This window comes from Saccharopolyspora sp. NPDC000359 (assembly GCF_040300525.1).
Classification (GTDB): domain Bacteria; phylum Actinomycetota; class Actinomycetes; order Mycobacteriales; family Pseudonocardiaceae; genus Saccharopolyspora.
In genome coordinates this window covers 55,836-139,215 of record NZ_JBEPDU010000011.1, presented here as the reverse complement: position 1 = coordinate 139,215, position 83,380 = coordinate 55,836, and the positions used below count along the sequence as shown (strand labels likewise).

The window sequence follows — 83,380 nt, the reverse complement described above, 5'->3', positions numbered from 1 at the left end:
GGTGCGGGCGCCGACCTGGCCGGCGCGGGCGGGCACCCTGGCCGGTTGCCGCTCGGACAGGTAGTCCTCGACGGTGTCGGCGACCGGCGGGGCCAGCGCCACGCGCCGGTCCTTGGCGCCCTTGCCGTGCACCCGCAGAGCTGCTGGTCCCCCGCGTTCCGGGCGGTGGTAGTCGTCGAGGTTGACGCCCACGAGCTCGTTCGCGCGCACCCCGGTGCCGATGAGGACCTCGACCATCGCGCGGTCGCGCCTGCCGTGGTGGTGGCGGTCGGCGAGCAGGTAGGCGGCCAGCAGCAGCGCGCGGCAGGCCTCGAAGGACCACAGCACCGTGCGGGAGGGGGTTCCGTGGGCGCGGTTGAGGTGCTGGGCGGCGCGGTCGACCATGGCCACCGGGTTGTGCTCCACGAGTCCTTCTCGGACCAGGTACTTGCGGTAGAAGGCCGAGACCGCTGAGAGCATCCGGGCGCGCGTGGCGTCGCTGTAGCCTGCCTCGGCCAGTTCGGTGAGCCAGCGTTCGACGTGTTCCACCCGGACTTCGGCGAAGGAGGTGAAGCCGTTGCGCACGCACCACGGCATCCATTCCAGGCCCGAGGGTTGCGCGCGGCGGGCGCGGCCCCGTCGCCGGGTCGGGTCCGGCGGCTGGTAGCCGGGCACCCAGTCCAGCGGGATGCCGAGGTCGGTGGCGTAGGCCAGCCGGGTGTTCACCGACGCGTAGATGCGCAGGAACTCCGCGAACCGCTCCTGGCTGGTCTTGTCGGCCTGCCCCAGCGCGGCCACCGCCTTGCTCACCGGCTCCTCCTCCTACGTCCGCTCCTGCGGACAGGTGCTCTCGATCGCTGCTCCATGATCAACCATCCCCGCCTGCCCCTGACCGCGCGGTGCACCCACCACCCATTTCGTCACCGTGACCAAAGAATCTGGTGTCCTGAGGTTTCCCCCTCCGAGTCGTTCCGCCGCCCTCGGGGCTGGTCGTTGGTGGCACGCGCTGGGTGTGGGCAGCCCGCGGCGTTCTTCCCGGCGGCTATGGCTGCAGTGCGATCAAGCCCGCCTTGGTGGGGCGGAATCCGCAGCCGCGGTAGAACCCGTCGAGGTGATCTTCGTAGTCGACGTGCAGCCAGTGGGCTCCACCGTCTCGAGCAGCGTCGGTGGCCTCGGTGAGGAGCATGGAACCGATGCCGCGGCGCTGGTGGTGGGGATGCACTGTCGTGTCGAGGATGAAGGCGTGCACCCCGCCGTCGGTGGCCACGTTGACGTAGCCGACCAGGTCGTCCTCGTGCCATGCGGAGATCCAGGTCAGGCTGCGTGCGTGGACCTGGGCGACGTTGGCGCCGGAGTGGCTCGGCCAGGCCGCGGTGAACAGCTCGTTGAGCTGCTCATCGGTGATCGGAGCACGCCGAGCCAGGATGATGTCGGACATGGCCCCATCCTGGCATGATCATCGCAGCGGCCCGGTGCGGCTCGCAGGCCACTGCCGCCCGCGGAGGCACTCCTCCACCGCGGCGCAGTTCCCGCCGCCGACGATCGCCACTCGCACCAACGACGGCGGGGGCGGTCAGCGCGCGGAACGGGCATGGCTCTCCTCCCGCAGGTGTCCTGGACGAGCCGCTCAGAGCCGGTCCCAGACACCGAACAGTGACGGCGGGGACGGGATGTGGACGGCGTTGAGCCCGAACAGGCGCGCGGCGCGGACGATGTCGGGGTTGTCGTCGGCGAGGAGGACCTCGTCGGCGTCGCACCCGACGGCGGCCAGCAGCCGGTGGAAGTACTCGTCGGTCGGCTTGACCGCGCGCAGGTGCCAGGACGAGCCGATGACGTCGAACAGCGCCAGGTGCTCATACCGGGCGTTCTTGACCTCATCCCAGTGGGCTGCCTCGTTGTTGGCCAGCGCGAGCACCAGCTCTGGGTGCAGTGCGCGCAGCGCCCGCAGCTGTTCGAAGCAGGAGGGGTAGGCCTCGACGCGGGCGAGGTAGAGCTCGTCGGTGTGGTCGCCGTCGAAGTCCTCGCAGTCGCCTCCGGCCAGTTCCAGGCAGGTCATCAGCACCTGGTGGACGTGGGCTGCGTCGGTCTCGTAGTCGTGGTCGTGCTGGTCGAGTGCGCGCCTGAGCCGGGGCAACTGGGCGTGGTAGCGCTGCGCCAGCAACGCGAGGAAGTCTGTCTCCTCGCTGATGTTGTTGAACAGGACGCCGCCTGCGTCCACGAGCACCGAGCAGCGTGCGGCCGGCGTGGTCAGGGGTCCTGGTGTAGGGCTGGTGCACGAACAGGGGCACACCGTCGAAGCAGAACTGGTCGGGCAACGAGGCACCGAGAAAACCCCGCGTCTCGACACCGTGGCGGGTGAAGGTGTCGGCTGCCGCGCTCAGCGGTACGCGGTCGGGGATCCGCAGTGCCACGGTGAACGGTGAGCAGGAGACCGCGTCTCTGCTGGGCAGAGCGCATCCGCCCGTCATCCCAGGTGGTCCCGGTCTTGGGCTTCGACGCCAGGATCCTTCATGAGCAGGTGCGGCGCGTCAGCCGAAACAGATCTTGCGGGCGGTTTGGCGGTGTGCCGAGCGACCTGTTCATGGAACCGCCTCGCCGGACTCGCACGTGAGCTCGCTGCCGAGTGCCACGCGGCTGTCGGGTTCCTTCCCAGTGCGCTGAAGACAGGACCGCGTGCCCGCCACGTGCTGGCCGTCCGTGCCCAGACTCGGCAGGCGAAAATCCTGCCTGGACTGAGCCAGCCTCGCCTGTCTGCCTCCTGCTTTTCCCCTCCTCGCGTGGCGGGCGCACACCACCTTTTCGTCACCGTGACTAAACAGCGCAGTGTCCTGGGATCTTCAAACCGCTTCTCCTCGCGGGGGTTTCCCGCCCCTAGTTTTTCGAGGCCCACAAGAGGGCCTGCCTGGCCCGCGTCCGGCTCGGTGCCGACCCTGGTTCGAGATCCTATGCATAATCCCAGTTATTCATATGATCACTGATCAGTCTTCCGTGTCGCATGGTTTTGGTTTCGTATCTGAAAGATCATGTTAGAGTTTCAGAACTGAAACTAGGTGATCTTCGAACGTGCAGGTCGGATTAGGATTGGGGTGCCGGGGAGCGTGACGGAACAGCTCGTGGAGGCAACGCAGGAGACGCCGCAACTGGCCCCGCCCGCGCGGCGGGGCAGCCGGGAGGAGCGGCGGGCGGCGACCCTGCGCGCGTTGAGTTCTGGCGAGGAGGCGCGCTGCGCCTACTGCGATGAGCCGCTGCCTCCCCTGCCGCCGCGCGGGGGTCGTCCGACCCCGTACTGTCCGGCTGATCCGGAGCGCTATGGCCAGTGGGGCGCGAAGACCATCACGTGCGCGATGCTCGACGAGCACCGCGAGATCTGGGTGCAGACCTACGGGCCGGACCAGCCCATGACCCAGCTCGACGTGCACGCCCTCGACGAGCGCCTGGCCGCGCTGCAGTCGGTGCTCAACCCGGTCCAGCAGGAGGTCGCAGCCCTGCAGTCCCACGCCACCGGTGAGCTGGCCGCCGCACTCGCCGCACGAGAGACCGCCGAAGCCGAACGTGACCGGGCGGTGCAGGCCGCGCGCACCGCCGAGTCCGAGCGCGAGCAGGCGGTGGCCGCGGCCGAGCACGCGCGCGCAAAATCAGAGCAGGCCGGAGCCGAACGAGCAGCGGCCGAGGAGCGGGCGCGCCAGGCGGTGGCCGACCGTGATCAGGCGATCGTCGAACGCGACGAGGCCCAGCAGGCGGCCGAAACCGCCCACCACGACCGGCAACGTGCTCTGGACCAGCTGACCGATGCCCACGAGCGCCTCACCGAGTTGCACAACACGCTGGCCAGCGAACGGGCGGTCGGGCTCGAACGGCTGGACCAGCTGCGCCGCGAGGAGGAACAAGCACGTCATGCTTTGCGCACCGCTCTGCTGGAGGAGGCCGAGCAGCGGCTGCGTGCCCAAGCAGAGGAGCACGCCCAGCGGCTCCAGGACACCCAGGACTCGGCCGATCGGCGGATCGCGAAGCTCACTGATCAGCTCGCCGAAGCCACCCGCGACTACGCCACCAGCCTGGCCCCGCTGCACAGCCAACTGGAGACCGCGCGCAGTGACGCGGCCCGGCTCGCCGCGGCCGAAACCGCCGCGCGCCACCAGGCGGCGGAGCTGCGAACCGGGCTCGCCCACGCGCTGAGCACTGCCGATGACGACGCCGCGCTGCGAAAGCTCCTCCACGGCATGCTCGAAACGACACCGCAGGACCCGCAGGACAGCTAACCCGCAGCCACGGGATCCGGCCAGCGCCCCCGCCGAACCAGCCCGGTGCCGCTGCACCCATTCCCGGCTGAGGCGCATACCGGACCGATCGCCGCAGCACCGTCCGATGTGGCTGGTTGGCTCGGCACCCGGGCCCGTGCCGACCAGCGACGTCATTGCCGACCACGCGGACACCTCACCCAGCTCCACGCCTGGCCCGCCTGCACCGCACGCACTTCGCGCCGTCAGTGCCGGTCAGCGGCCCTGGTTGTGGCCGGGTTCCTCTTGCGCGGCGTCTCGGGGTGAGGTTGCGGTCGGGTGTTCGGGGGTGTGCGGTTATGGTCCGGGGGTGCAGTGCCGGGACCGGAGGTGGAGTGTGTCGGGGAACCGTCCGAGTGCGCAGGAGCTGGCCGCGGCCGAGGGGGCGAGCATCCCGGATGTCCTCTCCCCTGGCCTGCGGGTGCTGTTCTGCGGGATCAACCCCGGTTTGTGGTCGGGTGCGACCGGGCACCACTTCGCGCGTCCGGGCAACCGGTTCTGGCCCGCGTTGCACGCCTCGGGGTTCACCCCGCGGCTGCTGCAGCCGCACGAGCAGGACGAGTTGCCGGGCCTGGGGCTGGGCATCACGAACTTCGTGGCGCGGGCCAGTGCGCGGGCGGCGGATCTGTCCGACGAGGAGTTGCGGGCTGGTGGCGCGGCCCTGGCCGCGAAGGTGCGGCAGTACCAGCCGGAGTGGGTGGCGGTGGTGGGCATCACCGCCTACCGGGTGGCCTTCGGGGAGCGTCGGGCGACCGTGGGGCGCCAGGACCGGCTGATCGAGGGCGCGCAGGTGTGGGTGCTGCCCAATCCCAGTGGTCTCAACGCCCATTGGACGGCGGGGACGTTGGCCGCGGAGTTCCGCCAGTTGCGGCAGGCGGCGCTGCCGGATCGCTGCGACCACGGAACGCCCTGCTAGCAACCGCGGACCGGGCGGGTCAGAACAGGCCGGGTTCGACGCGGCCGAGTGCTTCGAGCAGGCGCAAGGCCATCGGTTTGGCGGGCACGATCTGGGCTGCTTCGAAGCGGGCGACCTCGCTGGCGGGCACCTCGGCGGCCGCGGCGAGCTGGGCCTGGGTCCAGCCCTGCTCGGTTCGCAGGAGGGTGATCAGCCGCACCAGGTCCTCGGTGTCGTGCGGGTGCTCGGTGTCCTGCTCGACCTGCGCCGGGTGCTTCCCGCCGTCTGCCACGGTCGTCCTCCTGCTCCTCGTTGCCCGTGCTGACCTGCGGGCGGCTGGCGACCACGCTACCGGCGGATCTTCGCGCCCCGGCTCCCGGCCACGGGCTGGCACGGGCGCAGCGGTGGATCCCGTGCACTGCCCGTGGTCATTCGTGCTGGTTGGGCGAGGGATCAGCGGTTCTCGCTGCACTGAATGGCTTGGCAGGTTGCGCTGAATGGCGCATTCAGCACGGGGTGTGATCGTCGGAGAGAGCTAGGGAACACGGGGGTGTGCTTTATCTGTCTGTTACCGGTAGGGTCTGATCGGCTGGTTCGGGAGGACCCCGTTCCGGTGACACTGGCCGTTAGCTCCCGCAGAGTCGATACGGATGACTATTCAAGACGACATTGCTCGACCGTGGTTCCAGCCGGTGGTCCCGTCGGCGGCGCAGCAGGCGCCGCGGCCGGATCCTGGTCCGCCGACGACTCGGATCGTCGGCCAGCTACCGTTGGACGAGGTGATCGTTCCCGCTCGACCGGCTTCCCCACCCCCGATGGCGGATGCGCCGGAGCGGGTGGAAGTCACCCAGCCCTACATCCCCGCGATCCGTGATGAGCAGCCCGAGTTCGCCAAGCGGCTCAACCCCGAGCCCCCGGCGGCCTCGCCGGTGCTCACCGGGCCGCAGCCGGCGCTCGCGCCACCGGAGCCCGAACCCGTGGACACGCCGGTGAACAAGCCGGTGGCCAAGGCCCCGGCGGCACCGGTGAAGAAGCGCAGCCTGGTGCGGCGCGTGGTGCGGCGGATCATCGGGCCGGACCTGTTGCGCAAGGACCCGCCGAAGAAGCGGCGCTGACACCGGCGTCCACAGCGGTGGCCTTGGCACTGGCGCAGACCTGCATCCTGCGCCAGTGCCAAGGCCACTGTCGTTTCCCGGCGACACCTGGCGGCCTGGTGTGCGCAGCGCGTGGGTGTCGTGGGGCGTGCGAGGATGAGGTGTGCTCACCTGCGTCGGGTTGTTGCGCGCGGTCAACCTCGGGTCCCGGGGCAGCCTGGCCATGGCTGATCTGCGCGCGGTGGTCGGCGCAGCCGGTGGCCGTTCGGTGCGGACGTACCTGCGCAGCGGCAACGTCGTGTTCACCACGGCACAGCAGGATCCGCGGGTGGTGGCGCGGGAACTTCGCGAGCTGCTGAGCGCCGAGCTGGGGTTGAACACCGCGGTCGTGGTGCGCACTGCCGCCGAGATGGCGGCGGTGGCCGGCGGGCATCCCTTCGGTGCGCGGGAGCAGGACCCGGCGAAGCTGCACGTGGCGTTCCTGGCGGGCGAACCGAGTACTGCGCAGCTGGTGGTGCCGCAGGGCTCGCCGGAGCAGGCGGTGGTGCGTGGCCGCGAGGTCTACCTGCACTACCCGGATGGCGCGGGGCGTTCGAAAGTGACCGCGGCGTACCTCCAGCAGCGCCTGGGTGTGGAGGCGACCGCCCGCAACTGGCGAACGGTGACGGCGCTGGCCGAGCTGGCGGGCACGACCGGCCCGTGATTCCGGAAGATCGCTGGCCGGTTCGGGTAGTTTGCCGCTCATGCGTTCCTGATCCATGCCCTTCCCCGCGTCCGAGGCGTGCAGCCCGGCGGGCGAACCACTGTCTTGGCTGGTCAGGCAACCGCGTTCGGTGTTCTCCCGCGCGTCCCGCTCGCCGCGCGGCCAGCGCGCCTGGTCCGGCCGGGCGAATCCACACCGAGGAGATGAACGATGATCGATCCCCGTCTTGCCGACCAGACCGTGCTGGTCACCGGAGGAGCCGGGAACGTGGGGGCGGCCATCAGCCGCGCGTTCGCCGCTCAGGGGCGCGCGTGGCGGTGCACTACCTCGCGCGGGACCGGCCGGCACCTGATCGGGTCGAGTGGACCCACCTCACGCCGCCCCGGGACGCGGCGGAGGAGTTGGCCGCGGAGTTGGGCAACGGGTCCTTCGCCGTCAGCGCGGACCTGGCCGAGCCGGGCGCGGCGCAGCGGCTGGCGCAGGAGGTGGCCGCCCGGGCTGGCGGGATCAACGTGCTGGTCAACAACGCCGCGCACTGCGAGTCGCCGGATTCGGTGGAGTCGTTGACCGCGGAGTCGCTGGAGCGGCACTACCGGGTCAACGCCGTGGCTCCGGCGGTGCCGGCGGTGCTGATCGCCGAGGTGGCGCGGTTGCGCCGCGGGCGGGACCCGTTGTCGGTGGTCAACATCACCACGGATGCGGCGCGGGCGTTTCCCGGGCAGACCGGCTACGGCACGTCCAAGGCGGCGTTGGAGGCGGTGCCCCGGTCGACCGCGTTGGACCTGGCGGCGCGGGGCATCCGGGTCAACGCGGTGGCGCCGGGGCCGGTCCAGACGGGGTGGATCGGTGCGGACGTGCTGGAGGAGGTGACCGGGATCGTGCCGATGGGGCGGGTTGGTGAGCCCGAGGACGTCGCCGATGCCGTGGTGTTCCTGGCTTCCCACCAGGCGCGCTGGATCACCGGGCAGGTGCTGCAGGTCGCCGGGGGCCACGCGTTGTGAGGTGCGGGCGCGGTCCGGTGCCGTGGCTGGGCCGCGCCCGCGCGGTTTGGCGTGTTCGGTCGCGTGTGGACGGTGGCGGGTTCAGTCTTGGCGCCAGTGAGCTCTGCTCGCGGTGGGTCGGCGGGTCATGCCGGTCGGGTGGGCCGGTGGTAGGTCAGGCCGTTGATGGTCTGGCCGCTGGGGGTGGTTTGCGGGGTGGGGCCGTCGACGAGGTGGAATCCCGCGCGGTCGAGGGTGCGCTGGGAGGCGGTGTTGTCCTGGTCGGTGCGCGCGCGCAGGGTGGTGATCCCCTGGCTGGCGGCCCAGGTGGCGACGAGGCTGAGGGCGCGTTGGGTGGCGCCCAGGCCGCGGGCGTGCGGGGCCAGCCAGAAGCCGACTTCGGCGGTGTCGTGCTGGATGTCGAACAGAGTGATCGAGCCGAGGAAGCGGTCGTCGGGGGTGTGGGCGATGGCCAGCACCGCCAGTTCGCCGCTGCGTAGGCCCGCGGCGATGACACCGCGGATCTGCTCGCGCACCAGGTGCGGGGTGTAGTGCGGGCTGGGCAGGTGGGCGAAGCGGCGCACGGCGGCGTCGGTGGTGGCGGTGGCGAAGTCCTCGGCGTCGTGGTCGGCGAGGTGGCGGACGGTGATCACACCGTCGGTCGGTGCGGGTTCGGGCAGCTGCAGGACCACGAGTGCCTCCGGTACGTTGTGCGGGTTACTGGAACATTGTTCTAGTAGTGGTGCACTGTACTGGCGGTGAGGTGGCAGTGGTGGAGAGTGTGTGGTTCCGGGCGCCGCGCCCGGCGCGGGAGGCTCCGCTGACGCGGGCGCGGATCGTGTCCGAGGCGGTGGCGCTGCTGGATGCCGAAGGGGCCGAGAGGTTGACGATGCGGCGGTTGGCCGAACGGCTGGGCTCCGGCGTGACGACCCTGTACTGGCACGTGCGGACCAAGGACGACGTGCTGGACCTGGCGCTGGACGAGGTGTTCGGTGAGCTCGACCGCTGTCCGGCCCCGCCCGGGTGGCGTGCGGGGCTGGTGCGGTTGCTCAGCGACTGGCGGGCGGTGTTGCTGCGGCACCCGTGGTCGGCGCTGCTGCTGGGCAGGCGGCCGCTGCTGGGTCCGCACGCGCTGGCCTGCACCGAGCGGCTGCAGGCGTTGCTGGTGGCCGCGGGGTTGCGCGGCCCGGAGCTGATGGCCTCCTCCTACGCGCTGTCGAACTACGTCACCGGGTGCGTGGTCAATCAGGTCGGCTGGCGCACGCAGGACGAGCCCGCGGCGCGGCGGGCCGCCGATGAGCACCTGCGCGCCCATGCCGAGCACTACCCCACCCTGGCTGAGCACCTGGACGTGCTCGACGCGGACTGGGACGGCAGCTTCGCGCGCGGCCTGGGCTACCTGCTCGACGGGATCACGGCCCGCCTGGGATCTTCGGCGGCCGGTGCCGACACCCTGGCACTCGAGTGAACGGCGGGCGAAAGGGGTTGTGCCAGCCTGCTTCCCGGCTTCTCACCGTTGGGCTTCGCGCCTCGCCAACCAGCTTCTCCCGGGTCCCGATGGCCTGGGGAAGGTGGGAGTCACGCATCACCTCCCGGAAAAAGGGTGTTCTGTGATGGTGGCGAAACGCGCCCATCAAACCAAGTCCTGCGCTCCCCCGGTCACGCGGCGTCCGTGGCTGGTGCTGGCGATCATGTGCACCGGCTTCTTCATGTCGTTGCTCGACGGATCGATCGTCAACGTCGCCGTTCCTGCGCTGATCCACGACCTCGGCGCCTCCTACGACCACGTGCTGTGGGTGGTCGACGGCTACCTGCTGATCTTCTCGGTGCTGCTGATCACCACCGGCCGCCTGGGAGATGCCTTCGGGTACCGGCGGCTGTACGTGGTCGGTGTCGGCGTGTTCACCGCGGCTTCGGCGTGGTGCGCGCTGGCTGGTTCACCGGACCAGCTGCTGGTGGCCCGGCTGGTGCAGGGGTTGGGTGGGGCGCTGCTGTTCCCGCAGGTGATCTCGGCGATCCTGACGGTCTTCCCACCTGCTCTGCGGGGCCGCGCGTTCGGGATGTTCGGTGCGATCGTGGGTTTGGCCCCGATCATCGGCCCGGTCGCTGGTGGTGTGCTGCTCGACCACCTCGGCTGGCGCTGGATCTTCGTCCTCAACGTCCCAGTCGGCCTGGCCACCGTCGTGCTGGCGCTGCGGTGTGTCCCGCCGATGCGCTCGGGCCGTCGGCACCGGCTCGACCTGGTCGGCGTCGCACTGTCCACCACTGGGCTCGGCGCCATCACCTTCGGGCTGATCGAGGGGCAGCGCTACGACTGGGGCACCATCGCCGGGCCGGTGAGCACCACCTCGGTCATCACTGCGGGTGTGCTGCTGCTGGTGGTGTTCGTCGCGGTTCAGCACCGGCGAGGTGCTGAGCCGCTGATGCCGTTGGCCCTGTTCGGCGCGCGCAACTTCGCGGTGGGCGGCGGGGTCGGGTTCGTCTTCCAGCTCGGCATGATCGGCATCATGTTCGTGCTGGTGCTGTATTTGCAGCTGGCCCGCGGGTACTCGGCGCTGCAGACCGGGCTGGTGGTGCTGCCCAGCGCGGTGCTGACCGCGGCCAGTTCCACGTGGGCCGGGCGGCTTTCGGACCGCTTCGGCGGCAAGTACGTGCTGATGGCGGGGTTGGGCGGGTTGGTGCTCGGGCTGCTGGTGGCCATGACCGGGCCGAGGAGCAGCGCGTGGGACCTGGTGCCCGGTCTGGTTCTCATCGGTCTGGCCAGTGGCGCCACCTTCGCCCCGTTGCAGCAGGCCACCATGGACGGTGTCGATCCTCGACTTGCCGGGGCGGCTTCTGGGGTCTCCAGCACCATCCGACAGGTCGGTGGTGTGGTCGGGACGGCGGCGCTGGGTGCGCTGCTGTCGGTCCGCCTGTCCGCGGCGGCGCGCAGCGAGGCCGCGGAGCGGGCCGGTGGGCTGCTCGAGGACCTGCGCGCCCGGTTTGTCGCCGACAGCACCGCCGCCGCACGGCACTACAGTCCTCCCGCCTCGCCCAGTGGCCTGGACCCGGTGGTGACCGGCCGGTACGAGCAGCTGGCCGCTGATGCGTTCGCCACCGGCTTCGCCCACGCGGTGCGGGCGGTTCTCGTGGCGGCGGCTGCCCTGCTGTGCGTGGGGTTGCGCCCGGGCACCGGGCCCGCACCGCAGGCGCGTTGACCTGGTGGCGGTGGTCGCGGCCTGGTCGCGGCCACCGCCGGTGGAGGTCTCAGTGGTCGGCGCGGGCGTGCCAGCGGCCGTCGGTGCGGGTGATGCGCACCGGGTGGTTGAAGCACTTGCTGATGTGGTCGGTGGTAATGACTTCCTCGGCTGGCCCGGCGGCCAGGCAGTGGCCCTCGCGCAGCAGCATGGCGTGGGTGGTGCTGGCCGGTAGTTCCTCCAGGTGGTGGGTCACCAGCACGGTGGCCAGCTCGGGGTGTTCGGCGCGCAGGGTGTCCAGGCTGGTCAGCAGTTGTTCGCGGGCGGCCAGGTCCAGCCCGGTGGCGGGTTCGTCCAGCAGCAGCAATCGGGGCACCGGCATCAGGGCGCGGGCGATGAGGGTGCGGCCGCGCTGCCCCTGGGAGAGGGTGCCCCAGCGGGCCTGGCTCTTCTCGCTCATGCCGAGCAGGCTGAGCAGCCGGTCGGCGTGGGCCTGCTGGCGCGGGGTGGGCTGCCAGCGCGGGACGAGCTCGGTGGTGTTGGTGGCGCCGGTGAGCACGACCTCGCGCACCCGCAGCGGGCTGGTCAGCGGGTGGCGGGGATTGACGTGGCCGACGTGGGAGCGCAGTTGCCGCATGTCGACCCGGCCCAGCTGGTGGCCCAGGACCCGCACGCTGCCGCGGGTGGGGTGCTGGACCGCGCCGAGCAGGTTGAGCAGCGTGGTCTTGCCCGCGCCGTTGGCGCCCAGCAGTGCCCAGTGCTGGCCGCGGTGGACCTGCAGGGAGACCGAGCTCAGCAGGTGGTTGCCGTCGCGGACGACGTCGACGTCGTCGACCTGCAGGACGGGGCCGGTGTCGGCGGGGTGGGCGTCTACCAACGCGGGTGCCTTCCGGGGTGCGCTGCGGGGATGACGCGCGAGGCGGTGGTGCGGGATCGCCGTGGGCAGCGCAGCGCGTCCGGATGAGGGCGGTGATCCCACCCTATCGCAGCGGGTCGCGGCGGCTCTCGCGATGTGGGTTGGTTTGCCGGGGTGCGGGCCGCGCTGACTACGCTGGCCGCAACAACAGTGCCCGCACGTTCGTCATCGAGGACTTCATGCCGCCACCTTCCGCGCACCCCGGCTCGCCGACGCTGGCCGACAGCGTGCGACTGGCCGAGGACGGGGTGCACATCCTGGACCGCAGGGTGTTTCCCTTCGAGCACCACTGGGTGCACGCCCGCACCGTCGACGAGGTCGCCGTGGCGATCGAGGACATGGTGACCCAGTCCTCGGGCCCGTACTTCGCGGTGTTGTGGGGCATGGTGCTGGCGGCCCGGGAGACCGCGGGCGCTGACCCGGATGCGGCGCGCAAGCACCTGCAGGCCGCGGGTGAGCGGCTCATCTCCACCCGCCCCACCAACGACCAGCCGCGCAAGGCCGTCCAGTGGGTCCTGTCGGCGGTGGCCGGGGCCGAGGACGTGGCCGCCGCGGCACTGGCCGGGGCGCGGGCCGGGGACGCCGACTACCGGCGCCGCAGCCAGGAGATGGGCCGGGCCGGGGCGCGGCTGCTGCCGCAGGACGCGCGGGTGCTCACCCACTGCTGGGGCGATCTGTACCTGGTGGGTCTGGTGGAGGCGCTGCTGGAGTCGGGCAAGCGGTTCTCGTTCGTGTGCACCGAGACCCGCCCGTACCTGCAGGGCGCGCGGTTGACCGCGCACACGCTGGCCGAGATGGGGGTGGAGACCACCCTGGTCACCGATGCGATGCCGGCGTCGCTGATGCGCGCCGGGGAGATCGACGCGCTGGTGACCGCCAGCGACCGGGTCACCATGGACGGGCACGTGATCAACAAGGTGGGGACGTTGCAGCACGCGGTGGCCGCGCGGACCTTCGGGGTCCCGTTCCACGCGTTGTGCCACGCCCCGGACCCGCGTTCGGCGACCGGAGCGGATGTGCCGATCGAGTACCGCGACGGCGCGGAGGTGCTGCGCACGCTGGGGCGGCGCAGCGCCACGGACCTGGTGCGCGGGCTGTACCCGGCGTTCGACGTGACCGAGCCGCGGTTCGTGACCACGGTGGTGACCGATCGCGGGGCGTTCGCGCCGGATGAGCTGGCGGCGGGCTACTTCGGGGAGGAGTCGCGGTGAGCGTGCAGGTCGGGGCCCGCTGGGTCGTGCTGGACATCGAGGGGACGATGACGGCCACCAGCCAGGTGCACGTGGTGCTCTACGACTACGCGCGGCCCCGGTTGGGGCCGTGGATCGACGAGCACGGCCAGGATCCGGTGGTGGCGGAGGCCGTGGCGCAGGTCAAGGCCGAGGCGGGGCTCGATGCCCAGGCCGGGACCGCTGCGGTGGTGGCGGTGCTGCACTCCTGGATGGACGCCGACCGCAAGGCCACGCCATTGAAGACGTTGCAGGGCCTGATCTGGTCGCAGGGCTTTGCCCGGGGCGAGCTGACCACCGAGCTGTTCTCCGACGTGGTCCCGGCGCTGCGGGACTGGCGCGGTCGGGGTGCGCGGTTGGCGGTGTTCTCCTCGGGGTCGGTGGCCGCGCAGGTCGCGTCGTTCTCGCACACCACTTCCGGGGATCTGCGGGAGTTCTTCGCTGGTCACTTCGACACGGTCAACGCCGGGCCGAAGCGGGAGCGGGCCTCCTACGAGGCGATCGCCGAGCAGCTGGGTGCCGAGGCGGGGCAGGTCGTGTTCTTCTCCGACGTGCCCGCCGAGCTGGATGCGGCCGCAGCGGCGGGGTGGCGGACCGTGGGGGTGGCGCGGGCCGGGGAGCCCTTCGCCGAGGCCGATTTCGGTGCGCACCCGGTGGTGTCGGGTTTCGACGAGGTGGAGCTTGGGGTGATCGCGTGAGCGGCGAACTGGAGCGGGCCGGGGCGGCGTTGGCCGCGGAGTCGGCGCGGATGGCCGGGTTGGGCTGGATGCGCGGCACCTCGGGCAACCTGTCGGTGACGCTCGGGCGTGATCCGCTGCGGTTGGCGGTGACCGCCAGCGGCCTGGACAAGGGTGAGCTGGGCGCTTCGGACGTGGTGGTGGTCGACGAGGTGGGGGCCGCGGTGCCCGATCAGCCGCGCCCGGACCAGCGGCCCTCGGCCGAGGCCGGGTTGCACGCGCGGATCGCGACGGTGGCCGGTGCGGGTGCGGTGGTGCACGTGCACATGCTCTCGGCGGTGGTGGCCGGGCAGCGCTGGCCGGGTGGTGTGGTGCTGCGGGACCTGGAGATGCTCAAGGGCCTGGGGCGCCGCGACGACGATGTGGTGACGGTGCCGGTGGTGCCCAACAGCCAGGACATGCGGGTGCTGGGTGATGCCTTCGAGGCGAGCTTCGACGCCGCGACACCGGCGGTGGTGGTGGCCCGCCACGGGCTGTACGTGTGGGGGCGGGACCTGGTGCAGGCCCGGCACCGCACGGAGTGCTTGGACTGGTTGTTCCAGTTCACCTTGGCCGCGAACGGATTTCAGGAGGTTGTGGCATGACGTTGCTGACCGTGTGGCCGGACACCGGTCCCGCCACGGTGGAGCTGCGCACCGAGGAGCCCGAGCGGATCGCCGAGGCCCTCAAGCGGTTCGGGGTGCGCTTCGAGCGCTGGGAGCTCAAGGAGCTGCCGGCGCAGGCGAGTTCGGAGCAGGTGCTGGAGGCCTACCGCGCGGAGGTCGACCGGGTCATCGACGCCGAGGGCTACATCAAGGTCGACGCGGCGGTGATGGCGCCGCGCGACGACGACCCGCAGTGGGCCGAGCAGGCCAGGGCGGCGCGGGAGAAGTTCCTGTCCGAGCACACCCACGACGATGACGAGGACCGGTTCTTCGCCCGTGGTGCGGGGGTGTTCTACCTGCACCTGGAGGACAAGGTGTACGCGGTGCTGTGCGAGGCCGGTGATCTGCTGAGCGTGCCGGCCAACACCACGCACTGGTTCGACATGGGCACCCGCCCGGATTTCGTGGCGATCCGGTTCTTCCACGACGAGGACGGCTGGGTGGGCGAGTTCTGCGACACCGACACCGCCGAGCGGTTCCCGTCCTTCGACGAGCTGATGGCCTCGCGCTGAGCTGAGTGGGGCGCAGGCGCCGGGTGCGGATTCTGTTCCGCGCCCGGCGTTTGTGCTTGTGCGCCGCAGGTGGGGACGGCGCTTGCCGGGTTGGGCAGGTCAGCTGTTGCCGAAACCAGGGTCGAATGCGCACCGCAGCAGGTCGCGACTTGCTGCTGTCCTCCGTTGCGGTGTTGCTCAGCCCTCGAGCCTGGTGCGGGCGGGGCCGCGGGTGAGGTGGTGGGCGAGGCCGTCGAGGTGGCGTTGCAGGCCGAACTCGAAGAGCTGGTCGAGTTCGAGGGTGATGTCGCTGGTGGCGGTGGCGGCCAGCCGCGGGAAGCGGCCGCTGGCCAGCAGGGTGTGGAGTTCGGCGCGGTCGGTGTCCTGGCGCTGGCGGGTGGTCAGGCCGGTTTCGCGGGTGTACTCGCGTTCCATGGCGCGGCTCATGGCCATGCCGCCGACGTAACCGTTGAGGGTGACGGCGATGTGCAGGGCGGTGCGCCGGGGCAGGGCGAGGCTGTCGAGTGCGGCCAGCTGCCATTCGAGGTGGGCCATGCCGGTGGGCAGCAGGGGTGGTTCGGCCAGCGAGGTCAGGGCGATGGGGGCCAGCCAGGGGTGGCGCTGGTAGGTGGCCCAGTGCTGGCGGGCGAGCTTCTCCAGGCTCCGGTGCCAGCTGCGGCGGCTGGGTTCGGGCAGCGGGGTTTCGGCGAGGGCGGCGTCGGCCATCAGCCGCAGGAGCTCGTCCTTGTCGGGCACGTGCCGGTACAGCGACATGGTGCCGGCCCCGAGTTCGGCGGCCACGCGGCGCATCGACACCGCGGCGCGTCCTTCGGCGTCGGCGATGGTGATGGCGGCGTGCACGATGCGCCGCTGGTCGATGTGGGTGTCGGTGGTGCGGGTGGTGCGGCGGCGGGGCGCGCGGTTGGTGACGACGGTGCCGGCGCCGGTGACGGGGTGGACGAGCCCTTCGCGGCGCAGGGCGGCGAGGGCTTTGGTGGCGGTGGCCATGGCCACGCCCCACTCCTCGGTGATCTGGCGGGTGGAGGGGACGCGGTCGCCGGGGCGCAGGCGGCCGGTGTCGATGCGGGCGCGGATGTCGGCGGCGATGCGCAGGTAGGGCGGTGGTGCTTCGGCTGCCATCACGTCCCCCGGGATGGTTGCACTAGTGCGGGCGTGCCGGAAAGCGTAGCGCACCACCGAGAACACCAGCACGCACTAGTGCAGAACGAACTCGGTACCACAGATTCCCTTCTGTTCCTGCGATTTCCGCAGCGTGCTCAATACGGTGTACGCAGTTGGTGCGGCGTACGCGAGGAGGTTCGTGGTGAGCACGGTGGTGCGACCGGCGGGGCGGTCGCTGGTGCGGTGGTGGCGGCGGCCGTGGGTGGGTCCGCTGGCGGTGGTGGCGGTGCTGTTCGTGGCGTACTCGCTGCCGCCGTACCTGACGTTGGACCCGGCGTTGTCGCGGGTGCAGGTCCCGGCCGGGGGCGCGGTGCACTACCCGCTGCTGATCGGGCACGTGCTGTTCGGGACCGTGGCGATCCTGAGCTGCTGCTTACAGGTGTGGCCAGCCTTCCGCGCGCGGTACCCGCGGGCCCACCGCCGGATCGGGCGGGCGTACGTGTTCGCCGGGGTGCTCCCGGCCTCGGTGCTGGCGGTGGCCGTGGCGGTGTTCGCGCCGTTCGGGATGGTGGCCGTGGCCAGCAACGTGCTGCTGGGCGCGCTGTGGTTCGGCTGCACGGTGGCGGGGTGGCGCGCGGCGCGGCAACGCCGGTTCGCCGATCACCGCCGGTGGATGGTCCGCTCGTTCGTGCTGACGATCTCGACGGTGACCAACCGGCTGTGGACCCCGGTGTGGGCGAGCGTGCTGGCGCCGCAGCTGCCGACGACCTTCGGTGGCGACGAGGCCTTCTTCGCCGCCACCGTGGCCGGGTTGACGACGTGGACGGGGTGGGTGCTGCCGCTGCTGCTGTGCCAGTGGTGGCTGGACCGGCGCCGCACCCCCGCCGCGGCGAGGTGAAACACCCGTGGTGCCGCTGACGCCCTGGTGGTCGCCAGCGGCACCACGGGCGCTCAGGCCAGGTGGTTCTCCAGGGCGTCGGCGCCGGCCACCGCCCCGCCGCAGGAGCGGATGACCTCACGCATCCGCTCCAGGTTGGCGCGGATGCCGGTGTCGGCGGCGACCTCGTCGACGGCGGCGCGCAGCTGCTCGGCGGTGAGGGCGGCCGGGTCCAGGCGGCGGCCGAGGCCGAGTTCCTCGACGCGGCCGGCGTTGATGGCCTGTTCGGTCATCTGCGGCACCGCCACCAGCGGCACCCCGGCGTGCAGCGATTCCATGGTGGAGTTCATGCCGGTGTGGGAGACGAAGGCGCTGGCGTGGCGCAGCACCGCGGGCTGCGGGAAGCTCGCGCGCACGTCGAAGTTGCCCGGGACCGCCCCGAGGTCGGCCAGGTCCACGTCTGGCCCGGTGGACATCGCGACCTGCCAGGGGCTGTCGGCGAAGGCGGCCAGGCACAGCCGGTAGAAGGCGGGGCGGTCGTTGAACGCGGTGCCCAGGGCGATGTAGAGCAGCGGGGCGTGCGGGTCGCGGGGCTGCCAGGGCTGCTGGTCGCGCTCACCCAGCAGCGGGCCGATGAAGTGGTAGCGCTCGTCGAAGGTCTCCCCCGCGGGCTGGAACTCGCGCGGCAGGAACACCAGGTTCAGGTCCCCGGAATCGGGCTGGAACGGCATCATCGGCCGCACCCCGAGCGCGGTGGCGACTTCGCTGATCCGGGCGTGCATCTCCACGAAGAGCTCGGCGGCGGATTCCTGGTTGCCACCGGCCCCGGACTCGCGCAGCGAGAATTGCTCGTTGGAGGCCATGCTGGGCATCAGCACGATCGCGGGCAGGCCCAGTTCCTCGGCGAGCATGCGCCCGTGCGGGGCCATCATGTCGGCGCAGACCGCATCCGGCGGGTCGTCCTGGAAGTGCTCGCGCAGCAGCGGGTAGCTGGCGCGCAGGTCGTCGCAGACGAAGTCCACCATCCTTTTCACGTGTTGTGGGCTCATCTGGTCGCCGCGGCCGAGCTTGGGCACCTCGGTGGGCAGTTCGACCAGGTCGGCGCCGGTGTCCAGCACGGCGGGGGCCATCTTGCGGCCCACCGCGTAGCTGACCCGGTGGCCGCGGCGCAGCAGTTCACCCACCAGCGGCAGGGTGGGGTTGACGTGTCCGGCGGCGGGCACGTTGACGAAGGCGAAATGCTTCTTCATGTTTCCTCGGGACAATTCCTCGGTGGCGTGATCGACAATTCCCAGTATCCGGATGAGCACGCGCCGTCGCATGTGTTGTTGATCATCCCCACGGCGGGGTGAAAAGGACCTTCGGTCGGTTGACGCGTCGCCGCCTTCGGGCGTTCACGGCCTCGCCGTGATTCCAAGAATCCTCTTTGCCACGTTTGGGGTGGAATGGTTTTCAGGGTGCGGTGAGAATGCGCGGTCCCCCGGTGGTGATGGCCACGGTGTGGCCGACGTGGGCGGCGCGGCTGCCGTCGCCGGTGCGTACCGTCCAGCCGTCGTCGTCGGTGCGGGTGGCGTCGGCACCCCCGGCCAGCAGCACCGGTTCGACCGTCAGCACCAGACCAGGGCGCAGCGGCACGCCCTGGCCGGGGCGGCCGTCGTTGGGCACCGGCGGTGCCTCGTGCAGGGCGCGGCCGATGCCGTGCCCGCCCAGCCCACTGGGCAGGCCGCATCCCGCGCTGCGCGCGAGCACGCCGATGGCGCGGGAGAGGTCGCCGAGGCGTGCCCCGGGCTGGGCGGCGGCGATGCCATCGGCCAGGGCTTGCTCGGCTGCCTCCACCAGGGCGGTGTCAGCGGGCTGGGCGGTGCCGACCGGGAAGGTGGTCGCGGCGGCGGCGACCCAGCCGTGGACCGCGGCGGCGCAGTCGAGGCCGAGCAGGTCACCGTCGGACAGGCGGGTGCGGTCCGGGATGCCGTGGACGAGGGCGTCGTTGACCGAGGTGGCGATCGCGCCGGGGAACGGCGTGGGCGCCCAGCGGGGGTGGTGTCCCAGCAGCACCGGCCGGGCACCGGCCTCGGCGAGGGTGGCGCGGGCGAGTTCGTCGAGCTCGCGCAGCGTGGTGCCGACCTGGGCGTGCTCGCGCACGACGCGCAGGGTGCGGGCGGCGGCGCGACCGGCTTGGCGCAGGGCGTCGATCTCGGTGGCGGTCTTGAGCTCGATCACGGGGTGGCTCCAGCAACACTGACACTGGCCCAATAACTATACCGATATTAGTATCACGGTCATGGTGCGTGAACCGCTCACCGAGCACGAGCTGCGCCGGGGCGAGCTGCTGGGCCAGGCCCTGCGGGAGGCGCGCGGCGAGCGCAGCATGGTCGAGATCGCCGCCACCGCGGGGATCTCCACCGAGACGCTGCGCAAGATCGAGAAGGGCCGGATCCCCACCCCGGCGTTCTTCACGGTCGCCGCACTGGCCGACGCGGTGGGCCTGTCCCTCGACGAACTGCGCCGCGCCGCCGCCACGCACCGGCAACCACCCGACCAGCAACGCATCTCCGCATAGCCAGCCCACCCACCGCGCCCGGCGGCTGAGCTGGCTCCAGCGCGAGCCAGGCGCCCCTCCCGCTGATGCCACGCAGCTCGCCCACGAGCCCCAGGTGGCGTCAACGACACCCCCAACCCTCTCCTCAGCACCATCGCCGCACCACCTGGGCGGAACTAGCTTGCCGGGCATGACAACAGAAATCACCGCGCCACCGAGGTGGCAGCGGGTGGTGGCACGCCGTCCGCTGACCGCGTTCTTCACGCTGGCCTACGCCATCAGCTGGCTGGCCTGGACGCCCTACGTGCTCGGCGCCAACGGGCTCGGCGTGCTGCCGCTGCACTTCCCCCAGCTGGCGGGCAGCACGCAGCTGGCCGGGATCCTGCCCGGCGCCTACCTGGGACCGCTGGCCGCGGCCTGCCTGGTCACCTACCTCACCGAAGGCCGCGCTGGCCTGCGGGCGTGGCGACGCCGCCTGCTGACCTGGCGCCTGGGCGCCCGCTGGTACGCGCTGGTGCTGGTGGTGTTCCCCGCGGTCATCCTGGCCGGGATGCTGGTGCTCCCGGGCGCGCTGCAGGCGCTGACCCCGCCCACGGCCGGACTGCTGACCACCTACCTGCTCATGCTGGTGCTGCAGGTGCTGACCTCAGGACTCGCCGAGGAGCCGGGGTGGCGGGACTTCGCGCTGGTGCGCTACCAGCAGCGGCACGGGCCCCTGCTGGGCACGCTGATCCTCGGGCCGCTGTGGGCAGGATGGCACCTGCCACTGTTCCTGACCGAGTGGGCCGGTCAACCGGTCACAGTGGCCTTCCTGGTCAGGTTCCTGCTGCTGGCGGTGGCGCTGAGCACCGTCATCACCTGGGTGTTCAACCGGACCCGGCAGGGCCTGCTGCTGATCATCCTGCTGCACGCCGGCTTCAACAGCGCCTCGGCGGTGCTGGTAACAGCGATGTTCCCCGGTTTCGTGCGCAGCTGGGGACCAGTACTGGCCTGCACCGCCCTGGCACTGGTGATCGTGGCGGCCACCCGGGGCCAGCTTGGCTACCACCAACACCGCGCGCAGAGGTGAGATCACGCTCTGCTGTGGACTGTCCACAAAGCCCGTCGTGAGCGCGTAACAGTGTTCCAGCACCGTTTCGCGCTCACGACCCCGGCGGTCGGGCTGTGACGCCTCGTGGTCACGCGTGCCTTTCCCGCTCACGGCAGGACTTTTCGCCACCACCGAGGTGGAGATCACATTCGGCCCCGAGCAGCGGTGTGCGCACCGGGAACAGCGGCGGCGGGGGCGCTCCGGTTTGCCCGGCGGACACGGAATCGTGACGAATTCGCTACGATTCGCCCCGCCGGTCGGGGACAACACGGCACCAACGCGAGAAGGAGACATCCGTTGCCAGCCGAGACCCCCGCACCGCTGCGCCGCTGGTGGTGGCGCACCCCGCTGGCCATCAGGCTGCTGCCCGCCACCGCGCTACTGGCCGCCACCGCCGCCACGGGCATCAGCGCCCTGCCCACCTCCGCGAGCCCCGAACTCGCCCACCCCGCACCCCTGCCCGCGGCTCCCCCACCGCCCGCACCACCAGTCCCGACCACCACGCCGACACCCACCACGACCACCACCCAGCCAGGACCCACCACGCCCCCAACCACAACCACCCGCACCACCACGACAACCACAACCACAACTACGCAGCGGCCCACACCCCCGCCGCCACGCCCCCGACCCAACCACCACCAGGAGCAACCCACCCCCACCCCGACCACCACCCGCACCTCCGACGACCACGACGACGACGAGGACTGGGTGCCAGTGGTCACCGAGAAAGAGCACTGCTCCCACGAAGGCGACGTCGCCCGCACCCCCAGCGGCGCGGCGGCCCGCTGCGAACGCGACGACGACGGCGAGCTGAGGTGGACCACGCGATGGTGAACCCCGACACCGACCGCACCAGCGCCCTGCACATCCTCGAGAACGGGCCCTACGCGCCACGATGCCCCATCGGGCACGGACCGCTGACCACCACAGCCGACCAGCAGGCCCCCACCGGGGTCGCGCTGAGCTGCCCGACCTGCGGACACCGCCGCGACACCGAGGTCTCGATGCTCAACACCCTGCTCAACCCCGGAACCGCCCGCTTCGACACACCCCTGCGCACCGACCCCACCCCGCCCCCGCGACCCGCAGCGCCAAGCCCCAAGCTCAACCCAGCCGAGGTCACCACGGAGATCGCCGCCATCCACACCGACGCGCGCGAACCACTGGGCAAGACCGCACCGCAGGACACCACCCGCGACAACCTCGACGCCGACGACTTCGACTTCCCCGACGAACTGCCCCCACCACCACGCGGTCAACGACCCGACGGCACCATCCGCACCACCGGCTGGCTGCAACTGGGCCGCCACCCCATCAGCTCCGGCGTGTGGGCCGCACTGGCCGGCGCCGCCTCCGGCTTCGCACTCATCGACCTCGCCACCTGGCTACCGGCAGCCCTACCCGCGCTGACCTGCACCGCCTGGTACGCCACCACCCGGTGGCTGCGCCCCACCTCCCCCGCGGTCAACCGCGAACGCGTCCGCGCCGACGAACTGCTGCCCGGCGACCCCATCCGCCTGCACGGCCCCATCGGCCCAGTCGGCATCGTCGAACAAGTCACCCCCGACACCCAGCAGCACGTCCGCATCCGCTTCACCGGCGGCACCCACCAGACCCTGCCCGCCGACACCCGCTGCCACGTCGTGCACCTGCGCGCCTGACCCTCAGACCGCCGAACCCCCGGTCGAACCACCCACCACCGCATCCGAAGCAGCCGACCCCTCCGGCGGCAGCAACGCCGACACATCCCCACCGGTGTCGTTGACCTTCACCACGAACGGCCGCGTCTCGGTGTAGCGCACCACGCTCACCGAACACGGATCCACCACGATCCGCTGGAACGCATCCAGGTGCATCCCCAGCGCATCGGCCAACACCGCCTTGATCACATCACCGTGCGTGCAGGCCAACCACACCTCATCAGCCCCCAACCCCCGGTCATGCGCCCGCACCGCGGCCACCGCCCGCGCCTGCACCTGCGCCAAGCCCTCACCACCCGGGAACACCGCCGCCGACGGGTGCTGCTGCACCACCCGCCACAACGGCTCCTGGGTCAACTCGCTGATCTTGCGGCCGGTCCACTCCCCGTAATCCACCTCGGCCAAATCCGGCTCCACCACCGGCGACAAGCCCCGCTCAGCCACCAACCCGGCCACGGTCTGCTGGCAGCGCTGCAACGGCGAAACCACCACCTCCCGCAGCGGCACCCCCGCCAACCGCCCCGCCAACCCCGCGGCCTGCCCCACACCGGTCTCGTCCAACCCCACACCGGCCGACCGGCCCGCCAGGATCCCCGAACCGTTGGCCGATGAACGCGCATGCCGCACCAAGACAAGAGTCGCCACGCCCGCCGAGGGTAGGCCACCCCGGAACGAACGCGGCCCGCACCCACCGGGCACGGACCGCGATCCACCGAAAACCACCGCTCAGGGCTGCATGACCCCGAAACCCAACAGCCCGAACACCACCAACCCCAGCACGATCCGGTACCACACGAACAGGTACACGCTGTGCCGCTGCACGAACCGCAACAACCACGCGATCACCGCGTACCCCACCAACCCCGCCACCACCGTGGCCACCACCATCTGCGCCGCCGACGGCTGCAGACCATGCGAGGACGCCTCGAACACGTGCGGGATCTCCGACAACCCCGCCGCGAACACCGCCGGAATCGCCAGCAGGAACGAGAACCGCACCGCCGTCGGCCGGTCCAGGCCCAACGTCAACCCCGCCGTGATCGTGCCACCCGACCGCGACACCCCCGGCACCAGCGCCAACGACTGCGCCAACCCCATCACCACACCATCGCGCAACTGCAACCGGTCCTGACCCCGCCGCTGCCGCCCGAACCGCTCAGCCAACCCCATCAGCACACCGAACACGATCAACATCGCCCCGGTGATCCACAAGCTCCGCAACGACGAGCGGATGTAGTCCTGGAACAACAACCCCAGCACCCCGATCGGGATGCTGCCCACGACCACGTACCACGCCAACCGGTAGTCCTGCGTCCGCCGCACCCCAGCGTCGACCAACCCGCGGAACCACACCGCCACCAACCGCACGATGTCCTTGGCGAAGAAGACCACCACCGCCAACTCCGTGCCGATCTGCGTCACCGCGGTGAACGACGCACCCGCATCCGCACCGAAGAACAACTCCGACACGATCCGCAGGTGCCCGGACGACGAGATCGGCAGGAACTCGGTCAACCCCTGGACCACGGCCAACACCATGGCCTGCAACCACGACAACGAAACCCACTCCAGAACACAGTCACCGACGACCCCGGAACACACCCCCACAGCAGGGCAACCGGGAAGAGCGCCCCAAATCTTGCAGCATCCCCCACCTCACCCGAACGCCACCCCACCCCCCAGGCCAGCGACCACCCGACCACCCACCGCAACAACCACCCCTGTGATCCAGCACACCCCACCGCAGACCCGCCGCCCCAACCTCACCGACCAACACCCCCGCACCGAATACCCTCCCCACCGTGGAACACCGACAACTCGGCCGCAGCGGCCTCCGCGTCTCCCGCCTCGCCCTCGGCACCATGACCTGGGGACTCGACACCGACGCCGACCAAGCCGCCGAACAACTGTCGACCTTCCACGACGCCGGCGGCACCCTCGTCGACACCGCCGACGTCTACCAGGACGGTCACGCCGAAACCATCCTCGGCGACCTGCTCACCCACCACATCCCCCGCGACGAAATCGTCCTGGCCACCACCGCCGCCGCCCGCCGCAAACCCGGCCCCTTCGGCGGCGGCGCCTCCCGCGGCTCCCTGCTCGCCGCCCTCGACGACTCCCTGCGCCGCCTGCAAACCGACCACATCGACCTCTGGCAACTCCACGCCTGGGACCCCGCCGTCCCCCTCGACGAAACCCTCGCCGCCCTCGACACCGCCACCACCACCGGCCGCGTCCGCTACGCCGGCACCGCCAACTACGCCGGCTGGCAACTGGCCACCGCCGCCACCCACCAACGCGCCCACCCCACCCGCACCCCACTCATCTCCACCCAGCACGAGTACTCCCTGCTCGACCGCACCCCCGAACGCGAAGTCATCCCCGCAGCCCACCACCACGGAATCGGCCTGCTCGCCTGGGCACCCCTGGGCCGCGGCGTCCTCACCGGCAAGTACCGCAACGCCACCCCCGCCGACTCCCGCGGCGCCGGCCCCCTGGCCAGCTACGTCGAACACCACCGCACCGAACGCGCCGCCCGCATCGTGCACGCCGTGCTCACCGCCGCCGAAGGACTCGGCACCCCACCCGCCCACGTCGCCCTCGCCTGGGTCCGCGACCGCCCCGGCGTCACCGCCCCCGTCCTCGGCACCCGCACCACCAGCCAGCTCCGAACCGCCCTCGCATCCGAAGACCTCACCCTCCCACCCGCCATCCGCGCCGCCCTCGACGACATCAGCGCACCCACCGACACCCCACCCCAACCCTGACCACACCACACCCCCCAACCGGCCATCAGGGATGCTGGAACCAACAACCACCCGCCACCCGCGGGCCAGCACCACCAAGGAGGGCCTCGTTGCGCCGTCTGGTCATCCCGTGCCTGATCGCCACCCTGCTCACCAGCTGCGCGACCGACAAACCCAACGACCCCCTCCAGGTCACCGACACCCTCACCGCCGCCACCCCAGCCACCTCACCCCCCACCAGCACCACACCCGCCGGAACCACCCACCCCGCACCACCCACCCAGCACACCGCCTACGACCCCACCACCCACACCCTCGTGCTGGCCAGCGGACCCACCCTCACCCTCACCAACACCACCACCGGCGCCCAGCAGACCACCACCCTGCCCAGCGCCCCCGCCACCCTCCAACTCACCCACAGCGGCCAACTCCTCACCGCCCTGCCCGACACCAACGAGATCGCCCGCACCGACCTGCGCACCGCCCACACCACGACCACCCCCGTGCCCGGCGGACCAGTCCACGCCGTCGACCTCGACACCGAACGCACCGCCGTCGCCCTGCGCACCCCACCCACCGTCACCATCCTGCGCAACGGCACCCCCACCGCCACCGCCGACAACTTCCAAGGCCCCGCCCAGCTCCTGCCCACCCCCCAGGACCTCTACGTCCTCGACCGCCTCACCACCGCCCTGACCCCCATCAACCCCACCACCGGCGACAAAGGCGCAGGCCTGCGCGCCGGGAAGGGTGCCACCAACGCCGTCCAGGACCGCTACGGACGCATCCTCACCATCGACACCCGAGGCCAGGAACTCCTCGCCTTTAGCACCGACCCCCTGGTAATGAAGCAGCGCTACCCCGTCCCCGGCGCCCCCTACGGCCTCGCCTACGACCCCACCCGCGACCTAGCCTGGGTCACACTGACCGCGACCAACGAAATCGTCGGCTACGACATCGCCGGCGGTGAACCACGCGAACGCCACCGGCTGCCCACCATCACCCAACCCAACAGCGTCGCAGTCGACCCAGACACCGGAACGCTCTACATCGCCTCCGCCAACGGCGCCGGATACCAGGTGGTGACACCATGACCCCACCCGCAGGAGGGACCAACACCGACCCCGACTGGGAGTACCGCCCGCTGCGCCTCCCACCAGGGATCACCCGCCTGAGCGCAGCGACCCAGCTCAGCATCCACGCCGAGTTCTCCGGCTGGGAACTCTCCCGCGTCCTGCTCTACTCCGACGGCACCCGCCAGGTCTGGCTCCGCCGCAAGCGCAGCACCCCGGGCATCCCCGAACTGCTCACCTGAGCCTCACGGCACCCGCAACAACCACTCCCGAGTCGCGAACTTCGACTCGATCAACTCCTGCGCCCGCGCGCGCTCAGCACCGGTCACCGGACCCTCTACCAACCCGAACCGGTTCCGGAACCCACCAACCAGCCGGTCGATGACCACCTCGCGCGCCAAGCCGGTCTGCCGCCGCAGCGGATCCACCCGCTTCTTCGCGCTCGCCACCCCCTTGTCCGACAACTTCTCCTTGCCCACCCGCAGCACCTCGCCCATCTTGTCCACGTCGATGCTGTAGGACATCGTCACGTGGTGCAGCACCGCACCCGAGGCCAACCGCTTCTGCGCCGCCCCACCGATCTTGCCCGCATCCGAGGCGATGTCGTTCAACGGCTGGTACCACACGTTCAACCCCAACTCCCGCAGCACACCCAGCACCCAGTCGTCCAGGAACGCGTACGACTCCGCGAAGCTCATCCCCGCCACCAACGACGCCGGCGCGTACAGCGAGTACGTCACCGTGTTGCCCGGCTCCACGAACATCGCCCCACCACCGGTGATCCGCCGCACCACCTCGATCCCGTGCCGCCGCGCCCCCTCCAGGTCCACCTCGTTGCGCACCGACTGGAAGCTGCCGATGATCACCGACGGCGCCGCCCACTCCCAGAACCGCAACGTCGGAGCCCGCCGACCCGCACCCACCTCCTCGGCCAGCACCTGGTCCAACGCCATGTGCATCAACGGCGTCTGCGGCCCGTCGTGCACCAACCGCCACTCATGATCACCCCAGTCCGAGGCCCGCGACAACGCCCGCCGCACCGCCACCACGACCGCCTCCGCGTCGAACCCCACCAACCGCGCACCCACCGGCAGTCCACTGTGGATTCGAGCGGCCAGCTCCTCGGCACCCGCGTCCACCGGCGCCCCGGTCAACGCCGCGTTGATCGACTCCAGCGCCTCGTCCGGCTCCAGGAAGAAGTCACCGCTGACCCGCACCCCGGACAACCGGCCGTCCACCACGTCCAGATCGACCACGACCAGCTTCCCACCGGGAACCTTGTACTCACCGTGCACCGCACACCCCTGGAAATCGACAACTACCCCCGACAACATCGCACAAGCCCGGATATTCCCCCGCACCCGGAGGCCACCACCGTGACCGAACTGCTGCTCACCGGAGCCCACCTCGCCGACGGGACCACCGCCCCGCTGCGCCCCGCCGACGTCCTGCTCCACCACGACCGCATCGCCGCCGTCGACACCCCCGGCGCCTTCCCACCCGAGATCCCCCGCCGCGACCTCACCGGCCTGGTCCTGGCCCCCGGCTTCATCGACGTCCACTCCCACGCCGACAACGCACCCCTGCTGCCCACCGACGACACCACCAAGATCCACCAGGGCACCACCACCGAGATCGTCGGCAACTGCGGCTTCAGCCTCGCCCCGCGCAGCCACCAGCACCACGACACCCTGGCCACCTTCCTGCAACGCCTCTTCCCACCCCTGCAGCTCACCTGGACCGGCTTCCACGACCTGTTCGCCGCCACCGACGCCGCCGGCTACGTCACCAACTACTGCCCGCTGGTCGGCCACGGCACCCTCCGCATCGCCGCCACCGGCATGACCGACGCGGCCCCCGACGACCACGCCCGCCGCACCATGCGCGCCGCCCTCGAAGAAGGCATGACCGCCGGCGCCTTCGGCCTGTCCAGCGGCCTGATCTACCCACCCGCCGTCTTCGCCACCACCGACGAGCTCACCGACCTCGCCACCGTCCTCGGCGGCAGCGGCCACTACGTCACGCACATGCGCAACGAGGGCGACGCCCTGCTGGACTCCCTCGACGAAGCCCTGCGCATCGGCGCCGTCGCCGGACGAACCCACATCTCCCACCTCAAGGTCACCGGCGCCCGCAACTGGGGCACCATGCGCGCCGCCCTCGACCGGCTCGACCGCGCCCGCCAGCACGGCCAGACCGTCCACCAGGACGTCTACCCCTACACCGCGTCCTCCACGATGCTCACCGCCCTGCTGCCCAGCCACTACCTCACCGGCAGCCCCGAGGAGATCCTCACCAGACTGACCCGCCCGACCGCCCGCGCCGAGATCGCCGCCGCCGTCACCGCGACCACCAGCTGGGACCGCGTCCAGATCGCCACCACCGCCAGCCACCGCCACGAAGGCCGCACCCTCGCCGAGATCGCCGAGGCCACCGGCGCCGAACCCGTCGACGCCCTCATCGACGTCCTGGTCACCGAACGGCTGCGCGCCGCGATGATCCACTTCAGCATGCACGAGGACGACCTCGAGCTCGCCCTGGCCGACCCGCGCACCGCCATCGGCTCCGACGGCCTGCCGCCCGGCACCGGCGGCCGACCGCACCCCCGCCTGACCGGCACCTTCCCCCGCGTCCTCGGCCGCTACACCCGCGACCGCCAGGTCCTCACCCTGCCCGAAGCCGTGCACCGGATGACCTGGCTGCCAGCGCAGGTCTTCAACATCCCCGACCGCGGCCTGATCGCCCCCGGCAAGGTCGCCGACCTCGTCGCCTTCGACCCGCGCACCGTCCGCGACCGCGGCGACTACCAGGACCCGCTGCGGCAGCCGACCGGCATCCCGTGGGTGTGCCTGGGCGGCCGCACCGTCGTCGAGGACGGCCGGTACCTCGGCCCCCGCAGCGGAACCCGCCTCACCCCGCGGAGCTGACCGCTGTCCATGCGGTTTTTCCGCGTGTGGTGGCGAGTTCCATGGGTGCGGTTTAATTTTAACCAACACTGAAATGATAGAGATCAATATCCAGGCTGATCAACGACTGCTCAACCGGGCGATTCCGATCAGTCCCCGAGCGGGTCGCCATGCGATCTCCAGTACCGGGAAGCACCATCGGGCAATCACTTCCGCGCCGAAAGGAGCTGGGCATGACGCTCTCCGATCCACTCACCGCCCACCAGCGCTACGACTCCTTCGACCCGGACCGCGACGACCTCCACCTCCCGGCCCAGGACCGCACCGAGCTCGACCCCGACGACCTGGACGAGAGCCACCTGATCCGCGGGTACGACTGACCCGCCACCGCGATTTGAGGGTCGGGGCCCGGCGGGCCGGTGATCGCCGACAGAAGTCTCAAGAAGCACTTCAACGATAAAGTTGAAGGACATGAGCACCAGCGAGAACACCGGCCTCACCGAAGCCGACATCATCGAGCACGCCCGCGGCCTACCCGGCGTCGTCGCCGACACCGTCGACGCGGCCAGCGGCGCCCCCGAGATCGCCTGGGGCGACACCTTCATCCACCACAACCCGGACGGCCGCGCCCCCGCCGACCGCGACTTCCCGTTCGCCACGATCGTCACCAAGGACCACCCCGGGTTCGACACCGCATCGAACCTCAACCGCCCCGGCGTGCACCGCCTCAACATCAACGTCGGCCGCGCCGCCTTCCAGCAGCTCATCGGCCACACCCCCGCCGCGCACGCCAGCCACCACGACGAGTTCGACTACACCGCCCTGGACCAGGTCCTCCCCCACCCCGTCTACGCCACCCAGGGCTGGATCTCCATCCTCAACCCCGGACCCCGCACCGCCGAACAAGCCCTGACGCTGCTCACCCACGCCCACGCCCGCGCAGCACAACGCCACCGCTGAAGCCGATGGTGCGGCTGGCCACCCCGGCCAGCCGCACCACCACCCCGGCACTACTCCACCAACAGGTCCTCGATGGTGATCGGGATGTGGCGGACCCGGATCCCCGTGGCGTTGTAGACCGCGTTGGCCACCGCCGCCGCCACGCCGACCGTGCCGATCTCGCCCAGCCCCTTCGACCCGACCGCGTTGTGCAGCGTGTCCGGGTACCGGACGAACTCCACCTCGGCCTCGGGGATGTCGGCGTTCACCGGCACCAGGTAACCGGCGAAATCACCGTTGGCCAGCCGCCCACTGCCCTCGATCTCCAACGCCTCGTGCAGCGCCGCCGACACACCCCAGATCATCCCGCCCAGCGCCTGGCTGCGCGCCGCCTTCTCATTGATGATCCGCCCGCAGTCGAACACCCCGAGCATCCGCGACAACCGCGCCTCGCGCGTCCACTTGTGCACGCGCACCTCGCAGAACTGCGCCCCGAACGAGCTGAACGAGTGCTTGGTCAGCTCCTCACCCGGACCCGACGAACCGGTTACCGACAACGACTCCCGGCCCACCGCCCGCAGCACCTCGCCGAAGCCCAGCGAACGACCACCCGGCCCCAGCACCCGACCGTCCTCGTAGGACACCTCCGCCCCCTCGAACGGCGCACCCGGCCCCGAGGCCAGGGCCAGCAGCGCATCGATCGCCTCGGTCGCGGCGACCATCACCGCCGAACCCGCGCTCGCCGTGGCAGTCGAACCACCCGACATCCCGCCCGGCGGGAACCGCGAATCCCCCAGCCGCGGCGTGATCCGCTCCACCGGAACGGCCAGCGACTCCGCCCCCACCAGAGCCAGCACCGTGAGCAGACCCGTCCCCGGGTCCGCACCACTGGTCGAGATCACCGCGCTCCCATCCGCTCGCAAGGTGATCTCCACGGTGGCCGGGAACCGCAGCGCGGGGAACATCGCCGTGGCCACCCCCATGCCCACCAGCCAATCCCCGTCCTCCCGACCACGCGGCGACCGCTGCGCCCACCCGAACCGCTCCGCACCGATCTGGAAGCACTCGTCGAGGTGCTTGCTGGACCACTGCAAGTCCTTGCCCGGCGGCGCGATCGAGCTGTTCCGCCGGCGCAGCTCGATCGGATCCACCCCCAGCTCCACCGCCAGCTCGTCGATCGCGCTCTCCAACGCGAACGACCCCGGCGCCTCCCCCGGCGCCCGCATGAACGTGGTCGGCGGGATGTGCAGCGGCACGATCTTCTGGCTGACCGCCAGGTTCGGCGTCGCGTACCACTCCCGCGACGTGCCGTGCGAAGTCGGCTCCACGAACGAGCGGTCCGCCGCGGTGCTGCACCACGAGTCGTGCCGCACCGCGACCAACGTGCCGTCCTCAGCCGCACCCAGGGCAACCTTCTGCACCGTCGCGGCACGCCCCGCGGTCGCGGTGAACACCTGCTCCCGCGTCAACGCCGCCTTCACCGGCCGCCCGAGCGCCCGCGCCGCCGCAGCAGCCAAGTACGCCGGCGCCGAAGTGCGCCCCTTGCCACCGAAAGCCCCACCCACGAACGGGTTCAGCGCGCGCACCGAGGCGACCTCCACGCCCAGCGCACTCGCCAGCTCGGCGGCCTGCAGGTCCGAGCCCTGGTTGCCGCTGTAGACGGTCAGCAGACCGTCCTCCCACACCGCCACCGCCGAGTGCGGCTCCATCGCGGCGTGGTTCTGCGTCGCCGTGCGGTAGGTCGCCTCCACCACCACGCTGCTGGCCGCGAAGGCGTCCTCGATCGACTCCACGCCCTCCGCCAGCACCTCGACGTCCTCGGTACCCGGCGCGTCCTCAGCCGTCGCCAGCCCCTCCTCCAACGACGTCACCGCCGGACGCTCCCGGTAGGTGACCCCCACCAGCATCGCCGCGTCCCGAGCCCGCTCGAAGGTCTCGGCCACCACGAAACCGATCGGCTGGCCGTAGTAGGTGACCTCCCGGTCCTGCAGCGGCACCCAGGACTCGCCGAACAACGGGGACTTCGCCTTGTTCAGCTCCAGCGGGTCGAACGGCGTGTACACCCCGAGTACCCCCGGAGCGCGCTCGGCCGCCGCGACGTCCATGGACTCGATCTCGCCGTGCGCGGTGGTGCTGAGCACCAGGTACCCGTACGCCATGCCCGGGAAGTTGTGGTCCGCCCCGTACTTGGCCTGCCCGGTGACTTTCAGCGGACCGTCCAGCCGACTGGTCACAGGCTGCTCCCTTCGGTCAGTTCGAGCAGTGCGCGGACCACGGTCCGCTTCACCAGCGGCACCTTGAACCCGTTGCCGGACAACGGCCGGGCCCCCTCCGCCGCCAGCGACGCCGCGTCCTCGAAGGACGCCTGCGCCACCGGAGCACCACGCAGGGCCTCCTCCACCGCGGGCAGCCGCCACGGCACCGTCGCCACCCCGCCGACCGCCACCCGCGCATCGACGATGCGGGAATCCCGCACGTCCAACGCCACCGCGGCCGAGCACAGCGCGAACTCGTAGGACTGCCGGTCCCGCACCTTGACGTAGGTCGACCGCGACGCCCAGTCCAGCCGGGGCACCACGACCTCGCTGATCAGCTCACCGGGACGCAGGTCGGTCTCGACCTCGGGCGCGTCCCCCGGCATCCGGTAGAAGTCGGCCAACCGGACCAGGCGGCTCCCCTCGGCGCTGACCAACCGCACCTGCGCGTCGAGCGCGACCAGCGCCACCGCCAGGTCGCTGGCGTGCGTCGCCACGCACGCGTCGCTGGTGCCCAGCATGGCGTGCATCCGGTTCGCCCCGGAGATCGCCGGGCACCCGCTGCCCGGCTCCCGGCGGTTGCACGGCACCGCGACATCGCGGAAGTACGTGCACCGGGTCCGCTGCATCAGGTTCCCGCCGATGCTGGCCATGTTCCGCAACTGCTGGGAAGCGCTCAGCAGCAGCGCCCTGGAGATCACCGGGTACACCCCGGGGTGCGCCGCGACGTCGCTCATCCGCTCCAGCGCACCGATCCGCAGCCCGTCGCCGGTGTCGATGCCGCGCAGCGGCAGCTCGTTGATGTCCACGACCTGGGCCGGGGTGAGGACGTCGAGCTTCATCAGGTCGACCAGCGTGGTGCCACCGGCCAGGAACGCACCCGGTTCGGCCAGCGCCGCCTCGACCGTCGGGGGCGCAGTCAGTTCAAAGGGACGCATCGGACCGCCTCGCTTGGTCAACCGCCGCGACGATGTTCGGGTAGGCCGCGCAGCGGCAGAGGTTGCCGGACATGAACTCGCGGACGTCCTCGACGTCCTGCTCGACCGCCGCGACGGCCGACATGATCTGACCGGAGGTGCAGAACCCGCACTGCAGCGCGTCCTGGTCGACGAACGCCTGCTGGACCGGGTGCAGCTGCCCCTCCTCGGCCAGGCCTTCCACGGTCGTCACCGGCTGTTTGACGGCGGCGGCCAGGGTGAGGCACGAGAGCACGGGCCGACCGCCGACGTGCACGGTGCAGGCACCGCACTGGCCGCGGTCGCAGCCCTTCTTCGGGCCGGTCACGCCGAGCTGCTCCCGGAGCGCATCCAGGAGCGTCACGCCGGGATCGACGTCGAGCCGCTCGGTCGTGCCGTTGATGTCGATTGAGATGTCCACTGGGTCCCTTTCCCGCGGACCGACCCCTGGGGTGCCCGCGGTGCGTGGATGGTCGTGGTGGGAGTGGTGTGGAGATCAAGGCCGGACCTGAACCGGTCCGGTCGTGCGATCGACGCTAGCGGATAATTATCCGGTCCGCAAACGACCACCCGGTTGCAGCTTGCCGGAACCCGCGCGGACCGTGCACTACATTCCAGGGGGCAGGCGGCGAACGTGGAGGGACGATGACGACGGGCTCAGTCAGCCCCCGGCGCGCGGACACCCGCCGCAACCACGAGCGGATCCTCACCGCGGCCGCGACCGCGCTGGCCACCTGCGGCGAGATCTCGTTCAACGCCATCGCCAAGCAGGCCGGGGTCGGCGTCGGCACGGTGTACCGGCACTTCGCCAACCCGGAAGCGCTCGTCATCGCCGTCTACCAGCGCGAACTGCAGCACCTGGTCGACGTCGTGCCCGACCTGCTCGCCCAGCACCCCCCGGAGCAGGCCTTCCGGACCTGGATCACCGAGCACCTGGTCCGCTACATGATGACCAAGCGCGGCCTGGCCAAAGCCCTCGGCGCCGCGATCTCCTCGCACAGCGAGATGCTGACGAAGGCCCACGGGGCGATGCTCGGCGCGGTGAGCGCGCTGGTGCAGGCCAACGTCGAGGCGGGAGCCGTCCGCCGCGACCTGGACCCGGAAACGGTCCTGCGCGCCCTGGGCGGACTGCTCTACCTCGACCCCACCTCCGACTGGCGCGAACCCACCGCGAAGCTGATCGACCTGCTGTGGTGGGGCATGGCCCCATCCGCTTCGAGCTGACCTCCGGTCCAGGCGTTTTTGGTGCAGGTGCGCCTTCCGGAGATTTCTTTTTAGTTAACACTGAAACGAAAGAAATAATAAAACCGGAGCTGTGGTTCGCCTCGTCGAGAACCAGTGGCCAGGCCACCCCGCTTGCGGCAGCGTGATCCCATGCCCGCATTCCGCTTCGCCTACAACGTCTTCAGCCTCGACTCCCCCGAGACCTTCGCCGCCACCTGCCGCCGCGCGGAGCAGCACGGGTACGACACCGTGTTCGCCGGTGACCACCTCGGCACCGCCTCCCCCTTCCCCATCCTCGTCGCCGCGGCGCAGGCGACGGAGCGGCTCACCGTCGGCACCCTGGTGCTCAACGCCCCCTTCTGGAACCCCGCGCTGCTGGCCCGCGAGATCGCCACCACCGACGTGCTCACCGGCGGGCGGCTGGAGGTCGGGCTCGGCGCCGGGCACATGAAGTGGGAGTTCGACGCGGCCGGCATCCCGTGGCGGCCGTTCCGCGACCGCGCCGACCAGCTCGAATCGCTGATCGCCGAGCTGACCGAGCTGTTCGCCACCGACGGCTACGAGCAGCAGGCCGCGCTCCGGGAGCACTTCGGCATCCCCACGCTGCGGCCGATCCAGCGCACCGGTTTCGGCGGCTACGGACCTCCGCTGATCGTCGGCGGGACCGGCGACCGCATCCTGCGGATCGCCGCGCGCACCGCCGACGTCATCGGCATCGCGGGTGCCTTCCAGGTCCCCGGGCAGCCGCCCGGCACCCTGCGCCTCGGCACCGCCGCCGAGACCGGTGAACGGGTCCGCTTCGCCCGCCAGCACGCCGGTGCCCGCGCCGACCAGGTGCAGTGGCAGGTGCTGTCCCGAGCCGTCCTGGTCACCGACGACCGCCGTGCCGCCGCTGAGGAGTTCCTGGAGCGGAGCGGGCAGACCATGACCGTCGACGAACTGCTCGACACGCCCTTCGTCTTCATCGGCACGGTCGAGCAGATGGCCGAGCAGGTCCTGACCAACCACGAGCGCTACGGCTTCACCTACTACGCGGTCCACGGCCCCTACATGGACGTCTTCGCCCCGGTGATCGAACGCGTCCGCGCCATGAGCGAGTAGACCGGCAACGTTGATCTAGTGTCTGCTGGTGTGCTGAACGATCTGTCGCTGGCCACCGGGCAGCGCTCGCTGGGTGACCCGGACCTTCGCTACCCGCTCTGGCCGCCGCTGACCCGCGGCTGCCCGACGACCAGTACCGACACCACCAGCTACCCCGTCGAGGTCGACTACGACTACGACCGGGTGCCGCGCGAGTTGTTCCAGCAGCCGGTCGGCAGCGGGTTGGACCGGTGGGCTCCGCTGCTGCCGCCGCTGCGAGCACCCGGTCTCGGCGAAGGCGGCACGCCGCTGGTCGAGATCCCCGCTGACGGGGTGCTCATCAAGGACGAGTCGCGGAATCCGACCTGGAGCCACAAGGACCGGCTCAACCGCGTCGCGGTGAGCGCGGCAGTGGGTGCCGGGGCACCCGGCGTCGTGGTCGCGTCCTCGGGCAACCACGGCGCTTCAGCCGCCGCGTACGCGGCCCGCGCCGGTTTGCGGTGCATCGTGCTGGCCTCGGCCGACGCTCCCCCGGCCGTCAACTCCTTCGTCCGGTCCTACGGCGCCGTGGTGCTGTCAGTGCCGACTCCCGCGCGCTGGCCACTGCTGCGCCGGATCGCCGCCGAGACCGGCTTCCACGCGGTCAGCAACTCCACGACCACGCACACCGGCCACGCGTTCGGGCCGGAGGGCTACAAGACGATCGCCTACGAGATCTTCGCCGAGATCGGCGTCCCCGCCGCGCTGTTCGTGCCGACCGGGTACGGCGAACTGCTCTTCGGCGCCTGGAAGGGGTTCGCCGAGCTCGTCCGCCTGGGGCTCGCCCCCACCACTCCCCGGATGATCGCCTGCGAGCCCGCCGCTGGCGGACCGCTGCACCGCGCCCTCGCCGACGGCCTCCCGGCCACCTCGGTCGAGGTGGGACCGACCGACGCCTACGGGATCGACTGCCCGGTGGGCGGCTACCGGGCGACCGTGGCGGTCCGGGAGAGCTCCGGGCGAGCACTGCTGGTCGACGACGCGGAACTGGCCCGGGCGCAGCAGGACCTGGGGCGGTCCGGGCTCTGGTACGAGCTCTCCTCCGCCGCCGGGCTGGCGGGGTTCCGGCAGGCGCGCGAGGAGTTCGACGGCCCCGTGGTGTGCGTGGCGACCTCCAGCGGGTTCAAGGGCGTCGGGGTCGGAAGCGTGCAGCCGGAGGTCGTCGACCCGGACTGGGACGTGGTCCGCCGCGAGCTGCGGGCGGCCGACATCGACTGCTGATCAACAGCATTCCCCCTCCTGTCGCGCAGGTCGCGGCCGGGCGAATGATTTTCAGTTGACACTGAACTAATCGATCACATTGATACTTAAGGGAGGGCACACCGACTTCGGCACTGAGTGCCGTCCTCACCTGATTTCGCGGAGCGCGTCCTCGAGCTGCTTGAGCACCACACCCGCCGGGGCCGAGGTGCGGACAACGCCCACCACCACGTCCTCCCCCTCGACGACCGACGGCTCCGGCCGCCGGTCGGACAGCGCTGCGGTGACCTGCTCGACCGCCTCGCGCAGCAGGCGCTTGGCGTCGAGCTCCCCCCTGCTCTTCAACCACTGCCGGAGCACGTGGTTGTGCGCGGCGACCACCGCCGCGGCCGCCACCGCGGCCCGCAGGTCCCCGCCGGGCTCACCCGCGTAGCGCTCGCGCAGGTAGCGAGCGAACACCCGCTGGTAGCGGTCGATGCTGGCGATCTCCTTGTCGCGCAGCGCCGAGACCTCGCGGGTCAGCTCGAACCGCTTGAGCGAGACCTCCGGCTCGGCCAGGTACATCTCCAGCACGACCTCGGCGGTGCGGCCGAGCACCACCAGCGGGTCCGCCGCCGGGTCGGCGCCCTCGAGCAGCTCGACCACCTCGGCCAGGCGCTCGTCGTGCCCGGGGAACACCACGTCCTCCTTGGACCGGAAGTAGCGGAAGAACGTGCGCCGACCGACGCCCGCCGCATCCGCGATCTGGTCCACGGTGGTCGCCTCGAAGCCCTGCGCGGCGAAGAGCTCGAGCGCGGCCAGCGCCAGGGCGCTGCGCACCCGTCGGCGGCCGTGCGCGGTTCGGCCGGTGCGGGGTTTCGGCGCAGGGGTCACTACCTCGGGCATGGCCGGAATATAGCACCGGACCACGTTGCTAGTGGCACTCAGTGCCGTTACGATGACGACCGCAATCAGCGTCCGCGAGCTGCGCGGACCCGCGACTGACTCCCCTGCCGAGCACGGCGGCGGGAACGAGGAGGCACCCGGTGAACCCGAACTTCGGCACCTACCAGCTGGCCGAGGAGCACGACGCCCTGCGCGAGGCGGTGCGCGACCTGGCCGAGAAGGAGATCGCCCCGCACGCGGCCGAGGTCGACGAGCAGGAGCGCTTCCCGCGCGAGGCGCTCGACGCGCTGGTCAAATCAGGGTTCGCCGCGGTGCACATCCCGGAGGCCTACGACGGGCAGGGCGCGGACTCGGTGGCCACCTGCATCGTGATCGAGGAGGTGGCGCGCGTCTGCTGCTCGTCCTCGCTGATCCCCGCGGTGAACAAGCTCGGCACCATGCCGATCCTGCTGTCCGGCTCCGAGGAGCTGAAGAAGAAGGTGCTGCCCTCCATCGGCTCCGGCGAGGCGATGGCCTCCTACGCGCTGTCCGAGCGCGAAGCCGGTTCCGACGCGGCCTCGATGAAGACCCGGGCCCGGCTCGACGGCGACCACTGGGTACTCAACGGCAGCAAGTGCTGGATCACCAACGGCGGCGAGTCCCAGTGGTACACCGTCATGGCGGTGACCGACCCGGACAAGGGCGCCAACGGCATCAGCGCGTTCGTCGTGCACGCTGAGGACCCCGGCTTTGTGGTGGGGCCGAAGGAGAAGAAGCTCGGCATCAAGGGCTCGCCGACGGCGGAGCTGTACTTCGAGGACTGCACCATCCCGGCCGACCGGATCATCGGCGAGCCCGGCACCGGCTTCAAGACGGCGCTGCGCACCTTGGACCACACCCGGCCTACCATCGGTGCGCAGGCCGTCGGCGTGGCCCAGGGCGCACTGGACGCCTCGCTGTCCTACGTCAAGGAGCGCAAGCAGTTCGGCAAGGCGATCGCCGACTTCCAGGGCGTGCAGTTCATGCTCGCCGACATGGCGATGAAGGTCGAAGCCGCCCGCAACATGGTATACCTCGCCGCGGCCCGCGCCGAGCGCGGTGAGCCCAACCTCGGCTTCATCTCCGCCGCGGCGAAGTGCTTCGCCTCCGACGTGGCCATGGAGGTCGCCACCGACGCGGTGCAGCTGTTCGGCGGCGCCGGCTACACCCGCGACTTCCCGGTCGAGCGGATGATGCGCGACGCCAAGATCACCCAGATCTACGAGGGCACCAACCAGGTCCAGCGCATGGTCATGGCGCGCAACCTGCTCAAGGGCTGAGCTCGCGGAGCGGGGGGCCGGGCGCACCCCGGCCCCCGACGTTTCCAGCACCGACGTGCCCGGGAATCCCGTGGGGACCCGCGGCCGGTGCCGCACTCGACTGGTGGGCGCACCGGGCCAGGACAGGAGGCACGTCATGCAAGCGGCACGCGACTTCTTCGCCTTCATCGGACGGCTCGGCATCGGCATCATCCTGATCGCGCACGGCTGGCAGAAGCTCGTCGACTACGGGATGGGCGCGGTCGCGGAGGGCTTCGCGCAGCAGGGCATCCCGCTGCCGCAGGTGGCAGCCTGGTTCACCGCGCTGGTGGAGCTGGTCGGCGGCGCCTTCCTCATCCTCGGGATCCTGCTACCGCTGGTGGGCGTCCTGATCGCCTTGGTGATGGCGGGCGCGGTGTACTTCGTGCACCTGCCGTACGGGCTGTTCTCGCCCGAGGGCTTCGAGCTCCCGATGGCCATCGGGGTGGCCGCCCTGGCGCTGGGGTTCAACGGTGGCCGCTGGTCCATCGACCACGGGCTGTTCGGCCGCCGCCGCACCACCCCGACCGAACCGGCGGCCAGCGAGACCTGACGGCTACTCCGCCTCCACCTCGCGCTGCTGGCGGGCCGCCAGGTAGTTGCCCGACTCGGCGTACAGGCTGGTCAGCAGCCAGGCACCCACGCCGATGTCGTCACCGATGCCCAGCAGCGGCAGGAACTCGGGGATCAGGTCGATCGGCGAGACCACGTAGCCGACCGCGATCAACCACAGCAGCAGCTGGTAGCGCGGCAGCACCGGGTTGCGGCCGCGGGCCGTCGCCGCGAGCATCCCCGGCACCGCCCGCGCCCGGCGCAGCGGGTTGCCCACCGGCGTCGCCCGATGCGCGCGGACCGCTGCCAGCAGCGGCACCCGGCGGCGCACCGCGGCCGCCGCCCCGGCCAGGAGGATGCCCAGGCCCGCGGCGATGAGCCCGACCGGCAGCAGCCAGCCGCCCGCCACGTCCCCGCCGTACACCACTGCCACGACGACACCGGCCACCAGCAGCAGCCCACCGACCACGATCATCGCTCGTCCCCCGTTCCCGACCCGTGCGCTCAGGTTGCCACGTCCCGCGCTCGTCCGGCGGAGCCGGGTGATCCGTGGCACGGTCGGCGGAGCTGGTCGACTTCCGCCGGAAGTCGCCGACGCTGGGGAGGAACGTGGTCGACCAGGCGGAGACCCAGGTGCGAGGCGCCTCGCTGGCCCGCGCGAGCGCGGCGATGGCCGTGGCCACCGCCACCAGCCGGGTCAGCGGCCTGCTGGCGAAGGTGCTGCTGGTCGCCGTGCTCGGCCTCGGCGTGGTCAACGACTCCTACACGGTGGCCAACACGCTGCCGACCGTGGTCAACGAGCTGCTGCTGGGCGGGGTGCTCACCAGCATCGCCGTCCCGCTGCTGGTGCGCGCCCAGCAGCGGGGACCGCAGGAGGGCACCGAGTACGCCCGGTGGATGATCACCATGGGTGGGGTGCTGCTGCTGGTGGCCACCACCGCAGCGGTGGTCGCGGCTCCCCTGCTCACCGAGCTCTACCTCGGCCCGGACACCCGGGCCAACGCGGCGCTGACCACGGCTTTCGCCTACCTGCTGCTGCCGGGCATCGTCTGCTACGGGCTGTCGGCGCTGCTGCAGGCGATCCTCAACGTGCGCGGCGTGTTCGGCACCCCCGCATGGGCCCCGGTGGTGAACAACCTGGTGGTGATCACCACAGTTGTGGTGTACGCGCTCGTGCCCGGGGAGATCTCCACCCACCCGGTGCGGATGGGAGAACCGAAGCTGCTGGTCCTGGGCGTCGGCACCGCGCTGGGCATCGCGGCGCAGACGCTGGTCATGGTGGTGTCGCTGCGGCGCAGCGGCTTCCGCTACCGGTGGCGCTGGGGGTGGGACCGGAGGCTCTCGGAGTTCGGCGGCCTGGCCGGGTGGGTCGTGCTCTACACGCTGGTCAGCCAGGTGGGCATGGTGGTGATCACCCGGGTGACCGGCCAGGGCACCCCCGGCAGCGTCGCGACGTTCAACTACGCCTGGCTGCTGTCCCAGGTGCCCTACGGGGTGCTCGGCGTCTCGCTGCTGACCGCGCTGATGCCGCGGATCAGCAAGGCCGCCGCAGCCGAGGACACCTCCGCCTTCGTCTCCGACCTGGCGCTGGGCACCCGGATGAGCTCGGTGTTGCTGATGCCGATCAGCGCGCTGCTGGTCGTCGCGGGCGGCCCGCTCGCGGTCGCGTTCTTCTCGCTGGGGGCCAGCGACGTGGCCGCCGCCGACCGGCTCGGGTACGCCCTGGCCGCGGCTGCCGCCGGGGTGGTCCCCTTCGCCATCACGATGCTCCAGTTGCGCGCCTTCTACGCCATGCGCGACGCCCGCACCCCGACCTGGATCAACGTGATCATGGTGGTGGTGCGCAGCGCGCTGTGCTACCTGGTCCTGGCCACCGCGGACCCCCGCGACTTGGTCGTCGGGGTGTCCGCGGCGATGTCGGCGAGCTTCGTGGTCGGCGCCGTGGCGGGGCAGATCTGGTTGCACTGCCGGGTCGGCCGCCTGCGGACCAGGAGCACGCTGCTGGCGATCGGCCGCAGCCTCGCCGCCACCGCGCTCGGGTGCGCCTGCTCCACCACGGCCGTGGCGGTCGTGCGCGGCGCGTTCGGCCCGCTCGGGCCAGCGGCCGACGCGTGGACCTCGCTGGTCATCCACACGGTGGTGGTGCTGGGCGTCAGCTTCGCCGCGCTGGCGCTGTTCCGAGCGCCGGAGCTCAAGCCCGCGGTCTCCCGGATAGCCCGGATCGTCCGGCGCTGAGTCGCCCCCACCCCGACTCACCGCCCTGTCATGTCCACGGAGTTCACGCAGAACCCGACACTCCATCGGCATGTCGGCACGCGACACGCCGATGGTTCACAGTTTCAACTGAAACTGTGCTCCCGGCACGCGGGTTCCGCGGAAATCGCGGGGATGCCGACACACCCGCGGCACGTCCGCACCCGACACTCCGTCTACCCGCAGTTTCAATTGAAACTGCGGGTAGACGGCGCCTTCGGCGTGGTGGTGCACGGCCCGCCTGGGAGCGACGTCCCCGCGGTCACCTCGGTGGATCGCGGTGTCGACGTTGACCCGGAGTGGGGTCCGGGGTCCTCACTTGCGGTTGCGCGCGGGTGGTTTGCTCCGCTGGGTGCGGAGGGCGCGCAGCTCCGGCGGATCCGGTAGCGGTTCCAGCGGTTCGCCGATCGCCCACTCCAGCAGCAGGTCGGCCAGCCTCGGGTTGCGCGCCAGGACGGGGCCGTGCATGTAGGTGCACACCACGTGGCCACGCACCGCCCCCTCGGCGGCGTCGTGCCCGTTGCCGGTGCCGCGAACGATCCGGCCGAGCGGGCGGGAGTCTCCTCCCACCCGGGTCCGCCCCAGGTGGTTCTCGAACCCGGTCAGCATGCCGATCCCCAACAGCGTCGACTGCGTCGTCACCTCGCCGATCGCCCGACCATCCCCGGGTTCGGTGTCGGCGTCGACCAAGCCGAGCCCCTCGTGCCGCACACCGTCCCCGGTGACGAAGCTGGTGCCCAGGACCTGCAACCCGCCGCAGACGCCGAGCACCGGGACGCCCCGGTCCACGGCGCTGCGCAGCCCCCGGCCGCGGCGGAGGAACCGCACGGCCGCGACCTGGGCGACGTCCTCTCCCCCGCCGACCAGGTACAGGTCGCAGGACTCCGGTACCGCGTCCCAGGAGGACAGCACCGTCACCGTCTCGCTGTCGATGTTGCGCCACTTCAGCCGCTGGGCCAGCACCACCACGTTGCCCCGGTCGCCGTAGGTGCCCAGCAGGTCGGGCAGCACCAGGGCCAGCCGGACCCGGTCGCGCATCATGACCGGCTCCGAGCGACGAGATCGCGGAAGGCCGTGTAGTTGGCGATGATGTCCGGCACCCCGTCCTCCGTCCCCGCCAGGGCGTCGTCCACCGTGGCCGAGACGGTGGCCGGGACCCCGGCGTAGTGCAGCCGCACCGCGAGGTCGAGCGCGCGGTCCCCTGCCACCCGCACCGGGCGCTCACCCAGCAGCTCGAAGTCGACGTCCCAGAGCCAGGACACGTCGTGGCCGTCGGCCTCCCGGCTGTTGACCACCAGCACCAGCGGGTTCTGCTCGGTGGAGACCAGGTCGAGCATCTCCAGCCAACTCGCCGGGTTCTTCGCCAGCAGCAGTCGCACCGTCCGACCCGCCAGCCGCACGGTGCCGTAGCGACCGGCGGCCTGGCTGATCTGCTGGATGCGCTGCGTGGCCGCGCTGTGGTCGCAGCCCAGCAGGTGCGCGGCGGCGAGCGCGAACGTCGCGTTGACCCGGTTGACCTGCCCGGGCAGGGCCAGGTCGAGCTCGCAGCGGGTGCCGTCGGCGGTGACCGCGGCATCGGCGGCGACGGTCCAGTCCGCCTCGGGGCGGGCCAGGCCGCACTCGCAGCGCCAGTCGTCGTCGGCGTCGCCGAGGAAAGCTCCGCAGCGCGGGCAGTTCAGCGCGTCGCCCTTCCAGCGGACGCCACCGGAGACCCACGTGACGCCCGGGTGGTCGGCGGCCGCGAACACGATGTTCGGGTCGTCGCGGTTGGCGATGACGTGCGCCCCGGGTGCCTGGGCGAGGGCGCGCCGCAGGCTCTCGGAGACGGTGCGGATCTCACCGACCCGGTCCAGCTGGTCCCGGCTCAGGTTGAGCAGCAGGATCACGGCCGGTTCGAACTGCGCGGTCACCTGCGCCAGGTGCAGCTCGTCGACCTCCAGCGCGGCGAAGGGAGCGTCGGGCCGGGTCATCAGGGCGGCGACGTGGCCGTCGAGCATGTTCGCCCCGGTGGCGTTGCTGACCGCCGGGGCCTGCGAGCGCAGCGCCTCGGCCACCATGCGGGTGGTGGTGGTCTTGCCGTTGGTGCCGGTCACCATGACCACCCGCCGCCCCAGCGCCAGCCTGCGCAGGGCCTGCGGCTGCAGGGCCAGCGCGAGCCTGCCACCGATCATCGCGCCGCTGCCCAGGCCGAGCCGCCGCGACATCGTGGCGGCCAGCCGACCCAGGTCGATCGCGATGGTGGTCCGCAGGTCGAGCCGGTGCGCACCGCGCGGTGGCGGCTGCACCGGTGCGGGTACGACCTGCCAGCGCTGCTGCGCGGGCGAGCGCGTCCCGGTCTCCGGTTCGACCGCCCCGCTGTTCCGCGTGGTCTCGGCCATGCACCCCTCCCCCCTCGAGCACCCGCTGCTGCGCGCGGGCTTCCCGGGTTTCAGCGGGGGCGGCGCATCACCACCACTCGGCCGCACTCGGTCGCGCCGCCCGTCGCTTCCTCGCCAGTGTGGCTCGGGATCGGCGATACAGCGCGACGATCAGCAGCAGGGCACCGGCGGCGATCGCCGCTGGTCCGACCCAGCCGTGCAGGGCGCCGGTCAGCTCGGCCAGCGCGGTTTGGTGACCGGTGGGCATCGTGGTGCCCCTCCTTCCGCGCGAGGTCGTCGTGCCCGGCCGCCAGCCGGGGCTCGTCACCGCAGATGATCCAGCCCGCCGCGGGTCGGACGAGGTACCAACATGCCGGGAAATCCCCTTATCGGGGACTTCTCACCGCCTCGGGGAGCAGCGATCAACCGGCGGATCGGTCAGCATCGGGCTGCACCCGTCGGCTGCGAGGGAGGCGGTATGACCCACATCCTGCTGCTGGTCGCGTTGGGCGGGATCGCCCTGGCCGGGATCGGGTGGACCGCGTGGGACATCCGCTCGGACCTGCGTCGCCGCAAGCTGTGACGGCGGAGCCCGGAAAGCACGAGGAACCCCGCCGGAGAGAGGCAGGCGGGGTTCCTCGTGGATCACCTGGTCGCGCGGACCAGGTGGGTCACTTCACGGTCAGCTGCTGACCCGGGAAGATCAGGTTCGCGTCGCTGATCACAGAGCGGTTCTGGTCGAAGACCTGCTGCCAGTCGACGCCGAACTTGGCGCCGATGGTGCTCAGCGTGTCACCGGCCTGCACGGTGTAGGTGCCCTCGACCGAGACGGTCTTGCGGACCTGCTTGGAGACCTCGGACTTCTTGGTCTGCGGCTTGGTCTCGGTCTTCTTCGGGGTGACCTTCTTGGTGGTGCTCGAGGCCACGTCCTGGTGCTCCGCGCCGCTGCCCTTGGTCAGCCCGGCCTTCTTGGAGCACACCGGCCAGGCGCCGGGGCCCTGCGCCTGCAGCACGCGCTCGGCGACCGCGATCTGCTGCGCCTTGGTGGCCTGCGAGGCGTTCGAGGCGTAGCTCGTGCCGCCGTAGGCCTTCCAGGTGGAGGCGCTGAACTGCAGGCCGCCGTAGTAGCCGTTGCCGGTGTTGATCGACCAGTTGCCACCGCTCTCGCACTGCGCGACGGCGTCCCAGGTGGACTGGGAGGCGGCGTTGGCCGGCATGGCCAGCGCGAACGGCGCGGCGACCACCGCGCCGGCCAGCGCCACCCGCGCGACGTTGCGGCTGGTGGCGGACTTGCGGTGCTTGCCTCGGGAGAAAGCCATGTTTCGTCTCCAGCAGCGCCTGCTCCGGCACCGGCGGCGGCGCGCCGGGCCGATCGGGTCGGCCTCCGGCGCGGACTGCCACCGCGGGTCGTCAGGTCCCTGCCCCTGGTGCGTGTCGGGGGTCGAGGAGCCCGCGGGGCAGGGTTCGGCGCTGCGGGCTCCTTGGTCTTGCGTGTCGGCTCGGGGGTGCCGACGGGGGGCCACGCTACGTAGCAAGATTCCGCGAACCAAACCGCTGGAGGATGGCCATGGTCACAGAAACGTCGACAAGATCGGCGCGATGTCCGCGTTGTCGCAGTTCACGACTTGATCACTCGGAGCACGACCCTCGCGAAGCCGATCACTGAGGGTGAGACATGGCCCACGACTCACCCGATCTAGCGAACACGGTCCGCGATCAGGCGGATTCGAGGTGTTCACGCGAGGACGCGGGAGGCCGCGAGCCCTCAGGACCCGCGGCCTCCCACTCCCGTCCCGGTTCGTGCCCGGACGCCCGAATTGGTCTCGATCAGCACTGAAGTCGTGGTCAGCGCCAGGAGAACCGGGGCACTCGACGCGGAGCCCGTCCGGGCGGGTGACTCGGCCCCATCACCGCGACCACCTCCCCCGCGTCGATCGACAGCGCGGCGCCACGCAGAGCCGGGGTGGCACCGAAGGACAGGTGCAGGTCCACACCGGACAGCAGCGGTTCGGTCAACGGGAGTCCTCCTGGGTAGGCGTTTCGAGTCGGGCCACGGCCAGTTCCAGCCAGCGCAGGTCGGCGTCGAGGTGGAACAGCGCGAAGTCGTGCACCAGCTGCTCACCGGGTTCGGCTTCGGCCTTGCGGCGGGTCAGCTCCCGCATCCGCGCGAGGTGGGCCTGGCGCTGGCGGTCGAGCACGGCCGTGGCGTTGCGGCCGGAGCGGGCCGCGAGGACGAGCTTGGTGTGGAGGGTGTTGTGCAGCTCGGCGACGGGCTTCTCCGGGGTGCTCAGCCACTCCTCCAGCCGCTGGCGGCCGGACTCGGTGATGGAGTAGCGCTTGCGGTCGGGTCCGTCGCCGGACTCCACCCCGTCGACCTCCACCAGGCCGTCGCGCAGCAGCCGAGCCAGCGTCGAGTAGACCTGGCCGTAGGCCAGCGGCTTGGCGTGCCCGAAGTGGGCGTCGTAGGCCCGCTTGAGGTCGTAGCCGTAACCGGGGCCGCCCTCCAACAACCCCAGCAAGGTGAGACCGATTGACATGCGGCGAACTATACACCCGGTGTATATACCCGGTGTATAGTTCTCCCGGTGGCAGATGGTTCGCTGGTCAGCGGGCCTTCTGCGGGATCACGGTGTACCGGGGATCGCGGGCCGACGCGCGCCCGGCTTCGAAAATCCCGTAGCGGGTGGCCGCCGCCGCGGCGTTCAGGCAGACCCCGGCCGCGGTGCGCGCCACCCTGCTCCGACCGGACAGCGCGGCGGCACCCATCCCGACGCAGGTCAGCGCCCGAGCGGCCCGCAGCACCGCACCGGCCCTGCCCTGCTGGTAGACCTCGCCGACCAGCCCGGCGCTGCGGTGCATCCGCCGAGTCGCGGCCAGCTCCAGCGCCGCGCCCGCGATCGCCATCCGCCGCGCCGGTGCGGACTCCTGCGGCGCGGCGAGCATGCCGAGCGCTCCGGCGCTGGACACCGCGCTACCGGCGAAGACGAACGGCAGCTCCCGGTAGACCTCGTGCCAGCCCGGCACCGCCGTGTCGGCCAGCAGCACTGCGGTGTAGGTCGTCATGGCGGGCGCGACCAGACCAGCCGCGGTCGCCGCAGCGCGGCCCGCACCGGGCAGCACACCTGTCAGGTCGCTGGCCGCGGCCGCCCCCGCCAGCCCGGAGAACGGGGCGAGGATCCAGGACCCGACGCTCAGTGGCGAGGTCGGCTTGAGCACCCGCAACATGTTCAGGAACCGCGCCGGGCGCCCCAGGTCGTGGACCAGCGCCCCGACGCTGGCGGTCGCTCCCACCGCAGCCGCCAGGCGCCCGGCGCGGGCGAGACGGCTCCAGCCGGTGACCTCCGCCAGCACCGCCATCGTCGACGAAGCGCCAGCGAGCCCGCCCAGGTAGAGGTAGAGCGGCACGTCCGGCACCTTCCACACCGGCGGCTTGAGCACCGGCCGCCCGTAGTAGGCCTCGGCGCCGCCGGTCACCGCTTCCTCCCCGCGAAGCAGCCCGCGATCACGGCCGCCGCGGTCAGCGCGGCACCCGCCGCGTGCCACCACATCGACGGCAGGTCCCGGGTGGTCACCACCGGGTCGGGCGGCAGCCCGTACACCTCCGGTTCGTCCAGCAGCAGGAAGAACGCCCCGGCCCCGCCCACCCCGTCCTCGGGGTCGTGCCCGTAGAGCCGGGCGCTGGTGATCCCCTGCTCGTGCAGCTCGGAGACCCGGTGCTCGGCGCGCTCGAGCAGCTCGTCGAGCGGGCCGTACTGGATCGACTCCGTCGGGCAGGCCGTCGCGCAGGCGGGCATCAGCCCGGCGCCCAACCGGTCCTGGCACATCGTGCACTTCGCCGCGCCGCCGGTGTCAGGCCGGATGTCGATCACCCCGTAGGGACAGGCGGGCACGCAGTAGCCGCAGCCGTTGCACACCTCGTCCTGCACGAGCACGGTGCCGTGCTCGGTGCGGATCAGCGCCCCGGTCGGGCAGACGTCCAGGCACGCGGCGTGCGTGCAGTGCTTGCAGACGTCGGAGGACATCAGCCAACGCACCTGGTCCTCACCCATGCCCGGCATCCCCAGGTCCACGGTGGAGGAGTCCTGCTCGACGAAGGCGACGTGCCGCCAGGTGGTGGCGCCCAGCGCACCGGTGTTGTCGTAGGACATGCCGGTGAGCTCGAGGCCGTCCTCGGGCAGCAGGTTCCACTCCTTGCAGGCGACCTCGCACGCCTTGCACCCGATGCACACGGTGGTGTCGGTGAAGAACCCGACGCGCTCGGGGTGGTCGGCCGGGTACCCCGCCTCCCCCGCCGGGTCGGGCAGCGGTCCGCTCAGCCGGTTCCGGACCACGCGGCTCATCTCCCTCCGATTTCCGGGTCGTCGGCGTGCTCCACGCCGGTGTGCTCGGTGATTCCCGCCCGCCTGCGGTAGTCCTCGACGCAGCGCAGCAGCGCCGCGCCCCGCGGTCGCCGCCCCGGCCGGACGTCGCAGGCACCCGCCTTGGTCTCCATGATGTGCACGTTGGGGTCCAGCGCCACGTTGACCAGCTCGTTCGCCGCGTCCCCGGTGGTCAGCCCGTTCGGGCCCCAGTGCCACGGGATGCCGATCTGGTGCACCGTGCGCTCGCCCAGCCGCAGCGGGCGCATCCGGGCGGTGACCAGCACCCGGCCCTCGATGGCGCTGCGGGCGGTGACCACGGTCGCCCAGCCCAGGTGCCGCAGTCCGCGTTCGGCCGCCAGCTCCGGCGAGACCTCCAGGAACATCGCTGGGGCGAGCTCCGACAGGTGTGCCAGCCACCGGCTCATGCCGCCCGCGGTGTGGTGCTCGGTGAGCCGGAACGTGGTGAACACGTACGGGAACACCGCGCTGCCCGGCTCCGCACCGCTGGGCTGGTAGCGGTTCTCCGGCCGGGAGAGCGCCTGCCGTGCCGGGTTGCGCTGCTGGTCGGGGTGCACGCGGTTGGTCACTGGCGATTCCTGCGGTTCGTAGTGCGCGGGCAGCGGGCCGTCGACCAGCCCGGCCGGGACGTAGAGCCAACCGCGGCCGTCGCTCTGCATGATGAACGGCTCGGTGCCCGCGATGCCCTCCGGTCCGGTGGCGTCCGGGGCGGGCGCGAAGTCCGGGCGCTTGGTGCGGTCGAAGTCGGGGATGTCGTGCCCGGTCCACTCGCCGCGCTGCGCGTCCCACCACACGTAGGCCTTGCGGTCGCTCCACGGCCGACCGTCCGGGTCGGCCGACGCGCGGTTGTAGAGCACCCGACGGTTGGCGGGCCAGGCCCAACCCCACTCCGGGGCGACCCACGACTGCTCCTGGCCGGGTCGGCGGCGCGCGGCCTGGTTGACGCCGTCGGCGAAGACGCCGCAGTAGATCCAGCAGCCGCAGCTGGTGGAGCCGTCCGCGCGCAGCTGGGTGTAGGACGACAGCGGCGCCCCGTCCGGCCCCGAGCCGTTGATCTCCGCCAGCACGGCCGCCGCGCTCGGCTCCTCGAGCTCGCCCTCGGTCGGGTAGTCCCAGGTCAGCTCCCGCAGCGGGCGGTCGCGCTCGGTGTCCTGCGCCTTCTCCCGCAAGCGCCGCCCCAGGTGGTAGAAGAACCACAGGTCGCTGCGCTGGTCGTCGGCTGGTTCGACGGCCTTGTGGTGCCACTGCAGCAGCCGCTGGGTGTTGGTGAAGGTGCCGTCCTTCTCGGTGTGCGCGGCGGCGGGCAGGAAGAAGACCTCGGTGCCGATGTCCTCGGTGCGCAACTCGCCGGTCTGGATCTCCGGGCCGTCGCGCCAGAAGGTCGCCGTCTCGACCATGTTGAGGTCGCGCACCACCAGCCAGTCCAGGTTGGCCAGGCCCAGCCGCTGCTGGCGGGCGTTGGCGGTGCCCACCGCCGGGTTCTCGCCGACCACGAAGTAGCCCCGGCAGCGGCCCTCGATCTGGTCGACCACGGTCTGGAAGGTGCCGTGGTCGCCGGTCAACCTGGGCAGCCGGTCGAAGCAGAAGTCGTTGTCGGCGGTGGCGTGCTCGCCCCACCACGCCTTGAGCAGGCTGACCAGGTAGGAGCGCATGTTGCCCCAGTAGCCGCGGGCGTGCTCGTCGGCCTCGACGTAGGAGTCCACGTCGCGGTCGGCGTCGGCGTGCGGCATCGGCAGGTAGCCGGGCAGCAGGTTGAACAGCGTCGGGATGTCGGTGGAGCCCTGGATGCTGGCGTGCCCGCGCAGCGCGAGGATCCCCCCGCCCGGGCGGCCGATGTTGCCCAGCAGCAGCTGGAGGATCGAGGCGGCGCGGATGTACTGCACGCCCGTGGTGTGCTGGGTCCAGCCGACCGAGTAGACCACCGCGGAGGTGCGGTCCCGGCCGGAGTTGGCCACCAGCTGGTCGGCAACCCACTGGAACTTCTCCCTCGGGATCCCGCAGACCTGCTCCACCAGCTCCGGCGTGTAGCGGGCGTAGTGCCGCTTGAGCAGCTGGAACACGCAGCGCGGGTGCTGCAGCGTCGGGTCGCTGTCAGCCCGGCCGTAGTAGACCGGCCCGCCGGAACCGGCGCGCTCGGGGCGGCTCGCCTCGCGCTCCCGGCCGTGCGGCTTGCTCGGCCCCTCCGGGCCGTGGCCGCCGACCGACGGGACCGCGGAACTGCCCTCGTACTGCCAGCTCTCCGTGTCGTAGCTGCCGACCTCGGCGTCGAAGCCGGAGAAGACGCCGTCGAGGTCCTCGGTGTCGCGGAAGTCCTCGCCGACGATCATGGCCGCGTTGGTGTAGGCCACCACGTAGTCGTGGAAGTGGGCGTCGTTGGTCAGCACGTGGTTGATCAGCGCGCCGAGGAACGCGATGTCGCTGCCCGCGCGCAGCGGGAGGTGCTGGTGCGCCAGCGCCGAGGTGCGGGTGAAGCGCGGGTCGACGTGGATGACCGTGGCACCGCGCCGCTTGGCCTCCACCACCCACTGGAAGCCGACCGGGTGCGCCTCGGCCATGTTGGACCCCTGGATGAGGATGCAGTCGGCGTTGACGAGGTCCTGCTGGAAGGTGGTGGCGCCGCCGCGCCCGAAGGAGGCACCCAGACCGGGCACCGTGGAGGAGTGTCAAATGCGCGCCTGGTTCTCCACCTGGATCGCGCCCAGGGCGGTGTAGAGCTTCTTCATGAGGTAGTTCTCCTCGTTGTCGAGGGTCGCTCCTCCGAGGCTCGCGATGCCCAGGGTGCGGCGTAGCGGACGCCCGTCCTCAGCGGTGTCCTGCCAGGTGGCGGCCCGGGTGGCCAGCACCCGGTCGGCGATCATGTCCAGCGCGGTGTCCAGGTCGAGGTCTTCCCACTCGGTGCCGTGCGGGCGGCGGTAGCGGACCTTGCTCTGCCGCAGCGGCGAGGTCACCAGCTCCCGGCTGGCCGAGCCCTTGGGGCACAACCGGCCGCGGCTGATCGGCGAGTCGGGGTCGCCCTCGATCTGGGTGACCGCGCCGTCCTGGACGAAGACCCGCTGGCCGCAGCCGACGGCGCAGTAGGGGCATACCGAGCGGACCACCGCATCGGCGTCCTCGGTGCGCGCCCGCCGGGCGTCGGTGCTGCTGGACCGGGCCGCCGCGCCCCTGCCCAGCGGATCCGCCCCGGCCAGCTGCCGGAGCACCGGCCAGCTGAGCCACTCGGCCATCGGGTCCCTCCTCGCACAGGTGGTTACAAGGAGAAACCCCACGACCGGCGAATGCAACCCGGCCACCAGAACACGCCTTCGACCCGCACCAGGTGGGGCGCGGGTCAGTAGAGGTGCTTGGCGTACTGGTCGCCGTAGTAGCGCTCGAGCTCGGCCAACGAGTCCCCCGGGCGCTCCAGCAGCTTCGCGATCTGCGGCCGGGAGGGCGCCGCGTCCGGTTGCCAGGTTTCGGGCTTCCACAGCCCGGAGCGCAGGAACGCCTTGGCGCAGTGGTGGAAGACCTCCTGGACCTCCACCACCAGGGCCAGGATCGGCCGGTGCCCCTTGACCACCATGTCGTCGAAGAAGGGCGCGTCGCGCACCAGCCGGGCCCGACCGTTGACGCGCAGGGTGTCGCCGCGCCCGGGCAGGAAGTAGATCAGCCCGACGTGCGGGTTGGCCAGGACGTTGCGGTAGCCGTCGGCGCGCCGGTTGCCCGGGCGCTCCGGGATCGCGATCGTGCGCTCGTCCAGGACCAGGGTGAACCCGGCCGGGTCGCCCTTGGGCGAGACGTCGCAGCTGCCGTCCGCAGCGGAGGTCGCGACCAGGCAGAACGGCGAGGCCGCCAGCCACTGCCGGTCGACCTCGTGCAGCGCGGGACGCGCCTTGTCCCGAACCCGGGGCAGTGGTTCGCCGACCACGTCCCGCAGTTCCGCTTCCGAGGTGATCTCCACAAGACCAGCGAGTTCCACGAATCCTCCCGAGATCGACAACGCCCCGACACTACGCCGCGCGGGGTGCGCCGTCGCCTGGGTTGGGACCACTCCCCGCACGGCTCACAGGTCCAGGACCACCCGGTCGGCGGCCCGGGACACGCAGATCGCCATGTGGTCGTCGGCCGCCCGCGCCCGGTGGTCGACGGCACCGCCGAGGACCCGGACGTGGCAGGTGCCGCAGAAGCCCTGGCGGCACGAGTAGGGCACCTGCGGCAGCACCTCGGTGATGGCTTCCAGCGCCGTGCGGTTCGCCGGGACCGGGACCGCGCACCCGGTGCGGGCGAGCTCGACGGTGAACGGCCTGCCGTCGATCACCGGGGGCGCCGAGAACCGTTCCCAGTGCAGCGAGTCCGCCGCGCTGCCGGGCAGGTCCAGGCGGACGCCGGTGATCATCGGGACCGGTCCGCAGCAGTACACCGCGGCGCCGGGCGGGGCGTGCTCGAGCAGTTCCGTGCCGGAGGCCGGGATGCCGAACTCGGTGTCCGGGCGGATCCATACCCGCGCCGGGTTCAGCTCGGCCAGCTCGTCCAGGAACGGCATCGAGTCCCGCGACCGCCCGGTGTAGACCAACCGCCAGTCCGCGCCGCGCGCGGCCGCGGTGCGCACCATCGGCAGGACCGGTGTGATCCCGATGCCGCCCGCGATGAACAGGTACTTCTCGGCGGTGATGAACGGGAACGCGTTGCGGGGCCCGCGGGCGGTGATCCGGCTGCCGGGACGCAGTTCCTCGTGCACCTCGCGGGAACCGCCCGCGCCGTCGGCCAGCCGCCGCACCGCGACCCGGTAGCACCGCCGGTCGCCCGGTTCACCGCACAGGGAGTACTGGCGGGTGCGCCCGGAGGACAGCACGAGGTCCAGGTGCGCACCCGGCTGCCAGGCCGGGAGCAGCCCGTCGCCCACCAGGCGCAGGCTGACCACGTCGTCGGCTTCGGCCCGGACCTCGGCGACCTCCAGCGGGATGTCGCGGTCCACCGGTGCGACCGGCCGCCGGCGGCTGTTGCGCTGCAACCACTCCATGCCGGTGGCCATCTTGTCCAGTGCCCAGAGGAAGCGGTCCGGGCCGCGGCCGTGGAGCGACCGGGGCACCGCGCGAGGTCCGGCCATCAGTGCTCCGCCGCCTGCGCGGCTGGGGACTTGGCCAGGTAGGCGATCGCCTGGCTCGTCGAGCCGTGCTGGGACGGGTGATAGCCGCGCCGGAAGTAGGACGGGACGGCGCGCAGCATCTGCCAGCAGCTGGGCGTCAGCCCGAGCCGACCGGTGCGCAGCAGGTCCCGCCAGCGCGGTTTGCGGCGTCCGCGCAGCTCCGGGTCGACAGCCATCAGGTAGCGGACGCCGCGCGCCCACAGCACGGTCAGCACCACCACCGCGATCACCATCGCGTGGCAGCGCCGCAGGTAGCTGCCGTCGACGTGCATGTAGAGGTCGAAGGCCACCGAGCGGTGCTCGACCTCCTCCGCGCCGTGCCAGCGCAGCAGGTCGAGCATGGTCGGGTTGGCCCCGGCGGCGTCCAGCTCCGCCGCGTCGAGCACCCACTGGCCCAGGAACGCCGTGTAGTGCTCGATGGCCGCGATCATCGCCAGCCGCTGCACCAACCACGACTCGGCGCGCCGCCCGCCGTGGGAGCGGTCGCCGAGGACCTTGCGGAACATCCAGCTGACCTGCCCGACGTACGGCCGGGTGTCCATGCCGTGCGCGTCGAAGTGGTCCAGCACGCCCTGGTGGGACTCGGCGTGCACCGCCTCCTGCCCGATGAAGCCGCGCACGTCCTCCAGCAGCCGGTCGTCCCGGATCAGCGGGAGCGCCTGCTTGAAGACCTCGACGAACCAGCGCTCGCCCTCCGGCAGCACCAGGTGCAGGAAGTTGATCACGTGGGTGGCGAAGGGCTCACCGGGGACCCAGTGCACCGGCAGCTGCGCCCAGTCGAACTCCACGTCGCGGGCCTGCAGCGCGACGCGGTCCGGCTCGCCCGGATCGATGTGGGACATAATCCGACCTCCTTCAGCGGGGTGTCAGCTCGACCCGGGCCGCGGCGCGCAGCAGCCCCGGGGTGAGCCGGGAGAGCACCAGCCCGACCCTGGCCTCGGCGGTGACCGGCGCGATCGCGGCGTTGCGGTGGGTGGCGCGCAGGATTTCGGCGGCGGCGCGCTGCGGGGTGAAGCCCCGCCGCTGGTAGAGCCGCTTGGCCGCCTGCTGCCGCCGCGCCTGCTCGGCGTCGTCGGCCCCGGCGAAGCGGGTGCTGGTGGTGATGCCGGTGTTGACCAGGCCAGGGCACACCGCGGTGACTCCGATGCCGTCGGCCGCCAACTCCGCGCGCAGGGACTGGCTGAGGGCCAGCACCGCGGCCTTCGTGGTCCCGTAGGCCGGGAGCAGCTGGGACGGCAGGTACGCGGCGGCTGAGGCGATGTTGACGATCCGGCCGCCCTCGCCCCGGTCGACCATCTGCTGCGCGAACTGGCGGCAACCGTGGATGACGCCCCACAGATTGATGTCGATGGCCCGCTCCCAGTCGGCGTCCGAGGTGTCGAGGAACGCCCCCGCGAGTCCGATCCCGGCGTTGTTGACCACCACGTCGGGTGTGCCGAGCTCGGCGTGCACCTGCTTGGCGAAGCGCTCCACCTCCGCACCGTCAGCAACGTCGACGCGGTGGGGCGTGGCCCCGGCCCCGGTGCGGGTGATGAGCGCGGCGGTGCGCTCGGCGGCGGCTTGGTCGATGTCGGCGACGACCACGTGGGCCCCTTCGGAGGCGAACGCCGCTGCGGTCGCCCGGCCGATGCCGCCTCCCGCACCGGTGACGACCACCAGCTGGTCCTGGAAGTCGCGCCGTCCCGGGCGGACGCGGCTGCGCCGCAGGCCGCGTGCCTGGGGACCGCCCTCGACGTGCTCGACGAGCTCCCCGGCGCACCGTGCGACCAGGTCGGGACGGCTGCGCGGCAACCAGTGCCCACCGGGGACACGGCGGATCCGCAGATTGACCACCCACTGGCCGATCTCGGTTTGCATCGGGCTGGAGACGAACGGGTCACCAGAAGGCGCGAGCACCTGGACCGGGATGTCCGTGCGCCGCTCCCCCGGACCTCCCAGGCGCCCGCGCATGTTCGCCCGGTACAGCGCCAGTCCGCGCACGCCGTCGGAGACCGCGGGGCGCGTCGGGTTCTCGGCGGCGCGCGGGTCCAGGCGCTCCAGCGCGCCGATCAGCCGGCTCATCACCCCGGTCCGCCAGGCCAGCTCCGGCAGCGCGGGGAGCTGGAAGAAGCCGATGTAGCCGGAGAAGACCAGCTGGTTGACCAGCTGGCGCAGCGAGCGCGGGGTGGGGCGCCGCAGCTTCTCGCGCATCCACCGCCCCGCGTGGTCCAGGCACGGCCCGGAGATGGAGGTGAAGGAGGCGAAGCAGTGCGCCAGCCGGGGTTCGGTCACCGCGTGCCACGCCTGGATCGACCCCCAGTCGTGGGCCAGCAGGTGCACCGGCCGGTCCGGGCTGACCAGGTCCGCGACCCGGCCGAGGTCGTCGGCGAGCTGGTCCAGCAGGTAGGCACCGGTGCGGCGCGGCTTGTCGGACTCCCCCGCGCCGCGGACGTCGTAGGTGACCACCCGGAAGCGCCCGGCGAGCGCGGCGGCCACCCCGTCCCAGATCGACTGGTCATCGGGGTAGCCGTGCACCGCCAGCACGGTCGGCGCCGCCGGGTCGCCGTGCTCGCGCACGGCCAACCGCAGTCCGTCGCTGGTGTCGAGCCATCTGCCGGTGTCCGGGTGCCGGGTGCGAGCCATACCCCGGAGCGTACCGATCTTGTCAACATCCATTGTTACAGTCGACATTGGTACCATAGTGGACCGCCGCCCGGCCCGCGAACGCCCTATAGTGCGGGCCATGACCGACCCGCGGCAGCACGTGCCCGGCACCGACCGGGTGCTGACCCACCCGGATGTGGCCGCCGCGACCGACCACCTCGGTCACCAGCTGGTCAAGGAGGCCGTGCACACCGCGCAGCGCCGCGCCCGCGACGGCGAGATCCCCCCGGCCGAGGTCATCACCGAAACCCTCGCCTTGCTCCCGGATTCGGCGTCGAGCAGCCGACCGGTGCTCAACGCGACCGGCGTCCTGCTGCACACCAACCTCGGCCGGGCCCCGCTCTCGCGCGCGGCGGTCGAAGCGCTCGGACGAGCTTCGGGGACCACCGACGTCGAGCTCGACCTGAGCACCGGACGCCGCGGACCACGCGGGGCCGCGACGCTGGACGCGTTGCTCTCGGCCGTGCCCCGGGCCGAGGCCGCGCACGTGGTCAACAACGGCGCCGCGGCACTCGCGCTGGCTGCCACCGCGCTGGCGCAGGGGCGGGAGATCGTGCTGGCGCGCGGCGAGATGGTCGAGATCGGCGACGGCTTCCGGCTGCCCGAACTGCTCACCTCCACCGGCGCGCGGCTGCGGGAAATCGGCACCACCAACCGGGTCTCGCTCGACGACTACCGCGCGGCCGTGGGCCCGGACACCGGGTTCGTCCTCAAGGTCCACCCGTCCAACTTCGTGATCAGCGGTTTCACCTCGACGGTCCCGGTGGCCGCGCTGCGCGGCATCGGCGCGCCGGTGGTGGTCGACATCGGCTCCGGCCTGCTGCACCCGCATCCGGTGCTCCCCAGCGAGCCCGACGCGAGCAGCACCCTGGCCGAGGGCGCCGACCTGGTCCTGGCCAGCGGCGACAAGCTCCTCGGCGGTCCGCAGGCAGGACTGCTGCTGGGTCGGGCGGAAGTCGTGCAGCAGCTGCGCCGCCACCCGCTCGCGCGGGCACTGCGCGTCGACAAGCTCACCCTCGCGGCGTTGGAGGCGACACTTCGCGGTCCGCGCACGCCCACCGACCAAGCGCTGCGCCAGGACCAGCAGACCTTGGTGGCGCGAGCCGAACGCCTGGCCGAGGCGTTCACCGCAGCCGGGATCCCCGCTTCGGCCCAGCGCAGCGAGGCGACCGTCGGAGGTGGCGGAGCACCGGGCGTCACGCTGCCCAGCGCGGCGGTCCTGCTGCCCAACCGCTTCGCGGAACTGCTGCGAGCCGCAAACCCGCCGGTACTCGCCTACGTCGCGCACGACCGCTGCCTGCTCGACCTCGCCGCGCTCCCGCCCGAAGCCGACGACGAGCTGCGCCGGGCGGTGCTGGCCGTCGCCTGACGGCGGCACGCTGGCGGAGCCGCGCCAGGCGTGGCGTAGTGGACGTACCAAGACCACCAACGAGGCAGGCACACCGATGCACGTCATCGCCACCGCGGGGCACGTCGACCACGGCAAGTCCACGCTGGTCCGCCAGCTCACCGGCACGGACCCGGACCGGTGGGCGGAGGAGCGCCGCCGCGGGCTGACCATCGACCTCGGCTTCGCCTGGACCAGCCTCGACGACGGCTGCACCACCGCCTTCGTCGACGTGCCCGGGCACGAGCGGTTCGTGCCCAACATGCTGGCCGGGATCGGCCCGGTGCCCGCAGTGCTGTTCGTCGTCGCCGCCGACGAGGGGTGGATGCCGCAATCCGACGAGCACCTCGACGCACTGAACGCGCTCGGGGTGCGGCACGGGGTCCTGGCGGTGACCCGCAGCGACCTGGCCGACCCCGGCCCGGCGATCGAGCAGGCCGCGGACCGGCTCGCCGCAACCACGCTCGCCGGGATCCCCGGGGTGGCGGTCAGCGGCACGACCGGTGCGGGTCTCGACGCCCTGCGCCGCGAACTCAACTCGCTGGTGCACTCGCTCCCGGGGGCGGACCGCGACGCCGACGTGCGGTTGTGGATCGACCGGGTGTTCACCGTCCGCGGTGCAGGCACAGTCGTGACCGGCACGCTAGCCGCGGGGACGCTGCGCATCGGCGACCACCTCCGGCTGCACCCTGCCGGAATCACCTGCACCGTTCGCGGCCTGCACGCCCTCGGCACGCCCGAGCCGCAGGTCGGCGCGGTGGCCAGGGTGGCGGTGAACCTCCGCGGTGTCGACTGCGAACAAGCCCGGCGTGGAGACGCGCTGCTCACCCCGGATCGCTGGCTGAGCACCGAGGTCTTCGACGTCCGCCTCAGCCCTGCACCGACGACCTGGCCCGCGGAACTCATGCTGCACATCGGTGCGGCCGCCGCCCCGGTTCGAGTCCGCCCACTCGGACCCGAGCACGCGCGGCTGACCTCGCGCGTCCCGCTGCCGCTGCGCATCGGTGACCGGGCACTGCTGCGCGATCCCGGCGGGCACCGCATCCACAGCGGTCTGCACGTGCTCGACGTGCGCCCACCGCAGTTGACCAGGCGCGGAGCCGCCCAGGCCCGCGCGGCCGAACTGGCGGCCATGGGCACCACCCCCAACGGCGAGGCCGAGTTGCGCAGGCGGCGCGTGATCCAGGCCGACGAACTGCGCGCGATGGGCGCGACCCCGCCGAGCACTGGGCGGTGGTTGATCTCCGCGGACCACCGCGCCGCACTCGCCACCCGCCTCAGCGCGCTGCTCGCCCAGCACCGCAGGGAGGACCCGTTGGCCGATGGGTTGCCTGCGGAGGCCGCTCGCCGCGCCCTGGATTTGCCCGATCCCGCGCTGCTGGCAGAGGTCGCCGACACCGCCGGGATCGCCCTGCGCGCGGGGCGACTGCACGACGAGCGACCCGACCTGCCCGACCACGTCCGCCGCGGGGTGTCCGCCGTCCGGGACGCGCTGCAGGACCACCCGTTCCAAGCACCGACCGCTGACGACCTCGCCAGCCTGGCGCTCGGCGATCGGGAACTGGCTGCGGCCGCGCGCGTGGGCGCGCTGCTGCGCGTGGCCCCCGGCCTGGTGCTGCTGCCCGACGCCGAGCAACTGGCCATCGACCGGCTCGCGGCGCTGCCCGAGCCGTTCACGCTCAGCCAGGCGAAGCAGGCGCTGGACACCACGCGGCGCGTCGCCGTGCCGCTGCTCGAACTGCTCGCGCGCCGGGGCCGGACGCGGCGGCTCCCCGACGGCACGCACCGTGTAGTTTCCCGCTGACCGGGGCGGGAACTCCGTGGGCAGCCCGGGGCGAGTTCTGCGATCTTGCCGCCGCGACCGCATCGTGGATGTCGGGGCGCCGGGTGAGGGGAGGCTGCCATGCCGCGCAAGATCTGGACCGGCTCGATCAACTTCGGCCTGGTTACCATCCCGGTCGGCCTCTACGCCGCCACCGAGGACCACACCGTGCAGTTCCACCAGTACGAGCGCGGCACCACCGACCGCATCCGGTACAAGCGCGTCAACGAGCGCACCGGGGAAGAAGTCGGCTACAACGACATCGTCAAGGGCCGCGAGCACGGCGGCGGGGTGATCACCGTCGAGCAGTCCGAACTGGACGAGATCGCCCCCGGCCGCTCCCGCACCATCGACATCACCACGTTCGTCGACCTCGCCGAGATCGACCCGGTGTTCTTCCAGAAGACCTACTGGCTGGCACCGAACAGCAAGGAGCACTTCCGGCCGTACAACCTGCTGCGGCGGGCCATGCAGGACACCGGGCAGGCGGGCATCGCGACGTTCGTGCTGCGCGGCAAGCAGTACCTGACCGCGGTGCGCGCCGACACCGACGTGCTGGCGCTGAACACGCTGTACTTCGCCGACGAGATCCGCGACCCCGCCGACCTCGTCGGGGACCAGCCCGAGCAGTCCGCTCCGGCAGCCAAGGAACTGCAGATGGCCACGACCATCATCGAGTCCATGAGCGGACCTTGGGAGCCCGAGGAGTACGAGGACACCTACACCGCGAAGGTCGAGGAGCTGCTCGCGGAGAAGGCCCACGGCGGCGAGATCAAGGCGGCCGAAGCCCCACCCCAGCCGACCGACGTCATCGACCTCACCGAGGCGCTGCGGCGCAGCGTCGACGAGGCGCGGAAGGGCCGTCGTGCACCGCGCCAGGAGGAGGACCTCTCCGAGCTCACCAAGGCTGAACTGGACGACCGCGCGAAGGAGCTCGGCGTCAAGGGCCGCTCCAAGATGAAGCGCGCCGAGCTGGAGCGGGCGGTCGCCGAGGCTGGTGAGAAGCCCACCGGCACCGGCGGTCGCCGCACCCGCAAGGCCTCCTGAACGGTTCGCCCTCCGGGCAGTGCCGGTGCCGGGCGCCTGGCGCAGGCATGGACAGCTCCGGCCCGGCCCGCGGGATGCCCCGGGCCGGACGGGTGGTCAGGCGTCGAAGTCGATCGTCACCTCGTCGGTGGTCGGCAGGGACTGGCAGGTGAGCACGAACCCCTGGTCCACTTCGGAGTCCTCCAGCGCGAAGTTGCGGCGCATCCGGACCTCACCGCAGGTGACCTTGGCCCGGCAGGTGCCGCAGACCCCGCCCTTGCAGGCGAACGGCAGGTCCGGTCGGACCCGCTGGGCCGCGTCCAGCACCGGCACGTCGCGGGGCAGCGTCATCGGGGTGGTGCGCCCGTCGAGCACCACGGTCACCTCGCTGGTGGGGCCTTCGACCGCCGGGTCCTCGTGGTGCACCGGCTCCGGTGGCGCGTCCTCGACGTAGAACAGCTCCTGGTGGATGCGCTCACTGGGCACCCCGCTGCCGCGCAGCACGTCCCGGGCGTCGGTGACCATCCCGAACGGACCGCACAACCACCACTGGTCCACCGCTCCGGCGTCCACCACGCTGGACAGCAGCGCCCGGATCTTGGCCGCGTCCAGCCTGCCGGTGAACAACTCGGACTCGCGTGGTTCCCGGGACAGGACGTGCACCAGCTCCAGCCGGCTCGGGTACCGGTCCTTCAGGTCGGCCAGCTCGTCGGAGAACATCACCGTGCCGCTGCGGCGGTTGCCGTACAGCAGGGTCACCGTCGCCTCGGTCTCGCGCAGCACGGTGGCCGCGATCGAGAGCACCGGCGTGATCCCCGACCCCGCCGCGACGCACACGTGCCGCTCGTGCGCGGTCAGGTCCGGGGTGAACCCGCCGGTGGGCGGCAGCACCTCGACCTGGTCGCCGGGCCGGACCTCCCGCACCAACCAGTTGGAGAACAGCCCTCCCGCGACCTGCCGCACCCCGATCCGCAGGGCGGCACCGCGCGGGGCGCAGATCGAGTACGACCGGCGCTCCTCGCGGCCGTCCACCTGGCGGCGCAGCGTCAGCGACTGCCCGGGCTGGAAGTCGAACTCCTCGGCCAGTTCCGGGGGCACGTCGAAGCTCACCGCGACCGCGTCCTCGCACAACCGCTCCACGCTGCTGACGCGCAGCGCGTGGAACTCGGTGCGACGGCGGCGGCCCGCGGCCGGGGCGGGGGCGTCGACGGGGGCGGGAGTCACCACGTCAGATCTCCTTGATGTGCTCGAAAGGCTCGTGGCACGCGCGGCACCGGCGCAGCGCCTTGCACGCGGTCGAGCTGAACTGCGAAACCAGCTCGGTGTCCGGCGAACCGCACTGCGGGCACCGGACCTGCGGGCGCGGCGGCGCCAGCGTCAGCGGTACCGGGCCAGCGGGCTGGCGCGGCGCGGTGCCGGGTGGGGCGATGCCGTAGTCGGCGAGCTTGCGCCGCCCGGCCTCGCTGATCCAGTCGGTGGTCCAGGGCGGGTCCAGCACCGTCCGCACCTCGACGGCGGGGAACCCGGCCTCGTGCAGGCGACTGCTCAAATCGCTTCGCATCTCGCGCATCGCCGGGCACCCCGAGTAGGTCGGGGTGATGGACACGACCACGGTGCCGTCGCCGGTCAGCTCCACGTCGCGCAGGACCCCGAGGTCGGCCAGCGTCAGCACCGGCAACTCCGGGTCGGTGACCGACTCGGCGACCGCGCGGGCGTGCCGGAGGTCCGGCTGCGTGCTCGTCACCACGTCGCCTCCGGGTGGGCTCGGGCCAGGCTCTGCATCTCCGCGAGCAGGTAGCCCAGGTGCTCGGTGTGGATGCCGTCGCGACCAGCGCGCCCACCGACCCCGGCCAGTGCCGGGACGTCCGGCCGCTGCAGGGTCGCCGCGGCGCAGACCTGGTCGACCACCTCGTCGAACTCGGCGCGCACCTGCGCCGGGTCGACGCCGACCCCGGCCCCGGCCAACCGGAGCTCCGTCTCGTGCGGCGTGAACAGCTCGTCGACCAGCGGCCACACCTCGTCTAGCCCTCGCTGCACCCGGGTGCGCGACTCCTCGGTACCGTCGCCGAGCCGGACCGTCCACTGTGCCGCGTAGTCGCGGTGGTAGGCCAGTTCCTTGACGCCTTTGGCCGCGATCGCCGCCAGCACCGGGTCGCGCGACCCGGTGAGCCGGGTGAACAGTGCCAGCCGCCAAGTGGCGAACACCAGCAGCCGCGCGGTGGTCTCCGCGAAGTCCCCGTTGGGGGATTCGACCAGTCGCACGTTGCGGAACTCGCGCTCGTCGCGGAAGTACGCCAGCTCGTCCTCCCCGCGCCCGCTGCCGTCGGCCTGCCCGGCGCGGGTCAGCAGCAGCCTTGCCTGCCCCAGCAGGTCCAGTGCGATGTTGGCCAGCGCGAGCTCGTCCTCCAGCTCCGGCGCGCGGGTGACCCACTCGGTCAGCCGGTGCGAGGCGACCAGCGCGTCGTCGCCGAGCATCAGCAGGTACCGGCTGAACTCGACGCCGTCGACGTCGGCGGGCAGCGTCGTGTCCACCCCGGACAGCGGATCGTCGAATCCGGTGCCGAATGCCCACCGGGACTCGCCGTCGGGTTCGGCGGCGGTGAGCGCCTCGTAGGCGTTGTCGAACGACATGGGACCGACCTCACATGTGCGGAACGTTGTCGGGGATCCGGTAGAAGGTGGGGTGCCGGTACACCTTGTCGCCGCTGGGCGCGAAGAACGGGTCCTTCTCGTCCGGGCTGGACGCGGTGATCGCGTCCGCCCGCACCACCCAGATGCTCACGCCCTCGTTGCGGCGGGTGTACAGGTTGCGCGCGTTGTGCAGCGCCATCTGTTCGTCCGGGGCGTGCAGCGAACCCACGTGCACGTGGTTGAGCCCCCGCTTGCCCCGGACGAACACCTCGAACAGCGGCCACGAGGGACGCGGCGCACCCACCTCGGCGTCCGAACTCATCGCGCGACCTCCTCGCGTGCGGCTTGCTTGGCGGCGTGGGCGGCTGCCGCCTCGCGCACCCACTGCCCTTCCTCGTGCGCGGCCCGGCGCCGGGCCAGCCGCTGCTCGTTGCACGGCCCACCGCCGCTGATGACGCGCTTGAGCTCCGACCAGTCGGGCTCGCCGAAGTCGTAGTGCCCGCGCTCGGCGTTCCAGCGCAGCTCGGAGTCGGGCAGCGTGACGCCCAGCGCCTCGGCCTGCGGGACCGTCATGTCCACGAACTTCTGCCGCAGCTCGTCATTGGTGTGCCGCTTGATCCGCCACGCCATGGACTGCTGGGTGTTCGGCGAGGCCCCGTCGGGCGGGCCGAACATCATCAGCGACGGCCACCACCACCGGTCGGTGGCCTCCTGCACCATCTGCCGCTGCTCGGCGGTGCCGCGCATCATCGTCATCAGCAGCTCGTAGCCTTGCCGCTGGTGGAACGACTCCTCCTTGCAGATGCGCACCATCGCCCGCGCGTACGGGCCGAAGGAGCTGCGGCACAGCGGGACCTGGTTGCAGATCGCCGCGCCGTCGACCAGCCAGCCGATCACGCCGATGTCGGCGAAGGACAATGTCGGGTAGTTGAAGATCGACGAGTACTTCTGCCGCCTGTTGATCAGCTTCTCGGTCAGCTCGGCCCGGTCGACGCCCAGCGTCTCGGCCGCCGAGTACAGGTAGAGCCCGTGCCCGGCCTCGTCCTGCACCTTGGCCAGCAGGATCGCCTTGCGCCGCAGGCTCGGTGCCCTGGTCAGCCAGTTCCCCTCCGGCTGCATGCCGATGATCTCGGAGTGCGCGTGCTGCGCGATCTGGCGCACCAGGGTCTTGCGGTAGCCCTCCGGCATCCAGTCACGCGGTTCGATGCGCTGGTCGTGGGCGATCCGCTCGTCGAAGTGCCGCTGCAGCTCGGCATCCCCGAGCTGGTCGGCCCGCACCGTGGTCGTCATGGTCACTCCTGGGTCTCCGGTCGCTTCGCGACCAGGGTCAGCACGTCGTACTTGGCCACCGACTCGCCGTCCTGGTTGGTCACGTCCACGTCCCAGCGGACCTCGCCGTGCTCGGCCCCGACCCGCGGCGTGATCTGCTTGGCGGTCATGGTCACGGTGATCTCGTCCCCCGGGTAGGTCGGCGTGAGGAACCGGAGGTTCTCCAGCCCGTAGTTGGCCAGCACCGGGCCCGGTTCCGGGTCGACGAACAGCCCGGCCGCGAAGGAGACCACCAGGTAGCCGTGCGCGACCCGCCCGTCGAAGAACGGGTTCGCCCGGGCGGCCTCCTCGTCGGTGTGGGCGTAGAAGGTGTCGCCGGTGAACTCGGCGAAGTGCGCCACGTCCTCCATCGTCACCCGGCGCGGCCCGGCGACCACGGTGTCGCCGATGCGCAGGTCCTCCAGGTGCTTGCGGAACGGGTGCACGTCGGTGGTGGTGCGCGGGCTGCCGGTCACCCACCGCCCGGTGATCGCGGTCAACGTAGCCGGGTCGGCCTGCACCGCGGTGCGCTGCATGTGGTGCAGGACGCCGCGCACGCCGCCCATCTCCTCACCACCACCGGCCCGGCCCGGGCCGCCGTGGACCAGGGCGGGCAGCGGCGAGCCGTGCCCGGTGCTCTCCGCCGCGTTGTCGCGGTTGAGCACCAGCATCCGGCCGTGCCGGGACGCCGCGCCCAGCACCACCTCGCGGGTGAAGGCCGGGTCGGCGCTGACCACGGAACCGGCCAGGCTGCCCTTGCCCCGCCGGGCGAGCTCGACCGCCTGCGCGGTGCTCTCGTACGGCATCAGCGTGCTGACCGGACCGAAGGCCTCCACCTCGTGCGGCTGCGGCTGGTCCGGGTCGTCGCAGCGGACCAGCAGCGGCGGCAGGAAAGCACCGCGCTCCGGGTCGGCGTCGACGACCTCGACGCGCTCCGGGTCACCGTGCACGAGGGTGCCCGCCTCCAGCAGCGCCTTCAGCGACCGCCGCACCTCCTCGCGCTGCTCCAGGCTGGCCAGCGCGCCCATCCGCACGCCCTCGGCGGACGGGTTGCCCACCACGACCTTCTCCAGCCGCGCCTTGGCCGCGGCCACCACGTCGTCCATCCGGTCAGCGGGCACCAGCGCGCGCCGGATCGCGGTGCACTTCTGCCCCGCCTTGACCGTCATCTCGGTGACCAGCTGCTTGACGAACAGGTCGAACTCGGCGCTGCCGGGCCCGGCGTCCGGGCCGAGGATCGAGCAGTTCAGCGAGTCCGCCTCCACGTTGAAGCGCACCGAGTTCGCCGCCACCACCGGGTGCGCGCGCAGCCGCTGCCCGGTGGCCGCCGACCCGGTGAACGACACCAGGTCCTGGTCGGTGAGGTGCTCGAACAGGTCGCCGACGCTGCCGCAGACCAGCTGCAGCGACCCCTCCGGCAGCAGCCCGGAGTCGATCATCAGCTCCACCAGGCGGTGAGTGAGGTAGGCGGTCTGGCTGGCCGGTTTGACCAGGGTGGGCACCCCGGCCAGGAACGCCGGCGCGAACTTCTCCAGCGGCCCCCACACCGGGAAGTTGAACGCGTTGATCTGCACCGCGACGCCGCGCAGCGGGGTGCAGATGTGCTGGCCGAGGAAGGTGCCGCCCTTGCTCAGCGGCTCCACCGCGCCGTCGACGTAGACGGTGTCGTTCGGCAGTTCCCGGCGGCCCTTGCTGGAGTACCCGAACAGCACGCCGATCCCGCCGTCGACGTCGAACTTCGAGTCGCCGAGCGTCGCACCCGTGCGCGCCGACAGCGCGTACAGCTCCTCCCGGTGCTCGCGCAGGTGCGAGGCGAGGCTCTTCAGCAGCGCACCGCGCTGGTGGAAGGTCAGCTCCGCCAGCGCCGGTCCGCCCCGCGCGCGGCCGTACGCCAGCGCGGCGGCCATGTCGACCCCGGCCGAGGAGACCCGCGCGACCTCTTCACCGGTCACCGCGTCGTGCAACGGAACGCCCTCTTCCGCAGGCGCGTGCCACTCGCCGTTGACGTAGCTCCGCAGGGCAGCCATGCAGCCCGACCTCCTCGAGTCCCAGCCTCCGCCGGCGTCGATTTCCTTTACTGACCGTTCATTCGAAAAAGTAGCACGCCTGTTCGCCCAGGGGCACCACCCGATGCGGGGAAATCCACCTTGACCGAACCAGCACAACCACTTCGGACGTGCGGTCTTGACAGCCCACCAGCGGCCGGGATTAATTACTGACTGTTCGTTCGGCTGCTAGGCGGTGCACAGTGCAGGAACCCAGCGCGACGGAGCGCAACCCAGCTCAGGCGATGTTCGACGACGACCGCGCGTCGCAGGCGTTGGGCATCGAGCTGCTCGACGTCGGCAGCGGCACCGCCCGGGCCCGGATGACGATCACCGCGACGATGGTGAACGGGCACGGGATCGCGCACGGCGGCTACCTCTTCCTGCTCGCCGACACGACCTTCGCGTGCGCCTGCAACAGCCACGGCCCGACCACCGTCGCGGCCCGCGCCGACGTCACCTTCATCCGCCCGGCCCGGCTCGGCGACCAGCTGGTGGCCCGCGCGGTGGAGCGCACCCGGTTCGGGCGCAGCGGAATCTACGACGTCTCCGTGCACCGCGGCGAGGAGCTGATCGCCGAGTTCCGCGGGCACAGCCGAACGATCGGCGCAGCACCGACCAGCGAGTCCGAGGGAGCAAGGCGATGACCGCGACCACCGAGGAGCACTCCGCAGCCCGCAGGCTCGGGCTCGCGCCGGACCCGGCCGAGCTCGACCCCGCGGAGCGGTACTCGGCCGACGAGCTGGCCGCGGTGCAGCTGGAGCGGCTGCAGTGGACGCTGCGGCACGCCTACGAGAACGTGCCGCTGTACCGGGCGAAGTTCGACCGCGCCGGGGTGCGGCCGGAGGACTGCCGCAGCCTGGCCGACCTGGCCAAGTTCCCGCACACCACCAAGCAGGACCTGCGGGAGAACTACCCGTACGGCATGTTCGCGGTCCCGCTGGACCAGGTCCGCCGGGTGCACGCCTCCAGCGGCACCACCGGCAAGCCCACCGTCGTCGGCTACACCGAGAACGACCTGCGGACCTGGTCGGACCTGGTGGCGCGCTCCATCCGCGCGGCGGGCGGCCGGGCCGGCCACCGGGTGCACGTCGCCTACGGCTACGGGCTGTTCACCGGCGGTCTCGGCGCGCACTACGGCGCCGAGCGGCTGGGGTGCACGGTCATCCCCGCCTCGGGTGGCATGACCGCCCGGCAGGTGCAGATCATCCAGGACTTCCAGCCCGAGATCATCATGGTCACGCCGTCCTACCTGCTGACCCTGGTCGACGAGTTCGAGCGGCAGGGTGTCGACCCGCGCACCACCTCGCTGCGGACCGCCATCCTCGGCGCCGAGCCGTGGACCGAGCAGATGCGCCAGGAGATCGAGCAGCGGCTGGACCTCGACGCGGTCGACATCTACGGCCTGTCCGAGGTGATGGGCCCCGGGGTGGCCAACGAGTGCGTGGAGACCAAGGACGGCCCGCACATCTGGGAGGACCACTTCTACCCCGAGGTGATCGACCCGTTCACCGAGGAGGTGCTGCCCGACGGCAGCGAGGGCGAGCTGGTGTTCACCTCGCTGACCAAGGAGGCGATGCCGATCATCCGCTACCGCACCCGCGACCTGACCCGCCTGCTGCCGGGCACGGCGCGGCCGGTGCGGCGGATGGCCAAGATCACCGGCCGCAGCGACGACATGATCATCCTGCGCGGGGTCAACGTCTACCCCACCCAGATCGAGGAGCTGGTGCTGCGCACCGACGGGCTCTCCCCGCACTTCCAGCTGCTGCTCACCCACGAGGGCCGGATGGACCGGATGACCGTGCGGGTGGAGGCCCGGCCCGACTGCCCGGAGTTGCGGCGGGAGGCGGCCGCCGCGGAGCTGCTGCGCGCCATCAAGGACGGCGTCGGCATCAGCACCGAGATCGCGGTGGTGGACCCGGACACCCTGGAGCGCTCGGTGGGCAAGCTGCGGCGCATCGTCGACCGCCGCCAATCCTGACCGAACGGCCGGTCGAGGGGACTGGGATACTCGGGATCATGGCTGACAACGCTGGACGGGGGAATCGTCGGGGTCGACCGGGCTACGACCTCGGCAGGTTGCTGGACGTCTCGGTGCGCGTGTTCAACGAGCGCGGGTACGAGGGCACCAGCATGGAGGTCCTCGCGCAGCGGCTGGGCATCACCAAGTCAGCGATCTACTACCACGTCTCCGGCAAGGACGAGCTGCTGCGGCTGAGCGTCAACCGGGCGCTGGACGCGTTGTTCGCGGTCGTCGAGGAGGCGGACTCCACCACCGGCCGGGCCATCGACCGGCTCGAGCACGTCGTGCGCCGCAGCATCGAGGTGCTGGTGGCGGAGCTGCCGTTCGTCACCCTGCTGCTGCGGGTGCGCGGCAACACCCGGGTCGAGCGGCAGGCGCTGGCCCGCCGCCGCGAGTTCGACCAGGTGGTCAGCGACCTGGTCGAGCAGGCGGAGGCCGAGGGCAGCATCCGCCCGGACGTCGACCCGTCGCTGACCACCAAGCTGCTGTTCGGCATGGTCAACTCGATCATCGAGTGGTACAAGCCGAGCCGCGGGATGCGCGCCGAGCAGGTCGCCGACGCGGTGACCAAGATCGCCTTCGACGGCCTGCGCACCGGCGCGCGCAACCCCGTCTGAACTCCCTCCCCCGACTCACGTCATACCTGGGGTGCGAGCCGCTCTCGACCACGTGGGTGTTCTGGAGCGCCCGCGCGCGTGCGGAACGCAGAGGGGATTCCGCTCGCGAAGGCCGCCGGTCGCGGCAGGGGTGGATGCGAGTCGCGACCGGCGGCTCCCGCCGCCCTGCCCGGCCGGGAGCGCCGAGGTGTCGAACTTCCTTGCACGGCGGGGGAAATGCCGTCCCGCGAGTCCTGGCGCAGCTCTGCAACCACACGCGTCCCAGCCGCCACGACGTCGGCGTGCCGGCACCGGGGTAATCAGCGTGTGGGTGACAAAAGTCCCCTGCGATCTCACCGCCGAGCCGCTTAGGCTTCGGTGCGTTGTGGCCGTTCGGGGCCCGGCGGTCGCCGAGGTGGATCCGCTGAACTGGGGCAGTGGGAGCACCTCCGGGGCGACGTGAGCACGCCGGTCGCCGGTTCGACAGCCCTGCGGTCCTCCCCCGCTCTCGCCCAGGCATCGCGGACGAGATCCTTTGGAGGCGGTTGTGTCACGGCTTGAGTCGATAGCTCGTGCCTTCCTCCGGTACCTGTACGAGGACCACCGGTTCCGGCCGGAGGTCGTGGACTTCTTCGACAGCCCGGCGGCCGAGGCCGCCGCTGTCCAGCCGTCGTGGACCGAGCTGGCCGACGTGCTGGAGGAGCTGCGCGAGCGCGAACTGATCGCCACCAGCGGGGTCGGGCAGCTGGGCACGCCCACCCGGGCCGGGCTCACCGGGTCCGGGCTGATCTGCGTCGGTCGGCACGGCGGCGACATCACGTCCTGGGCCCGGTCGCAGTCGGTGGCCGTGCTGGACACCCCCGCTGACGCGGTGGTGCCGCAGGCTCGCTCGGCGGTCGAGTCGGCACCGCGCCGGATCGACTGCTCCGGGCTGAACCGGGTCGCCAAGGTAGTGCTGCTGACGCTGCCGACGGTCCACGCGCGCTACGGCGACACCGTGGCGATCGAGTCGACCGCCCAGCGGCTGTGCGAGGCGACCCGCCAGGAGCAGCCGGACCCGGAGCGGGTGCGGGCGCTGGCGCAGCGGTTGCGGACCGACCTGTCGACCAGGTCGGTCGCGAACACCCTCGGGGTGGTGCTGCTCGACGGGCTGGACGAAGCCCTCGCGGAGAGCGGGCTGGCCGAGCCCGGCCGCACCCCACCGTCCTAATCGGACCTCGGACGTGACGGGGTTCACCGCGAGCGGCCACCGTGCGCACACCTGCGCGAACCGTGTGCTGAGATTTCCGGTATGGGAACGGGCTCCAAGTCGTCGGCGGCAGCGCGCCGCGAGCTCGACGCCGCCCACATCCCGCCACACCTGCGCGCCGCCTACCAGCGGTGCCGGGCGCTCAACGCCCAGCACGGCCGCACCTACTTCCTGGCCACGCGCCTGCTGGCCCCGGCGCAGCGCCCCGCGGTGCACGCGCTCTACGGGTTCGCGCGGTGGGTCGACGACATCGTCGACGAGACGGGGACGCGCACAGTGCTCGAGCGCCAGCGGGAGGTCGACCGGCTGGACGGCGAGCTGCGCGCCGGACTGCGCACCGGGTGCAGTCGGCACCCGATCATCGCCGCGCTGGTCGACACCGCGACGCGCCACGACATCGACCCGGCGTTGTTCACCGACTTCATGGCCTCGATGCGGATGGACCTGACCGTCCGCGACTACCCCACCCGCGCCGCGCTGGAGGCCTACGTGCACGGATCAGCCGCGGTGATCGGACTCCAGCTGCTCCCGGTGTTCGGGACGGTGTCGCCGACCGCGGAGGCCGCGCCCTACGCCGCCACGCTGGGCGGGGCCTTCCAGCTGACCAACTTCCTGCGCGACGTCGGCGAGGACCTCGACCGCGGACGGGTGTACCTGCCCCTGGAGGAGCTGGCCGCCTTCGGCGTGGACCGCGAGCGGCTCGTGTGGTGCCGCCGCGCCGGGCGTCCCGACCGCCGCGTGCGGCAAGCCTTCGCCGACCAGGTGGCGCGCACCCGCGCGCTCTACCGGACCGCGGAGCCCGGCATCGCGCTCCTCACCGCCCGCTCGCGCCCCTGCGTGCGCACCGCTTTCACGCTCTACGGCGAGATCCTGGACTGCATCGTGGCGTCCGGTTACGACGTGTTCCGCCGCCGGGTGGCGGTGTCCGGACCTCGGCGGTTCGGCGTGGCCGCGGCAGCGGTCGGCGCGGTGGCCGCAGCGCGCCTGCGGCGTTCGTGAAGGCATGTCGATCATGCCGCTCGGGTAGCCCATCGGTGTGAGGCCTTCACCGGTTCGGTGCACCGGACCGAACACCAACGCTGTGGGGAGCGCGACCAGATGAGCAGCGGAACGCCGGGCTGGCGGGACGTGGACAGCACTTTCGACCTGATCGAGCAGGCCGGCCGCCGGTTGGAGCGCAGCGCCCGCGAGCTCGCCGCCTCGCCGGAGGCGATGGACGAGGCACGGGAGGCGCTGCTGGTGATCACCGCGACCAGCGCGCGGCTCGCCCGGCAGTTGGACGGGCTGGCCTCGGCGTGCAAGAAGCCCAACACCACCGAGCCATCCGCGGTGCACGTCGCGCTCGACCAGGCTGCCGCGGCCGCTGAGGACCTCGGGAACTGCACGAAGGTCGCCGCGCAGGCCATTTACGACGGAGAATGACCAGCGCGGGACGTGCCGCGGGCTGTCTCCGGGGCGATTCCCGGAGGCAGCCCGCATCTCGTCCGATCAGGGTGCCAGGACCAGCCCCGCGCCCACGTCGGTGGCCGGCAGCGGCAGGCGGAGGGCTGCCTGGGACAACCGCGCCCACAGGCCCCACGCCCGCTCCGCGTGCTGCTGGGCGTACAGCGCGGCCACGCCGGAGACGTGCGGGGTGGCCATGCTGGTGCCGCTGAGCTTGCGGTAGCGCTCCGCGCCCGGCCAGCTGGAGTAGACGTCCACGCCGGGGCCGACCAGGTCGACCTGGCCGATCTCGTCGACCGTGCCGGAGGAGAAGTCGGCGATCTGCAGCTGGCTGTCCACCGCGCCGATGGCCATGATCGACGGGCAGTTCGCCGGGTGCCCGACCGGGGCGATGGTGCCGGCCGACCGCTGGCTCTCGTTGCCCGCGGCGGCGATGATCAGCGTGCCGCGCTCCATCGCCCGCTGCGCGACCTTCTCGAAGGCGTCGGAGTACGGCGCACCGGGTTCGGTGGCCGCGCCGAGCGACATCGACACCACCGCGCAGCCGTTGGAGATCGCCCACTGGATGCCGGACAGGATGCCGCCGTCGGTGCCCGAGCCGTCGTCGCCGAGCACCTTGCCCGCGTAGATGCTGGCCTCCGAGGCGATGCCGTAGCCGGGGCCCTCGGCTGAGGTCCGCGGCCCGCAGGAGGTGCCGATCACGTGCGTGCCGTGGCCGTGGCCGTCCTGGACGTCCTGGCCCTCGACGAAGGACCCGGTGACGATGTCGCGGTTGGCGAAGTCCGGGTGCTTGAGGTCGAGCCCGGTGTCGAGCACCGCGACCCGCACGTCCTTGCCGGTGGGCTGGCTGCGGTCGGCGCGCACCGACTGCAGGCCCCAGGTGAACTCGCCGTCCTCGGCGGAGGTCGACGGCTCACCGATGGCGAACACCTTGCGCTCGGCCTCGATCGCCGCGATCGGCCCGCGCTCGCCCGTCGCCCGCCGCAGCGAGCCGAACTGGTCGTCGTCGGCGCTGATCAGCGCGACGCCGAGGTCGTGCAGCACTATTCCGCCCGCGCTGCGGAAGAGCTCACCAGGCGCCGCACCAGCCGCGTCGGCAGTGTTGGCGCATCTGATGCCGGTCAGGCGGGACAGCTCGCGGGTCCCGATGATGGTCGCGTTGTCCTCAAGCAGCACCAGATAGCGCCCGGTGGAGTTCTGCTCGCTGGTGGTCATGGTCGCTCACCTCGGCGGTAGGTTGGGTGGCTCGCCACAGCGTTGCCAGATTCGCCACAGCTTTCCCAGGTGTATCGCGCGCTACGTTGAGTTACAAGCACCCACCCGGGTAAGGCCTGCACTCCCCGTACTGCGACGCCGGGCTTCCACCGAGGTTTCCGCAGAACATGACACCTTCGGGATGCCCCGGACGGGGGTTCGCCCGCACCACGCGCAGGCGCGGTGCGGCGGCGGCAGCGCACACTGGGGGTAATCGGCGAGGCGAGGAGTCCACAGTGCGCGATCCCGAGCAGCGAACCGTCCTCATCACCGGCGCGACCAACGGCCTCGGCCGGGCCCTCGCGCACCGGGTCGCCAGCTCCGGCTCCCGGGTGCTCGTGCACGGTCGCGACGCCGGACGAACCGAGCAGGTCCGGGCGGAGCTCCCAGCGACCTCGGGAGCGGAGCACGCCGCGGTGGTAGCCGATCTCGCCGAGCTGCGGCAGGTCGAGCGGCTGGCCGGAGACGTCCGCCGGTGCACCGACCGGCTGAACGTGCTGGTGAACAACGCGGGCACCGGTTCCGGTCCGCCGGGTGCCGGGCGCGAGTTCAGCGCGGACGGCGTGGAGCTGCGCTTCGCCGTGAACTACCTCGCGGGCTACCACCTGACCCGGTTGCTGCTGCCCCTGCTGGTCGCCTCGGCACCCGCCCGGGTGATCAACGTGGCTTCGGCCGGTCAGCACCCGATCGACTTCGACGACCCAATGCTCTCGCACGACTACCTGGGTGCCCGCGCCTACGCGCAGAGCAAGCTCGCGCAGATCATGTTCACCTTCGACCTGGCCGCGCAACTGGCCGGGAGCGGGGTGACCGCCAACGCGGTGCACCCCGCGACCTACATGAACACCGCGATGGTCCGGGAGGCCGGGGTGAGCCCGGTGAGCACCGTGGCCGAGGGCGCCGAAGCCGTGTTGCACCTGGTCAACGACCCCGGACTGGACGAGATCACCGGTTCGTACTTCCATGGGACCCGAGTCTGCCGGGCACTCGAGCAGGCTTACGACGAGCAGGCCCGGGCCCGGTTGCGCGAGCTGTCCGACAAGCTCGTCGAGCAGTCCCCAAGCTGACCGGAGGGCTGGTGCCATGAGCGAACGCAAGATCGTCGTCGGCGTGGACGGGTCGGACCCGTCGAAGTGCGCGTTGCGGTGGGCGGTCAGGCAGGCCGCGCTGAGCGGTGCCACCGTGCACGCGGTCGGTTCCTGGGAGTTCCCGGCGTTCTACAGCTGGGAGGGCGGCCCGATGCCGCCGGACGACTTCGAGGACGCCGCGCGCAAGGCCCTGGACGACACCGTCGAGCAGATCCAGCGCGAAGACCTCCCGACGGTGCCGATCGAGCGCGAGCTCGTCCACGGGCACGCCGCCCAAGCGCTGCTGGACGCCTCCGACGGGGCTGAGCTGCTGGTGGTCGGCAGCCGAGGGCACGGCAGCTTCTACGGAGCGTTGCTCGGTTCAGTGAGCCAGCGCTGCGCCGTGCACGCCAAGTGCCCGGTGGTCATCGTCCGGCACTGAGCTCAGTCCCGTGGGGCGTGGCCGAGGCGTTCGGACAGGGTGGCCGCCCCGTCTCGGATCAGCTCGCTCAGGGCCGCTTCGGTCTCCTCGTTCCACCGCAGGATCGGCACCGCAATGCTGATCGCGGCCACCACCTGCGCGGTGTGGTCGCGCACCGGCGCGGCCACGCACGCCACCGCTTCGTTGGACTCGCAGTGCTCGCGCGCCACCCCGTCCGCCGCGATCCGGTCTAGTTCGGCGCGCAGCGCCTTGCGGGTGGTGATGCTGTGCTCGGTCATCGCCTTGAGGCGGCCCCTGCCGTAGAGCTCGTCGACTTCGGCACTGGACAGCGCGGCCAGCAGCGCCTTGCCGACCGCGGTGCAGTGTGCGGGCAGCCGCCGTCCCACCGCGGAGACCATGCGGACCGGGTGGCTGCTGTCGACCTTGGCCACGTAGAGCACCTCGGTCTCCTCGCGAACGCCGACGTGCACCGTCTCCTGGCAGCGCTCGGCGACCTCCTCCGCGACCAGCTGGCCCTCCCGCGCCAGGTCGAGGCGCTCGGCGTAGGCCGAACCGAGCTGGAAGCCGCGCACCCCGAGGCGGAACTTGTTGCTGCCCCGCCCGGCGGGCATCAGGTAGCCGCGTTCGCTGAGGGTGCCGACCAGCTCGTGCACCGTGGTGCGCGGCAGGCCGAGCTGCGCGGTGATCTCCGGTGCGCTGAGCTCGTGGGTGTCCAGGAACAGCTCCAGGACGTCGAATGCCCGTTCCACCGCAGGTACCGCTCGTGCCACCGCTGGTGCTCCTCCCCCGCCGTTCCGACGTGACCGGTATTTCGAACATCGTACCCGATACCGGCCGCGGAACGGCGGTTCCGCCAGGGCGGTCCACGCTCCGCCATACGATTTCTCGGCCTTCGTCCGGTACCCCGACGAGCGGACAAGTGCGCCGGGCGCGGGAGCCCCTGCGGTCCCAGGACCTTCCCGCCGAGGACACCCTGGCCACCAGCAGCAAATCTTCCTGGAGGCGCGCAGTACCGGCTCGCCGCGCCGGCGACCAAGTCCACTGTGGACTCCCTAGTCGGGCGTTGACGCCCGGCGCGTGGCGTTGAAGAGTGGTGGCCGGACTGTTACCGGCGAAGGAGTCGCGATGGCAGCGCCCACCCAGGCCCCGGACGTGTTCGACCCGCGCAGGTACGCCGCCGGTGTGCCGCACGAGGACTTCGCCTGGCTACGCGAGCACGCGCCGGTGAGCTGGCAGCAGGAGCGCGAGGTCGGCGACTGGCCCGGCGGCCCCGGGTTCTGGGCGGTGACCCGGTACTCGGACGTGGTCGCGGTGCTGAAGTCCGCCGACACCTACTCCTCCTGGCTGGGCGCCACCCAGATCCGCGACCCCGACCCGGCGGACCTGCCGTTCATCCGGCGCATGATGCTCAACCTCGACCCGCCCGAGCACGGGCGGCTGCGGCGGCTGGTCAGCCGGGCGTTCACACCGCGGCGCGTCGACCGGTTCCGCGAGGCGGTGGCCGAGCGGGCGCGGTTGCTGGTCGACGGTGTCGTCGAGCGCGGCAGCTGCGACCTGCCGGTGGAGGTGACCGACGACTACCCGCTGCGCAACCTCGCGGACCTGCTCGGGGTGCCGGAGGCCGACCGCGGGATGCTGCTGGAATGGACCAACCGGGTGATCGGCTACCAGGACCCCGAGCACTCCGAGGTCACGCTGGACGCCGACGGCAAGCCGATGAACCCGCGCTCCCCGGCCATGCTCGCGGACATGTTCGCCTTCGCCCAGGACCTCGCGGCGTTCAAGCGGCGCAACCCGGCGGACGACGTGATGACCGCGCTGGCCCACGCCGAACTCGCCGACGCCGAACTGGAGATGTTCTTCTTCCTGCTCTCGGTGGCGGGCAACGACACGGTGCGCAGCGCGCTGCCCGGCGGGGTGCTCGCCTTCGCCCAGCACCCCGACCAGCACCGGCTGCTGCTGGCGGAGCCGGAGCTGCTCGACTCCGCGGTGGAGGAGACGTTGCGCTTCCACCCGCCGGTGCTCAGCTTCCGCCGCACCGCCGCCACCGAGGCCGAACTGGGCGGGCAGCGGATCCGCGCCGGGGACAAGGTCGTGGTGTTCCACTGCTCGGCGCACTTCGACGACCGGCAGTTCCCCGACCCGCACCGCTTCGACATCCGCCGCTCCCCCGGTGCCCACGTCGCCTTCGGTGACGGCCCGCACGTGTGCCTGGGCGCGCACTTCGCCCGCTTGCAGCTGCGCGCCTTCTACCGCGAGGCGCTGTGGCGGATGCGCGACCTGCAGTTGAGTGGGCCGGTGCGGCACCTGGTGTCGAACTTCATCAACGGCATCAAGCACCTGCCGCTGTCCTTCGCACCCGTCCCGCGCTGACCCGGTCGGTCCCTCGGCCTATGGTCGGGCGATGAGCACTGCTGCGCCGCTGCGCTCGCGGTCCGGCCGCTGGATCCTCGTCGCCACGATCCTGGGGTCCGGGGTGGCGTTCCTGGACGGTTCGGTGGTCAACGTCGCGCTGCCCGCGATCGGCCGCGAGGTCGGCGGGCAGCTCAGCGTCCTGCAGTGGGTGCTCGACGCCTACCTGCTCACGCTCAGCGCGCTGCTGCTGCTCGGCGGTGCGCTCGGGGACCGCTACGGCCGCCGCCGGGTGTACGTGGTCGGGCTGGTGCTGTTCACCGCCGCATCGCTGGCGTGTGGGCTGGCCCCGACCGGTGAGGCACTGGTCGTGGCGCGGTTGGTGCAGGGCGTCGGTGGGGCGTTGCTGGTGCCGGGGAGCCTGGCGTTGATCAACTCGACCATCCGGCAGGCCGACCGCGGCGAGGCGGTCGGCCGGTGGGCGGGGCTGACCGGGGTGTCCTCGGCGATCGGGCCCTTCCTGGGTGGCTGGCTGGTGGACGCGGTTTCCTGGCGCTGGGTGTTCTACATCAACATCCCGATCGCGGCGGCCGCCCTGCTGGCGCTGCGGCACGTCCCCGAGACCCGGAACCCGCAGGCCGCGGGGCGCTTGGACGTCTTCGGCGCGATCGCGGTCACCGCCGGGCTGGCCGGGGCGGTGGTCGCGCTGATCGAGATCCCGTCCGTGGGCTGGACCCCGCTGACCACCGCGGCCGCCGTCATCGGGGCGGCGGGCCTGGTGGCCTTCCCGCTCATCGAGCTGCGCCACCCGAACCCGCTGCTGCCGCTGTCGCTGTTCCGCTCCGCGCAGTTCACCGGGGCCAACCTCACGACGCTGGCCGTCTACGCGGCGCTGAGCGGGGCCCTGTTCCTGCTGTCCTTGCAGCTGCAGCAGTCGATGGGCTACAGCGCGCTCGCAGCGGGCATCGCGACGTTGCCGATCACCATCATCATGCTGCTGCTGTCCAGCCGGGTGGGCGCGGTCGCGCAGCGCACCGGCCCGCGGTTGCCGATGACGGTGGGTCCGATCACCTGCGCGGCCGGTCTCGCCCTGTTGACCTGGGCGGTTCCCGGCAGCACCTACCTGACCGGCGTGCTGCCGGGGGTGCTGGTGTTCGGCCTGGGCCTGTCGCTCACCGTCGCCCCGCTGACCTCAGCCGTGCTGGCCTCGGTGAACGAGGACAACGCCGGGCTGGCCTCCGGGGTGAACAACGCGGTGTCCCGGTTGGCGGGGCTGCTCGCGGTGGCGGTGCTGCCGGTGGTCGCCGGCCTCTCCCGCACCGGGGCGGGCGAACCGCTGGGGCCCGGCTTCGGCCGGGCGTTGTTGATCTCGGCTGCGCTGTGCGCTGTCGGCGGGGTGCTGTCCTGGCTCACCATCGGGCGCGCGGAGCGCGTGGACACCTACCCCCTGCCGGGCCTCAACCACGCGTGCCAGGACCCCTGCACCTGCCACCAGGATCGGCGGTGAGGGCGTCAGCCCGCGGCCCGCTTCGCCCGAACCTCTTCGGCGGTGTGGGCCGTGCCCCCGATCGCCCACCCTCCGCTGGGCGTCTCGGTGATCACGACGTGCGTCACCGGTCGCAGCGCTTCGCCTTCGACCGCGATGACCGCCTCGGAGACACCCTCGACCAGGCGTCGCTTCTCCTCGTCGCTGAACACCCCGGCGATCACCTTGATGTCGACGAACGGCATCGGACAGCTCCCCCGACTGGGCGCGATCACGCGCTGATCCGGACTCCGGTCATGCGGCCCGCACCCCGGCCACCGTCAGGCGCTGCATGCGCAGCAGCCAGAGCTCCAGCTCGGCCAGCTGGCCGTCGAGGGCTTCGCTGCCGTACATGTCCGGACTGGCGCGCAGGGTCATCAGCTCTTCCCAGCGCCGCTCCATCTGGTCGACCAGTTCTCGCACCGTCACCTGCAAGCCCCTCCCCGAACGATTCACCGCCGACGACGGTACGGCGCGATCGTGCACGCTCGGTAAGGCCAAAAGTCACGGTTTCACCCGATCCGCCCGATGCGGGGCACCCCACGGCGGGGCTCCGTTGTGGTGTGATCAAGGCATGCGACGAGGGCGCCGAGGGCATCCCTGCGAACCCGACACCAGCCAGATGGGCCTCTGGCGCTGCGACGTCTGCGGGCAGCAGTGGGAGGTCCACGGGGTCGCCGGCAACCCGCGGGTCCGCAAGGTCAGCAGGATCGGCTGGTTCTTCGCCAAGTTGCTCGGCTGAGGCAGCCGGACCGGGCCACGGGCTACGCTGGCGGGAGCTCGCGACCACCGCTCGGCACGCCGCCGTCGTCGGCACCCCCGCCTGGCAGCTCCCGCGAGCACGCCGCACCACCACGGCCCCGGGCCTCCTCGAACCGTGCGCGGCACCACACCCAGGAAGTCCACTGTGGAGGGATCTTTGCACGTGCTGGCCACGCTTCCCGTCGGACCGGTCACCTACCAGCTGCGCCGGGCGAGCGCGGCCGAGCTGGAGGCCGTCGTCGAACTGCTCGCCGCCGACCAGCTCGGGGTGACCCGGGAATCGACCACCGACCTGGCGCCGTACCGGACCGCGTTCGCGGCCATCGACGCCGACCCCGCGCACCTGCTGCTGGTGGCCACCACCGGTGACGAGGTCGTGGCGACCATGCAGCTGACGTTCATCCCCGGCCTTGCCCGGCGCGGCGCGCTGCGCGCCCAGATCGAGGCAGTGCGGGTGCACGAGCGCCACCGCAGCAACGGCCTCGGCGGCGAGATGATCAGGTGGGCCATCGATGAGGCCCGCCGCCGCGGGTGCGCCCTGGTGCAGCTGACCACCGACAAGCAGCGGAGCGACGCGCACCGGTTCTACCAGCGGCTCGGCTTCACCGCCTCCCACGAGGGCCTCAAGCTCGCCCTGTGACCACCAGCTACGCTGGTGGCGCGATGCGACGCAAGCTCACCTCGCCGCTGCCGCAGCGGCACGGCGTGGACCCGGTCCGGATGCGACTGCCCCTCGACGGGCCCTGGCGCACCGTCCGGGACCACCTCGTCGACCGGATCCAGAAGCTCGCACCGGACCGCATCGACGCCATGCTCGCCGACGGACGCGTCGTCGGCACCGACGGCCCGATCGCCCTCGACGCCCCGTTCGTCCCCGGCGCGTTCATCTGGTTCCACCGGGACCTGCCGGTGGAGGTCCCGGTCCCGTTCCCGATCGACGTGGTGCACCGCGACGAGCACCTGCTGGTGGTGGACAAACCGCACTTCCTGGCCACCACCCCGCGCGGTGGCCACGTCGCGGAGACCGCGCTGGTCCGGCTGCGCCGCGACCTCGACCTCCCGGAGCTCAGCCCGGCTCACCGGCTGGACCGGCTGACCGCTGGGCTGGTCATGTTCGTGATCACCCCGCGGCACCGCGGCGCGTACCAGACGCTGTTCCACGACCGGGAGGTGCGCAAGGAGTACGAGGCCATCGCCGGTTTCGACCCCGAGCTGCAGCTGCCCCGCACAGTGCGCAGCCGGATCCACAAGCAGCGCGGCGTGCTGGCCGCCGAGGAGGTCCCCGGTGAGCCCAACAGCGAAACCCGCGTCGAACTCGTCGAGCACCGCGGTGGGCTGGGCCGCTACCGGCTGCTCCCCCGCACCGGCCGCACCCACCAGCTGCGCGTGCACCTGAACAGCCTGGGCATCCCGATCGTCGGCGACGACCTGTACCCGGTGGTCCGCGAACGCGCCGCCGACGACTTCAGCAACCCGCTGCAGCTGCTGGCCAAGGTCCTGGAGTTCACCGACCCGGTCACCGGGCAGCAGCGCCGTTTCGAGTCCCACCGCACCCTCGACGCCTGGCTCCACCCCGGGTAGCGGCCGACGAGGCACCTGGTCGGTCGGGAGGCGCTGTCCGTCCGCACTGGACTGGAGCAGGAGGACGGGAGTGGGAATCCGCTATCCGCTCCCTCCCATTCTCAACGTATAGCGCAGTGGGGGGCTTGCCGCAAGACCCGGGTCATACCGCAGAATCTCCCGCCGAAGCCAGGAAGCACCGGAATCGTCGGCGCGTGGGGACGCCGAGTTGCGTAGCACTCCGGCCGGATGTCCTTTTCGTTGATCGAAGTCTTCGCGCTCGTCCGGGCCCTGCCCCGACCGCGAGCGACGCACGAGGGAGAAGCAGTGGTTGATACCGACAGCAATGCGGCGACGTCGTTCTCGCCCGGTCGCTACGTGCTCGGATTCCAGGAGGTCGATCAGGGCCAGCTCCCGATCGTGGGTGGGAAGGGTGCGCACCTCGGGGAGCTCTCGCGGATCGAGGGTATCGACGTGCCGCCTGGCTACTGCGTGACGACCGAGGCGTTCCGGCGGGTCGTGGCGGACGCACCGTCCTTGGAGGACCTGCTCGACCAACTGTCGAAACTGGACCCGGACGACCAGGACGCGATTGGTGCGCTGAGCGCGGAGATCCGCGGCGTCGTCAGCGGACTCGCCATCCCCGACGACCTGGCGGCGGCGCTCACCCGCCCGCTGGCCGAGCTGGGCGAGAACACCCCCTGTGCCGTGCGGTCCAGCGCGACGGCCGAGGACCTGCCGACTGCGTCCTTCGCGGGCCAGCAGGACTCGTACCTGAACGTGGTGGGACCCGAGGCAGTCCTCGAGCACATCAAGTCGTGCTGGGCGTCGCTGTTCACCGAACGGGCCGTGACCTACCGGCTGCGGAACGGTTTTGACCACCGCGAGGTCCGGATGGCCGTGGTCGTGCAGCGGATGGTCTCGCCAGCGGTCTCCGGTGTCCTGTTCACCGCCGACCCCGTCACGGGGCACCGGGAGGTCACCAACGTGGAGGCGAGCTTCGGCCTCGGTGAGGCGCTCGTCGCCGGGCTGGTGAACGCCGACGTCTACCAGGTGCGGGACGGCGAGGTCGTCCACAAGGCGGTCGCCACCAAGCAGCTGGCCATCCAGCCCGCACCGGGAGGCGGGACGCGGCAGGAGGCGCTCGGCGCCGAGGTGCAGCAGCAGCCGACGCTGACCGATGCGCAGGTGGTGCGGTTGGCGCAGCTGGGGCGGCGGATCGAGGCGCACTTCGGCCAACCCCAGGACATCGAGTGGTGCCTGGCCGACGGCGACTTCCAGGTCGTGCAGAGCAGGCCGATCACGACGCTGTTCCCCATCCCGCCCACCGAGGAACCCGGCAATCGGGTCTACCTCTCCGTCGGCCACCAGCAGATGATGACCGACGCGATGAAGCCGCTGGGGCTGTCGGTCTGGCAGCTGACCACGCCGCGCCCCATGGCCGAGGCGGGTGGGCGGCTGTTCGTCGACGTCACCGAGCGCCTGACCTCGTCGCAGCGCACCCGCGAGGAGTTCCTGGAGCTGATGGGCAAGTCCGACCCGCTGATGCGGGACGCGATGCAGACCGTGGTCGACCGCGGTGACTTCCTCCCGCCCGCGAACGGTGCCGACCTGCCGCCGGTGGTCGCTCCCCCCGAGCAGGTCGAGACCGACCCGGCGATCGTCGACGAGCTGATCGCGAGCAACCAGGCGTCCCTGGCCTCCGTCGAGCGCGACATCCAGGCGCACCGCGGCGCGGACCTGTTCGACTTCGTCCTGGCGGACTTCCAGGAGCTGCGGCGGCAGCTGTTCGCACCGGGCAGCCGCCAGGCGACCATGGTGGGGATGGACGCCACGTGGTGGCTCAACGACCGGATGCGCGAGTGGCTCGGCGAGGACAACGCGGCCGACACGCTCACTCAGTCCGTCCCGCACAACGTCACCTCGGAGATGGGCCTCGCGCTCCTGGACGTCGCCGACGCGATCCGCCCGCACCCGGAGGTCATCGCCTTCCTCCGCGAGGTCACCGACGACGGCTTCCTCGACGAGCTGCCCGCGCTCGCGGGCGGGCGCGAGGCGCGGGAGGCGATCCGCGGCTACCTCGACCAGTACGGGATGCGCTGCGTCGGCGAGATCGACATCACCCGACCGCGCTGGAGCGAGCGCCCCAGCGCGCTGGTACCCGTGATCCTCGGCAACGTCGAGAACTTCGAGGCGGGCGCCAGCCGACGGCTGTTCGAGCAGGGCGAGCGGGAAGCCCGGCAGAAGGAACAGGAGCTGCTGGAGCGCTTGCGGGCACTGCCGGACGGTGCGCGCAAGGCCGACGAGACCAAGGCGGTGATCGACCGCCTGCGCACCTTCATCGGCTACCGGGAGTACCCCAAGTACGGCATGATCAGCCGCTACGCCATCTACAAGCGGGCCCTGCTGGGAGAAGCCGAGCGCCTGGTGCGGGCCGGGGTGCTCGGCGCGGTGGAGGACATCTTCTACCTGAGGTTCCAGGAACTCCACGAGGTGGCGCGCACCGG

84 protein-coding genes and 1 pseudogene (1 of these 85 running past the window's edge) are annotated in these 83,380 nt (G+C 71.7%); 45 read left to right on the top strand and 40 right to left on the bottom strand.

Translation table 11 applies throughout. From position 1 onward, the window contains the following. From ABT324_RS10370 to ABT324_RS10360, 3 genes are all read right to left on the bottom strand, one after another. A partial coding sequence (locus ABT324_RS10370; protein WP_351174687.1) for a tyrosine-type recombinase/integrase occupies positions 1-789 on the bottom strand: 789 nt, incomplete at its 3' end. A 232-nt stretch (positions 790-1,021) separates the two neighbouring features. Next, positions 1,022-1,417, bottom strand: a complete 396-nt coding sequence (locus ABT324_RS10365; RefSeq protein WP_351174685.1) for a GNAT family N-acetyltransferase — start codon at positions 1,415-1,417, stop codon at positions 1,022-1,024. 189 nt (positions 1,418-1,606) lie between these two features. Continuing rightward, entirely contained in the window at positions 1,607-2,203 is a 597-nt protein-coding gene (locus ABT324_RS10360; protein ID WP_351174683.1) for an HAD family hydrolase, read from the bottom strand. Between the two features lie 874 nt (positions 2,204-3,077). Between ABT324_RS10360 and ABT324_RS10355 the strand changes: the two genes are divergently transcribed. Next, complete coding sequence (locus tag ABT324_RS10355) at positions 3,078-4,238, top strand: coiled-coil domain-containing protein (RefSeq protein WP_351174681.1); 1,161 nt, start codon at positions 3,078-3,080, stop codon at positions 4,236-4,238. 355 nt (positions 4,239-4,593) lie between these two features. Continuing rightward, positions 4,594-5,172: a G/U mismatch-specific DNA glycosylase gene (gene mug / locus ABT324_RS10350; RefSeq protein WP_351174679.1), complete on the top strand. Its 579-nt coding sequence runs from the start codon at positions 4,594-4,596 to the stop codon at positions 5,170-5,172. A 19-nt stretch (positions 5,173-5,191) separates the two neighbouring features. Here the strand turns inward: mug and ABT324_RS10345 are convergent, their stop codons facing one another. After that, positions 5,192-5,443, bottom strand: a complete 252-nt coding sequence (locus tag ABT324_RS10345; RefSeq protein WP_351174677.1) for a helix-turn-helix domain-containing protein — start codon at positions 5,441-5,443, stop codon at positions 5,192-5,194. A gap of 358 nt (positions 5,444-5,801) precedes the next feature. Between ABT324_RS10345 and ABT324_RS10340 the strand changes: the two genes are divergently transcribed. From ABT324_RS10340 to ABT324_RS10330, 3 genes are all read left to right on the top strand, one after another. Next, positions 5,802-6,266 carry a hypothetical protein gene (locus ABT324_RS10340; protein WP_351174675.1) on the top strand — a complete coding sequence of 155 codons (465 nt, stop codon included), beginning with the start codon at positions 5,802-5,804 and terminating at the stop codon, positions 6,264-6,266. Between the two features lie 142 nt (positions 6,267-6,408). Further along, entirely contained in the window at positions 6,409-6,948 is a 540-nt protein-coding gene (locus ABT324_RS10335) for a DUF1697 domain-containing protein (protein WP_351174673.1), read from the top strand. A gap of 311 nt (positions 6,949-7,259) precedes the next feature. Further along, positions 7,260-7,949 carry an SDR family NAD(P)-dependent oxidoreductase gene (locus ABT324_RS10330; protein WP_351174671.1) on the top strand — a complete coding sequence of 230 codons (690 nt, stop codon included), beginning with the start codon at positions 7,260-7,262 and terminating at the stop codon, positions 7,947-7,949. Positions 7,950-8,074: 125 nt separating this feature from the next. On the opposite strand, the gene ABT324_RS10325 is transcribed toward ABT324_RS10330, so the two are convergent. Continuing rightward, the gene (locus tag ABT324_RS10325) at positions 8,075-8,620 is read right to left on the bottom strand and encodes a GNAT family N-acetyltransferase (protein ID WP_351174669.1); all 546 of its coding nucleotides are present in this window, start codon (positions 8,618-8,620) and stop codon (positions 8,075-8,077) included. 80 nt (positions 8,621-8,700) lie between these two features. Here ABT324_RS10325 and ABT324_RS10320 point away from each other — a divergent pair, with 80 nt between their 5' ends. Beyond that, positions 8,701-9,396, top strand: a complete 696-nt coding sequence (locus ABT324_RS10320; RefSeq protein WP_351174667.1) for a TetR/AcrR family transcriptional regulator — start codon at positions 8,701-8,703, stop codon at positions 9,394-9,396. A gap of 145 nt (positions 9,397-9,541) precedes the next feature. After that, entirely contained in the window at positions 9,542-11,125 is a 1,584-nt protein-coding gene (locus ABT324_RS10315; protein ID WP_351174665.1) for a DHA2 family efflux MFS transporter permease subunit, read from the top strand. 49 nt (positions 11,126-11,174) lie between these two features. Here ABT324_RS10315 and ABT324_RS10310 read toward each other — a convergent pair whose 3' ends face one another. Continuing rightward, a complete protein-coding gene (locus tag ABT324_RS10310) occupies positions 11,175-11,981 on the bottom strand; it encodes an ABC transporter ATP-binding protein (protein ID WP_351174663.1) in 807 nt (268 codons plus the stop codon). A gap of 218 nt (positions 11,982-12,199) precedes the next feature. On the opposite strand from ABT324_RS10310, the gene ABT324_RS10305 reads away from it, so the two are divergent. The 4 genes from ABT324_RS10305 to ABT324_RS10290 are packed head-to-tail and all read left to right on the top strand — an operon-like array spanning position 12,200 to position 15,142. Beyond that, a complete protein-coding gene (locus tag ABT324_RS10305; RefSeq protein WP_351174661.1) occupies positions 12,200-13,231 on the top strand; it encodes a s-methyl-5-thioribose-1-phosphate isomerase in 1,032 nt (343 codons plus the stop codon). Beyond that, positions 13,228-13,947: an acireductone synthase gene (mtnC, locus tag ABT324_RS10300; protein WP_351174659.1), complete on the top strand. Its 720-nt coding sequence runs from the start codon at positions 13,228-13,230 to the stop codon at positions 13,945-13,947. Before ABT324_RS10305 ends, mtnC begins: the two co-directional genes overlap by 4 nt. Next, positions 13,944-14,570, top strand: coding sequence for a methylthioribulose 1-phosphate dehydratase (gene mtnB / locus ABT324_RS10295; RefSeq protein ID WP_351174657.1), 627 nt, complete (start codon positions 13,944-13,946; stop codon positions 14,568-14,570). Before mtnC ends, mtnB begins: the two co-directional genes overlap by 4 nt. Further along, the gene (locus tag ABT324_RS10290) at positions 14,567-15,142 is read left to right on the top strand and encodes a 1,2-dihydroxy-3-keto-5-methylthiopentene dioxygenase (RefSeq protein ID WP_351174655.1); all 576 of its coding nucleotides are present in this window, start codon (positions 14,567-14,569) and stop codon (positions 15,140-15,142) included. Before mtnB ends, ABT324_RS10290 begins: the two co-directional genes overlap by 4 nt. A gap of 177 nt (positions 15,143-15,319) precedes the next feature. Here ABT324_RS10290 and ABT324_RS10285 read toward each other — a convergent pair whose 3' ends face one another. Next, positions 15,320-16,261: a TetR/AcrR family transcriptional regulator C-terminal domain-containing protein gene (locus ABT324_RS10285; RefSeq protein WP_351174653.1), complete on the bottom strand. Its 942-nt coding sequence runs from the start codon at positions 16,259-16,261 to the stop codon at positions 15,320-15,322. A 184-nt stretch (positions 16,262-16,445) separates the two neighbouring features. Here ABT324_RS10285 and ABT324_RS10280 point away from each other — a divergent pair, with 184 nt between their 5' ends. Further along, positions 16,446-17,141: a DUF2306 domain-containing protein gene (locus tag ABT324_RS10280; protein WP_351174651.1), complete on the top strand. Its 696-nt coding sequence runs from the start codon at positions 16,446-16,448 to the stop codon at positions 17,139-17,141. Positions 17,142-17,194: 53 nt separating this feature from the next. On the opposite strand, the gene ABT324_RS10275 is transcribed toward ABT324_RS10280, so the two are convergent. Further along, positions 17,195-18,370, bottom strand: a complete 1,176-nt coding sequence (locus ABT324_RS10275) for a macrolide family glycosyltransferase (protein WP_351174649.1) — start codon at positions 18,368-18,370, stop codon at positions 17,195-17,197. Between the two features lie 202 nt (positions 18,371-18,572). Next, positions 18,573-19,340 carry a type I methionyl aminopeptidase gene (map, locus tag ABT324_RS10270; protein WP_351174647.1) on the bottom strand — a complete coding sequence of 256 codons (768 nt, stop codon included), beginning with the start codon at positions 19,338-19,340 and terminating at the stop codon, positions 18,573-18,575. A 61-nt stretch (positions 19,341-19,401) separates the two neighbouring features. Between map and ABT324_RS10265 the strand changes: the two genes are divergently transcribed. The 4 genes from ABT324_RS10265 (at position 19,402) to ABT324_RS10250 (ending at position 22,413) form a co-directional block, all read left to right on the top strand. Further along, on the top strand, positions 19,402-19,680 hold the full coding sequence (locus ABT324_RS10265) for a helix-turn-helix domain-containing protein (protein WP_351174645.1): 279 nt from the start codon (positions 19,402-19,404) through the stop codon (positions 19,678-19,680). A 169-nt stretch (positions 19,681-19,849) separates the two neighbouring features. Continuing rightward, positions 19,850-20,728, top strand: coding sequence for a CPBP family intramembrane glutamic endopeptidase (locus ABT324_RS10260; RefSeq protein WP_351174643.1), 879 nt, complete (start codon positions 19,850-19,852; stop codon positions 20,726-20,728). A gap of 318 nt (positions 20,729-21,046) precedes the next feature. Next, positions 21,047-21,586, top strand: a complete 540-nt coding sequence (locus tag ABT324_RS10255) for a hypothetical protein (RefSeq protein ID WP_351174641.1) — start codon at positions 21,047-21,049, stop codon at positions 21,584-21,586. Next, positions 21,580-22,413: a hypothetical protein gene (locus tag ABT324_RS10250; RefSeq protein WP_351174639.1), complete on the top strand. Its 834-nt coding sequence runs from the start codon at positions 21,580-21,582 to the stop codon at positions 22,411-22,413. Before ABT324_RS10255 ends, ABT324_RS10250 begins: the two co-directional genes overlap by 7 nt. Positions 22,414-22,416: 3 nt before the next feature. On the opposite strand, the gene ABT324_RS10245 is transcribed toward ABT324_RS10250, so the two are convergent. Beyond that, the gene (locus tag ABT324_RS10245) at positions 22,417-23,097 is read right to left on the bottom strand and encodes a histidine phosphatase family protein (protein ID WP_351174637.1); all 681 of its coding nucleotides are present in this window, start codon (positions 23,095-23,097) and stop codon (positions 22,417-22,419) included. 81 nt (positions 23,098-23,178) lie between these two features. Further along, positions 23,179-24,009, bottom strand: a complete 831-nt coding sequence (locus ABT324_RS10240; protein WP_351174635.1) for an undecaprenyl-diphosphate phosphatase — start codon at positions 24,007-24,009, stop codon at positions 23,179-23,181. 245 nt (positions 24,010-24,254) lie between these two features. On the opposite strand from ABT324_RS10240, the gene ABT324_RS10235 reads away from it, so the two are divergent. The 3 genes from ABT324_RS10235 (at position 24,255) to ABT324_RS10225 (ending at position 26,514) form a co-directional block, all read left to right on the top strand. Next, positions 24,255-25,220, top strand: a complete 966-nt coding sequence (locus ABT324_RS10235; protein WP_351174633.1) for an aldo/keto reductase — start codon at positions 24,255-24,257, stop codon at positions 25,218-25,220. A gap of 89 nt (positions 25,221-25,309) precedes the next feature. Then, positions 25,310-26,293, top strand: coding sequence for a YncE family protein (locus tag ABT324_RS10230; protein WP_351174631.1), 984 nt, complete (start codon positions 25,310-25,312; stop codon positions 26,291-26,293). After that, entirely contained in the window at positions 26,290-26,514 is a 225-nt protein-coding gene (locus ABT324_RS10225; RefSeq protein ID WP_351174629.1) for a DUF5703 family protein, read from the top strand. Before ABT324_RS10230 ends, ABT324_RS10225 begins: the two co-directional genes overlap by 4 nt. A 3-nt stretch (positions 26,515-26,517) precedes the next feature. Here ABT324_RS10225 and lplAB read toward each other — a convergent pair whose 3' ends face one another. Then, positions 26,518-27,567, bottom strand: coding sequence for a lipoate-protein ligase LplAB (gene lplAB / locus ABT324_RS10220; protein ID WP_351174627.1), 1,050 nt, complete (start codon positions 27,565-27,567; stop codon positions 26,518-26,520). An 81-nt stretch (positions 27,568-27,648) separates the two neighbouring features. Between lplAB and ABT324_RS10215 the strand changes: the two genes are divergently transcribed. The 3 genes from ABT324_RS10215 to ABT324_RS10205 all read left to right on the top strand — a co-directional run bounded on the left by ABT324_RS10215 (position 27,649) and on the right by ABT324_RS10205 (position 30,138). After that, positions 27,649-29,199: an N-acyl-D-amino-acid deacylase family protein gene (locus ABT324_RS10215; RefSeq protein WP_351174625.1), complete on the top strand. Its 1,551-nt coding sequence runs from the start codon at positions 27,649-27,651 to the stop codon at positions 29,197-29,199. 212 nt (positions 29,200-29,411) lie between these two features. Further along, positions 29,412-29,558: a hypothetical protein gene (locus ABT324_RS10210; RefSeq protein WP_351174623.1), complete on the top strand. Its 147-nt coding sequence runs from the start codon at positions 29,412-29,414 to the stop codon at positions 29,556-29,558. Between the two features lie 91 nt (positions 29,559-29,649). Continuing rightward, on the top strand, positions 29,650-30,138 hold the full coding sequence (locus tag ABT324_RS10205; RefSeq protein ID WP_351174621.1) for a DUF6194 family protein: 489 nt from the start codon (positions 29,650-29,652) through the stop codon (positions 30,136-30,138). Positions 30,139-30,188: 50 nt separating this feature from the next. Here the strand turns inward: ABT324_RS10205 and ABT324_RS10200 are convergent, their stop codons facing one another. Genes ABT324_RS10200 through ABT324_RS10190 form a run of 3 tightly spaced genes read right to left on the bottom strand, consistent with a single transcriptional unit; the run spans position 30,189 to position 33,749 of the window. Continuing rightward, on the bottom strand, positions 30,189-32,351 hold the full coding sequence (locus ABT324_RS10200) for a xanthine dehydrogenase family protein molybdopterin-binding subunit (protein WP_351174619.1): 2,163 nt from the start codon (positions 32,349-32,351) through the stop codon (positions 30,189-30,191). Next, positions 32,348-33,310 (bottom strand): FAD binding domain-containing protein, encoded by a 963-nt coding sequence (locus ABT324_RS10195; RefSeq protein WP_351174617.1) that lies wholly within the window; start codon positions 33,308-33,310, stop codon positions 32,348-32,350. The genes ABT324_RS10200 and ABT324_RS10195 overlap by 4 nt, the downstream gene beginning before the upstream one ends. Beyond that, on the bottom strand, positions 33,297-33,749 hold the full coding sequence (locus ABT324_RS10190) for a (2Fe-2S)-binding protein (protein WP_351174615.1): 453 nt from the start codon (positions 33,747-33,749) through the stop codon (positions 33,297-33,299). The genes ABT324_RS10195 and ABT324_RS10190 overlap by 14 nt, the downstream gene beginning before the upstream one ends. Positions 33,750-33,973: 224 nt before the next feature. Between ABT324_RS10190 and ABT324_RS10185 the strand changes: the two genes are divergently transcribed. The 3 genes from ABT324_RS10185 (at position 33,974) to ABT324_RS10175 (ending at position 36,892) form a co-directional block, all read left to right on the top strand. Further along, the gene (locus ABT324_RS10185) at positions 33,974-34,552 is read left to right on the top strand and encodes a TetR/AcrR family transcriptional regulator (protein WP_351174613.1); all 579 of its coding nucleotides are present in this window, start codon (positions 33,974-33,976) and stop codon (positions 34,550-34,552) included. Positions 34,553-34,702: 150 nt separating this feature from the next. Continuing rightward, the gene (locus ABT324_RS10180; RefSeq protein ID WP_351174611.1) at positions 34,703-35,653 is read left to right on the top strand and encodes an LLM class F420-dependent oxidoreductase; all 951 of its coding nucleotides are present in this window, start codon (positions 34,703-34,705) and stop codon (positions 35,651-35,653) included. A gap of 30 nt (positions 35,654-35,683) precedes the next feature. Further along, on the top strand, positions 35,684-36,892 hold the full coding sequence (locus ABT324_RS10175) for a threonine synthase (protein ID WP_351174609.1): 1,209 nt from the start codon (positions 35,684-35,686) through the stop codon (positions 36,890-36,892). A 126-nt stretch (positions 36,893-37,018) separates the two neighbouring features. Here ABT324_RS10175 and ABT324_RS10170 read toward each other — a convergent pair whose 3' ends face one another. Next, entirely contained in the window at positions 37,019-37,756 is a 738-nt protein-coding gene (locus tag ABT324_RS10170; RefSeq protein ID WP_351174607.1) for a TetR family transcriptional regulator, read from the bottom strand. 140 nt (positions 37,757-37,896) lie between these two features. Between ABT324_RS10170 and ABT324_RS10165 the strand changes: the two genes are divergently transcribed. Continuing rightward, complete coding sequence (locus ABT324_RS10165) at positions 37,897-39,054, top strand: acyl-CoA dehydrogenase (RefSeq protein ID WP_351174605.1); 1,158 nt, start codon at positions 37,897-37,899, stop codon at positions 39,052-39,054. 136 nt (positions 39,055-39,190) lie between these two features. Further along, positions 39,191-39,625 (top strand): DoxX family protein, encoded by a 435-nt coding sequence (locus tag ABT324_RS10160; RefSeq protein ID WP_351174603.1) that lies wholly within the window; start codon positions 39,191-39,193, stop codon positions 39,623-39,625. A 3-nt stretch (positions 39,626-39,628) separates the two neighbouring features. Here ABT324_RS10160 and ABT324_RS10155 read toward each other — a convergent pair whose 3' ends face one another. Further along, entirely contained in the window at positions 39,629-40,099 is a 471-nt protein-coding gene (locus tag ABT324_RS10155) for a YkvA family protein (RefSeq protein WP_351174601.1), read from the bottom strand. A gap of 74 nt (positions 40,100-40,173) precedes the next feature. Between ABT324_RS10155 and murJ the strand changes: the two genes are divergently transcribed. After that, complete coding sequence (gene murJ / locus ABT324_RS10150; protein ID WP_351174599.1) at positions 40,174-41,859, top strand: murein biosynthesis integral membrane protein MurJ; 1,686 nt, start codon at positions 40,174-40,176, stop codon at positions 41,857-41,859. Positions 41,860-42,192: 333 nt separating this feature from the next. Here murJ and ABT324_RS10145 read toward each other — a convergent pair whose 3' ends face one another. The 13 genes and pseudogenes from ABT324_RS10145 to ABT324_RS10085 form a co-directional block, all read right to left on the bottom strand. After that, positions 42,193-42,918 (bottom strand): type 1 glutamine amidotransferase, encoded by a 726-nt coding sequence (locus ABT324_RS10145; protein WP_502949722.1) that lies wholly within the window; start codon positions 42,916-42,918, stop codon positions 42,193-42,195. Then, positions 42,915-44,255: a MurT ligase domain-containing protein gene (locus ABT324_RS10140; RefSeq protein WP_351174597.1), complete on the bottom strand. Its 1,341-nt coding sequence runs from the start codon at positions 44,253-44,255 to the stop codon at positions 42,915-42,917. Before ABT324_RS10140 ends, ABT324_RS10145 begins: the two co-directional genes overlap by 4 nt. Before the next feature lie 67 nt (positions 44,256-44,322). Further along, the gene (locus ABT324_RS10135; protein WP_351174595.1) at positions 44,323-44,502 is read right to left on the bottom strand and encodes a hypothetical protein; all 180 of its coding nucleotides are present in this window, start codon (positions 44,500-44,502) and stop codon (positions 44,323-44,325) included. A gap of 403 nt (positions 44,503-44,905) precedes the next feature. Next, complete coding sequence (locus tag ABT324_RS10130; protein WP_351174593.1) at positions 44,906-45,553, bottom strand: transglycosylase family protein; 648 nt, start codon at positions 45,551-45,553, stop codon at positions 44,906-44,908. A gap of 577 nt (positions 45,554-46,130) precedes the next feature. After that, positions 46,131-46,250: pseudogene (locus tag ABT324_RS10125) on the bottom strand (ABC transporter ATP-binding protein); the annotation flags it as partial. Next, a complete protein-coding gene (locus ABT324_RS10120; RefSeq protein WP_351174591.1) occupies positions 46,247-46,771 on the bottom strand; it encodes a PadR family transcriptional regulator in 525 nt (174 codons plus the stop codon). The gene ABT324_RS10120 and the pseudogene ABT324_RS10125, both read right to left, overlap by 4 nt. Before the next feature lie 67 nt (positions 46,772-46,838). Then, positions 46,839-47,708, bottom strand: a complete 870-nt coding sequence (gene nrfD, locus ABT324_RS10115) for an NrfD/PsrC family molybdoenzyme membrane anchor subunit (protein ID WP_351174589.1) — start codon at positions 47,706-47,708, stop codon at positions 46,839-46,841. Further along, the gene (locus ABT324_RS10110) at positions 47,705-48,574 is read right to left on the bottom strand and encodes a 4Fe-4S dicluster domain-containing protein (RefSeq protein ID WP_351174587.1); all 870 of its coding nucleotides are present in this window, start codon (positions 48,572-48,574) and stop codon (positions 47,705-47,707) included. The genes nrfD and ABT324_RS10110 overlap by 4 nt, the downstream gene beginning before the upstream one ends. Beyond that, positions 48,571-51,837 carry a formate dehydrogenase gene (gene fdh, locus ABT324_RS10105; RefSeq protein ID WP_351174585.1) on the bottom strand — a complete coding sequence of 1,089 codons (3,267 nt, stop codon included), beginning with the start codon at positions 51,835-51,837 and terminating at the stop codon, positions 48,571-48,573. Before fdh ends, ABT324_RS10110 begins: the two co-directional genes overlap by 4 nt. 104 nt (positions 51,838-51,941) lie before the next feature. Next, complete coding sequence (locus ABT324_RS10100; RefSeq protein ID WP_351174583.1) at positions 51,942-52,589, bottom strand: pyridoxamine 5'-phosphate oxidase family protein; 648 nt, start codon at positions 52,587-52,589, stop codon at positions 51,942-51,944. A 63-nt stretch (positions 52,590-52,652) separates the two neighbouring features. After that, positions 52,653-53,696 (bottom strand): PDR/VanB family oxidoreductase, encoded by a 1,044-nt coding sequence (locus ABT324_RS10095; RefSeq protein WP_351174581.1) that lies wholly within the window; start codon positions 53,694-53,696, stop codon positions 52,653-52,655. Next, the gene (locus ABT324_RS10090) at positions 53,696-54,577 is read right to left on the bottom strand and encodes a metal-dependent hydrolase (RefSeq protein WP_351174579.1); all 882 of its coding nucleotides are present in this window, start codon (positions 54,575-54,577) and stop codon (positions 53,696-53,698) included. The genes ABT324_RS10095 and ABT324_RS10090 overlap by 1 nt, the downstream gene beginning before the upstream one ends. 13 nt (positions 54,578-54,590) lie before the next feature. Further along, entirely contained in the window at positions 54,591-56,357 is a 1,767-nt protein-coding gene (locus ABT324_RS10085) for an SDR family oxidoreductase (protein ID WP_351174577.1), read from the bottom strand. A 100-nt stretch (positions 56,358-56,457) separates the two neighbouring features. Between ABT324_RS10085 and selA the strand changes: the two genes are divergently transcribed. The 3 genes from selA to ku all read left to right on the top strand — a co-directional run bounded on the left by selA (position 56,458) and on the right by ku (position 60,634). After that, positions 56,458-57,747 carry an L-seryl-tRNA(Sec) selenium transferase gene (selA, locus tag ABT324_RS10080; protein ID WP_351174575.1) on the top strand — a complete coding sequence of 430 codons (1,290 nt, stop codon included), beginning with the start codon at positions 56,458-56,460 and terminating at the stop codon, positions 57,745-57,747. A 76-nt stretch (positions 57,748-57,823) separates the two neighbouring features. Beyond that, positions 57,824-59,569, top strand: coding sequence for a selenocysteine-specific translation elongation factor (gene selB, locus ABT324_RS10075; RefSeq protein WP_351174573.1), 1,746 nt, complete (start codon positions 57,824-57,826; stop codon positions 59,567-59,569). A gap of 99 nt (positions 59,570-59,668) precedes the next feature. Further along, positions 59,669-60,634 carry a non-homologous end joining protein Ku gene (ku, locus tag ABT324_RS10070; RefSeq protein WP_351174571.1) on the top strand — a complete coding sequence of 322 codons (966 nt, stop codon included), beginning with the start codon at positions 59,669-59,671 and terminating at the stop codon, positions 60,632-60,634. Between the two features lie 96 nt (positions 60,635-60,730). Here ku and paaE read toward each other — a convergent pair whose 3' ends face one another. From paaE to paaZ, 6 genes are read right to left on the bottom strand one after another with little or no spacing between them, the layout of a single operon-like run. Further along, the gene (gene paaE / locus ABT324_RS10065; protein ID WP_351174697.1) at positions 60,731-61,837 is read right to left on the bottom strand and encodes a 1,2-phenylacetyl-CoA epoxidase subunit PaaE; all 1,107 of its coding nucleotides are present in this window, start codon (positions 61,835-61,837) and stop codon (positions 60,731-60,733) included. 4 nt (positions 61,838-61,841) lie between these two features. After that, complete coding sequence (gene paaD / locus ABT324_RS10060) at positions 61,842-62,360, bottom strand: 1,2-phenylacetyl-CoA epoxidase subunit PaaD (protein ID WP_351174569.1); 519 nt, start codon at positions 62,358-62,360, stop codon at positions 61,842-61,844. Then, entirely contained in the window at positions 62,354-63,244 is an 891-nt protein-coding gene (gene paaC / locus ABT324_RS10055) for a 1,2-phenylacetyl-CoA epoxidase subunit PaaC (protein ID WP_351174567.1), read from the bottom strand. Before paaC ends, paaD begins: the two co-directional genes overlap by 7 nt. Before the next feature lie 10 nt (positions 63,245-63,254). Continuing rightward, positions 63,255-63,566 (bottom strand): 1,2-phenylacetyl-CoA epoxidase subunit PaaB, encoded by a 312-nt coding sequence (gene paaB, locus ABT324_RS10050; RefSeq protein ID WP_093145906.1) that lies wholly within the window; start codon positions 63,564-63,566, stop codon positions 63,255-63,257. After that, a complete protein-coding gene (gene paaA, locus ABT324_RS10045) occupies positions 63,563-64,534 on the bottom strand; it encodes a 1,2-phenylacetyl-CoA epoxidase subunit PaaA (protein ID WP_351174565.1) in 972 nt (323 codons plus the stop codon). Before paaA ends, paaB begins: the two co-directional genes overlap by 4 nt. A gap of 2 nt (positions 64,535-64,536) precedes the next feature. Next, positions 64,537-66,579, bottom strand: a complete 2,043-nt coding sequence (gene paaZ, locus ABT324_RS10040) for a phenylacetic acid degradation bifunctional protein PaaZ (RefSeq protein ID WP_351174563.1) — start codon at positions 66,577-66,579, stop codon at positions 64,537-64,539. Positions 66,580-66,842: 263 nt separating this feature from the next. On the opposite strand from paaZ, the gene paaI reads away from it, so the two are divergent. From paaI to ABT324_RS10010, 6 genes are all read left to right on the top strand, one after another. Then, the gene (paaI, locus tag ABT324_RS10035) at positions 66,843-67,244 is read left to right on the top strand and encodes a hydroxyphenylacetyl-CoA thioesterase PaaI (RefSeq protein ID WP_351174695.1); all 402 of its coding nucleotides are present in this window, start codon (positions 66,843-66,845) and stop codon (positions 67,242-67,244) included. After that, positions 67,241-68,581 (top strand): phenylacetate--CoA ligase PaaK, encoded by a 1,341-nt coding sequence (gene paaK, locus ABT324_RS10030; protein ID WP_351174561.1) that lies wholly within the window; start codon positions 67,241-67,243, stop codon positions 68,579-68,581. The genes paaI and paaK overlap by 4 nt, the downstream gene beginning before the upstream one ends. 38 nt (positions 68,582-68,619) lie before the next feature. Then, positions 68,620-69,240, top strand: a complete 621-nt coding sequence (locus ABT324_RS10025) for a TetR/AcrR family transcriptional regulator (protein ID WP_351174559.1) — start codon at positions 68,620-68,622, stop codon at positions 69,238-69,240. A 526-nt stretch (positions 69,241-69,766) separates the two neighbouring features. Then, complete coding sequence (locus ABT324_RS10020; RefSeq protein ID WP_351174557.1) at positions 69,767-70,429, top strand: hypothetical protein; 663 nt, start codon at positions 69,767-69,769, stop codon at positions 70,427-70,429. A gap of 81 nt (positions 70,430-70,510) precedes the next feature. Beyond that, complete coding sequence (locus ABT324_RS10015; protein WP_351174555.1) at positions 70,511-71,467, top strand: phytoene/squalene synthase family protein; 957 nt, start codon at positions 70,511-70,513, stop codon at positions 71,465-71,467. 99 nt (positions 71,468-71,566) lie between these two features. Beyond that, the gene (locus ABT324_RS10010; RefSeq protein WP_351174553.1) at positions 71,567-71,890 is read left to right on the top strand and encodes a hypothetical protein; all 324 of its coding nucleotides are present in this window, start codon (positions 71,567-71,569) and stop codon (positions 71,888-71,890) included. A 66-nt stretch (positions 71,891-71,956) separates the two neighbouring features. Here ABT324_RS10010 and ABT324_RS10005 read toward each other — a convergent pair whose 3' ends face one another. Further along, a complete protein-coding gene (locus tag ABT324_RS10005; protein ID WP_351174551.1) occupies positions 71,957-73,126 on the bottom strand; it encodes a S8 family peptidase in 1,170 nt (389 codons plus the stop codon). A 275-nt stretch (positions 73,127-73,401) separates the two neighbouring features. Between ABT324_RS10005 and ABT324_RS10000 the strand changes: the two genes are divergently transcribed. Next, positions 73,402-74,232 (top strand): SDR family NAD(P)-dependent oxidoreductase, encoded by an 831-nt coding sequence (locus tag ABT324_RS10000; protein ID WP_351174549.1) that lies wholly within the window; start codon positions 73,402-73,404, stop codon positions 74,230-74,232. A gap of 16 nt (positions 74,233-74,248) precedes the next feature. After that, a complete protein-coding gene (locus ABT324_RS09995; RefSeq protein WP_351174547.1) occupies positions 74,249-74,674 on the top strand; it encodes a universal stress protein in 426 nt (141 codons plus the stop codon). Positions 74,675-74,676: 2 nt separating this feature from the next. On the opposite strand, the gene ABT324_RS09990 is transcribed toward ABT324_RS09995, so the two are convergent. Then, positions 74,677-75,444 (bottom strand): IclR family transcriptional regulator, encoded by a 768-nt coding sequence (locus ABT324_RS09990; protein WP_351174545.1) that lies wholly within the window; start codon positions 75,442-75,444, stop codon positions 74,677-74,679. A gap of 355 nt (positions 75,445-75,799) precedes the next feature. Between ABT324_RS09990 and ABT324_RS09985 the strand changes: the two genes are divergently transcribed. Beyond that, positions 75,800-77,047 carry a cytochrome P450 gene (locus ABT324_RS09985; RefSeq protein WP_351174543.1) on the top strand — a complete coding sequence of 416 codons (1,248 nt, stop codon included), beginning with the start codon at positions 75,800-75,802 and terminating at the stop codon, positions 77,045-77,047. A 31-nt stretch (positions 77,048-77,078) separates the two neighbouring features. Further along, positions 77,079-78,533, top strand: a complete 1,455-nt coding sequence (locus ABT324_RS09980) for an MFS transporter (protein WP_351174541.1) — start codon at positions 77,079-77,081, stop codon at positions 78,531-78,533. A 5-nt stretch (positions 78,534-78,538) separates the two neighbouring features. Here the strand turns inward: ABT324_RS09980 and ABT324_RS09975 are convergent, their stop codons facing one another. After that, on the bottom strand, positions 78,539-78,757 hold the full coding sequence (locus ABT324_RS09975; protein WP_351174539.1) for a tautomerase family protein: 219 nt from the start codon (positions 78,755-78,757) through the stop codon (positions 78,539-78,541). Between the two features lie 49 nt (positions 78,758-78,806). Beyond that, positions 78,807-78,980 carry a hypothetical protein gene (locus ABT324_RS09970; RefSeq protein WP_351174537.1) on the bottom strand — a complete coding sequence of 58 codons (174 nt, stop codon included), beginning with the start codon at positions 78,978-78,980 and terminating at the stop codon, positions 78,807-78,809. A 145-nt stretch (positions 78,981-79,125) separates the two neighbouring features. Between ABT324_RS09970 and ABT324_RS09965 the strand changes: the two genes are divergently transcribed. From ABT324_RS09965 to rph, 4 genes are all read left to right on the top strand, one after another. Continuing rightward, entirely contained in the window at positions 79,126-79,293 is a 168-nt protein-coding gene (locus tag ABT324_RS09965; RefSeq protein ID WP_351174535.1) for a hypothetical protein, read from the top strand. Between the two features lie 165 nt (positions 79,294-79,458). Next, positions 79,459-79,953 carry a GNAT family N-acetyltransferase gene (locus ABT324_RS09960; RefSeq protein WP_351174533.1) on the top strand — a complete coding sequence of 165 codons (495 nt, stop codon included), beginning with the start codon at positions 79,459-79,461 and terminating at the stop codon, positions 79,951-79,953. A 23-nt stretch (positions 79,954-79,976) separates the two neighbouring features. Next, positions 79,977-80,894: an RluA family pseudouridine synthase gene (locus tag ABT324_RS09955; protein WP_351174531.1), complete on the top strand. Its 918-nt coding sequence runs from the start codon at positions 79,977-79,979 to the stop codon at positions 80,892-80,894. A gap of 306 nt (positions 80,895-81,200) precedes the next feature. Beyond that, positions 81,201-83,380: the 5' portion of a rifamycin-inactivating phosphotransferase gene (gene rph, locus ABT324_RS09950; RefSeq protein WP_351174529.1), read on the top strand. The gene runs 451 nt beyond the window's last position; only the first 2,180 of its 2,631 coding nucleotides appear in the window; the start codon lies at positions 81,201-81,203; its stop codon lies off the right edge, out of view.

What these genes read in the sequence shown, in the direction of transcription:
- ABT324_RS10365 (WP_351174685.1), bottom strand. Translation starts at nt 1,417, where the DNA reads ATGTCCGACATCATCCTGGCTCGGCGTGCTCCGATCACCGATGAGCAG.
- ABT324_RS10340 (WP_351174675.1), top strand. Translation starts at nt 5,802, where the DNA reads ATGACTATTCAAGACGACATTGCTCGACCGTGGTTCCAGCCGGTGGTC.
- ABT324_RS10315 (WP_351174665.1), top strand. Translation starts at nt 9,542, where the DNA reads ATGGTGGCGAAACGCGCCCATCAAACCAAGTCCTGCGCTCCCCCGGTC.
- ABT324_RS10305 (WP_351174661.1), top strand. Translation starts at nt 12,200, where the DNA reads ATGCCGCCACCTTCCGCGCACCCCGGCTCGCCGACGCTGGCCGACAGC.
- ABT324_RS10290 (WP_351174655.1), top strand. Translation starts at nt 14,567, where the DNA reads ATGACGTTGCTGACCGTGTGGCCGGACACCGGTCCCGCCACGGTGGAG.
- ABT324_RS10285 (WP_351174653.1), bottom strand. Translation starts at nt 16,261, where the DNA reads ATGGCAGCCGAAGCACCACCGCCCTACCTGCGCATCGCCGCCGACATC.
- ABT324_RS10275 (WP_351174649.1), bottom strand. Translation starts at nt 18,370, where the DNA reads ATGAAGAAGCATTTCGCCTTCGTCAACGTGCCCGCCGCCGGACACGTC.
- ABT324_RS10265 (WP_351174645.1), top strand. Translation starts at nt 19,402, where the DNA reads ATGGTGCGTGAACCGCTCACCGAGCACGAGCTGCGCCGGGGCGAGCTG.
- ABT324_RS10260 (WP_351174643.1), top strand. Translation starts at nt 19,850, where the DNA reads ATGACAACAGAAATCACCGCGCCACCGAGGTGGCAGCGGGTGGTGGCA.
- ABT324_RS10250 (WP_351174639.1), top strand. Translation starts at nt 21,580, where the DNA reads ATGGTGAACCCCGACACCGACCGCACCAGCGCCCTGCACATCCTCGAG.
- ABT324_RS10225 (WP_351174629.1), top strand. Translation starts at nt 26,290, where the DNA reads ATGACCCCACCCGCAGGAGGGACCAACACCGACCCCGACTGGGAGTAC.
- ABT324_RS10210 (WP_351174623.1), top strand. Translation starts at nt 29,412, where the DNA reads ATGACGCTCTCCGATCCACTCACCGCCCACCAGCGCTACGACTCCTTC.
- ABT324_RS10205 (WP_351174621.1), top strand. Translation starts at nt 29,650, where the DNA reads ATGAGCACCAGCGAGAACACCGGCCTCACCGAAGCCGACATCATCGAG.
- ABT324_RS10195 (WP_351174617.1), bottom strand. Translation starts at nt 33,310, where the DNA reads ATGCGTCCCTTTGAACTGACTGCGCCCCCGACGGTCGAGGCGGCGCTG.
- ABT324_RS10185 (WP_351174613.1), top strand. Translation starts at nt 33,974, where the DNA reads ATGACGACGGGCTCAGTCAGCCCCCGGCGCGCGGACACCCGCCGCAAC.
- ABT324_RS10180 (WP_351174611.1), top strand. Translation starts at nt 34,703, where the DNA reads ATGCCCGCATTCCGCTTCGCCTACAACGTCTTCAGCCTCGACTCCCCC.
- ABT324_RS10170 (WP_351174607.1), bottom strand. Translation starts at nt 37,756, where the DNA reads ATGCCCGAGGTAGTGACCCCTGCGCCGAAACCCCGCACCGGCCGAACC.
- ABT324_RS10160 (WP_351174603.1), top strand. Translation starts at nt 39,191, where the DNA reads ATGCAAGCGGCACGCGACTTCTTCGCCTTCATCGGACGGCTCGGCATC.
- ABT324_RS10155 (WP_351174601.1), bottom strand. Translation starts at nt 40,099, where the DNA reads ATGATCGTGGTCGGTGGGCTGCTGCTGGTGGCCGGTGTCGTCGTGGCA.
- ABT324_RS10145 (WP_502949722.1), bottom strand. Translation starts at nt 42,918, where the DNA reads ATGATGCGCGACCGGGTCCGGCTGGCCCTGGTGCTGCCCGACCTGCTG.
- ABT324_RS10140 (WP_351174597.1), bottom strand. Translation starts at nt 44,255, where the DNA reads ATGGCCGAGACCACGCGGAACAGCGGGGCGGTCGAACCGGAGACCGGG.
- ABT324_RS10135 (WP_351174595.1), bottom strand. Translation starts at nt 44,502, where the DNA reads ATGCCCACCGGTCACCAAACCGCGCTGGCCGAGCTGACCGGCGCCCTG.
- ABT324_RS10130 (WP_351174593.1), bottom strand. Translation starts at nt 45,553, where the DNA reads ATGGCTTTCTCCCGAGGCAAGCACCGCAAGTCCGCCACCAGCCGCAAC.
- ABT324_RS10120 (WP_351174591.1), bottom strand. Translation starts at nt 46,771, where the DNA reads ATGTCAATCGGTCTCACCTTGCTGGGGTTGTTGGAGGGCGGCCCCGGT.
- ABT324_RS10110 (WP_351174587.1), bottom strand. Translation starts at nt 48,574, where the DNA reads ATGAGCCGCGTGGTCCGGAACCGGCTGAGCGGACCGCTGCCCGACCCG.
- ABT324_RS10095 (WP_351174581.1), bottom strand. Translation starts at nt 53,696, where the DNA reads ATGGCCGGACCTCGCGCGGTGCCCCGGTCGCTCCACGGCCGCGGCCCG.
- ABT324_RS10090 (WP_351174579.1), bottom strand. Translation starts at nt 54,577, where the DNA reads ATGTCCCACATCGATCCGGGCGAGCCGGACCGCGTCGCGCTGCAGGCC.
- ABT324_RS10085 (WP_351174577.1), bottom strand. Translation starts at nt 56,357, where the DNA reads ATGGCTCGCACCCGGCACCCGGACACCGGCAGATGGCTCGACACCAGC.
- selA (WP_351174575.1), top strand. Translation starts at nt 56,458, where the DNA reads ATGACCGACCCGCGGCAGCACGTGCCCGGCACCGACCGGGTGCTGACC.
- selB (WP_351174573.1), top strand. Translation starts at nt 57,824, where the DNA reads ATGCACGTCATCGCCACCGCGGGGCACGTCGACCACGGCAAGTCCACG.
- ku (WP_351174571.1), top strand. Translation starts at nt 59,669, where the DNA reads ATGCCGCGCAAGATCTGGACCGGCTCGATCAACTTCGGCCTGGTTACC.
- paaC (WP_351174567.1), bottom strand. Translation starts at nt 63,244, where the DNA reads ATGTCGTTCGACAACGCCTACGAGGCGCTCACCGCCGCCGAACCCGAC.
- paaB (WP_093145906.1), bottom strand. Translation starts at nt 63,566, where the DNA reads ATGAGTTCGGACGCCGAGGTGGGTGCGCCGCGTCCCTCGTGGCCGCTG.
- paaA (WP_351174565.1), bottom strand. Translation starts at nt 64,534, where the DNA reads ATGACGACCACGGTGCGGGCCGACCAGCTCGGGGATGCCGAGCTGCAG.
- paaZ (WP_351174563.1), bottom strand. Translation starts at nt 66,579, where the DNA reads ATGGCTGCCCTGCGGAGCTACGTCAACGGCGAGTGGCACGCGCCTGCG.
- paaI (WP_351174695.1), top strand. Translation starts at nt 66,843, where the DNA reads ATGTTCGACGACGACCGCGCGTCGCAGGCGTTGGGCATCGAGCTGCTC.
- paaK (WP_351174561.1), top strand. Translation starts at nt 67,241, where the DNA reads ATGACCGCGACCACCGAGGAGCACTCCGCAGCCCGCAGGCTCGGGCTC.
- ABT324_RS10025 (WP_351174559.1), top strand. Translation starts at nt 68,620, where the DNA reads ATGGCTGACAACGCTGGACGGGGGAATCGTCGGGGTCGACCGGGCTAC.
- ABT324_RS10015 (WP_351174555.1), top strand. Translation starts at nt 70,511, where the DNA reads ATGGGAACGGGCTCCAAGTCGTCGGCGGCAGCGCGCCGCGAGCTCGAC.
- ABT324_RS10010 (WP_351174553.1), top strand. Translation starts at nt 71,567, where the DNA reads ATGAGCAGCGGAACGCCGGGCTGGCGGGACGTGGACAGCACTTTCGAC.
- ABT324_RS10005 (WP_351174551.1), bottom strand. Translation starts at nt 73,126, where the DNA reads ATGACCACCAGCGAGCAGAACTCCACCGGGCGCTATCTGGTGCTGCTT.
- ABT324_RS09995 (WP_351174547.1), top strand. Translation starts at nt 74,249, where the DNA reads ATGAGCGAACGCAAGATCGTCGTCGGCGTGGACGGGTCGGACCCGTCG.
- ABT324_RS09985 (WP_351174543.1), top strand. Translation starts at nt 75,800, where the DNA reads ATGGCAGCGCCCACCCAGGCCCCGGACGTGTTCGACCCGCGCAGGTAC.
- ABT324_RS09980 (WP_351174541.1), top strand. Translation starts at nt 77,079, where the DNA reads ATGAGCACTGCTGCGCCGCTGCGCTCGCGGTCCGGCCGCTGGATCCTC.
- ABT324_RS09975 (WP_351174539.1), bottom strand. Translation starts at nt 78,757, where the DNA reads ATGCCGTTCGTCGACATCAAGGTGATCGCCGGGGTGTTCAGCGACGAG.
- ABT324_RS09965 (WP_351174535.1), top strand. Translation starts at nt 79,126, where the DNA reads ATGCGACGAGGGCGCCGAGGGCATCCCTGCGAACCCGACACCAGCCAG.
- ABT324_RS09955 (WP_351174531.1), top strand. Translation starts at nt 79,977, where the DNA reads ATGCGACGCAAGCTCACCTCGCCGCTGCCGCAGCGGCACGGCGTGGAC.